The sequence below is a fragment of the Microbacterium sp. NPDC056569 genome (assembly GCF_042793475.1).
In the GTDB taxonomy this organism is placed as follows: Bacteria; Actinomycetota; Actinomycetes; order Actinomycetales; family Microbacteriaceae; genus Microbacterium.
The window spans coordinates 423124-536500 of record NZ_JBHTUV010000001.1 but is presented as its reverse complement, the minus strand read 5'-3'; the positions used below and the strand labels follow the sequence as shown (position 1 = coordinate 536500).

Here is a 113377-nt window from a genome sequence, read left to right as displayed (position 1 = left end):
AAGGCGACGAACATCGCCCGCAAGATGGTCACCGAGTACGGCATGACCGGCGACATCGGCCCGGTCAAGCTCGGCCAGTCGTCCGGCGAGGTCTTCATGGGCCGCGACATGGGCCACGGCCGCGAGTTCTCGGAGCGCGTCGCCGAGCGCGTCGACGTCCAGGTGCGCGATCTCATCGAGCAGGCGCACAACGAGGCGTACCTGGTGATCAACGACAACCGCGACGTGCTCGACAAGCTCGCGCTGGCACTCCTCGAGAAGGAGACGCTCGACCACCTGGAGCTCGCCGAGATCTTCAAGGACGTCAAGCGCCTGCCCCCGCGCCCGCAGTGGCTGTCGAGCGAGCAGCGTCCCCCGTCGACCGTGCCTCCGATCGACGTGCCGCAGCGCCGCGACGAGGCCGGTCTCGCCGCGAGCGTCGAGGCCGACGAGCAGCCGGCTGCCGAGAAGGCGACCAAGCGCCGCCCCACCGGACAGGCTCGCCCGGCGACCGCGTAGGCTCGGCCTATGGCCGTCGATCGTGAGCGCGTCGCCGCGCTCGTGCGCGAACTGCTCGAGGCGATCGGCGAAGACCCCGAGCGTCCCGGGCTGAGGCAGACGCCCGAACGCGTGGCCGACGCGTACTCGGAGTTCTTCGCGGGAGTGGGGACGGATGCTGCAGGCCCCCTCGCGCACACCATCTCGGTGTCGCGCGGGCCGGCGCCCGACACGCTGCCGTCGGGCGCGGTGATCCTGCGCGACATCATCTTCCGCTCGGTGTGCGAGCACCACCTGCTGCCGTTCCGCGGGCACGCGCACCTCGCGTACCTCCCCGGCGAGCAGGTCGTCGGCCTCGGGGCACTGCCGAAGGTCGTCGAGATCCTGTCGTCGCGGCCCCAGGTGCAGGAGCGGCTGGGGGAGCAGATCGCCGACGTGATCGCCGGGTCGCTCGATGCCCGCGGCGTGCTGGTCGTGCTCGACGCATCGCACGAATGCGTGACGATGCGCGGCGGCCGGCAGCCGGACGCCTCGACGGTGACGATCGCCGCACGCGGCGACCTCGCCGAACCCGGGGCACGCGCCGAGCTGATCGCGCTGATCGGAGCAGGACGCGGATGACCCTGATCATGGGCATCGTCAACGTGACGCCCGACTCGTTCAGCGACGGCGGACGATACGCGGATGCCGACACCGCCGTCGCCCACGGACTGCGGCTGCACGCGCAGGGTGCCGACATCCTCGACGTCGGCGGCGAGTCGACGCGGCCCGGCGCGGAGCGCGTCGCGCCGCAGGTCGAGCAGGAGCGGGTTCTTCCCGTCGTGCGCGCCCTCTCGCAGGCGGGCATCGTGGTCAGCATCGACACCATGAACGCGTCGACCGCGGTCGCCGCCGTCGACGCGGGCGCGCGGATCGTGAACGATGTCTCGGGTGGGATGGCCGATCCGGAGATGCTCGCGGCGGTGGCCTCGACGGACGCGGACGTGGTGCTCCAGCATTGGCGCGGTCACTCCGCCGACATGTACGCACGCGCTGTCTACGACGACGTCGTCGCCGAGGTGAGCCGAGAGCTCACCGCGCGGATCGAGGCGGCCGCGGCCGCGGGCATCGGTCCCGCCCGGGTCATCATCGACCCCGGCATCGGCTTCGGAAAGCAGGGCGACCAGAACTGGGAGACGCTGAGCGGGCTCGACCGCTTCGTCGAGATGGGGCAGCGGGTGCTGATCGGGACCAGCCGCAAGCGATTCCTCTCCGACGCGCTCGCGGCGGAGGCGTCCGACGTCCATGAGGCTCGGCGCGACCTGGCGACCGCGGTGACGAGCGCCCTTGCGGCGCAGAGCGGGGTGTGGGCGGTGCGGGTGCACGATGTCGCCGCCACGCGGGATGCTCTGATGGTCGCCGAGCGTTGGGCAGGGCAGCGCCAGGGCGACCGAACCGGCAGCCAGGAGGGCTGATGCACCCCATCGACGAGATCACGCTGACCGGCGTGCGCGCCTTCGGGTACCACGGCGTATTCGAGGACGAGCGGCGCGAAGGTCAGGAGTTCGTCGTCGACGTGACGCTGTACGTCGACACCACCGAGGCGGCCGAGACCGACGACGTCGCCGACACGGTCCACTACGGGGAGGTTGCCGAGCGCATCGTGGAGCTCGTCGGCGGCGAGCCCCTCAACCTCATCGAGGGTGTGGCGGCGCGCATCGCCGACGACCTCCTGTCGTACGACCTCGTCCAGGTGGTCGCTGTCACCGTCCACAAGCCGCAGGCCCCGATCACCGTTCCGTTCTCGGACGTGTCGGTGACCATCCGTCGCGGCCGCCCGGCGGAAGCGGTGGAATCGTGAACCGTCGTCTGGCACAGGGCTTCGACGGCGACGCCGAGCGTCATCCGCGCGAAGCAGTGGAAGCCGTCGTCGCGCTCGGTGCCAACCTCGGCGATCGCGCCGAGACGATGTCGGGGGCGATCAAAGACCTCGCGCGCATTCCGCTCGTCGATGCGGTGCGCGTGTCGGAGCCGGTCGAGTCGGTCGCGCTGAAGCCGGAAGGACCGGATGCCTCGGCCCCGGCCTATCTCAACGCGGTGGCGATCCTCACCACGCGCCTGGCGCCGTCGGTGCTGCTCGGCTACCTCCACGCGATCGAGCAGCGGCACGGCCGGGTGCGGTCCGCGGCGCGTTCGGCACGGGAACCCGGATGGGAGGATCGCACGCTCGATCTCGACCTGATCGTCTACGGCGACGTCGTCAGCGACGATCCGCGGATGCTGCTGCCGCACCCGCGCGCGGCCCAGCGCGACTTCGTGCTCGGGCCGTGGCTGGCCGTCGACCCCGACGCGGTGCTGCCCGGCGTCGGCCGCGTCGACGAGGCGCTGCGCCGGCTGCGGGCGGAGGACCGATGAAGCGCACGGGTGCGGGCGTCCTGATCCTCGCCGCGATCCTCGGGGTCGCGGCGGGGTTCCTCGTCGATCAGGTGCTGACCTCGGCAGGAAGGCCCACGTTCACCCCGGCGGTGACCCTGCCGATCCTCCTCGTGCTGCTCGGCGCCGTCGTGGTCGGGCTCGCGATCCCGATCCGGCGCGCGACGCACGGCACGTCGAAGGCGAAGATCGACCCCTTCCGCGCGGTGCGCGTCGCGATGCTCGCGAAGGCGTCGAGCATCGTGGGCGCCGCGATCGGCGGGCTCGGCGCGGGGCTCTGGATCTTCCTCGCGACCCGGCCGGTCCCGCCCTCGCTAGGCTCGTTGGGAACGGTCATCGCGACGACCGTGTGCGGCGCCCTGCTGGTCGCCGCGGGTCTGGTCGCGGAGCACCTGTGCACCATCCGGAAGGACGACGATGACGAACAGCCCGGAGGCGACGACCCCGGACTCGAACCGAGAATCCACAACCACTGAGGCGGGGGCGGCCGGCCCGGTGTCGGCGCCGGACGCGGCGCCGGAGTTCTCGCGGCTCGTCGAGCCCCGGTCGGAGAATCGGCTCGCCCTCGAAGGCGGGGTATGGCATCAGATCTCGCCGAAGTACGTGACGGTGCAGCTGATCTCGACCGGATCGTTCCTGGTGGTCGTGATCGCGGCGACGCTCGTGCTCACGCTGCTGATGCACCAGCTCTGGGCCTGGATCCCCGGCGGGATCATGACGGTGATCCTCGCGTGGACGCTCATCATCCTGCCGCGGCAGGCCCGGGCCATCGGCTACCAGCTGCGCGACGACGACCTGGTCTTCCGTCGCGGCATCCTCTGGCAGCGATTCGTCGCCGTGCCGTACGGCCGCATGCAGCTCATCGACATCACCCACGGCCCGCTCGACCGAGGCTTCGGCATCGCGCAGCTGAAGTTCGTCACGGCGGCGGCCGCGACCGGTGTCGTGATCCCGGGCCTCGCGCAGTCCACCGCCGAGACCCTTCGCGACCACCTCGTCGAGGTCGCCGAGAGCCGGCGCACGGGTCTATGACCGATCCGCTTCTCCCTCGCGAGCCCGCGACACCCGCAGGGCCGGGCGCGCCGCCGCCGCAGCTCGTGCGGTCGCCGCTGAGCGACGGCGAGTGGCATCGTCTGCACCCGCTCACCCCGCTGCTGCGCGGCGGGCTGTTCCTCATCGTCATCATCGGCATCGTCCTGACGAACCTGCGCGACCGGCTGCTGTACATCTTCCTGCCGTGGCTGGCCCCCGGCGTGGGCGACGAGGTCGTGGAGTGGGAGCAGGTCGGCCGCGACCCGATCGACTTCATCATCGCGAACAACCTCTACGTGCTCGCCGGTGTCGCCGTCCTCGCGGTGCTGATCGTGCTCGTCGCGGTGTTCTACACGTCGTGGCGCTTCCACACGTTCCGCATCACCGACGACGACGTCGAAGTGCGCAGCGGCATCCTGTTCCGCACGCAGCGGCGCGCACCCCTCGACCGCGTGCAGGGGGTGAACCTCACCCGCCCGATGATCGCGCGGCTGCTGGGCATGGCCAAGCTCGAGGTCGTCGGCGCCGGGACGGACGCGAACGTCAAGCTGGAGTACCTCTCGACCGCCAACGCGGAGGCGGTCCGCGCCGACATCCTGCGCCTCGCCTCCGGGCGCCGGCTCGCGATGACGGCCGGCCCGGCCGCTGCCACGGCGCCGAGGCAGGCGGGCAGGGTCGCGTCGCTGAGCCAGACCGTCGGCCGCGAGATCACCGGGCTCATCGAGGGCCCCGAGGCTCCGGTCGCCGAGCTCGAATCGGTCGTCCATATCCCGCTCGGCCGGCTCGTAGCATCCCATGTCCTCAGCACGTCGACGCTGGGACTGCTGTTCGCGATCGTCGCGATCGTGATCGGCGTGAGCCAGGGCGTGACGTGGCTGCTGTTCGGCTTCGTCCCCGCCATCATCGGTTTCGGGGCGTACTGGGTGCGCTCGATCGTCCGCTCGCTGCGCTACTCGATCGCGCCGACGCCGGACGGCGTGCGCATCACATTCGGGCTCTTCACGACCATCACCGAGATCGTCCCTCCCGGCCGCGTGCACGCCGTCGAGGTGACGCAGGGGATCTTCTGGCGCCCGGCCGGATGGTGGACGATCCGCATCAACCGTCTCACCGGTCGCAGCGCCACCGACTCGACGACCGATCAGTTCACGACGGTGCTGCCCGTCGGCACGGCGTCCGATGTCGACCGGGTGCTGCGGCTGCTGCAGCCGTCGCTGCCCGAAGACGAGCGGGCGCTCATCGTGCGGGAGGGCATGCACGGTCCGACCGAGAGCGACCCCTTCACGAACACGCCGAAGCGCGCGTGGTGGATCCGGCCCTTCTCGTTCCGGCGCAACGGCTTCCGCCTCACCGACGATGTGCTGCTGATGCGGCGCGGCGTGGTGTGGCGCAAGCTCGTGATCCTGCCGCTCGCCCGCCTGCAGAGCTTCGCGCTCCATCAGGGGCCGCTCGACCGCGCGTCGCGCGTGACCAACGTGCGCGCACACGTCGTGACCGGGCCGGTCTCACCGTTCCTCGCCGCGGTCGACCGCGACACCGCCCTCGCGCTGTTCGACGACGTCGCCCACGGCTCCGTGCGCGCTGCGCTGGCTGACCGCACGCACCGCTGGGCGGAGACGGATGCCGCCACCTCCGATTCCGCGGCGCCCGAGGCGTATGTGCCCGCTGCGGCGGCGGCGACGACACGCGCCGCAGCTGAGACGCAGACCGTCGGCTCGGTGCCCCCGCCGCCGCCCGGCTACACCGTCGTCCCCGAGCCGGGGGAGGGCCGCGGATGACCCGCGAAGGTCGCCTCGGCGTCGGCATCATCGGTGCGGGCCGGGTCGGGCCGGTGCTCGGCGCCGCGCTCGCCGGAGCCGGGCACGCGCTCGTCGGGATCACCCGGGGTTCCGACCCCGAGCGGGTCGAGGCGATCCTGCCGGGAGTTCCCGTCCTCGACGCCACCGAGGTCGCCCGCCGCAGCGAGCTGGTCATCGTCGCGGTGCCCCACGACCAGCTCGAGGGGCTGGTCACCGGGCTGGCCGAGGTCGGTGCCTGGCAGCCCGGGCAGCTCGTGCTGCACACCGATCCGGCGTGGGGCACCGGCATCCTGTCCGCCGCGGTCGCGAAGGGGGCGATCCCGCTCGCCGTGCACCCCGCGATCGAGTTCAGTGGAACGTCGATGGATCTGCGGGCACTCTCGAGCGCGTACGCCGCGGTCACCGCGCCCGGTCCGGTGCTGCCCATCGCGCAGGCTCTCGCCGTCGAGCTCGGCTGCGAGCCGGTCGTCGTCGACGAGTCCGCCCGGCCCGCGTACGCCGAGGCGATCGCGACGGCACGCGATTTCTCGCGCTCGATCGTGCGGCAGGCGGCTGCGCTGCTCGCTGAGGCGGGCGTGCCGCATCCGGGGTCGTTCCTGTCCGTGCTGGCGCACACGACGATCGACCACGCGCTGGCGGAGGCGGGCTCCGGTCCTGGAGCCGAGCCCCCCGCTACGATCCAAGGATGATCAGCACCGTCGACGAGCTGCGGGCTCGGCTCGCCGAGGTCCGCGCCTCCGCGCCGGAAGCGCGCATCGCGCTCATCTCCACGATCGGCTCGCTCCATGACGGGCACATCGATCTCGTCCACCGGGCTCGCGAGGTGGCCGACGTCGTCGTCGTGTCGGTGTTCGTCAACCCGCTGCGCTTCGCATCCCCTGCCGATTTCGCTGCGTACCCCCGAACGCCTGACGAAGACGAGCGGCTGCTCGAGTCGCTCGGCGTCGAGGTCGTGTTCGCGCCCGAAGCGGGCGAGCTGCTCCCCGACGGCTCCGCGACGACGAAGGTCACCGCCGGCGACCTCGGCCTTCGATACGAAGGGCGCGCGCGCCCGTTCTACTTCGACGGGCTCCTCACCGTCGAGGCGAAGCTGTTCCACCTCGTCCAGCCCGACGTCGCCGTCTACGGCGACCGTGATCGGCAGCGCGTGTTCCTCGTGCGCCGCATGATCCGCGATCTGTTCTTCGGCATCGAGGTCGCGACGGTCGAGACCGTGCGCGGCGACGACGGGCTGCCGGTGTCGACGCGCGTCGGAATGCTCGAGGATCGTGACCTCGCGGCTGCGGCCTTGCTCCCGGCCGCGCTCGACGCCGCCGCCGCGAACGCCGACCGCGGCGTCGACGCGTGCATCGCCGCCGCGCAGTCCGCGCTCATGGGGGAGCCGCGGATCCGGCTCGAGTACCTCAGCGTCGTCGACCCGGCGACGTTCCTGCCGGTCGACGAGGGCAGCAGCGGTCCCGCGCTCGCCCTCATCGCCGCGTCGGTGGCGGGCCACCGGTTCATCGACAACGCCGAGATCTACCTCGGCTGATCGCCCCGCGGACGGGGCCTGGGAGGCGACATGCGCGTCACGCGGATCGGCGGTCCGACCGCCCTCGTCGAGTGGGAAGGGTGGCGGATCCTCACCGACCCGACGTTCGATCCGCCGGGGCGCACGTACTCGTTCGGGTTCGGCACGTCGTCGCGCAAGACGACGGGCCCGGCGATCGGGCTCTCCGAGATCGGCGAGGTGGACCTCGTGCTGCTCAGCCACCACCACCACGCCGACAATCTCGATGACGCCGGTCGGGAGGGTCTGTCGGCGGCACGGACCGTGCTGACGACCGTCGCCGGGGCGAAGTCGCTGACGGCGAAGGGCGTGCACCCGGACGCCCGAGGACTGACCGCCGGAGACGCGGTCACCCTCACGGCCGACGGCAAGCCCGACCTTGTCATCACCGCGACACCGTGCCGGCACGGCGCACCTCTCACGCGTCCGATCGTCGGACCCGTCGTCGGGTTCGCGCTCTCGCTCCGTGACTCCGCGCGGCCGGGCCTGTGGGTCACCGGCGACACCGTGATGTACGGTGACTTGCGGCGCGCGGCGACGGGCATGCGGCCCGACGTGGCGCTCGTCCACATCGGTGCCGTGAGGTTCCCGCTCACGGGCCCGCTCGCGTACACGATGGACGCCGACGATGCGGTCGAACTGATCAGACTCGCCCAGCCGGGCGTCGCCGTACCGGTCCACGTCGAGGGCTGGAGCCATTTCTCGCAGCAGGAGGAGGCCGCAGGCAAGGTCTTCGACGCCGCTCCCGGGTCCGTGCGCGAGAAGGTGCGCTGGGCGCCGCTCGGCGTTCCGGTCGACCTGTCCTGAGGTTCACCCGCCCCGGCCCGGCCGGGCTCAGCGCGCTCGGTCGTCCGGCGTGCCGGCCGGGGAGGAGTGGCGGCGCATCGCGACTCCGGCGCCGACCGTCGCCAGGAGCACGGCGGCGGAGAACACGAGCAGCACGGTCGTCTCGCTCGCGAACGGGAGGCTGAGCCCGACGAGGAGCACGGGAGCGACGAGCCCTCCGTAGGCGATGAGGAAGAGGAGTGCGAGGGTCTCGCCTCGCCGGTCCGGCGCGGCGAGCGCCCCAGCCGCTGCGATCGCGGAGCGGAACATGATGCCGGCGCCGGAACCGGCGACGACTCCGCCCGCGATGAACAGCCCGAGGGCAGGGATCAGCGCGCCCGCGGCGATGGCCACGAGTCCGACCACGAAGCATCCGATCGCGACGAGGAGCTGCGCCCGCTGCGCGACCCGCACGAGCAGCAGCTGCGCGGTCGCCGCAGCCCCGAAGACCGCGAAGACCGTCGCGCCGTCCACCAGATGGTCGGACACGTGGAACGTGTCGTGCAGGAACGTCGGGGCGAGCGACGTGAACAGCGCGAAGAGCGCGAAGGAGGCGGCCGCGCCGGTGCTCGCTGCCGCGAAGGCCGCGCCGGATGCGGGTGGGAAGGCCAGTCTCTGCGGCCGATACGGCGGGTGCGCCGCGCCTGTGTCCACCGTCTCCGGCACGTGGCGCAGAACGAGTGCCGCGGAGACGAAGAGCACCAGGAACACGACGTGCACGAGCTCGAGAGGGTCGGGAGCGAATTCGGCGAACAGGCCGCCCACGAGCGGTCCGAGCGCCAGCCCGCCGAGATTGGCGGCCCCGGCGACCGACGCCGCGAGGACCGCCGTCTCCGCGGGTCGCGCTCTCGCACGCAGTTCGGCGAGGTGAGCAGTCGCTGCCGCGCTGAGGATGCCCACGCTGACCCCATCGACGAATCGGGCGACGATGAGGCCGGGGACCGAGTTCCACGCGATGAAGAGGGCCGCCGCGATCGCCGAGACGGCGACCGCGATCACCGACATCCGCCGCCGCCCGGCCCAGTCGCTGATATGGCCGATCAGGAACAGGCTGAACACGACGCCGACCGCGAACGCCGTGAAGATGAAGGTGACGACCGGAACGGGGAAGTCGTCGGCCGCCTGGTAGAGCGGGTACAACGGCGTCGGAACCGTGGCATAGGCGGTGACGGTGGTGAATGCCGCCGCGACGACCCAGAATCCGGCGCGATCCGACATCGTGCGACGAGCTCGCGTCATGGCGCCGTCCGATCGTGTCGAGGTGGGCGTTCGTGGAGCGTCCCCGACCTTACTCGCGCCGTCGAGCACCTCGATAGACTTGGGGGTCCGCGTTCTGCGGAGAACACCCCATCGAGGAGCGCATCCCGTGACCGACACGACCTCGCCCGCCGAGACCGCCGACCAGGCCGAAGAAGACGTCTTCGAGCAGAAGGCCGTGCGGCTGGCCAAGCGCGAGCGTCTGATCGCGGAGCGGGCGGATGCTGCGGGCGGCGCGTATCCGGTGAGCCTGCCGATCACCGACACGATCCCGGCGCTGCGAGAGCGCTTCGCCGACCTCGAGGCGGGCGCCGAGACCGGTGTCACCGCTGCGGTCGCCGGTCGTGTCGTCTTCAGCCGCAACACCGGCAAGCTCTGCTTCGCCTCGCTGCAGTCGGGCGACGGGAGCCGCATCCAGGCGATGGTGTCGCTCGCAGCCGTGGGCGACGAGTCGCTGCAGGCCTGGAAGGATCTCGTCGACCTCGGCGACCACGTCTTCGTCTCGGGTGAGGTCATCTCGAGCCGTCGCGGCGAGCTGTCGATCATGGTCTCGGACTGGCGCATCGCGTCGAAGGCGGTGCTTCCGCTGCCGAACCTGCACTCGGAGCTCAGCGAGGAGAGCCGCGTCCGCAGCCGCTTCCTCGATCTCATCGTGCGCGACCGCGCACGCGAGACGGTCCTCGCCCGCGCCAAGGTCAACGCGAGCCTGCGCGACACCTTCGCGTCCCACGACTTCGTCGAGGTCGAGACGCCGATGCTGCAGGTGCAGCACGGCGGGGCCTCCGCTCGTCCGTTCATCACGCATTCGAACGCGTTCGACACCGACCTCTACCTGCGCATCGCTCCGGAGCTGTTCCTCAAGCGCGCGGTGGTCGGCGGCATCGACCGCGTGTTCGAGATCAACCGCAACTTCCGCAACGAAGGCGCCGACTCGACGCACAGCCCCGAGTTCGCGATGCTCGAGGCCTACCAGGCGTACAGCGACTACAACGGCATCGCCGACCTCACCCAGGAGCTGATCCAGAACGCAGCGGTCGCGATCTCGGGTTCGACGACGGTCACGTGGGCCGACGGCACCGAGTACGACCTCGGCGGCCAGTGGGATCGCCTCTCGATGTACGACTCCCTGTCGAACGCGGCGGGCCGCGCGATCACGCCCGAGACGCCGTTCGAGGACCTCGTCGCGCTCGCCGAGGCGGAGGGAGTGGAGCTGCCGCCGCACGCCATCCACGGCAAGCTCGTGGAGGAGCTCTGGGAGCACTTCGTGAAGCCGGGCCTCGTGCGCCCCACCTTCGTCATGGACTTCCCCGTCGACACCAGCCCGCTCGTGCGCGAGCACCGCTCGATCGCCGGCGTCGTCGAGAAGTGGGACCTCTACGTCCGCGGCTTCGAGCTCGCGACCGGCTATTCCGAGCTCGTCGACCCGGTCATCCAGCGCGAGCGGTTCGTCGAGCAGGCGAAGCTCGCCGCCAAGGGCGACCTTGAGGCGATGCGTATCGACGAGGAGTTCCTCCGCGCGCTCGAGCACGGCATGCCGCCGACCGGCGGTATGGGCATGGGCATCGACCGTCTGCTGATGGCCGTGACCGGGCTCGGCATCCGCGAGACGATCCTCTTCCCGCTCGTCAAGTAGCCCGCCGGCGGGATCGTCCCGCACGAAGATCACCGGGCGCTCGCGCGCTGGAACGCCCAGTCGGGCAGGTGCCCGGCGTCCACGAACGAGAGCACGATCTGCGACAGCCCGTGCTCGGGTTCGATCTCGCACGCGTGCTCCGCGTAGGCGGCGGCGTGCGTCGACCGGCCGAGAGCCCACGACAGCCACGCGCACATCGCGAGCGGGCCGGGCCGCTCGTCACGCGGTGCGACGGCCGCGGCCTGGCGCGACAACCGCAGCGCGGCCTCGAGCCGGGCCGCATCCGGCCGATCGCCCTCGCCCCACATGCGCATCGCGAGATGCGCCGGATACTCCTCGCCGGACTCCCAGCGCAGCTGCGCGTCGAGCGCCTCGTCGCCCTGGGCGAGATTGCCGCTCCACTGCACGAGCGCGACATCCCGCAGCGACGGGCGCGCCAGGCACCACACCAGTGCCGCGATGTCGTAGGCGTCCGACGCGTCGAGCTGTCGCGCCAGGGCGTCTTCGAAGAACCCCGGCAGATCGTCGAATCGGCACACCGCGGCGAGTGCCCTCGGGTCGACCCGCGCAGCCTCGCCGGGAACGGATGCCGCGGCCTCCGCCACGCCCGACACAGGCGCCGGCACCGGGCCGAGGTCGCTCGAGCGATCCTGGGACCGGGGGGCGTCCTCGACTGCGCCCTGTTCGAGCCCGGGATCGGGCAGGGGTTCGTGCTGTGCTGCCGCGGTCCGCGCCGACTGCGCGGTGCGTGTGGCGGTGCCGGCGACGGCGTCGGGGCCGCAGAGCACCGCGACCGCCTGGGCGAGGGCGGCCATCGCCTCGGCCACCCGCTCGCGCTCCTCGGCCGAGCAGACGGGCAGGTTCGCCCCGGTCGCCTGATCGCCGTCGGGCTCGGGGATCTCGCCGGTGCCGCTCCACTCGAGGTCGCCGAGCGGCCGGCCCGCGGCGGGGCAGTCGGCGTCGAGCACCGAGCCCCACCCGTCGGCGGCGACGCACAACAGGTCGGTGATCCGCAGGCCGCACGCGTCGGAGCGGCGCTCGAGCGCGGCGAGGAGGTCGCGGTGCGGCATCCGTCCGCCGTCTTCGAACCGCGCGGCGGTGTACGCGATCGCGGCGACGGCATCGGCCTCGGCGAGCCGGCACACCATGCCGGTCACCGTCGCGGCGATCCGGTCGACGGCGTCGGCATCGCCGTCGGGGAGGTCGAATCGCATCGCGCCGAGGCTGCGGGCGCCGTGGAACGGGATCACGACGAGGCTCTGCGTCGGGTGATAGCCGAGCATGCGGGGGACGAAGGAGAGGAATTGCGCGGCATCCGCGGCTTTCACGACGGTAGGGGTCATGAACGTCGACTCTGCGGGGCGCGATCGCCGGGCTGGAAGAGCTGTGGATCGATAGCCCACCCAGGTCCCCGCGGTGGCCGCCTGTGGAGGAACCGCGGCGAGCGGAACGGCGGCGAAATCCAGGGAGTAAGAACCCCGTCCGCCGTCCTCCTGTGTACAACCTCCCCGTTGGACGCCCGGCACGAGGCCTGGGGAGGAGCCGATACCCGCACGGCGTATCCTTGAAGGCATGGATTACTGGGTCGCGGCGTTCTGGACGCTTCTGCCGACCGTCCTCGTGTCGCTGATCTTCTTCTTCGTGCTGCGCAGCATCGTCCGCGCGGACCGCACCGAGCGGCGCGTCTACGCCAAGATCGAGGCCGAGGAGCGCGCCAAGCGCGGGCTGCCGCCCGTGGCGTCCGGCACGGCCTCCACCGACGCCTGAACCCGGGCTCCGGCTGACCTCCGCCGGGTTGACGACGGGCGACCGCCGACATCGGCGGGATGCAGGGCCGCGTCCGTCACCCCCGATACAGTGGGCACACCGTTCGATCCGCGCGTCCGATCGGCGGCATCCGCCCGATCGGCGGGGAGAGGCCACACTCGATGATCACCATCACGTTCGATGCGACGTGGTGGGTGGTGCTCGTCTTCATCGTCGACATCGTCATCCGTGTCACGGCGATCATCGTCGTGCCGCGCAACCGCCGCCCGACCGCCGCGATGGCGTGGCTGCTGGCGATCTACTTCATCCCGATCATCGGGGTGTTCCTGTTCCTCCTGATCGGCAACCCGCGGCTGCCGCGCAAGCGCCGGCGCAAGCAGGAGCGCATCAACGACTACATCCACGACACGAGCGCCTCCCTCGACTTCGGTACGCTGCGTCCTCACGCCCCCGGCTGGTTCACGTCGCTCGTGACCCTCAACCGCAACCTGGGCGCGATGCCGCTCGCCGGCGACAACGCCGCACAACTGATCCCGGACTACCAGGAGAGCCTCGACGCGATGGCGGCCGCGATCCGCGAGGCGGAGCGGTTCGTGCACGTCGAGTTCTACATCCTCCAGGCGGATGCCGCGACCGACAACTTCTTCCGCGCGCTCGAAGAGGTGGCGGCGCGGGGCGTGACCGTGCGGGTGCTCCTCGACCACTGGGCGAACCGCGGCAAGCCGTTCTACAAGCGCACTCTCAAGCGACTGACGGCGATGGGAGCGCAATGGCACCTCATGCTCCCGGTGCAGCCGCTGCGCGGCAAGTACCAGCGCCCCGACCTGCGCAATCACCGCAAGCTCCTCGTCGTCGACGGTCGCGTCGCCTTCACCGGGTCGCAGAACGTCACCGACTCGACGTACAACCTGCGCAAGAACATCCGGCGCGGCCTGCACTGGGTCGACCTCATGGCCCGCATCGAAGGCCCGGTCGTGGCATCCGTCAATGCCGTCTTCCTGAGCGACTGGTACAGCGAGACCGACGAGGTGCTCACCGAGCAGATCGACCTCTTCGACGTGCGCAGCGGCCCGGGCGACCTCGACTGCCAGATCATCCCGTCCGGGCCCGGGTTCGAGTTCCAGAACAACCTCAAGCTCTTCGCCGGGCTGCTCTACGCCGCACAGCGCAAGATCATCGTGGTGAGCCCGTACTTCGTGCCCGACGAGGCGATGCTCCTCGCGATCACGACCGCGTGCCAGCGCGGCATCCACGTCGAGCTGTTCGTGTCGGAGGAGGGCGACCAGGCGATCGTCTACCACGCCCAGCGCAGCTACTACGAGGCGCTGCTCCGGGCGGGCGTGAGGATCTGGATGTACAAGAAGCCGTTCATCCTGCACACCAAGAGCCTCACCATCGACGACGAGGTGGCGATCGTCGGCTCGAGCAACATGGACATGCGCTCGTTCGGTCTCAACATGGAGATCTCGATGCTCGTGCGCGGCGAGGAGTTCGTGCGCCAGATGCGCGGCGTGGAAGACATGTACCGCTCGCTCAGCCGCGAGCTCACGCTGGAGGAGTGGGAGAAGCAGCCGCTGCGCTCGACCGTCCTCGACAACCTCGCGCGTCTCACTTCGGCGCTGCAGTAGGGCGTTCTCCCGGCGGATCGTGACCATCGCGTGACCGAGATGCTGAGATTCCGGGGCGTTTTGCGACACGATATGGGAGACGGATGCCGCGGGGGATGGTGTCCGCAGAACTCAGGAGGCCTCGCATGCCTGTTCGCTCCCGTTCACTCCTCGCCGGGCTGGGCCTGGCGCTGCTCGCCGCCGGTCTCCTGACCGCCTGCGCGACTCCCGCCGGCTCCGGCGGCATGAACCCGACGCCGGCGTCCAGCGGCACGGGCGACGACAGCGGCAACGAGCAGGAGGTCGGCGCGGCCTGGCTCGACGGCGGCCGCATGATCGGCATCGTCACGCAGGGCAGCTCGACGTGCATCCCGGTCGCCGAGGAGGCGACCAACGAAGGCGATGTGATCAAGGTCACGCTCGTCGACGCCGAGGGAGACACGGCCTGCACCGCTGACCTCGTTCCCCGCGTGACCCTGGTGGGCACCCCCGCGGACGTCGACCCCACGCAGGATGTCGAGATCGAGGTGACCGGCGACGGCTGGCACGGCGACACCGACCTCGAGGGCGTGGCCGGCCTCGAGACGGGCGGCGAGACGGACTACCTCCCCAGCGCCGGCTGGACCGACGTCGACGGGCAGTTCGTGATCCTGTCGTGGGGCTCCTCCTCGTGCGCCCCGCAGATCGAGAACACCGAGGCGACGAGTGCGACCGAGGTCACGGTGACCTTCGTGACACCGCCCGCGGACCAGGTCTGCACCATGGACATGGCGCCCCGCGGCGTCGTCGCGGCGGTGAACGGCCTCGAGGACGAGGACGCCGAGACCTTCGCGATCCTCACCGGCGGCGAGTTCGACAACGTCCGCATCCCGATCTACCCCAACTGACGCCTGCCGGATTCCCCCGGTGTCTTCTGCTCACCTGTCGCGACTTGCCGCCCGCATCCACGCTTCGTGACAGGTGAGGTGTTGTCGTCGGCATCGAGTGATTGCTCACCTGTCGCGAACTGTCACCTGCACCGGCACCTTGTGACAGGGGAGCGAGCACGCGCGGCCAGGCGTCGGCGCCCCTGACTCGCCGCCACGCTCACGAGCGCCGGCATCGACGTGATTGCTCACCTGCCGCGAAGTGTCACCCGCACCCGCAGATTGGGGCAGGTGAGCAGCGGGGGAGAGGAACGACGGGCGCGTGGGGTGTGTCGCTTCCTCCACAGGCCGGGTGAGCTCCGGACTTCCCACCGAGTCGATCTGAGACTGCGTGCGGCCGGCGGGGTCGGGTCACGCTCATTGTGTGATGCGACCGCTTCCGGAAGAGCTCGGACCCAGGTTCTCCGTGCGACAGGCGAAACAGGCCGGAGTGCCGACCGGGCGGCTGCGTCGGAGCGACGTCGACAGCCCCTTTCATGGGGTGCGAGTGGTGCGCGAAGCGAGCCTCCCCGAGGAGCTCGCGTTCGACCGCGGCGGCCGGGCTCTCGGCCCCGCTGAGCGAGCCCACCTCGCGCTGGCGCTCGCCTACGCGCCGCGGATGACCGAAGGCGAGTTCTTCAGCCACATCACCGCCGCCGTCATCCTCGGGATTCCTCTTCCGTACCTTCTGATCGCGCGATCGCTGCTGCATGTGTCGGTGTTCCGACCGCGACGGCTCCCTCGCAGCGTCGGCGTTCGCGGTCACGAGGCCAAGCCCTCGCTGGTGACCACCATGCGCGATGCGCGCACGGGACTGCTCATCGCGAGACCCGCAGCCGTCTGGGCGAGCCTCGGGCGACAGCTGACCGACCCCTACGACCTCGTAGCTGCCGGAGACGCGGTCGTGCGGACGTGGCGCGTCGAATCACCGCTCGCGACGCTCGCCGATCTCGAGACCGCAGTCTCGGCGGGCCGCAGAGTGGGAGTGGTGGCGGCGCGACTTGCGCTGCCACGCGTGCGGACAGATTCCGCGTCCCGCACCGAGACATGGCTGCGCCTCACACTCATCGATCACGGTCTGCCCGAGCCTGACTGCAATCACGAGGTCTATGCGGACGGCAACTACCTCGGGTGCGTGGACCTCGCTTATCCCGACCTCATGATCGCGATCGAGTACGAGGGCGAGCATCATCTCGACCCGAAGCAATGGGCGCGCGACATCGCCCGCTACGACGCACTCCGCGACGCGGGATGGACCGTCATCCAGGTCACCAAGGCTGAGTTGTTCGACCAACCCGCAGCAGCGGTGCAGCGGGTGCGCGCCGCGATCCGCCGTCGAGGCTGAGTCGGGCCACCCTCCGCGACGGTGCGGGTTTCCGCGTCGGCGCGACCGCACAAATCGAATCCCGGATGCCTCGGCCCGCGGCATCCGCAGCTCTCCTGCTCGCCTGTCGCAAACTGCCATCGTGCTCGGCACTTCGCGACAGGTGAGCGGAAGGGTGCCTGGGGTTCTGCTGCTCACCTGGCGCAATGTGTCGAGCCCCGCGACGCTTCGTGACAGGTGAGCCGGAGATGGACGGGTGCGACTACGCGTCGGCCCGCACCAGAAGGTCGCCGATCTCGCAATCCAGCGCCCGGCAGATCGCCGAGAGTGTCGAGTAGCGGATCGCCCGGGCTCGGTCGTTCTTGAGGATCGACAGGTTCACGACCGAGACCCCGACGAGCTCCGAGAGCCGCGTGAGCGTCATGTCGCGCTCCTCGAGCAGTTCGTCGAGCCGGCAGTGCACCCCGGACGGTCCGTCGTCGTCGGCGGGACTCATACGAGACCCCGCACCTCGCGCTGCAGCGCGGCCCCGTGACGGAACACCGCGCCGAGAGCCCACAGCGCGACCGCCGCGCCGATCGGCCAGAGGGGCACCGTGAGCCGGTAGATGCCCGTCGCGGTGACCGCCGCGTCACTCGTCCTCGGCGGCAGCACCTCGGCGGCGGCCATCGCGCGGCCGATGTCGCCGGCCAGTCCGGCGCCCAGTCCGGCCACCAGCACGACGACGGCGGCGATGACGAGCCAGCGGCCGGCGGTGCGGGCGAAGGGCGTGCCCCGCAGCGCCTCGCGGCACACCACGACGAGCAGCACGGCAGGCATCGCGATCACGACCAGCGTGAGCAGCTCGCCGAGGGCGAGCATCAGCTTCGCCCCCGCGCTCAGCGCCGTGATCGTGAGGTCGGCCGTCGGGGCGTGCGCGCACCACAGTGCCGTGGTCGCCGCCGGCTCAGGGGGAACGGGCTGCTCGCACGGCAGCGTCTCGGGCCACTTCAGCGCCACCGGCACGCCGGCGACCCACGTGTCGCCCGCGCTGAGCCAGCGCCAGATCGTGAGCACGGCCGCCAGTGCGGTCAGTGCGAGCCACATGCGGGCGATCGCGCCGGTCACGTCGAGGATCACGCTGGGGCTCTTGCGTCGCCGTGCGTCCCACGCGAGCAGGCTGACGACCGCCGCGAGGATCGCGAGCCCGGCGAGGATGAGAAGCAGGGCGCCACCGAGGTCGGTCCAGGAGATGTTCATCAGACCAGGGCCTCCGTGTCCTTCTGCATGCGTGTGCCGATCTGGAACGCCGCCGCGACGAGGGCGAGGCCGAGCGACCAGCCGATGGGCGCGAGGTCGAGCCAGAGAGTCCAGCCCATGAGGCCCTCGTACGGGCCGTCGCCCATGTCGCCCGCGGTGATCACGCGCTCGTCGAGGAACGAGACGACCGAGGCGCGAGCCGCGCTGGCGGCGACCTGCGATCCCATCCCTCCCACGAGCACGGCGATCGCGGCGACGCCGACGACGTTGGGAAGCGAGCGGACGAACGGGCGTCCTCGCAGCAGCGCGATCGCGAGCCACGAGACGGCCACGCCGATCGCGAGCGCCGCGACGAGCGGCAGCGCGTACTCGAGGTAGAGCAGCCAGCGGGTCCCGTCGGGGAGGCCCGCGACCTCGAGCCATGCGGACTCGTACCCGGCGTCGACGATCGCGTCGGACTTCTCGGTGAACTCGGGGACGAGCGCGTTCGCGAGCGGGAAGCCGGTGACGCGAGAGGGGTCCGCCGTGAAGACCTGCACCCCGGCCATGACCAGGAAGACCGTGCTCCCCGCCGCGACGAGCATCGCGCCCGTACCTACCGCGGCGACCACCCACTCCTCGACGCGCGACAGCACACCGGGCTCACCCGTGCGGCGGATGCGCGTCATCACGATCACCACGACGGTGCCGACGACGATCGGCAACCCCACCCACAGTGCGAGGAATCCCCATTCCATGCGCTGCCTCCATATCGATAAACGTTGTTATCGAAAAACGATAAACCCGACGGATGCTGCGACGCAAGGCATCCGTTCCGTTCCGTGCGCGCTATGCCCACGGCGAACACGGCCGTGCGCTCCCGAGGCGCTGGCTACCCTCGTTGTAAGGCGCAGTGGGTCAACCGACGCGAGGCGCCCCGGAGGAGTGAACGATGTTCGAGAGATTCACCGACCGTGCCCGTCGTGTGGTCGTCCTCGCCCAGGAAGAGGCGAAGATGCTGAACCACAACTACATCGGCACCGAGCACATCCTGCTCGGTCTCATCCACGAGGGCGAAGGCGTCGCCGCCAAGGCCCTCGAGAGCCTCGGCATCTCGCTCGACGCCGTGCGCGAGCAGGTGCAGGACATCATCGGCCAGGGCCAGCAGCAGCCGACCGGTCACATCCCCTTCACGCCGCGCGCCAAGAAGGTCCTCGAGCTCAGCCTCCGCGAGGCGCTGCAGCTCGGCCACAACTACATCGGCACCGAGCACATCCTCCTCGGCCTCATCCGCGAGGGCGAGGGCGTCGCCGCGCAGGTGCTCGTCAAGCTCGGCGCCGACCTCAACAAGGTGCGCCAGCAGGTCATCCAGCTGCTGTCGGGCTACCAGGGCAAGGAGCCCGCGGGCGTGGCCTCCGGCGCCGGCGAGCAGACCCAGGGCACCACGCAGGGCGGCTCGCAGGTGCTCGACCAGTTCGGGCGCAACCTCACGCAGGCCGCACGCGACAACAAGCTCGACCCGGTCATCGGGCGCGAGAAGGAGATCGAGCGCGTGATGCAGATCCTGTCGCGCCGCTCGAAGAACAACCCCGTCCTCATCGGCGAGCCCGGTGTCGGAAAGACGGCGGTCGTCGAGGGCCTCGCACAGGCCATCGTCAAGGGCGACGTGCCCGAGACGCTCAAGGACAAGCAGCTCTACTCGCTCGACCTCGGCTCGCTCATCGCCGGTTCCCGCTACCGCGGCGACTTCGAGGAGCGCCTGAAGAAGGTCACCAAGGAGATCCGCACGCGCGGCGACATCATCGTCTTCATCGACGAGATCCACACGCTCGTGGGTGCGGGTGCCGCCGAGGGGGCGATCGACGCGGCGTCGATCCTGAAGCCGCTCCTCGCCCGTGGCGAGCTCCAGACGATCGGTGCGACCACGCTCGACGAGTACCGCAAGCACTTCGAGAAGGATGCTGCGCTCGAGCGCCGCTTCCAGCCGATCCAGGTCGCCGAGCCGAGCCTGCCCCACGCGATCAACATCCTGAAGGGGCTGCGCGACCGCTACGAGGCGCACCACAAGGTGCAGATCACGGACGGCGCGATCGTCGCGGCGGCGAACCTCGCCGACCGCTACATCTCGGACCGCTTCCTCCCCGACAAGGCGATCGATCTGATCGACGAGGCCGGCGCCCGCCTGCGCCTGTCGATCCTGTCGAGCCCGCCGGAGCTCCGCGAGTTCGACGAGAAGATCGCGAAGGTGCGCGAAGACAAGGAGCGCGCCTCCGAGGACCAGGACTTCGAGAAGGCCGCGTCGCTGCGCGACGAGGAGAAGTCGCTCCTCGCCGAGCGCCTGCGCCTCGAGAAGCAGTGGCGCTCGGGCGACGTCGCCTCCCACGCGGTGGTCGACGAGGGCCTGATCGCGGAGGTGCTCGCCCAGGCCACGGGCATCCCGGTCTTCAAGCTCACCGAGGAGGAGTCGAGCCGTCTCGTCTTCATGGAGAAGGCGCTGCACCAGCGCGTCATCGGCCAGGAGGAGGCGATCGCCGCCCTCTCGAAGACGATCCGCCGCCAGCGCGCGGGCCTCAAGGACCCGAAGCGCCCGTCGGGCTCGTTCATCTTCGCCGGCCCCACCGGCGTCGGAAAGACCGAGCTCGCCAAGGCGCTCGCCGAGTTCCTCTTCGACGACGAGCACGCGCTCATCTCGCTCGACATGTCGGAGTTCGGCGAGAAGCACACCGTCTCGCGCCTGTTCGGCGCCCCTCCCGGGTTCGTCGGGTTCGAAGAGGGCGGCCAGCTCACCGAGAAGGTGCGCCGCAAGCCGTTCTCGGTCGTGCTGTTCGACGAGATCGAGAAGGCCCACCCCGACATCTTCAACTCGCTGCTGCAGATCCTCGAAGAGGGTCGTCTGACCGACGGTCAGGGCCGCGTCATCGACTTCAAGAACACCGTGATCATCATGACGACCAACCTCGGTTCGTCGGCGATCGCCGGTGGCCCGGTGGGCTTCCAGGTCGAGGGCAACAGCGGCACGACGTACGAGCGCATGAAGGGCAAGGTCAACGAGGAGCTGAAGCGCAACTTCAAGCCCGAGTTCCTCAACCGCGTCGACGACATCATCGTCTTCCCGCAGCTCGACAAGGACGAGCTGCGCCAGATCGTGGGCCTGTTCACGAAGCGCCTCGGCGAGCGTCTGCTCGACCGCGACATGACGATCGAGCTGACGGATGCCGCGAAGGACAAGCTGATCGACATCGGCTTCGACCCCGCACTCGGCGCCCGGCCGCTGCGTCGCGCCATGCAGCGTGAGGTCGAGGACCGTCTGTCGGAGAAGATCCTGCACGGCGAGCTCGAACCCGGCGACCACGTGAAGGTCGACGCGCAGAACGGCGAGTTCGTCTTCGAGCACGGTCCGCGCGGCGAGAAGGTCGCGGTGGGCGTCGTCCACAACGGCGAGATCACGGCCACGCCCGACCTCGCCGCCAACTCGTAACCAGTACTTCTCAGCGACAGAGCGGATGCTGCGGCCCTCGGGCTGCGGCATCCGCTCTTCGTCGTTCCAGGGGGTTGCGGGATCTACGCTGGACGGGTGGCAGAGTTCACGGTCAGGCCGGCGCGCACGAGCGACGTCCGCCGCATCCAGGCGCTCCTCGAGCCGTTCGTGCAGCGGCGGATCCTGCTCGGGAAGGATCTCGTCGTGCTCTACGAGGCGACCCAGCAGTTCCTCGTCGCCGAGGACGCGGAGGGCGAGCTCATCGGCTGCGGCGCTCTGCACGTCATGTGGGAGGACCTCGGCGAGGTGCGCACCCTCATCGTCGCAGACGGGTGGCTGCACCACGGCGTGGGCCGCGCGATCGTCGAGAGCCTGGAGGCGAACGCCCGCTCGCTCGGCATCTCACGCCTCTTCTGCCTCACGTTCGAGGTCGACTTCTTCACGCGCCGCGGGTTCGAGCAGATCGGCGAGCAGGTCGTCGACCCCGACGTGTACTCGCAGCTCATCCGCTCTCCCGACGAGGGTGTCGCGGAGTTCCTCGATCTCGCGCACGTGAAGCCGAACACGCTCGGCAACACCCGCATGCTGAAGCGCCTCTGACCCACGTCCGGGGTCGCCGCATCCGGGGCGCGCCGACAGAAGAAGCCGGCCGCCGCGGATACCCTGTTGAGCATGACCGGCACCACCCCCCGACGTCGCCCCTCGAAGGCGGTGTACCGGCGCCGGCGGCTCGTGCTGATCGTCGGACTGCTGGTGCTCGCGGGGATCGTGTGGCTGCTCATCGCTCAGCCGTGGGCGGGCGCGGCGACGACGTCGTCCGACGTCGACAAGCCGCAGACGCAGAACACGGCGGAGGCCCTGCCGGTTCCGTCGTCACAGGCGACGACCGGAGGAACCGACACCGGCGCCGTCGAGGGAGCGGTCGTCGAGGGCCAGACTCCGACGCCTGGCGCGACCCCCACCGCGCAGCCCTGCGTCGCCAGCGAGATCACGGTCGCGCCGGTCACCAGCGCCGACACGTTCGCGGGCGACCAGAATCCGCAGTTCTCGATCACGCTCACCAACAACGGTCCGGACTGCACCATGAACGTCGGCACGAGCGCACAGTCGTTCACGGTGACGAGCGGCGACGACATCTGGTGGCGGTCGACCGACTGCCAGAGCGAGCCCAGCGACATGATCGTGCTCATCTCCGCCGGCCAGACGGTGTCGAGCGCGGCCCCGCTCACGTGGGATCGCACGCGCTCCGCCGTCGGCACCTGTGCCGACGGCAACCGCCCGATGGCTCCCGGTGGAGGCGCCTCGTACCACCTGTCGGTCGAGATCGGCGGCATCGCCTCGACCGAGCCGAAGCAGTTCCTGCTCTACTGACGCACGCCGTCGACGCGCGGCGATCACCAGAGGGCGCAGCATCCGTGTGCCGCCGCGTGTGAACGCGACGGAGCGGGGCGCCCCCAGGTCGCCCCGCTCCGTCTCCCCTGCTCAGGTGTCTTGGCCGAACACCTAGGACTTGTCGTCGAACACTTCCTTCTCCATCGCGTCGTAGCCCTCCGCCTGCGGGTCGCCGTGGACGCCGCCCGAGATCGCGTACTCCTCCTCGGGCGAGAGCACGAGGCGGTGACGGAAGAACAGGCCGAAGCCGACGAGCAGCACCACGTAGACGACCGCGATGGCGATGATCGCGGGCAGGAACGTGGGGTTCAGCAGGAACCCCACGAAGATCAGGAGCGCGACAGCGGCCGCGATGACCGCGCCCGTGATGCCCCACGGGCTGCGGTACGGGCGCTCCACGTTCGGCAGCTTCTTGCGGAGGATGATGAACGACACCATCTGGAGGAAGTAGGCGAGCACCGCGCCCCACACCGCGATGTTGAGCACGATGGCGCCCGCGACGCTGCCGGATCCGCCGGCGAACTCGATGATGAGCAGCGCGATGAACCCGATGACCGCGCCGACGACCAGCGCGACCCACGGCGTCTTGCGCTTGCCGGTGAGCGACAGGAACTGCGGGTAGTAGCCCGCGCGGGAGAGCGAGTACATGTTGCGGCCGTAGGCGAACATGATGCCCTGCAGCGAGGCGAGGAGCCCGACGAGGGCGAACAGCGCGAGAAGCGCGGCGAGCTGGTCGCCGACGATGGCGCGGAAGCCGTCGAGCAGCGGTTCGGCGGCGACGCCCGTCGCCTCGGCGCCGAGGACGCCGGTGTTGAGGAACAGCACCAGCAGGCCGGTCACGATGAGCGTGCCGCGCGCCCAGAAGCCCGCACGCGGGATGTCGCGCACGGGGTTGTGCGACTCCTCGGCCGCCAGTGGCAGCTCTTCGATGCCGAGGAAGAACCACATGGCGAAGGGGAGAGCGAACAGGATCGGCAGCACGCCGTGCGGCAGGAACTCGGTCTGGCCGGGGTCGGGCGCGATGTCCCACAGGTTCGCCCACTGGAACGCGCCGGAGAACAGAGCCATCGCCGAGAACACGAGGATGATGCCGATCGAGATCACCGACACGACGATCGCGAACTTGAAGGAGATGCTGGCGCCGGCCGCGTTCAGCGCGATGAAGACCAGGTAGAGGATGATCCACCACACCCATCCGGGCAGCGACAGTCCGAGGAGCTCGGAGGTGATGGCGTCGGCGTACGAGGCCGAGAAGAAGACGATGACGGCGGTCGTCGCGACATACTCGATCGTCTCGGCGGCACCGGTGATGAGGCCGCCCCACGGACCCATCGCCGATCGGGCGAACGAGTAGGCGCCGCCGGTGTGGGGCATGGCCGCGGCCATCTCGCCGATCGAGAAGATCATGCCGTAGTACATCGCCACGAGGATGACGAAGGCGATGAGCATGCCGCCGAAGCCTGCGAAGTCGATGCCGAAGTTCCAGCCCGAGAAGTCGCCAGAGATGACGGCGGCGACCGCGAGGCCCCACAGGCCCCAGACGCCGGCGGCGCGCTTGAGCCCGCGCTTCTCGAAGTATTCCTGACCGGCTCGCGTATAGGTCGCTCCCGCGACCTTCGCCGAACCAGCGGAGGACGGTGCCGTGGATTCCGGCTGTGGTGCACTGCTCGCTTGGGACATCGGTTCTCCAAGGATCGGGCGAAGGGGTGCGTTCGGGTCACGCTCACGCGCTTTTCGCCGATTGTGGCGCCTATTGGTCGGCTGTGTCTACCTTTGAAACGGAATTTGGTTAGAGTGAGCGGGTGAGCGCGGTTCGGGAGGACCGCGCTCACGAGTCTCGTCGCACGTCGACACAGGAGGAGGAGCGGATGCCGGGCAACCTCACCGTCGAGCAGCTGAACGCCGGTATCGCCGCGGGTGACTTCGACACCGTGGTCGTCGCGTTCGCCGATGCGCAGGGGCGCCTCGTCGGCAAGCGGGTCTCGGCGCGGCTCTTCCAGGAGGAGGTCCTGCCCCACGGGGCGGAGGCCTGCAACTACCTCCTCTCGGTCGACGTCGACATGAACACCGTCGACGGCTACGCCATGTCGAGCTGGGAGACCGGCTACGGCGACATGATGCTGCGGCCCGACGTCTCGACGCTCCGCCGCATCCCGTGGCTCCCTGGATCGGCGCTCGTCATGGCCGATCTCACATGGGAGAAGGGCGACCCGGTGGTGCAATCGCCGCGCGCCATCCTGGACCGCCAGCGGCAGCGCCTCGCCGACCGGGGACTCGCCGCGTTCTCGGGCACCGAGCTCGAGTTCATCGTCTTCGACGACTCCTATCGGGATGCCTGGGCGAAGGGCTACCGCGATCTCACCCCCTCGACCGACTACAACGTCGACTACGACCTCCTCGCCTCGGGTCGTCTCGAGCCGCTGCTGCGCGACATCCGGCTGTCGATGGACAGGGCCGGCCTGTACACCGAGGGCGTCAAGGGCGAGTGCAACCTCGGCCAGCAGGAGATCGCGTTCCGCTACGCCGAGGTGCAGGAGACCGCCGACCAGCACGCGATCTACAAGAACGGCGCGAAGGCCATCGCGGGACACCACGGCAAGGCGCTGACGTTCATGGCGAAGTTCAATGAGCGGGAGGGCAACAGCTGCCACATCCACCTGTCGGTGCGCTCGGCGGCCGGCGATCCGGTGATGGCGGGCGAGGGCGAGCACGGCTTCAGCCCGCTCATGGAGCACTGGATCGCGGGCATCCTCGCGACGCTCCGCGAGTTCACGCTGCTGTACGCCCCCAACATCAACTCGTACAAGCGGTTCGCGAAGGGCTCGTTCGCGCCGACCGGCATCGCCTGGGGAATCGACAACCGCACGTGCGCGCTGCGCGTCGTCGGCCACGGACCGTCGCTGCGCGTCGAGAACCGCGTGCCGGGTGGCGACGTCAACCCGTACCTCGGGATCGCCGCGATCATCGCCGGCGGCTTGCACGGCATCGAGCACGAGCTGCCGCTGCCCGAGCGTCTGGAGGGCAATGCGTACACCGCCGGCGTCGATCACCTTCCGACGACGCTGCGCGAGGCTGCCCAGCTGTTCGACCACTCGGCCATCGCGCGTTCCGCCTTCGGCGACGAGATGGTGGACCACTACCTGAATCAGGCGCGCATCGAGGTCGAGGCCTACGACGCGGCCGTGACCGACTGGGAGAGGGTCCGTGGCTTCGAGCGCCTCTAGGAAGCCGGTGATCGGCCTGACGACCTACCTCGAGCAGGCGAAGCAGGGGGTGTGGGACGTCCGGGCCGCCTTCCTCCCGCAGGTCTACTTCGACTCGGTCACCGCGTCGGGCGGGATCGCCGTGCTGCTTCCGCCGCAGCCGGACCCGGCGGTCGCCGCGGATGCCGTGCTCGAGGGGCTCGACGGCCTCATCCTCACCGGCGGGCTCGACGTGCAGCCCGAGCTCTATGGAGCCGAGCGGCATCCGCTCACCGACGAGGCGCGCCCCGATCGCGATGCGTGGGAGCTCGCGCTGTTCCGCGGTGCGGAGGAGCGACGCATACCGGTGCTCGCGATCTGCCGTGGGCTTCAGCTCGTGAACGTCGCGCGCGGCGGCACGCTGCACCAGCACCTGCCCGAGACGCTCGGCACCGAGCGGTTCCGCATCGGCGGGGGCGTGTTCGCCACCAACGACGTCGTCGTCGACGAAGGATCGCGTCTGGCCGACCTCGTCGGCCCGGGCGAGCTCGAGGTGCACAGCTACCACCACCAGGGCGTCGACCGGCTCGGCGAGGGGCTCGTCGCGACCGCGCGCACCGACGACGGCCTGGTGCAGGCGTTCGAGTCCGACGGTGAGGGATACGTCCTCGGCGTGCAGTGGCACCCCGAAGAGAACCGGGAGGACCGCCGGCTGTTCGCGGGACTCGTGGCCGAGGCATCCGTCTATGCAGCGCGAGGAGTGGCTTCCGCATGAGCGCAACGTTCACCGTCATCAACCCGGCGACCGCGCTGCCGATCCGCGAGATCGCGCGGGCGAGCGTGGAAGAGACGGATGCTGCGATCTCGCGCGCCGTGCGGGCGCAGCGTTCGTGGGCGTCGCTGCCGCCGGTCGCGCGTGCCGACGCGCTGCGGTCGTTCGCGCGCGTCGTCGAGGCGCACGTCGAGGAGCTCGCGCAGCTGGAGGTGCGGAACTCGGGCCACCCGATCGGCTCCGCCCGATGGGAGGCGTCGCACGTCGCGCAGGTGCTGAACTTCTACGCCGGTGCGCCCGAACGGCTCTCGGGGCAGCAGATCCCGGTCGCGGGCGGGCTCGACGTGACGTTCCACGAGCCGTACGGGGTCGTGGGGATCATCGTGCCCTGGAACTTCCCGATGACGATCGCGTCGTGGGGCTTCGCGCCGGCGCTCGCCGCGGGTAACGCCGTCGTGCTGAAGCCCGCCGAGCTGACGCCCCTGACGGCCCTGCGCCTGGGCGAGCTCGCGCTTGCCGCCGGGCTCCCGGAGGGGCTGTTCGAAGTCGTGACGGGATCGGGCTCGGTGGTCGGGCAGCGGTTCGTCTCGCACCCCGACGTGCGCAAGGTCGTGTTCACCGGGTCGACCTCGGTGGGCACGGAGGTAGCCGCCGGCTGCGCCCGCGAGCTCAAGCCGGTGACCCTCGAGCTGGGCGGCAAGAGCGCCAACATCGTGTTCGCCGACGCCGACCTCGAGAAGGCCGCGGCCTCCGCGCCCGGTGCCGTGTTCGACAACGCCGGACAGGACTGCTGCGCGCGCAGCCGCATCCTGGTCGAGCGGTCGGTGTACGACCGGTTCCTCGAACTGCTCGAGCCCGCGGTGCGGGGATGGCGCGTCGGCGACCCCGCAGACGAGCAGACCGAGATGGGACCCCTGATCTCGGCATCCCATCGCTCCACCGTCGAGGGCTTCCTCGACGGTGCGAACGTCGCCTTCCAGGGCTCGGCGCCGTCCGGCGACGGGTTCTGGTTCGCGCCGACCGTCGTGCTCGCCGAGCGCGCCGACCGCATCGCGCGGGAAGAGGTGTTCGGACCCGTCGTGGCGGTGCTGCCGTTCGACGACGAGGCCGACGCGATCCGGCTGGCGAACGACACGATCTACGGGCTCGCGGGCTCGATCTGGACCGAGAACCTCGGCCGTGCCGTGCGCGTCGCTCGCGGTGTCAAGAGCGGCGTCCTCTCGGTCAACTCGCACTCCTCGGTGCGGTACTGGACACCCTTCGGCGGAATGAAGGCCTCGGGCCTCGGGCGCGAGCTCGGCCCCGACGCCGCCGAGCACTTCACCGAGACCAAGAACGTCTTCTTCGCGACGGACACGGCCCCCGGTCGTTGAGCGAGCGAAGCGAGACGAAACACCCTGGACGAACGGAGAACACATGGTCATCGATCTGACCCAGCGACTCAAGGACCGGGTGGCCGTCATCACGGGCGGGGCATCCGGCATCGGCCTCGCGACCGCACGGCGGTTCGCCGCCGAGGGCGCGCGCGTCGTGATCGCCGACCTCGACCCGGCTGCCGGAGAGCGGGCGGCAGCGGAGGTCGACGGGCTGTTCCGTCCCGTGGACGTCGCGGACGAGGCATCCGTCAACATGCTCTTCGACTCGGTCGCGGGGGATCTGGGGCGCCTCGACATCGCGTTCAACAACGCCGGCATCTCGCCCGCCGACGACGACTCGATCGAGACGACCGAGCTGCCGGCGTGGGATCGCGTGCAGGACGTCAACCTCAAGAGCGTGTACCTGTGCTCGCGCGCGGCGCTGCGGCACATGGTGCCGGCGGGCAGGGGCTCGATCATCAACACCGCGTCGTTCGTCGCGCTGCTCGGGTCGGCGACCTCGCAGATCTCGTACACGGCGTCGAAGGGCGGCGTGCTCGCCATGACCCGCGAGCTCGGCGTGCAGTTCGCGCGCCAGGGCGTGCGCGTGAACGCGCTGTGCCCGGGACCGGTCAACACGCCGCTGCTGCAGGAGCTGTTCGCCAAGGACCCCGAGCGTGCGCAGCGCCGGCTGGTGCACGTGCCGATGGGCCGCTTCGCCGAACCCGAGGAGCTCGCCGCCGCGGTCGCCTTCCTCGCCTCGGACGACGCGTCGTTCATCACCGCGAGCACGTTCGTCGTCGACGGAGGCATCACGAACGCCTACGTCACGCCGCTGTAGGGTCTCGCCATGACCGACGCCCCGCTGCAGGAGGTGCGCAAGGCCGTCTACCGGCCGGTGCGGGAGGGCAACGCGCTCGAAGACACCGTTGCGCGCCTCGTGCAGACCATCCGGCTCGGCGTGGTCGCGCCGGGGGAGTCGCTGCCGTCGGAGCGCGAGCTCGCCGTGCTCTACGCGGTGAGCCGCGACACGGTGCGCGAGGCGATCCGCGAGCTCGCCGACACCGGCTACCTCGTGCGCCGCCGCGGCCGGTACGGCGGCACGTTCGTCGCCGATCCGCTGCCGCAGCCGCCGCATCCCCGTGACGTCACGGCCGCCGAGCTCGAGGACGTCCTGGGCCTGCGCCGCGTCCTCGAGGCCGGCGCGGCGCGTGCCGCGGCCGGGCGGACCCTCGACGCCGCCGCCCGCGACGAGCTGTGGGCGCGGTACGAGGTCGTGGCCGAGGCATCCGAATCCGACTATCGCCGCCTCGACACCCTGTTGCACCTGACGATCGCCGAGCTGGCCGGCATCCCGTCGCTCGTCGCGCTCGCCGCCGAGAACCGCGCCCGCGTCAACGAATGGCTCGACACGTTCCCGCTGCTGCCGCGCAACATCGAGCACTCCAATGTGCAGCACGAGCGCATCGTGACCGCGATCCTCGCGGGGCGACCGGATGCCGCGGAAGCCGCGATCCTCGAACACCTCGCCGGTTCGGAGGCCCTGCTGCGCGGCTTCCTCGCCTGACGCGGCGCCGCTTCCCGGGTTCTGCGGGCGATTCATTCCTGCTCACCCGTCACGAAATGCCGGACGGAGCGGCACATCATGACAGGTGAGCAGAAAGGATCGGGGAAGGGCCGGGGCTCTGCGGGCGATTACGCTGGACGGGTGGCAGGCAAGAAGCGCGTGAAGAAGGCCGGAGCTGCGGACTTCCGCAACACGCAGCTCGGCGACGCACTCCAGACGCAGGACATGGCGGCGGTCGCCTTCGCGCTGCGCCACGGACCGACCGTCGTACCGCTCATGCGCCCCGGCCAGCGCGACAACCCGCTCGACGTCGGCGAGGTGTGGACCTACCGCGACCCGAACTCCGGCGATGTCGCGCTGCTGCTCTTCAGCGACGCCGCGCACAAGCCCGCCTCGCTGCCGCCGGGCGTCGCGCTCCAGTCGCCGGGCTGGCTGCGCGCCTTCCTGGGCACGCACGAGGCTGAGATCACCACCGTCTTCTTCGACATCGCGGGGCCCCACCCGCTGCAGGCGTCGCCCGCCGACCTCATCGCCGCGCTCGACGCCTGACGGCGAAGTCCGACACTCCGGGGGAAGGGTTTGCGTCTCCGGGGACGACGGGGCAGACTCGCCGGGTGGAATTCCTGCTCGTCGGAATCGTGTGCGCGGCCGGACTGGTGATCCCCATCGTGCTCGGATTCGTCGACCCTGGGCGTCGCCGGCGGCCTCGCGGGCGCTGAGCGGACCGGTCGAGTCTCAGAACTCGGGGATGTCCTCCCCGGGTCTGCCCTTGGACCGCGCTCGCACGTCGCTCACAGCGCCGCCCAGCGATCCCGACCGGTGGTCGATGACGTCGCGATAGCCGAGGCGCGCTCCTTCGCTGCGTCGCTGCGTCGCCTGGGTGACGGGCCGGACCTCACCGGCGAGGCTCAGCTCGCCGACCACGGCGATGTGCCGGGGAATGGTCCAGCCTTCGACCGCGCTGGCGACGGCGAGCGCGATGGCGAGGTCGGCCGCCGGCTCGGCGTACCGCACGCCGCCGACGGTCGAGACGTAGACGTCCTGATCGGAGGTCTTGATCCTCATCCGCTTCTCGAGCACCGCCAGCACCGTCGCGACCCGCGCGGCGTCGACGCCGTTCACGATGCGCCGCGGGTTGCCCGACTTGCTCTCGATCGTGAGGGCCTGCACCTCCACCGGCAGTGCACGGCGCCCCTCGAGCGCGATGGACACGCACGTGCCGGGCTCGGTGCTGCCGTGACCGAGGAACAGCGCGCTGGGATCGGGCACCTCGGCGATGCCGGCGCCGGTCATGTCGAAGCATCCGACCTCGTCCGTCGGGCCGAAGCGGTTCTTGAGCGCGCGCACGAACCGGAGTGACGTCTGCCGGTCGCCCTCGAACTGGCACACCACGTCGACGAGGTGCTCGAGGATGCGGGGCCCGGCGATCGACCCGTCCTTCGTGACGTGGCCGACGATGATCGTGGGGAGCCCCCGCTCCTTGGCGACGCGGATCAATGTCGCCGCGACTTCGCGCACCTGCGACGGATGCCCCGCCATGCCCTCCGACAGCGCCGATGACACCGTCTGCACGGAGTCGACGATGAGCAGGTCGGGTTTCACGTCGTCGACGTGCCCCAGGATCGTCGCCAGGTCGGTCTCGCTCGCGAGGTAGAGCTCGTCGTGGAGGGCGCCGGTGCGCTCGGCGCGCAGCCGCACCTGTGCCGTCGACTCCTCGGCGCTCGCGTACAGCACGCGTCGCCCGGCGTGGGCGGATTGCGCGGCGACCTCGAGCAGCAGGGTGGACTTGCCGACGCCGGGCTCGCCGGACAGCAGGATCGCGGCGCCGGGGACGAGCCCGCCGCCGAGGACGCGGTCGAACTCGCCGACGCCCGTGGTGCGCCGAGGGGCGTCGGACGTGTCGATGCGCGTGATCGGCTGAGCCGCGCGACCCGCGCCGGGGGCGACGGCCGTGATCGACCGGAGGATGCCGGTCTGCTCGGCCGCCTCGACCACCGTGCCCCACTGCTGGCACTCGCCGCAGCGCCCGACCCACTTGAGCGTGGTCCAGCCGCACTCGGTGCACCGGTACGGGGCGGTCTGCGTCGGGCGTCGGGCAGCGGGCATGCGATGAGCCTATGTCCGGCCCGCGACATCGCCCGCGAGCCCCGCTGAGCACGTGGGGGACGGATGCTGCGGCCGCAGCATCCGTGTTCCGTCGGCGTCAGCGGAGCGCGGCCGCGCACCCCCGGCCGGTCAGGCGCGCAGGGATTCGGCCACCTGCTTCAGCGCGTCGGCGGAGGCGTGGAACAGCTCGAGCTCCTTGTCGTCGAACTGCGTCTCGCGGATCGGCACGGCGCCGGCCGCGCTCACGACCGACGGCACCGAGAGCGCCACGCCGTCCACGCCGTGGAAGTCGCGCAGCACGGGCGAGACGGGCATGACCGCGCGCTCGTCGTTCAGGATCGCCTCGATGATGCGGGCGCTCGACAGGCCGATCGCGTAGTTGGTCGCACCCTTGCCCTGGATCACCTTGTAGGCGGCGTCGCGCACGTCGATGGCGATCTGGTCGAGCTCGTCGACGCTCATGCGGTCTCCGCGCGGTGTCACCCACTCCAGGATCGGGACGGTGCCGATGGTCGCCTTCGACCACAGCGGGAACTCGGTGTCGCCGTGCTCGCCGACGATGTACGCGTGCACGCTGGACGTCGAGACGCCGGCGCGCTCGGCGAGCTTCCAGCGCAGGCGCGACGTGTCGAGCACGGTCCCCGACGCGAAGATGCGCTCGGACGGCAGGCCGGTCTCCTCCTGCGCGAGCACCGTGAGCACGTCGCAGGGGTTCGTGACGATGACGTAGACGGCGTCGGGGGCGACGCTCAGCAGCTGCGGCATCATCTTCTTCATGATCCCGGCGTTCACGCCGGCGAGTTCGATGCGGGTCTGCCCCGGGTTCTGCTTCGCACCCGCTGTGATCACGACGACGTGCGAGCCCTCGACCACCGACAGGTCGCTGCCGCCGATGATGTCGCTCGTGCCGGTGAACTGCGTGCCGTGCGCGAGGTCGAGCACCTCCGCCTCGACCTTCTGCGTGGCGATGTCGTACAGCGCGACGTGGCGGGCGGAGCCGCGGATGAGCGCGGCGTACGCGGCGCTCGAGCCGACGCTGCCGGCTCCGACGATGGTGACTTTCGAATTCTCGATGACGGCCATGCCGCCAGTCTTGCAGTGCACGGATGCTGCAAGCCAGCGTGGATCGCCGGGTCTATGCCGCGTCGGGGCTCGGGTCGCGGGCGGGGTCCGGATTGCGGATGCCGAGGACCGAGGTGATGCCGCCCGCGATCATGAGCGCGGCCGTGACGATGGCCGCGCGATGGAAGCCGTCGAGATCGAGAGCGCCGCCGACGATCGTGGCGAGGAGGGCGATCGCGACGAGTCCGGCCACGCGTGCGACCGCGTTGTTCACCGCCGATGCGATGCCCGAGCGTTCGGGACCGATCGCGCCGAGGATCGCCGAGGTGAGCGGCGCGACGGTGAGTGCGAGGCCGGCGCCCATCACGACCATGCTGGGGAACACCTGCCACCAGTACGAGAAATCGGTGCCGACCGTCAGCAGGAGGAGCGCGCCGATACCCATGGTGATCGGGCCGACCGTCATGAAGAAGCGCGGGCCCCATCGACCGCTCAGCGCCCCGACGCGGGAGCTGAAGAGGATCATGAGGATCGTCATGGGCAGGCTGGCGAGCCCGGCGAGGGCGGCGGGCAGGCCCGCGCCCTCTTGCAGATAGACGACCACGACGAGTCCGTTGAGGGCCAGCGCACCGTAGACGAACGTGGTCGCGACGTTGCCGGTCCAGAAGTTGCGCACCCGGAAGAGGTCGAGCGGCAGGATCGGGTGCCGCACCGTGCGCTGACGCAGCACGAAGGCGACGAAGAGGGCGGCGCCCACGACGAGCGGCAGCCAGATCGAGGGTGACGTCCACCCCTGGTTCGGCTGCTCGATGAGGGCGTAGACCATGCCGCCGAGACCGAGGGTGCAGAGGGCCGCGCCGAGCCAGTCAATCGAGGCGTCGGGGCGCCGGGCGTCGTGGAAGCCACCTCGCGCGAGCATGGCGAGCGTGACGCCGATCGGCACGACGTTGATGAGGAACGCCCACCGCCATGACGCGAAGTCGACGAGCACGCCGCCGATGAGCGGGCCGACGATCATGGCGGACGTGGTCATCGCCGTCCAGATGCCGATGGCGCGGCTCTGCGCCGCGCCGCTGAAGTTCGACGTGATGAGAGCCAGCGAGCTGGGGACGAGGAACGCGCCCGCCGCGCCCTGCACCCCGCGCGCGACGATGAGGAACTCCGCCGTCGGCGCGGCCGCGATGGCGATCGACGCGATGCCGAAGCCGATGAGCCCGATACGCAGCACCAGCACCCGCCCGTAGGCATCGCTCACGGATCCGGCGACGAGGATGAGCGCGCCGAGCGTGATGAGGTAGGCGTCGACCACCCACTGCTGGGTGGTGATGCCGCCGCCGAGCTCGTCGCTGATCGCCGGCAGGGCGACGTTGACGATTGTGCCGTCGAGGAAAGCCACGAACGAGGCGAGCACCGCGATCCACAGCACGTACCGCTGCGTCGAGCCCATGCGCCCCGCGACGTATGCCGGGGCTTCGGCCGGGTGCTCGTCGGTCACGCTCCCCACGCTAGCCCCGCCCGGCGACACCGGGGCCGGGGCGGCGAACTCGGGGGCTCACGCGCCGGGGCCGGGGCGTGACGCGCCGATTCGCGGCATCCGTTTTCGTGTCGTAAGCTTGTCGGCGGTGACGTGTCCGAGCGGCCGAAGGTGCAACTCTCGAAAAGTTGTGTAGGGTAACCCCCTACCGTGGGTTCAAATCCCACCGTCACCGCCATGAAAACCCCTGTTCAGCAGGGGTTTTCTTTTTTTCTGACCACGGTTTGCCCACATCGGTCCACTCCGATGAGCGGTTCACGTCCAACTGAGACGCACATGTGGCGGGAAGTGGCCGAGCGAATTGCCTGCAGAACTCGCGGGATTCCGCGGTACTCGGCGGAACTGTCGGTGTCGAGGATGCCCACCTCCACGTCGGCGATCCTCCCTGCGGTGGGAATTCCGCCCAACCGCAGATGGAGCTTTGCCGGGTCCTAACCGGGCTCACGACCGAGCACACGACCCTTCGGTCTGCAGGTGAACGGTCGCCCTCATCACGATCTTGAACGAGCCCGAACGGGGCCAGCGTTGTCGGCCGAGCGACGCATCGTCGCCGCCCACATCTAGGCGGTCGTCGGAAGAGGGTCACGGCCGAAGGCGTGCCCCGGCGTATTCACGGCGTTCCCGCATCCGGTCTTTCTCGACATGAGGCGGCAGAAGCCGAATCTCTCCGACCGTGCGGCTGGCTCGTGGGCGGTGGTGCATGTCTTCGCGGTCGCAGATCGTCATCAACGTGGAGATGCTCGCAGCGCATAGACCGTCATGCTTCGCAGTCGGCGTGCGTCATCTCCCTGATCGCCCAGGAGTGGGTCAGCAGCTTCTTCAGCAGAGTGCGAAGTTGGTCCCGCTCAGCCTCGGTGAGTCCCCCCGCCAACGCGTTCTCCTCCGCGATCACCAGCGGCGTGAGCTGAGTGAGCACTTCCTGACCAAGATCGGTCAGCATCAGCCGATTGCGTCGACGATCGTGCGGGTCCCGCTCTCGCTGGATGTGACGCTGACGCTCGAGGCGCACGACGATGTCCGCGACAGTCGAACGGTCGAGGTCCATCGCCTCGCTGAGGTCTTGCTGGCTCGCACCGGGATGGCGGGCGAGGAAGGAGAGCGCGCCGAACTGAACTGTCGTCGTGCTGCTCGACACGAGACGCTCCCATACTGCCGCATGCGCTTGATGCGCAAGCCGAACGAGCAAGCCTATGTGGGCGGGCACGGGGCCTTCTGAACGGCGGGTGGTAGCGCTGGCCATTGCACCATTGTGGGGCCCGGATGCCGGGATCGCGCCTCAGGAGGCGGCCTTCTGAGTGTCAACGCTCCAGGTGGGACGGGAGCGGGGTGGGAGTCCACGCGCGGAGGGTCGCTTGGCTGACTCCGGTCGGCTGGTAGAGGATGAAGCCGTCGCCGGGGCGACGCAACCGTAGCCAATTCGCCATGATCGGCATGCCCGTCGCGATGAACATGAGCCCGCCGCCGAACGCGACGCTCGCCACGTGGGCATCCGGGACCACGATCGACTCGGCGGGGAGCAATCCGCCGTCCGGGCTATAGCAATCCACGCGACCCTGATCGAACACCGTGACCCAGATGCGCCCGGACGAGTCGACCGCGATTCCATCTGGCATTCCCCCGACCTCGATCAGCGTCGTCGGACGTCCCACCCGATCGCCGTAACATCGCGTGGTGATCGTACGCGCGGCCGTGTCCGCGTTGTACATCACAGCGCCATCGGGCGACCAGCCGATGCCGTTTGAGATGCCGAGGGCATCGTCGAGGAGCGTGAGCGCGCCGTCCGATTCGAGTCGCACGATGACCTGACGGCCGTCCGGACCGGCGGTTCGCAGCGATCCGATGACCAGTCGCCCCTTGGGATCGATGTGTCCGTCGTTAAACCGCTCGCCGTCACGAAGGATCGGAGCGCTTCGCTCGATGACGCCCATCGGCGACACTCGTGCGAGTGAGCGGCCGAGCCCGCAGATCCAGCCGCCGTCTTCCGAGGGCAACGCGCACCCGAGTTGGTCACCGAGATCGAGCACGGTGAGTGGACGCACATGATCATCGGTCACGTCGGCGACGTGGAGCGTGCCGAGTTCGATGTCGACCCATGACAGCCTGCCGCGTTGCGAGTCCCACACGAGTCCTTCGGGCAGGATTCCGCGGTGCGCGGCCAGGCGTGCGAAGGGCGCGTCGAGTCGAGGCATGAGATCGAGCTCCAATGAATCAGGGTGCGAGTCCGGGAAGGCTAGCGCCGGCGCGAGGAGCGGTCGCCCAAACGGTAGGCCGCGCCATTCGACGCGAAACGGGCGGGCCGGTCGTCTGACCGGACCGCCCGCTCCTAGCGCTAGCTTGCCTCCGCGAGCGCCGAGATCGCCTTCACGACATTCGAGTCCGCGGACAGGCCCGACTTGCGCGCAGCATTGTCGAGCTGAGCGATGACCGCGTTGCTCGCGGCCGACCCCGAGGCGAGCTTCTCAGCCTGATCGATGTGCTTGACCACAGCGCTCAGGGCGTTGCCTGTGAGCACGCCATCGCGCTCCGCCTGATCCAGGTAGGCACGCACGAGCTCGAAGCTCGGCTCGATGGAGATCGACCCATCTTCGTTCCGACTGAACTGCTTGAAGAACTCCCAGGCCAGCGGGGCTTCATCCTTCCAGACGAAGTGGCCCGTCTTGCTGACGTTGACCAGCTTCGTGTAGACGACGCCATCCGCGCTCTCGACCGAGTTCACGGTGAAGATCGCGTCCCCGTTCTCGGCGTCTACCGTCTCGACAGCATCGGGGGTGAGACCCCATCGCGCGCTGCTCCCGTTCGTGTCGTACGCGTAGCTGCCGCCGCGCACCTCGTTCATTCGGAAGTACTGGTCGATGATCCTGTCCGCGCTATTGAGCGCTCCGTTGTAGGTGGGACCTGCGTGCCTCGGGAAGTTGGTCGTCAGCGTGTCGGCCTCGCCGCCGAACACCATGACGGGCATCATCAGGTCGTCGTTCGCCCCGGTGGGGTTGGTGGCGCCGTTGAGCGGCGCGATGGCGGCGAACAGATCGGGACGCTGCGTGCCGAGGGTGTTCGTGCGGAATGAACCCGCCGAGAACCCGGTGGCGTACACACGGGACTGATCGATCTGCGGGTACCGCGCGAAAACATCGTCCATGACCTCGACGACCTGCGCGGTCGAGAGGTTGCCCGGGGTGCGCTGACCGATGTGATCGTCCAGCGCGACCACGATGAACCCCTCCTTCGCAGCGAGCGCGGGCCAGTCGGTGTGCATGGCGAACCACTCCGAGCGTTCACCAGAGCCGTGGAAGATCATGACGAGCGGGACGGTCCCGTCCGCGGTCTGCTTCACCTCCTCCGGAACGTACGAGAGGTACATCGCGGGGCGGTTCTGCGAGAGCGTGATATCGACCTGCTCGGGTGCGACCCCGAGAGCGTCGAAGTCGCTGATGTCGACGACGAAGCGGTTGCTGGGATTCTCCTGCGGGGGCAACGCGGGGTTGTCCCGCATCATCTGAGCCCTCATGACGCTCGTGAGCTGGCCGTACTGCTCGCCGATCACCGAGAGGTCGAAGCCTTCGGTCGTCACGCTTGAGCCAATGAAAGCCCGGTGGCTCTGCGTCAGCGACGTGTACTTCGCATTCACATCATGCGAGCCGTTGATCACGATCGCGGGGTACTCGTAGTACTGCCCCGCGGGCACTGCCGTGGTGTTGAACAGCATCACGCTGGCCGGTCCGTTCGTGAACGGGAAGCCGAGGGGCGTCCTGAGCCCGTCGTTGGTGAGGTGCGTGCTCACGAAGTCGGCTCCGTCGCCCGTGGCGATCACGTGCGTGCGGCGGGCATACCCCTGATAGACCACCGGGTAGGCGGCATCCCGACCGTTCGCAGCGCCGTTCGCTCGTCCGTTCGACCACGTCGAAGGAGTCGGGCGTTCGATGTAGAGCCGGTTGACAATCTGATCGTAGGAAGCGAGGTCTGCGGCCGCCCAATCCTCGCCGATCGGGTTGACGAACGTGACGACCGCATTGTCGGCCCGCGCCTCGGCGGCGAGGCCGCTGTCCTCGGCCATCTCCTTGGCGCTTTCGGCCGTGAACGGCTCGTCCGCGAGCACGAGAACGACTGGCGCAGTCCAGGAGACGAGCTCGATGTCGTCCGGCACATAGACGTACGCGTCGGCGCCAGAAGGCAAGGTCACGGAGTCCACTGAGCCGGTCGGGGCCTCTGCTGCGTGAGCGGATACTGCCGGGCCGAGCCCAAGCAGGAGCGATGCGGCGCACAGGGCACCTATCGTCTTGCGGCGAGTTCTCATTTGATGGTGCTCCTCATCTTCGAGTGGTCAGTCCCAATTGTGGGTACCCCAACGAACGGTAGCGACTGCCGGCCGATTGGACAACCGGTTGATAACAATCCGATAAACCGTGTGCGTGCTCGGGTTAAGGCGTTAGGCTGACCACACGCTCGGTTTAAGGCCGGCGAAGCAACCCACATGGATGCGTGCACACCGCAGCGCACGCGCCCGCCCACAACGACGTAAGGACGGAACCTTGAACAAGTTCTCCAGGCTGGCTCTGGTAGCCGCGGCCGGGACCATGGCGATCACCCTCGCTGCGTGCAGCGCAGGAGGGTCCGCCGCGGAGCCCAGCGATGAGGGGTCGGCGACTGCGCCCCTTCTCACGCTCGGACAGTTCGTCGAGCCCACCTCGTTCGACCCTGCCGCTGCACAGGAGGGCAATTACCTCCCGTACTACCAAGCGGTGTACGACACGCTCATCCTTCGTGAGGCCGATGGCTCACTCGCACCCATGCTCGCCACCGAGTGGAGCTGGAACGAGGATCTGACGATCCTGACGCTGACGCTCCGAGACGACGTCACCTTCTCCGACGGTGCCGTCTTCGATGCCGAAGCGGCGAAAGCCAACATCGAGCACTTCATCGCGACCCCTGGCCCCTCGGCCAACCAGGCCTCGAGCATCGCGTCGGTCGAGGCGGTCGACGCCACAACGCTCGAGATCAGCCTCGACGCGCCCGACCCGGCACTCGAGTTCTCGCTGGCGAACGCGCTCGGCCTGATGGGAAGCCCCGATGCGCTGGGCACCGACACGATCGCCGCAGAGCCGGTCGGTTCCGGGCCCTACACTCTCGACACCGCAGAGACCCTGGTCGGCTCCGAGTACACCTACGTGCGCAACGAGGACTACTGGGGCGAGGCACTGCCCTTCGACGAGATCAAGTTCATGGTCCTGACAGACGAGACCGCGCGTGTCAACGCGCTGCGCTCGGGTCAGATCGACGCGGGCGTGTTCACCGCGCCCGCCACGTTCCAGGAGCTCGAAGCTGCCGGCCTCACCGTTCAGTCGCAGACGGTCGACTGGTCTGGCTTCGTCTACTTCGACCGCACTGGGGCACTGAACCCGGCCTTCGAGGACGAGCGCGTCCGCGAGGCGATCACGCTGTCGATCGACAAGGAGGCGCTGGTCGAGCAGGTCGCGCTGGGTCGCGGCGAGCTCACCAGCCAGATCTTCCCGACTTCATCGCTCTCGTACAACGAGGCCTTCGACGACGACGCGAACTTCGCGTACGACCCCGAGAAGGCGAAGGAGCTGCTCGCCGAGGCCGGTTATGAGGATGGGCTCACCATCGACATGCCGATCAGCCCCGTCTTCGACCCGGCGATCTACACCGCGATCGAGCAGAACCTCTCCGACGTGGGCATCACGATGGAACGCGTCGAGTACGGACCCGGTCAGACGCTCCCCGCAGTGTTCAGCGGAAAGCACGCGATCATGTACATGACCCTCGCGATGTTCAATGACTGGACCACGATCCGACAGTACGTGGCAGCAGATGCCCCCTGGAACCCGCTGCACACCGAGGACCCCGAGCTGACCGCTCTCATCGAGGAGTTCCAGAACGCCGCCAGCGACGAAGACCGCACGGCCGCCGGTCAGGAGATCAACCAGTGGCTCGTCGACAGCAACTGGTACGGCGTCTTCTCCAGGGCGTTCGCGACGTACGCGAACGACGCCGACGTCGAGGTGGAGCTGCAGGTTCAGCAGGCGGTTCCGTCGATCTACAACTACTCGCCCGCCAACTGATATGAGGCAGGTTCCCCGCTCGCAGCGCGAGCGGGGGACCTCCCAGGGGGTACCTCCGTGCTTCTCTTCATCACCAAGCGAACACTCTTCGCCATCTCGCAAATGTTCGCCATCACGGCGATCGCATTCGCGCTCCTCTACCTCTCCTCCGACGGCATCGCCCGCTCGATCCTCGGCGACCAGGCCACCGAAGAGGCTGTCGCAGCGAAGTCCGCCGAACTCGGCCTCGACCGACCCTTGCTCGTCCGATACTTCGAATGGCTTGGCAGCACCCTTCAGGGCGACCTGGGCTCGTCCTGGTTCACGCCGCAGTCCGTCTCAGATGCGCTGCTGAGCCGCCTGCCCGTCACGCTCTCGCTGCTTATCGCGACGACGATCGTCGCCGGCGTCCTCGCTTTCGGCCTCGGTGTCGCCGCCGCTGTCTATCGCGGGTGGCTCGACCGCTTCGTCCAGGTCCTCTCGGTCGTCGGCTACGCGATCCCCGGATTCCTCGTGGCACTCTTCCTGGTCCTGCTGTTCTCGATCACGCTGGGCTGGCTTCCCGCAACCGGCTACGTCCCGATCTCCGAGGATCCATTGGGGTGGCTGAGGACGATGATCATGCCGATCATCGCCCTCTCGATCAGCATGATCGCTGCGACTGCCCAGCAAGTGCGCGGTGCGATGATCGACGTGCTCCGTCAGGACTACATCCGCACTCTCCGCAGCCGCGGCACGAGCGAGAGCGAGATCGTGCTCAAGCACGCGCTCCGCAACGCATCGGGAACCGGTCTCACCGTGCTCGGCCTGCAGTTCGTCGGCCTCCTCGGCGGCGCCATCATCGTGGAGCAGATCTTCGCGCTCCCCGGCCTCGGCACGGTCGCCATCCAGTACACGACTCGCGGCGACATTCCTGTCGTCATGGGTCTGCTCCTTGTCACCTCGCTCATCGTCGCCGTCGCCAACCTGCTGGTCGACCTCGTCGTGGGCGTCCTCAACCCGAAGGCGCGAGTCGCATGAACGCCGACACCGTGACCATCGCGATGGAGCGTCGTCGCACGAAGAGCTCAGCGCTCACGCGATTCGTTTCGAACCCCCTCGCTCTCGGGGCCGCGATCGTCCTGCTTCTGATCGTCCTGGCGGTACTGCTCGCTCCGCTGCTCACCGCAGCCGGCCCGAACCAGGCCGCCCTCCGCGACGCGATGCTTCCCCCGGGTACGCCCGGTCACCCGCTCGGCACCGACGCCGCCGGGCGCGACATCTGGGCGCGGCTCCTCTACGGCGGCCGGGTCAGCCTCCTCGGTGCGCTGCTGGCCGTCGTCGTCGCCGCGTTGATCGGCATCGCGTCCGGACTTCTCGCCGGATACTACGGCGGCTGGTTCGACTCGACGGCCGTGTGGACGACGAACCTCGTCCAGTCCATGCCGGGCATCGTCGTCCTGCTCGCGGCGCGCGCCGTCCTCGGACCGTCGATCTGGATCGCGATGCTGATCTTCGGCGTCATCCTCGCGCCCGGGTTCTTCCGAGTCGTGCGCACGGCGGTCATCAACGTGCGCAACGAACTCTACGTGGATGCCGCACGCGTGGCCGGCCTGCGGGATACGTCGATCATCGGACGCCACGTGCTCACGGTCGTGCGAGCTCCGATCATCCTGCAGGTTTCTCTGCTGCTGGGTATCGCCCTCGCCATCCAGTCCGGTCTCGAGTTCCTCGGCGTCGGAGACAACACGATCCCGTCGTGGGGCAACATGCTCAACGAGGGCTTCCGCAACATCTATCGCGCTCCGATCACGATTCTGTGGCCCGCGCTCGCCATCGGCCTGACCTGCGCGACCCTGGTCATCGTCGGCAACGGCCTGCGAGACGCCCTCGAGGAACGCGAAATCCGGAGCGCTTCCAAGCGCCGCCGCCTACGTGCCATCGCCGAAGCAGAGCCGGTGATCGACACAGCCCCCGATGCGGGTGAGCGGCTGGTCGTCCTTGCGAGCGATGAGGCCGAGACGCCTGAGGCGCCCGATATCGAGACGGCACCTGCCTCTGACGCGCTCCTTCAGGTGCGAGACATCCATGTTGGCTATGGGCACGGCCCGGGTGCGATCGAGGTCGTCCACGGCGTCACCCTTGAGGTTCGCGCCGGCGAGGTGCTGGGGCTGGTCGGCGAGTCCGGGTCAGGAAAGAGCCAGACGGCGTTCGCCCTGCTCGGGCTGCTGCCGACCGGCGGGCACGTCACCAAAGGCAGCATCCTCTTCGACGGCGAGGAGCTCACGTCGAAGAAGCCGAGTGCGATCCGGTCGCTACGCGGAACCGGGATGGCCTACATCCCGCAGGAGCCGATGAGCAATCTCGATCCCTCGTTCAGGATCGGCACGCAGCTGATCGGGCCGATGGTGCGCAATCTCGGCATCGACCGTAAGAGAGCCCACACGCGGGCTATCGAGCTGCTCGACCGGGTCGGCATCCGCGATCCCAAGCGAACGATGGGTTCGTACCCGCACGAGATCTCGGGCGGCATGGCTCAGCGCGTGCTCATCGCCGGGGCGGTCTCGTGCAACCCGCGCCTGCTGATCGCCGACGAGCCCACGACGGCTCTCGACGTCACGGTGCAAGCCGAAGTGCTGCGCCTGCTGCGCGAGCTGCAGTCAGAGTCGAACATGGCGCTGATCATGGTCACGCACAACTTCGGCGTCGTCGCCGACATCTGCGACCGCGTGGCCGTCATGAGTAACGGCAACATCGTGGAGACCAACCGGATCGAGCCGCTGTTCGCGAGCCCGCAGCATCCCTACACGCAGATGCTGCTCGGATCGACCCTCGAGGGTGGCCCGTCGCGCATCGAGCTCGACGCGCAGGAAGGACTCGTGCGATGAGTGGTCAGATTCTGGATGTCGCCGACCTGGGTGTCGAGTTCGGCCACGGTCGCTCGAAGTTCCGGGCGCTCCACGATGTGACGTTCGACGTCGCGCCGGGGGAGACCGTTGGGCTGGTCGGCGAGTCGGGCTCAGGAAAGACGACGATCGGACGCACGATCCTCGGTCTCGTCAAGCCGTCTGACGGCAAGATCACCTTCAAGGGTGCGGACATCACCCACGCCGGACGATCGGAGCGTCGGGCGCTGAGTCGCGACATCCAGGTCGTCTTCCAGGACCCCTACACCTCGCTCAACCCGTCGCTGACGATCGAGGCGATCCTCGCCGAGCCGCTGCGGGCGCAAGGAGTGGACCGGAAGGAGGCATCGCGACGGGTCAGAGAACTCCTCGATCGCGTCCAGCTTCCTTCCGACGCCGCCAATCGCCTTCCGCGGGAGTTCTCCGGCGGTCAGCGTCAGCGCGTCGCCATCGCGCGGGCGCTGGCTCTTCGTCCGAGTCTCATCGTGTGCGACGAGCCGGTGTCGGCGCTCGACCTGTCGACGCAGCAGCGCGTCCTCGACCTGTTCATCGAAATCCAGCGAGAGACCGGATGCGCCTACCTGTTCGTATCGCATGACCTGTCCGTCATACGCCACATCAGTCACCGCGTGATCGTCCTCAACAAGGGAAGCATCGTCGAGTCGGGTGATGTCGAGAAGGTCACGAGCGATCCGGACGACGCCTACACCCGCCGGCTCATGATGTCCGCCCCGATCCCCGATCCGTCGGCTCAGCGTGAACGGCGTGCCGTGCTGGAGCAGATGAAGGTCACCGAGCATGCGGCAAAGTGAGCCCGTGACTGCACGCACAACCAGAAGGAGTCCCCGCGGAGAGACGCGGCGGGCCGAGATCATCGACGCCGCGATGGAAGAGATCGCTGCGCACGGTTACCACGGGATGTCGCTCGCCGCGGTCGCCGATCGCGTGGGCATCTCTCAGTCAGGGCTGCTTCACCACTTCGCCTCGAAGGAGATCCTCCTCGATGCGGTCGTGCAGAAGCGGTTCGCCGAGGATTCCGAACTCGTCGACCGACTCGGGCTGGGAACGGCCTCGCCACTGGCGGGCTACGACTCCCTGATCCACAGGAACATCGACCACCAGGTGTGGATGCAGTTCCTGATGGTCATCCAGGCCGAGGGGCTGACCGATGAGAACCCGGCGTTCGACCTCATCCGCAATCGATATCAGGCAGTGCGCGAGCGCATCGTGACCCGAATCGACTCCCACGTGGGCGACGAGTTCGATCTGCCTTCGCACCTCGACAGGCGCGACATCGCCACACTTCTGCTCGCCGCGATGGACGGTCTCCAGCTGCAGTGGCTTTACGACCCGACGATCGACATGCGCCGCACGTTCCGCATGCTTATCTCACTCATCGAGTCGAGTCCCGATCCCGACTCGTACCCCGCCTGAGCAACGAATCCACGCACCCCGGTAGCACGATCTCACTGCGTGCTGATCATCAGAAAGCCCCACGCATGAAGCCCACCTACTCCACACACACCGACGGCACGCAGTACCGCGATCTCAACGGCAACGGGCGGCTCGACCCATACGAAGACCCTCGCCTTCCCGTGGCCGCGCGTGTCGCCGACCTGATCGCTCGACTCTCGCTCGAGGAGAAGGCCGGACTCATGGTGCACAGCATCGTGAGCGTCACCGTCGATGGAGATCTCGATGGCGAGCCGATGATGCCCGGCCGCCCTGGGACCCCGCAGGAGTACGTGACCGAGCGACACATCACCCACCTGAACGTCCACCGCATCCCCGACCCGCGCGCGATGGCGCGGTGGTCGAACAACGTGCAAGCGGTTGCCGAGAGCACTCCCCACGGCATCCCGGTCACGATCTCGACCGACCCCCGCCACTCCTTTCACGAGAATTGGGGGGCGTCGTTCAGCGCGGAGCACCTCTCGGCGTGGCCCGAGCCGATCGGCCTAGGCGCGCTCGCGGACGAGAAAATCGTGCGGGAGTTCGCGGACATCGCCCGTCAGGAGTATGTCGCGCTCGGCATCCGTTCGGCGCTGCACCCGACCCTCGACGTGGCGACGGAGCCGCGCTGGCCTCGCCAGTACAGCACCTTCGGCCAGAGTGCGCAGAGAGTGTCGCGGCTGGGCGTCGCGTACGTGGAGGGGTTCCAGGGGCCCGATGGCGTCGGCGCGACGAGCGTCGCATGCATGGGGAAACACTTCCCTGGTGGCGGCCCGCAGCGGGACGGCGAAGACCCGCACTTCCCGTACGGCAAGGAGCAGGTCTATCCGGGTGGGCAATTCGAGTACCACCTCGAGCCTTTCCGCGACGCGGTCGCGAAGGGTGTCTCGGCGATCATGCCCTCGTACGGCGTGCCAATCGGACTCGAGCGGAACGGCGAGGCTATCGAGGAGGTCGGATTCGGCTTCAACCGACAGATGCTCACCGCGCTGCTGCGCGAAGAGCTCGGCTACGACGGAGTGATCTGCGCGGACTGGGGACTCATCACCGAGTCGCGCATCGGCGACATGCAGCTCCCAGCGCGCGCGTGGGGAGCGGAGCACCTTGATGAGCTCAGCCGGGTCGAGAAAGCGCTGCGTGCCGGCTGCGACCAGCTCGGCGGCGAGGAACGGCCCGACTGGATCGTCGACCTGGTGCGCGCGGGGCGGATCTCGGAGGAGCTCGTCGACGCCTCGGTGCGGCGCCTGCTCACCGTGAAATTCCAACTCGGCATCTTCGACAATCCGTACGTTGACGAGGCAGCCGCGGCCGCGCTCGTGGGGAACAGCGAGTTCCGCGCCGCCGGCTTCCGCGCACAGGTCGCCTCGATCACCCCCATCACCGACCGCGCCAACACTCCGCTCATCCCCATCCCGAATGGTGCGAAGGTGTACTCCCCGACGATCTCCGCCGACCAGCTCGCCGCGGCAGGCCTTGCCCCGGTGGCCGGGCCCGAGGAAGCCGACGTGGTTGTCGTGCGGCTCAACGCGCCGTTCGATCCTCGCGACCGATACCTGCTCGAGTCGGCGTTCCACGCAGGTTCGCTCGAGTTCGCCCCCGAGACGATCGATGACGTACGCGCCCTCGCATCCCACGCCGCGGTGGTTGCGGTGGTCCACCTCGAGCGGCCCGCGATCCTCGCACCGCTCGTCGACGCCGCCGATGCCGTCCTCGCCGCGTACGGCTCGTCGGACGCTGCTGTTCTCGAAGCTCTGACCCGCACCGACGCCGCCCAGGGCCGACTTCCCTTCGACATCCCCCGCTCGACCGATGCGGTGATTTCAGGCCGCTCGGACGTGGCAGGCAGCACCGACGATCCGCTGTTCCACGCGGGCGTGGGACGTCCCGCGCGTGCGATGAAGATCCGTTGAAAGGAACCCCGATGGAGCAGATGCCGGTGGATGCCGACACTCCCGAGCTGGCCCAGCTGTACCGCGACTTCGACGCGAACAGCATGGCTCCGCTGTGGACTCAGCGCGACGACCTCATGCCGATGACGCCTTCGCCTCGCGCCGTCCCGCACGTCTGGCGCTGGAAGACTCTTTTTGACATCGCGGAGCGCTCGGGCGAACTCGTACCGGTCGGTCGCGGCGGAGAGCGTCGGGCTATCGGTCTCATGAACCCGGGGCTTCCCGGCACCGCGTACGCCACCCCCACGCTCTGGTGCGCCATCCAGTACCTCGGCGGCTACGAGACCGCCCCCGAGCACCGCCACAGCCAGAACGCCTTCCGCTTCGTCGTCGAGGGGGAGGGGGTGTGGACGGTCGTCAATGGCGACCCCGTTCGGATGAGCCGAGGTGACCTGCTCCTTACACCGGGATGGAACTTCCACGGCCACCACAACGACACCCCCAACCCGATGGCGTGGATCGATGGCCTCGACATCCCGTTCTCGCAGTACACAGACGTCGGGTTCTTCGAGTTCGGCTCGGAGCGCGTGACGGATGAGGCCTCCCCCGAGTTCTCGCGCGCGGAGCGGCTCTGGGCTCATCCGGGGCTGCGTCCGCTGTCCTCCCTGGAGAACCGCGTGAGCTCGCCGCTGTCGGCGTACCGGTGGGAGTACACCGACCGGGCCGTGGCGGAGCAGCTCGCGCTCGAGGACGAGGGCTACCCGGCGACCGTTGAGCAGGGTCACGCCGCGATCCGCTACACGAACCCGACCACGGGCGGCGATGTGATGCCGACCATCCGGTGCGAGTTCCACCGGCTGCGCGCAGGCGCCGAGACCCCCGCGCGCCACGAGGTGGGCTCGTCGGTCTGGCAGGTCTTCGAAGGCCGTGGCTCCGTGGTGCTCGGCGACGTCGAGCACCGTCTCGAGAAGGGCGATCTCTTCGTCGTCCCCAGCTGGGTGTCGTGGTCGCTGCGCGCCGAGACCGAGTTCGACCTCTTCCGATTCAACGACGGCCCGGTCATCGACCGGCTGGGCTTCACCCGCACCTACGTACCGAGCAGAGACGACCGCTGATGAGACTCGCAACCCTCCGACACCAGGACGGCACCCGCGCCGTCCGCATCGACGGCGCCGCGGCGGTGGAGATCGCCGGTTTCGCCGATGTCGGACAGCTGCTGCGTCACCCGTCGTGGGCGGCTCTCGCGACCGCGGCGGATGGTGCGCGATTCGACACCCCCGCCGCCGACTCGACGGACTGGGCGCCTGTCGTCCCTTCGCCCAGCAAGATCGTCTGCGTCGGATTGAACTACCGCACCCACATCCTCGAGATGGGTCGGGAGCTGCCCGAACATCCGACCCTGTTCGCGAAGTACCCCGAAGCGCTGATCGGCGCCAACGACCCGATCGTGCTGCCGCCCCATGCGGCTGACATGGTTGATTGGGAGGCCGAGCTGGCCGTCGTGATCGGGTCGACCGCCCGCAACGTCGACGAGCAGGCGGCCGAAGAGGCGATCGCAGGCTTCTCGGTGCTCAACGACGTGACGATGCGCGACTACCAGTACCGCACCTTGCAGTGGCTCCAGGGGAAGACATTCGAGGGCACGTCGCCGTTCGGGCCCGTGCTCGTGACACCGGACGAGTTCGAGCTCGGTGCGGCCATCCGCTGCGTCGTGGACGACGAGACCGTGCAGGATGCTTCCACCGACGACCTCGTCTTCTCTCCGGCAGCGCTCATCTCATACGTTTCCCACATCGTGACGCTGAACCCCGGTGACGTCATCGCGACCGGCACGCCCGGTGGGGTGGGCCACGCGCGCAAGCCGGCGAGGTATCTCGTGCCCGGGGCGACGCTCGCCACCGCGGTCGAGGGCATCGGCGAGCTGCGGAACCCCGTCACGTCTGCGCACTGACATGCCCGCCCGCACCGACAACGTCCGAGACCCGGCACGGGCCGAGGAGCTGCTCCTGGCTCGCCGGGGCCAGGCGTTCTGGGCACGCGCCCTGAACGACCTGCGCGACGCGGAGATCGACGCCCCGTCGCGGCTCCCGGGCTGGACCCGGCGTCACCTCATCGCGCACGTCGGCTTGAACGCCCGAGGCCTCGCCCGACTCGTCGAGTCGGCCCGCACCGGCGAGAAGCTGCCGATGTACGCCTCGCCGGCGCAGCGTGACGACGAGATCGCCTTCGCAGCGACTCTTCCCGTGGAGGCGCTGCGCAATCTCGCAGCTCACGCGGCCGTGCACCTGAACGTAGAATGGCGCGACCTGCCGGCGGCTCGATGGAGCGCGCCGGTACTCCTTCTCGACGGCACGCAGGTGCCGGTCTCCCACACGGTGCGAATGCGCGCCCGAGAGGTCTGGCATCACGCCATCGACCTCGACTCGGGCGCCTCACCCGCCGACATGCCCGAGGCGCTCGCCTCACTCATCGGGACCGATCACGGCCGCGCGTCCGCGAACCCGTGGTGCCCCGACCTGACCGATGGATTCACGGAGAGCACACCATGAGCCTCAGCGCAGGCACGACTGCACTCGGCGGAAGTGTGGCCGCTGGCTACCAGTCCGTCCGGGATCTGCTCGAGCGTGAGAGCCACGCAGACCCCGAATATTCCTTCCAGCTGGCGGTCTACCGAGGTGGCGAACTCGTCGTCGATCTCCACGGGGGCGAGGGCATCGCCGCCGACTCGCTCATGGTGCCCTTCTCGGTGTCGAAGAACGCCATCGGCTTCAGCATTGCCGTCCTGGTCGACCGGGGTCTGCTCGACCTCGATGCGCGGGTCGCGGACTACTGGCCAGAGTTCGGCTCGCACGGCAAGCAGGACGTGCGGGTCAGTGAGCTGCTCTCACACCAGGTGGGGCTGCCCGAGGCGATCCCGACGCTGTCGGATGAGGAAGTCGCCGTGGCGGCCGTGGGCGCGGCGCGGTTGGTCGATCAGTTGCCCTGGTGGCGTCCCGGAGCGGCGTTCGGATATCACGGCGTCACCATTGGGGTCTTGGCCTCCGAGCTCGTGCGACGCATCACGGGGCGCACCCTCCAGGAGTTCTTCGACGCTGAGATCCGCGCCCCTCGATCGCTCGACTTCTACCTCGGGATCGGCCCGGAGCTCGAGAGCAGGGTCGTCGAGCTGCAGCCTGTGCTTCCGCAGGCCGGCGCAGCCGAGCCGATCCCCTTCTCTCGCACGCCTGGACAGATCGGTCGCGCGGTCTTCGCCAACGTGACCATCCCGCGCCCGCCGGACGAGCAGGCCGCGCATCTGAAGTGGCAGAGGTCGGTGGGCGCACCGGCCGTGTATGCCACCGTCTCCGCCCTGGGTATCGCAGGGCTGTTCGCCGAGGCGGTCGCCGGCGTCACCGGCGAGCCGTTTGTCAGCCCCCAGACCATCGCCCGGATGGCGCAGACCCAGGTCGTCGGCATCGATCAGGTGATCGGCATCGGCCGGTCGTACGGGATCGTGTTCCAAAAGCCCACGCCCAACCTGGCGTTCGGAGGATTCCGCGCGTTCGGTCACGACGGTGCCGGTGGAGCACTGGGATTCCATGATCCGGCCACCGGGATCAGTCTCGGCTACACCGTGCGCCGCACCCCACCGCCCGGTGGAGCGGACGCGCGCGCTCTCGCGGTCGCCGCGCTCGTCCAGCGGATCGAGCTGAGCCGGGCATGACGGCCGACGCCCCGACCCCGCGACCTCGGACCATCGTCACCGCCGACCCCGAGCTCGACGACCTCAACTCGATGATCCGCCTGCTGCTCTACAGCAACGAGATCGAGATCGCAGGACTTGTGTACGCCAGCAGCAGATACCACTGGCGCGGGGATGGCCGCGGAACGACCTTCTTCCTGCCGGATCGCGAGTACAGCACTCCGCAGACATCGTGGCGCTGGGTCGAGGGCGAGCGCTTCATCGACGATGTCATCGACGCATACGCCGTCGACTACCGCAACCTCGTCGTCCACGACCCGCGTTACCCGAAACCGACAGCGCTTCGGGAGCTGGTTCGCGAAGGGAATGTCGAGTTCGAGGGCGACGCGTCGGCCGAAACGCCCGGCTCCAATCTGATCGCAGAGACCCTACTCGACGAGCGTGACGACCCGCTTCACATCCAGCTGTGGGCGGGACCGAGCACGCTCGCACGCGCCCTCATGTCGATCGAGGAGTGCTTCGCCTCCGGTCCGTCGTGGGACGAGATCCACCGACGAGTGTCGGAGAAGGCGATCGTCACCAAGTTCGCGTCACAGGACGCAACCTACGACGACTACATCCGCATGAGGTGGCCCGACATCCGCGTGACCGACGTGGCATCGTTCGCCTGGGGGTACGGTGCCAGACGGGTTGTCCGCGACATCGACGCGCACCTCCTGAGTGCCGACTGGATCGCTCGCAACGTCCTCGAAACGGGGGCTCTCGGCGCGCTGTACCGCGTGTGGGGCGACGGCAGGCAGATGGTGCCGGGAGACACCACCGACTTCTTCCATCTCAGCGGGATGACGCGCGAGCAGCTCGTCTCACTCGGGTACAACGTGTGGATGGACCCGCGCCCGGCCGGCGAGTGGATCTCGGAGGGCGACACCACCAACACGCTCAACCTCGTGGTTCCGGCACTCCGCGGGCACGAGCATCCATCCTTCGGCGGCTGGGGCGGCCGTGCAGTTCTCGCCGACGACGGCGCCTCGTGGAGAGTGCGCGATGTCGACGACGATGTGGCGGGTTCTCGAGGCGAAGGATCCGTCACCCGATGGTTCGCCGATGCCCAAGCCGACTTCGCGGCACGCCTCCAGTGGACCGTGCATCCTGAATGGGGAGGGGCGAACCATCACCCGATCCTGCGGATCGTCGAAGGGGTGACCCTGTCGGCGGCTGCCGGCGAGCGGCTCGTGCTCCACGCCGACGCCACCGATCCCGACGGCGACAAGGTGGAGCTTCGATGGTGGGAGTATCGCGAAGCCGGAACCATTGCGGCCGCGGCCCTCGACGTCGACGGCGACTCGACCGCGGTCGTCGTTCCCCTCGAGGCCCAGCCGGGAGACACCATCCACATCGTCGTCGAAGCCCGCGACGACGCGCGCTTCCCGCTGGTCGCGTACCAGCGCGTCATCATCACCGTCACAGACCCGAACTGAGGAGACCGACATGTACGTCGACGCATCCACACTCAACCCCGCCGAGACCTACCGCCTGCTCGTGGGATCCGTCGTTCCCCGTCCGATCGCGTGGGTGACCAGCGGCATATCGCCCAAGCCGACGAATCTCGCACCCTTCAGCTCGTTCGCCTGGGTCAGCCAGCACCCGGCGATGCTCGGATTCACCGTGAACCTTCGAGCGACAGGTCTCAAAGACACCGCGCGCAACATCCAGGAGGACGGCGAATACGTCGTCAACATCGCGAACGAGCCGATGCTCACGTCGCTTCACGCGAGCTCGGAATGGGTGGCGGCCGATCAGTCCGAGGTCGAGATGCTGGGAATGGATGTCGAGCCCTCGACGATCGTCCGCGTGCCGCGGCTGAAGGCCGCACCGATCAGTATGGAATGCGTCTACGACCGCACCATCCGCTTCAGCGAGACCGGCGGCGAGTTCATCGTCGGTCGTGTCGCCGCGTGGCACATCGACGACGCTGTGATGTCGGATGGCCGGATCGACACGGAGTTGCTTCGGCCGCTCGGCCGACTGGCCGGACCGCGGTACACCACCCTGGGACGTGTCACGGAGCTTCCGCCGGTTCCTGGCGGCTGAGATGGACGGAGGGCCCGTTTCCGAGGGCAGAGTCGCGGACAGTGTCTCGCTTATGCCATGCCTTCCATTGGGCATCACACGGACGGCTGCGGTCTCGCGACATCGGCGGTGCCCACGGCGTGCCCACAGTCGAACAGGATCGAGCGCGAATCGGCACGAGCAGTGGACGAGTCGGGTAGGTCTGGAACCGCGGAATTCCGCACGTTTCGACTGAGACGGGGCGAGAGGGATCGAACCTCATCGGGTTCAAATCCCACCGTCACTGCCATGAAAATCCCTGGTGAACATGGGTTTTCTGACCACGGTTTGCCCACACGTGACGGACGTTTCAGGCGTTGACGGGGCCGCCCGCCAGCACCGCGGCCTGTCGCGCTCGAGCGGAGGTCCGCCCTTCGGCGCGAAGCGATCGATCCCGCTGGTCGCACCGAGCGTCGCCATGTCGATTTCGTGGGCGTCCAGAAGGTGCGCGACGAGCCTGTCAGCGCGCGAGCGCGCGGGATGCAGACGACACTTCCCCTGCCGAACTCGGGTTGACCAGAGTTTGCGATGCGGTCATCGGGATCGCCGGCACCCCATCGATCTCGTCGTGGCGGTGAGATATAGTTCGATTGGACTATACGAAGTGGAGTCATCACGATGGACCATATGGCGCGGATGACTCCGCTTTCAATCGTCGTGCTCGCACTGCTGAGCGAGGGCGACATGCACCCGTACGAGATGATCCGGCTGATGCGCTTCCGGCGGGACGATCGCCTCGTCGCGATCACGAACGGCACGGTCTACCACACGGTCGGCCGGCTCGAACGGGCGGGCCTGATCGCCGAGGTCGGCGTTGACCGCGACGGCAATCGTCCCGAGCGCACGACCTACACGCAGACGGATGCCGGGGCTACCGCGGTGCTCGAATGGGTGCGGCGCGAGCTGCCGCGCGTGGACCGGCCGGCCGAGTTCCGGGTCGCGCTCGCCGAAATGCACGGGCTGGATCGTGACGAGGCGATCGAGCTGCTCCGCACCCGTCGGGCCGCTCTCGCCGCGGCGCTCGGGTCGCTCGAGGACGGCCACCGCCACGCCCTGGAGAAGGGGGTGCCGGAGCAGTACCTCATAGAGATCGACCGCGAGCTCGCTCTCCTGCATGCGGAGCTCACGTGGATGGACACGATGCTCCCGCGCATCGAGGATCCCGACTTCGCCTGGGGTCCCGCCCCGACGCCCTCGGAACGCTATCTCGCCCAGAGGAAGGCGGCACGACAGTGACCACCCCCGAAACGCCGGAGTCCCGCCAGACGGCGGGTGCGGCATCCGCCACCGCCCGGGTCGCCGGCCCGATCACCGGTGCCTACGCCGTCGGGCACAAGCCCCGCAGCCCCTGGCCCGCCCTCTGGGCGCTGGTCATCGGCTTCTTCATGATCCTCGTCGACACGACGATCGTCTCGGTGGCGAACCCCGCCATCAAGGCCGCGCTCGACCCCGACACCAACAACCTCGACAACGTCGTGTGGGTCACCTCGGCCTACCTGCTCGCGTACGCCGTGCCGCTGCTGATCACCGGGCGACTCGGCGACCGCTTCGGGCCGAAGTACATGTACCTCGGCGGTCTCGCGATCTTCACGCTCGCGTCGCTCGGCTGCGGCCTGTCGCCGACGCTCGGCGCGCTGATCGCGTTCCGCGCGGTGCAGGGCCTGGGCGCCGCGCTCATGACGCCGCAGACCATGGCGATCATCACGCGCACCTTCCCGCCGAACCAGCGCGGTGCCGCGATGGGACTGTGGGGCGCGACCTCGGGCGTCGCGATGCTCGTCGGCCCGCTCGCGGGCGGCCTGCTCGTCGACGGCCTGGGCTGGGAGTGGATCTTCTTCGTCAACATCCCGGTCGGCATCGTGGGCTTCGTGCTCGCGTGGATCCTGGTGCCCAAGCTCGAGACGCACCCCCACAAGTTCGATCTCGTCGGCGTGTTCCTGAGCGCTGTCGGGCTGTTCCTCATCGTCTTCGGGCTGCAGGAGGGCGAGACGTACGACTGGGGGGTCATCTGGGGGCCGATCACGGTGTGGGGCCTGATCATCGCCGGTGTCATCGTCATGGGGCTCTTCATCTGGCAGCAGGCGAAGACCCGGAGCGAGCCGCTCGTGCCGCTCGAGCTGTTCCGCGACCGCAACTTCTCGGTGGCGAACATCGGCATCGCGACGGTCGGCTTCACCGTCACGAGCATGTCGCTGCCGCTGATGTTCTTCCTGCAGCTCGCTCGCGGACTGACGCCGACCGAGTCGGCGCTGCTGCTCATCCCGATGGCGGTCGCAGCCGGCGTGCTGTCGCCGCTGGCGGGCCGGTGGCTCGACCGCACCGACCCGCGCGTGCTGCTCGTGCCGGGGCTGCTCCTGGTCGCCGGCTCGCTGGTGCTCTACGCGGTGCTGATGAACCTCGACACCCCGATCTGGGTGTTCCTCATCCCGTCGTTCATCATGGGTGTCGGCAACGCCGGCATGTGGGGCCCGCTCGCGACCACCGCGACCCGCAACCTCGCCCCGCGACAGGCCGGAGCAGGCGCGGGCATCTACAACACGACGCGCACGATCGGCTCGGTGCTGGGCTCGGCCGCGATCGCCGTGTTCATGCAGAGCCGCATCGAGGCGAACATCCCCGGTGCCGCCGAAGGCGCGGGCGGCAGCTTCGGCTCGGGCGCACTGCCCGACGTCGTCGCCGAGCCCTTCGCGACGGCCATGGCGCAGTCGGTGCTGCTGTCAGCTGCGGTCATGCTGATCGGCGTCGTCGCGGTGCTGTTCCTGCGCCGCCCCAAGGCGAACGCCACGGCCGAGTGGCAGGCGGCCCACGCCACCGACGTCGTCGACTGACCGCGCGACCCGCGTTCGCGCCGTGCGGAAATCCACACCTTTCGCGATTCCTGTGGCCGGGGAGCGCGAAAGGGCGGATTTCCGCACACCGTCAGTCCGGGTCTGACGGGTCGATCGGGGCGTGGTGGTCGAAGGCGGCCGTACCGCGCTTCCAGTAGCCCGAGAGGGCTACCTGCTCGGGCGCCAGCGCGAGCGTGCGGCGCAGGTGGCGGCGGAGGGGGATGAGGACGGATGCCTCGCCCGCGGCGAAGACGAAGGTCGCGGCATCCACTCCCGCGGCGTCGAGCGCCGCCACGACGGTGTCGGGGTCGCCCGCGCTGTCGAGGTGGTGCACCGTGACGTCGGTGCGGCCGGAGGTCTGCGTCACGTAGTCCGCGACCCATGCGCCGTCGTCGGCACTGAGGGCGATGAGCTCGATGGCCGTGCTCGCGGGGACCTCGGCCGCCCAGCGGGTGGCGGAGGGGAGCGCTGTCTCGTCCGCGACGAGCACGAGTCGTGCGGCGCCCTGCGGGGCCGCCTTCGAGCCGCGCGGACCGACGATCACGAGCTCGTCGCCGATGCGCGCTTCGCTCGCCCAGCGGGAAGCAGGACCGGGGGACGGGTGGAGGTAGAAGTCCAGGTCGAGGGCGACCTCGCCTCCCACCGTCGTCACGCGGAGCGGCGTGAAGTCGCGGGCGTGGGTGGGTGCATCCGGTCGTACGATCCCGTCTTCGCCTGGCCCGACGGCGGTCGGTGCGACCAGCTCGCCGGTCTCAGGATCGGGAAAGAACACCCGCACGTGGTCGGCCGGGCCGCCGCTGGAGAAGTCGGCGAAGTCGGGGCCGGTGACGCGGACGCGCAGCAGCACCGGTGCGACCTGCTCGACCGAGACGACCCGCGCCCGGCGGGCTGTGAAACGGTTGCGGCCGCCCGCGCGGTAGAAGGGCGAGCCGGGGTCGGCGCCGGGTCGCACGGCCCGTGAGCCCCGCCCGGGCGCCGTGGTTGCAGCATCCGTCATGTCTGTACTCCTCACGTGAACGAGCACGAGCCCGCCCATTCCACCCAACCACGCCGCGTCTTGGCAGGCCCTGGAAAGCGTGCACGATCCGGCAACCTAAACGTGCGTCCCCGACCCTGGCTACGCCTCAGCGCCCGGGATACGTTCGCTTGCACTGGAGCCGAGTGGCCCAGCCGGTGACCGCGTCATCGCCGACACGGCAGACCGGCACGCAGCACACGAACGTGAGGAAGACCGTTGTTCATCGTCGATTCGCAGATCCACCTCTGGAAGGAAGAGACGCCGGACCGTCCCTGGGTCCCGGGCGCTCGCGAGCGCATCCGTCTCAACGGCCACCGCGAGGAGGCATTCCTCGCCGAGGAGGCCGTCTCGCTCATGGATGAGGCCGGCGTCAACCGCGCCCTCATCCTGCCGCCGTCATGGGAGGGCGATCGCATCGACTACGCCCTCGAGGCCGCCGAGCAGTACGACGGCCGCTTCGGCATCATGGCCCGCATCCCGCAGAACGACCCCGAAGAGGGGGAGCGGCTGCTGCACGAGTTCAAGGACAACCCCTACATCCTCGGCACGCGCCTGACCTTCCACCGCCCGCAGGACCGCAACTGGATGATCGACGGCACCAACGACTGGTACTGGCCGATCGCCGAGAAGCTCGGCATCCCGACCATGGTCCACGCGCCGATCTGGAAGCGCGAGCTGGGCCAGATCGCGGAGAAGCACCCCAACCTGAAGATCATCATCGACCACATGGGCATCATGGCCCGCTGCGTCGACGACGCCATCGGCTACTGGGTGCAGGAGACCGCCGACCTGCACGTCTACCCGAACATCTCGGTCAAGGTGTCGGCCCTTCCCGGCTACTCGACGCAGCCCTTCCCGAACTACAACATCGAGAAGTACGTGCGCGAGGTCGTCGACAAGATGGGCCCGGAGCGCGCCCACTTCGGCACCGACATCACCCGCCTGCTCGGCCACGGCCTCACCTGGACCGACACGATCGAGCAGTTCACGAAGTACTACACGTTCTCGCCCGAGGAGCTCGACTGGATCATGGGCAAGGGCATCTGCACAGTGCTCGATTGGGACATCCCCGAGACGGCGGGCGTCGGATCCGGCGCGAAGGCGGAGACTGTCTGACGTGACTGCGAAGAAGTATGACGGCGGCGAGCTGCTCATCGAGGCTTTCGACGATCTGGGCGTCGATGTCATCTTCTCCTCGCCGGGCTCGGAATGGGCCCCCGCCTGGGAGGCGCTCGCCCGCCGCCAGGCGGAGGGCGTTCCGACCCCCAGGTACCTCGACCTGATGCACGAGACCGTGGCCGTGGGCATGGCCACCGGCTACGGTCTCGTCACCCGGCGCGTCCAGGCGGTGCTGCTGCACGCGACCCCGGGACTGCTGCAGGGGTCCATGGCCGTGCACGGCGCACTGCTCGCCGGCGTCGGGATGGTGGTCACCTCTTCGGAGTCCACCACCTATGGCGACGGGCCGGGGCAGGACCCGGGCGGCCAGTGGTACCGCAACCTCTCGATCGTCGGCGGTACTCACCCCGTCGCCGAACCCTGGACCAAGTGGTCGCAGCAAGCGCCATCCGTGTCGACCCTGTACGAACTGGTCAAGCGCTCCGGCGAGCTCGCCGGGCGTCAGCCGACCGGCCCGGTGTACCTGAACCTCCCGCTGGAGGTCCTTCTCGAGCCGGCCGAGGAGCCGGTGCGCAAGAAGGTCGTCGAACGCGGGCGTCGCATCTCGGCGCCGGAAGACGTCGACGCCGTCGCCGACCTCCTGGCGTCGGCGAAGCGGCCCGTCATCATCACCGAGACGGCGGGGCGCGAGCCCGGAGGCTTCGAGGCGCTGAAGGCGCTCGCCGAGGATCTCGGGATCGGTGTCATCGAGCCGACCTCGGCGGTGTGCGCCAACCTGCCGAAGTCGTCGCCGGTGCACCTGGGCGGCGAGCTCGAGCCGCACATCGACGAGGCCGACCTGATCCTCCTCGTCAATTGCCGGGCGCCCTACTACCCGCCGAGCCGCAAGCCGCTGAAGGCCACCACCGTCGTCATCGACGAGGTGCCGCAGCGCCCGCACATCGTGTACCAGGTGCTCAACGCAGACCACTACCTCGAGGGCGCGCTTCCCGAGACGCTGGGTCAGCTGCGTGAGGCGACGCTCGCGCGGGGCGGCGACTTCGCAGCGCGAGCCGCGTCGTTCCGCGAGGCTCACGATGCCTGGGCGGCACAGACCGCGGCCACTGAGGCGAAGGCGCTCACCGCGGAGGGGATCGACCCGGTCGCGCTCGCCGTGAAGCTGCGTGAGGTCGTCGCCGCCGAGCAGGCCACGGTGGTCGACGAGACCATCACCCACGGCCGCGTCGTGCAGCGCCACATCGGCTGGGAACGCCCCGACTCGTTCTTCTACGTCCAGGGCGGGCTCGGCCAGGGGATCGCGGTCGCGCTCGGTGTGAAGCTCGCCGTCGAGGACGGCTTCGTGCTCTTCACCGTCGGTGACGGAGCGTACCTGTACAACCCCATCGTGCAGTCGCTCCTCGCCTCCAAGGACTTCGGCCTGCCGGTGCTGATCGTGATCTTCAACAACAAGAAGTACCTGTCGATGAAGATGAACCACCTGCGGTTCTACCCGCAGGGCGCCGCTGTGCAGACGAACAACCACCTGGGTGTGGACCTGTCCAGCCAGCCCGAACTGAGCGCGTTCGCCGCCCCGTTCGACATGTTCGCCGCCGAGGTCGACGACCCCGCCGGACTGAACCGCATCCTCGCCGAGGCAGTCGCCGCGGTGAAGAGCGGAACGACCGCCGTCCTCAACGTCGCGGTCACCCGATGAGCCCGGAGCGGGTCGGCAGTCAGCGGCCGGCCCGCTGCGCACCACCCACCTGAAAGGCAGCACCATGCCCGTCACCGTTCCCGCGGACGCCCTCGAGGGATTCATCCGCGACATCTTCGAGGCCGCCGGCGTGAGCGCCGAGGACGCCGCCGCGGCCGCACCGTCGTTCGTGTGGGCGAGCCTGCGCGGCGTCGACTCCCACGGCATCTCGCGCGTTCCCCGCTACGTCGAGATGTTCGGCTCGGGCGTCGCGAACCCGCGACCTGCCATCGTCATCGACGACTCCGCTCCCGGCGTCGCCGTGGTCGACGCCGACTTCGCACCCGGCCCGGTGGCCCTCACGCAGGCCGCCGACCTCGCGATCGAGAAGGCGCGCACCCAGGGGGTCGCCATCGTCTCGGTGCGCAACACCGTGCACACCGGCGCGATCGGCTACTACGTCAGCCGGATCGCCGACGCGGGCCTCGTCGGCATCGGCATCGCGGCCGGCTCGCCGATGATGTCGTACGAGGGCGCCGTCGGCGCCTCGGTGGCGACCAGTCCGCTGGCGATCGCGGTGCCCGGCACCGGCGACAAGCCCACCGTGCTCCTCGACATGGCGAGCTCGCTCATCGCGCTCGGCAAGATCGCGCAGTACAAGCGCGAGGGCAGGGCGCTCCCCGAGGGGTCGGCGACGACCGCCGACGGCACACCGACGACCGACCCGGAGCTCGCGAAGATCCCGACGCCGCTCGGCGGCCCGAAGGGCTCTGGACTCTCGCTCATGTTCGAGCTGCTCACCTCGGTGCTGGTCACGGCGCCGATCCTGACGAAGTACCACGCCGGCGAGAAGAAGCACCGTCAGAACGCGACGCTCATCGTGCTCGACCCGGCCGCGTTCGGCTCCGCCGAGGACTTCGCCGCGAACGTCGACGCCACCATCGACACCATCCACGACCTGCCGAAGGCCGAGGGTGTCGAGCAGATCCTCGTGCCCGGGGAGCGCAGCGCCGGAACCCTCCAGAAGCGGTCGGCAGCCGGCATCCCGGTCGGCGACAAGCTGTGGGCAGAGCTCGTCGAGACGGCGGCCGGCCTCGGCGTCGCTGTTCCCGAGGCGGCCTGAGCCATGGCGCGCCGGTGGGTGCTGCCGGAGTACGGCGGGATCGACGCCCTCGAGCTCGAGGAGTTCGCGCCGCGCACGCCCGAGGCCGGTGAGGTCGCCATCCGCGTGACGGCCGCCGGACTCAACCCCTCAGATCACAAGGGCCTGTCGGGTGGCTGGAACGCCGACCCGTCGCTGCTGCCGCTGGGCGTCGGGCAGGAAGCCGCCGGCGTCGTCACCGCGGTCGCGCCCCGTACCGAGATCGCGACCGGACCGGTGGCCGTGGGCGACCGGGTCGTCGCGTTCAAGATCGCCGGGGCCCTCGCGAGCGAGGTGGTGGTCGCAGCATCCGAGGTGTTCGCCCTGCCCGACGAGGTCGACGACGTGACCGCCGCCGGCCTCCTCCACGTCGGCGTGGTCGCGGCCGAGCTGCTGGCCCTCTCGGGTGCGGAGCGCGGCGAGACGCTCGTCGTGCACGGGGCATCCGGGTCTGTCGGGGTGCTGGTGACGCAGCTCGCGCTGCGGGACGGCATCCGGGTCGTCGGCACGGGCTCCGAGGCGAGCCTGGCGAAGATCACGTCGTTCGGGGCGCAGGCGACGACCTACGGCGAGGGACTCGCCGACCGCGTGCGCGCACTCGCTCCGAGCGGGATCGACGCGGCGATCGATGCCGCCGGCACCGACGAGGCGCTCACCGTCTCGCTCGAGCTCGTCGCCGACCCCTCCCGCATCGCGACGCTCGCCCCCGGGCCGAAGGCGCGCGAGACCGGCGTCGGGATCTGCGCGGGCGCAGCGCCGGCGAGCATCGCGTTCCGCATGCCCGCGCGACGTCGCATCCTCGATCTCGCAGCGTCCGGCGAACTCGTCCTGCCCATCGCGCGGACGTTCCCGCTCGACGAGGCGCCCGACGCGCTGCGGCTCGTCGCGACGGGCCACCCCGGCGGCAAGGTCGTGCTGACGACGTAGGCGCCGCCTACGTTCCGGGTGCGTTGTCAAGAGGTTGGCCTGCGGGGCGGCATCCGCCCACCGTGGTTTCCATGACTGGACTCGCAGTCATCCTGCTCATCGTCGGAATCGTCCTGCTGCTGCTCGGCGTTTCATCGAGGCAGCGAAGTTCCTGCTGTGGATCGGCCTCATCATCATCGTCATCGCGGTGATCGCCTGGCTGATGCGCTTCATCCGTCGTCAGACCTGAGTCCCCCAGCTCGGGCCTTCGGACGCCTCCGCGGGTCGTGGCGATCCCGGGCGTCGCCCCGGACGCCGGCGCCGTCGTCTCCCCAGCAGACGGCGCCGGCGTCATCGCGTCGTGCGACAGGTGGGAAAGGAAGGTCAGCGCCCGCCCATCGCGTCTTCTGGCGTGAGGTGCTCGACCGTCTTGCCGGTGTCGGCGAACGTGCGCGTCACATACGCGCCCGGATAGATCCAGAGGATGCGCATCGGCACGTCCCCGGTGTTCTGATAGCGGTGGAACGTGTCGGCGGGCACGTAGGCGGTGTCGTCCTTGACGAGATCGCGATGGATCAGCCCCTCTTCGTGGTCGTGCACCTCGACGAAGCCCTCACCCTCGAGGATCAGCACCTGCTCACCGCAGTTGTGGGAGTGCAGGGGTGCGCCCGCACCGACCGGATACACGCTGATGCCCGTGGTCACCTCGTTCGTGCCGCCGGCGGTGTCCTTCGTGATGAGGGGCCACGTCCTCACGGCGCCGCCGCGGTCGAGCACCTCGATCTCGTCGAAGATCCGGATCGTCGTCATGGTGTGCCTTTCACGTCGTGGGCGGTGGCGAGGGCATCGGCGGCGGCCGCGAGGGTCGCGTCGTCGGCGAAGACGAGGGCGTCACGGATGCTGCGCCCCGGCGTGTACAGCGCGTTCGAGCTCACCGCACCGGCCAGAAAGCGGTTCGGCCGCGCTGTCAGGGCGCCGAAGAATGCGCGGTGTGCGGCGGGGTCGTCGGCGAGCTCGGCCATCGAGGACTCGAGAGTCACGGGCGGGCGCGGGGGCGCAGCATCCGTCTCGGTCACCGCCCATTCGTGGAGACCCGCGTCGACCTCGAAGCGGCGGCCGTCAGGCAGCTCGACGACCCCTGTCGCGTTGGCGGGGACTTCGGCGCGCACCCGGAGGCCGCCGTCGACGCGCTCCCACCCCGACTCGGCGGGACCGTACGGGGTGTCGTGCCGTGCCCGGGCGTGGCTCAGGCGCGCGAGGGGCTTCGGCGCGATGCGGACGACGCGATAGCCCGGCTCGGCGGCCGAGAGTCCGGCGATCTCGGCGTGCAGCCACGCCGCGACCGAGCCGAGCGCGACGTGGTTGAACGAGATCATGGCGCCGGGGTTGAGCGAGCCGTCCGGGCGCAGGCCGTCCCAGCGCTCCCACACCGTCGTCGCGCCCACGGTCACCGGGTACAGCCACGAGGGCGACTCGGTCTGGAAGAGCAGTCGCTCGGCCGCATCGAGGTGGCCCGTCGCGGTGAGGGCTTGCGCGATGATCGCCGTACCCACGAGGCCTGTCGCGATGCGGTAGCCGTCGCGGCGGACGACGAACGCGAGACGATCGCCCACGCGCTGCCGCAGCCGCGGATCGTCGACCAGGTCGAATGCGATCGTCAGCGCGTAGGCGGTCTGGGTGTCGCACATCATGCGCCCGGTCGGGGTCACGAACGCGTCGAGGTAGGCGCGGCGCGACGTCTCGGCCTCCGCCTCGAGGCGGTCAGCCTCGACGTGGTGGCCCAGTCGCCGTGCGATGCCCGCGGTGAGCCGCGCGGTGCGCACGAGGTACGCGGTCGCGACGATGTCGGTGTCGGTGCGCCCGCGCGCGGGGGCGTTGGGCGGCGCGTTCGGGTCGAGCCAGTCCGCGAGCTGACGGCCGCTGGTCCAGAGCGCTTCGGCGTCGCGCTGCGCGAGCACGAGGTCGATCCAGTCGCGCATGCCCGGGTAGAACTCTGCGAGCAGCGAGGCGTCGCCCGAGCTCTCGGCGAGCACTTGCGGCACGATCGCGATCGCGTCGCCCCACGCCGCGACGGGCCCACGGTCGCTGAACCCGGGCAGCACGTCGGGGGCGAACAACGGCACGAGGCCGCCCAGCCTGCGCTGCTCGAGCGCGAGGTCGCGCAGCCAGGAGCGCAGGAAGGCGTGGCAGTCGAAGAGGAACTCCGCGGTCGGCACGAAGAGCTGCGTGTCGCCGGTCCAGCCGAGGCGCTCGTCGCGCTGCGGGCAATCCTGCGGCACCGCGAGATAGTTGCCGCGCAGCGTCCACACGACGTTCTCGTGGAACCGATTCAGCAGCGGATCGGATGCCTCGAACCAGCCGGTGCGTCGCAGGTCGCTGCCGAGTACCACGGCCTCGACGTCGGCCGCGTCGAACTCGCCGGGCCACCCGTCGATGTCGACGTACCGGAACCCGTGGAACGTGAACCGCGGCTCGAACACCTCGGGTTCGTCGTTGGTCCGGGGCGTTTCGCCTGCATCGTTCCTCGCTCGCTCAACGAACGGGTGGGGAGGTTCGGCTCGGGCGGTACCGGCGAGGGTGAAGGCGTCCGTCGCGGAGGCCCGGCGGAGGGGACGGAGGGCGAGCTCCGCCCCCTCGTCGAACGCGCCCTCGAGCACCTCGGCGTGACGCACGGTGACGACGGTGCCGCGGGGGCCGCGCACGCGCAGCCGCAGGCGTCCGACGACGTTCTGCCCGAAGTCGAGCAGGACGCGCCCCGATCCGGTGCGCGAGACCGCGACCGGCAGCATCCGTTCGATCTCGCGCACGGGCGGCGCCATGCGCGGCTCGAGGGCGGGCAGCGGTTCATCTATGACGGATGCTGCGACCCATGCCGCGTCGTCGAAGCCGGGGGCGTTCCACCCGGGGACGCCGTGACGTGCGTCGACCTGCTCGCCGGCGTAGATGCCGCTCGCCACGATCGGGCCGTCGCCGGACGCCCGCCAGCCGTCGCCCGTCGCGACCGTGCGGACCGAGCCGTCTTCGAACTCGATGCGCAGCTGGGCGAGGGCGCGGGGCTGGTCGCCGTAGAACCGCTTCGGAGCCGTGAGCACGTGGTACTCCTCGGTGTACCAGCCGCCGGCGAGCGAGAGGCCGAGCGCGTTCTCGCCCGCGCGAAGCAGCGCCGTCACGTGGGCGGTCTCGTAGACGAGGCGCTCGTGGTAGCTCGTCCAGCCCGGCGTCAGAACGAGGTCGTCGACGAGCGAGCCGTTGAGGGAAGCGTCGACCACGCCGAGCGCCGTCCAGTGCAGCGTGGCTGTGCGCACCGGCCGATCGACGACGAACGACGTGCGAAGCAGCGCCGGCTGCGCTGCCGCCTCGGGGTCGGGGAGGGCGATCGGCTTCGCGACCCACTCGTGGGCGAACGCCGCCCAGAGCGACAGCGGGGCGCTCCACGGGGTCTCGCCTCCGTCAGTGGATCCGGCGCGCACCTGCACCTCGGCGCGCTCGCCGGCCACGAGCGGAGCGAACGGCCAGTCCACGAGCACGCTGTCGCGCCCCTCGCGTCGCACCACCTCGGTGCCTCGGCGCAGTTCTGCCCACTCCTGGCGCCAGCCGGGTTCGTCGGACGAGACCGTCCATGTCAGGCGCGGCGTCGACGAGGCGACCGCCGCGGAATCGACGCGCAGTTCGGCGGTGAGGGTGGCGACACGGGAGGGCACGATCTCACGCTAGGTCGGGCCTCGCTTCGCGGGGTGCACGCTTACGTTGCCCAGGGCGCCCTCCCCGCAGCATCCGTCCCCGCTTAGTGTCGCCCGGAGAACACAGACATTGCCGAGCCCCGGAGGACGACATGCGACTCGACGTGACACCCATCGACGAGATGACACCGCGCCAGCGGGAGCTCGCCGACCGCATCATCGCGAAGCGCGGCAAGATCGGCGGCCCCTTCAAGGTGTGGCTGCACAGCCCCGAGCTGTGCGACCGCGTCGAGGCCCTCGGCGCGTTCGTGCGCTTCGATTGCAGCATGCCCGAGCGCATCCGCGAGTACGCGCTGCTCGTCGCGGCGCGGTACTTCGACGCGCAGTTCTCGTGGAACGCGCACGTCGACAAGGCGATCGCGACAGGCGTTCCGGCCGAGGCGATCGAGGCGCTCGCGACCTGGGGTGAACCCGACTTCGGCGACGACGTCGAGCTGCAGACGTTCCACGATTTCGCGGTCGAGCTGCTCACGACGCACTTCGTCTCGGACGAGACGTACACGCGGCTGACCGCGGTCTTCACCGACCAGCAGCTGGTCGACGCCATCGGGCTGCTCGGCAACTTCACGCTGCTGTCGATGTGCCTCAACACCTTCCAGGTCGACCTGCAGAAGGACCGCGTGCCCCCGTTCCCCGACGTGCGCGGCTACGCGAAGGTCGCCCCCGCAGGCGTCTGACACGCTGGATCGAGGTCCTGTCCCGATCGAACAAGGAGAACCATGGCCCAGCCCCAGGGCGCCCATCTGGTCGGCAGCGTCAACTACGACGATGCCGAGACGACGATCCGCACCGCCGCCGAGGTGCTCGGCGGGCACCTCAAGCGCATTCCGGACGGCGAGGTGGGGCCGCGGTTCCACTGGATCCTCTTCCAGCCCGACGTGCTCGCACAGGCCGACGGCATCGAGCGGGTCGGCGACCAGCCGATCCCGGTGAAGATGCTCGACGCGCGGCCGGTGCGAGTTTCCGACGGCGTCGACCCCGCGACGATCGAGTTCCCACCGCTTGGCTACGCAGCCGCGGCGATCGAGTCGTATGCGCTGTTCCGGCGCCTGCGGGACGAGGGCGCCGTGCCCGCGGGTGTGCGGTTCCAGGTGTCGCTGCCGACCCCGCTGGCGGTCGTCGGCGCGTTCTTCCCCGCCCACCAGCGGGCCGCGATCGAGCCGGTGTACCGCGCCGCCATGTACCGCGAGCTCGACGAGATCCTCGCCGCGATCGCGCACGACGACCTCGCGATCCAGTGGGACAACGCCGTCGAGTTCCAGCTGATCGAGCACGTCGAGTACCGCGGCAAGGCCGCGGTCGAGCCGTGGTGGGGCGACGATCTGTGGGGCGGCCTGGTCGCCCGGTCCGTGGAGCAGGCGGATCTGGTGCCCGACGACGTCGAGGTGGGTTTCCACCTCTGCTACGGCGACGTCGCCGAGAAGCACTTCGTGGAGCCGGCGGACGCCGCCAACCTCGTGCGCTTCGCGAACGGGCTGTTCGCGGCATCCGGTCGCCCGATCACGTGGCTGCACCTGCCGGTGCCCATCGAGCGCGACGACGAGGCGTACTACGCGCCGCTCGCCGACCTCGCCCTGCCGGAGGGCACCGAGCTGTACCTCGGGCTGATCCACCGCGAAGACGGCGCCGCGGGCGCGGCCGGCCGCATCGAGACGGCGCTGCGCTACGCACCGGTGTTCGGCGTCGCGACCGAGTGCGGCATCGGCCGCGCTCCGGCCGGAACGACCGAGGGGATCCTCACGACCCACGCCGAGGTCGCCACCGCCTGGTGACATCCGCACACGACGAAGCCGGCGCCCCTCGCGGGGCGCCGGCTTCTCGTTCGTGCGGGCGCCGTCAGTCCGTCTCGGGTGCGCCGCAGTAGTCGCAGTCGCTGTCGTCGCAGTACCAGTCGGCCGTGCGGTTCATGGCGAGCTCCCTTCAGCTGGTCGCGTGTCGCCGGGCATCCGGGCGGGGTCGCCTCTCGAGTGCTCGACGTCCGGCGATCGGGTGGTCACCTTCGTCGTGGGTGCGCCCGCGAGTGGCGGGTGCTTGCACCATCGTCCCACCGGCGACCGCGCACGGTCTGCACGCGAATGATGCACGAGAGGACACCCTGTCGGGACTCCCGGCGGTTACAGACGACTGTTAGAGTTTCAGTCATCTGTAACAAGGGAGTACGGACGATGACGATCGTGGCACCGAAGACGCCGAACCTGGGCCTGAGACTGCCGACCGACGAGGGGATCCTGCTCGTCGAGGGCGGGGACCGCCCGGGTCTCGTGCGCGCCATCTCGTCGGCGCTGTCCGAGAACGGCGCCAACATCGTCGCGCTCGACCAGTACACCGACGACCCCGAGGGTGGGCACTTCTTCCAGCGCACCGTCTTCCACGTCGACGACTTCGCCGCGGTGCGGCCTGCGATCGAGGCATCCCTCGACGCGGCACTCGGAAACGGTCTCGACCTCACGTGGACGCTCGCGGATCGCTCGGCCCCCAAGCGCGTCGCGATCCTGGCGTCGACGAGCGACCACTGCCTGCTCGACCTCTTGTGGCGCCAGCGGCGCGGCGAGATCCCGATGACGGTGCCGATGGTGATCTCGAACCACACCGTCGTGGCCGATGACGTGCGGTCGTTCGGCATCCCGTTCGTCCACGTGCCGTCGCAGGGGCCCGACAAGTCGGCGGCCGAGGAGCGGATCCTCGAGCTGCTCGTCGGCAACGTCGACGTGGTGGTGCTCGCGCGCTACATGCAGATCCTCTCCGAGGACTTCCTCGAGCGGATCGGCGTGCCCGTCATCAACATCCACCACTCGTTCCTGCCGGCCTTCATCGGGGCCGCGCCGTACCGCAAGGCGAAGGAGCGCGGCGTCAAGCTCATCGGCGCGACCGCCCACTACGTCACCGGGGACCTCGACGAGGGCCCGATCATCGAGCAGGACGTCGTGCGCGTCACGCACGCCGACACGGCCGTCGACCTGCAGCGCCGGGGCGCCGACGTCGAGCGCGCCGTGCTCGCCCGCGCCGTCGCGTGGCACTGCCAGGACCGCGTCATCCGCAACGGCCGCGAGACCGTCGTCTTCCAGCCCTGACCACTTCACCCCCGAAAGGCGATTCGAAGATGAAGACAGCCATGAGCACCACGCTCCTCACCGACTTCTCGCTCGAGATGACCGGGAAGGATGTCGACGACCTGCGGGCCGCGGCATCCGTGATCCCTGCCGGTACGCGCATCAACGTGACATTCCTCGGCAACGAGGACCTGCCGATGCGGCTCGCCGCGGCGAAGGCCGTGCTCGAGGGCGGATTCACGCCGGTGCCGCACATCTCCGCCCGGCGGCTGCACGACCAGGCCGAGCTCGAGGCGTACCTCGGTGCGCTCCGCGACGCGGGAGCCAGCGGGAGCGTCTTCGCCGTCGGCGGCGACCCCGCGACGCCGGAGGGACCGTACGCCGACTCGGAGTCGGTGATCCGCACGGGCCTGCTGTCTCGGTACGGCGTGCGGCACGTGAGCATCGCCGGGTACCCCGAGGGACACCCCGACATCCCCGACGACGTGCTGTGGGCGGCGCTGCGCGGCAAGGCCGCGGCCCTCAAGGAGCAGGGCCTCGAGGGCACGATCATCACGCAGTTCTCGTTCGACGAGGAGCCGGTGCTCGCCTGGATCGAGCGCGTGCGTGCCGAGGGCATCGATCTGCCGATCCGCATCGGCGTGCCCGGTCCCGCGGGGGTCAAGCGCCTCATCGGCTTCGCGCGCCGGTTCGGCATCGGGGCGAACGCGATGATCGTCAAGAAGTACGGGTTCTCGCTCACCAACCTCATCGGCACGGCCGGACCCGACAAGCTCATCGGCGCGCTCGCCGCCGGCTACGACCCCGCACGCCACGGCCGCGTGCACCTGCACTTCTACACGTTCGGCGGCCTCACGGCCACGAGCGAGTGGATCCGCGACTTCCGCGCGCAGTGACGCGCCGACCCCAGGAGAAAGCCATGAACGCACCCGCCACCACCCCCACCCTTCAGGACGCGATCGACGACGCCGGATCCCCGATCCAGCTGCTCTGGAAGCCGGGCGCTCCTGCGTGGACCGTCCCCGTCGTCGAGCCGGAGTTCTCGGGCTGGGGTGCCGAGCAGGCGGCGTGGCGCCAGAACGTCGCGCTGTTCGACCTGTCGTTCCACATGTTCGACACGTTCCTCGAGGGCCCCGACACCCTGCGCCTCCTCAGCGACGTCAGCGCCAACAACTACGCGAGCTTCGCGGTCGGCCAGGCCAAGCAGTTCGTCCCCGTCTCCTACGACGGCAACATCGTCGTCGACGGCATCCTGCTGCGCACCGGCGAAGAGGCGTTCACGCTCACCGGCGTGCCCGCCGCGCAGAACTGGGTCAAGTACCACGCCGACCAGGGTGGCTACGACGTCGCGTACTCGACCGACCCCGACTCCTCGGTACGCAAGGACCGCGACCCGAAGCTGTTCCGCTTCCAGGTTCAGGGTCCGCTCGCGGCGTACGCCGTCGAGCGCGCATTCGGCGGGCCGCTGCCCGAGGTGAAGTTCTTCCACTCCGTCGAGGTGTCGCTCGGCGGCATCCCCGTGCGTGCGCTGCGCCACGGCATGGCGGGGCAGGCCGGCTACGAGTTCATCGGCGACTTCGCCCACTACGGCGCCGTGCGCGAGGCGCTGCTCGCGGGCGGGGAGCCCTTCGGCATCCAGCCCGTGGGTGGCAAGGCGTACTTCACGAACGGCGTCGAGAGTGGCTGGATCCCCACGCCGACCCCGGCGATCTACACCGACCCGCGCCTCGAGGACTACCGTCGATGGCTGCCGAAGTTCTCGTACGAGGGGATGAAGCCGCTCGGTGGCAGCTTCTACTCCGACCGCATCGAGGACTACTACATCTCGCCGTGGGAGCTCGGATACGGCCGCTCGATCTCGTTCAACCACGACTTCATCGGCCGGGACGCGCTGCTCGCCGCCAAGGATGACGTGCAGCGCAGCAAGGTCACGCTCGAGTTCGATCGCAGCGACGTGGGCCGCGTGCTCGGCGCCGCCGGCTCGAAGTACCTCAACTCGTACGGACGCTTCCGCATCGAACAGGGCGGGCAGCTCCAGGGCATAACGTTCTGGACCTCGAACATCGCCCCCGTCGGCACCGTCCTGTCGCTCGCCCTCGTCGACCACGCGGTCGCGGAGCCCGGTACCGAGGTCGAGGTCGTCTGGGGCCAGCACCCCGGCCACGGTGTGGCGAGCGACGCCGACCTCGGGCTGACCCGCATCCGCGCCACGGTGCAGAGCTCGCCGTACAACGAGTTCGCCCGCACGACCTACCGCGCGAACGTCGCGGTCTGACACTCCGGATGAGACGGATGCCGCGGCCCGCGGCATCCGTCCACAACACGAGGGTGGGGCGATGAGCCAGCGAAGTCACGCGCACATCCGCGATTTCCACGACGACGACCTCGAGGGGATCGTGCGGCTGTGGGAGCTGTCGCACGAGGGCGGCGAGACGCCGGTGTACTCGCTGGCCGAGGTCATCGCGTCGTGCCAAGCAGACCATGCCGTCGTCGCGGTCTCGGGGGAGCGGATCCTCGGGGCCGCGGTCGGCCGCGCCGCGCACGCGCAGGGCTGGATCGTCTTCTTCCGCATCGACGACGACCGCACACCCGCGCTCGACGCGGAGCGGCTCGGCGCCGCCCTCCTCGACCGCCTCGAGCGACGCATGGCGCCCCTCGGTCTCGGGAAGCTGTCGGTCATCGTGTCCGACGAAGCGCAGGGCGTGCCGCACCTCACCGGCAACGGCTTCGAGGTGCGCCATCACCTCCGCTACTTCGAGCGCCCGCTGCCGGTGCAGCGGCGCGAGCTCGATCTGCTCAAGGAGGTCGGCGGCCGCATCCTGCCGCGCCGGCTCTGGCACAACGTCGCGGGGATGGCACGCGAGAAGCTGCTGCTCGAGGAACGCCTCGTCACACCGCTCGCGCACCCCGAGCTCGCGGCCCGGTACGGCGTGCTCCCCCCGCGCGCCGTCATGCTCTTCGGGCCGCCGGGCACCGGCAAGACGACGTTCGCGAAGGCCGTCGCCTCGCGCCTGGGCTGGCCCTTCGTCGAGGTGTTCCCCTCGCGGCTCGCGGACTCGCCCGCGGGACTGCCGGCGGCGCTGCGCCAGACGTTCGAGGTGATCGCCGAGCTCGAGCACGCTGTCGTGTTCATCGACGAGGTGGAGGAGATCGCCTCGCGGCGGCGCGGCGACCCGCCCTCTCCCACGCAGGGCGTGACGAACGAGCTCCTGAAGCTGCTGTCGGAGTTCCGTGAGCTCGAAGGGCGCCTCCTGATCTGCGCCACGAACTTCGTTCGTGCGCTCGACGCGGCGTTCCTGCGCCACGGCCGGTTCGACTACGTGCTGCCGATCGGATTGCCGGATGCCGACGCCCGGCGCGCGATCTGGATCCGCTACGTGCCCGCGGGCGTGGTGGACGGGATCGACCTCGACGCCCTCGTGGACGCGAGCGAGGGACTCACGCCCGCCGACATCGAGTACGCGGTGCGTCGGGCCGCGCAGGACGCGCTCGCCGGCGCGCTGCAGGGCGCTCCGGTCGCGACGACGACGGGAGCGATCGTGCTTCCTGACGTCGACGAGTCGCCGGTTCTGCTCGAGACCCGCCACTACCAGCGCGCGTTGCGCTCGACCCGCGCGACGGTGTCGAAGAGCGCCGTGCGCGACTTCCTCGAAGACATCGACGCGCTTGCGCGTCTCTGACAGCCCTTACCCCACCGATCGGAGAGACATGACCGCCATCGTGCTGGACGGAGTCGCCACCGCCGCCGCCGTCAAGGAAGAGCTCACGGAACGCGTGCGCGCCCTCCGCGAGCGAGGCGTCGTGCCCGGCCTCGGGACGCTGCTCGTCGGCGACGACCCCGGATCGCGCTCGTACGTCACCGGCAAGCACCGCGACTGCGCCGAAGTCGGTGTCGAGTCCATCGCCGTCGACCTGCCCGCGACCGCCACGCAGGCCGAGATCGCGCAGGCAGTGCGCGCGCTGAACGCGGACCCGGCCGTCACCGGGTTCATCGTGCAGCTGCCGCTCCCCGCAGGCATCGACGAGAACGCCATCATCGCCCTCATCGATCCCGCCAAGGACGCCGACGGCCTCCACCCCGCCAACCTCGGACGTCTCGTGCTCGACGTCGACGCATCGGACGACACCGTGCCGCTGCCGTGCACGCCCGTCGGGATCGTCGAGCTGCTCACACGCAACGGCGTCGCGACCGCAGGCAAGCATGTCACCGTGATCGGCCGCGGCATCACCGTCGGGCGGCCGCTCGGGCTGCTGCTGTCGCGCCGCGGGATCGACGCGACCGTGACGCTGACGCACTCGCGCACGCCCGACATCGCCGACCAGGTGCGTCGCGCCGACATCGTCGTCGCGGCCCTCGGGGTGCCGCACTTCGTGCGGCCGGAGTGGGTCCGCCCCGGCGCCGCGGTGCTCGACGTGGGAGTCACGCGAGTGGGCACGACAGCGTCGGGCAAGGCGAAGCTCGCCGGCGACATCGACCCGGACGTGGCGGCCGTCGCGGGGTGGATCTCGCCCAATCCGGGCGGCGTCGGCCCGATGACGCGGGCCATGCTCGTCGCGAACGTCGTCGCTGCCGCCGAACGGAGCGTGGCGCCCGAGTCGCGCGAGCTGGTCGACGCCGGCTGGAGTGCCGGGCACGCCTGACTCGTGTTGCCGGGGGAAGCGGGATGCTGCGGGCCGCGGCATCCGTCTCCCCATCCGTCGTCGAGGGTCAGCGCACCGGCCACATGGTGCCGGTGGGCACCTCCTCGTCGAAGGTCGACGTGATGAGGTGCAGTGCGGCCGACAGCGCCGCCTGGTCGACGTCGCCCAGGGCGGCCTCGACCTCGCGGTTCACCGCGGCGACGCGCTGGCGGCCCTCGTCGGCGACCTTGAGGCCCTCGGGCGTGACCTCGTACCAGATGACGCGGCGGTGGATCGGGTGCGGGACGCGCCGCACCCATTCCTCGGCCTCGAGGCGGTTGAGCGCTGTCGTCGTGCTCTGCGGAGTGAGGCGGAACAGGCGGGCGAGGTCGGACGCCGACATGTGACCGAGCTCGTCGAGGTGCACCATGATGCCGAGCTGGGTGACGGTGAGACCGAGGTCGTCGATCGCCTCGACCACCCGGCGATGCAGGGCCTGATTCGCCCGCCACAGACGGTAGGGGATGCCGCCCAGCCACTCCGATGGCCGCTCCGGCTCGTTCAGCACCATGTCGCCTCCTTGCGCTACCGGTTCACATTATCAGGAATTCCAATCATTGAAGGGGAATGACATGTTTACAGATGACTGATACTGTCGGATCAGACCCGCATCGAGGCGGGTCGTGGAAGAAAGCGAATAAGCATGCCCAGTCTCGAAGACGAGATCCAGAAGGCCGGCGGGCCGCTCCAGCTCCTGCGCAGCGGACGCTCCGGTGCGTACGCCTTTCCGGTGAAGCCGGAGTTCACCAATTGGCGTGACGAGCAGGAATCGTGGCGCTCGACGGCCGCACTCATGGACCTGTCGCTGCACATGCCCGACCTCATCGTCCAAGGACCGGACGTGTTCCGGCTGCTTGAGCACATCGGTGCGAACAGCTTCCGCAACTTCGGCCCGATGAAGGCGAAGCAGCTCATCGCGGTCGGCCACGACGGCAACATGGTCGGGGATGCGATCCTGTTCTGCCTCGGCGAGCAGCTGGTCCGCATCGTCGGGCGGCCGCCGGCGCTCAACTGGGTGCAGTTCCACGCCGAGACCGGCGACTGGAACGTCACCGTCCGCAAGGACGAGCGCTTCGTGCTCAACCCCAACCGCGAGTACTACCGCCTGCAGCTGCAGGGACCGACTGCCGGCGAGATCTTCGAGAAGGTCAACGGCGGACCCATGCCCGAGATCAAGTTCTTCCACATGGGCAAGTTCAGGATCGGGAAGTACGAGACCACCGCGCTGAACCACCGGATGTCGGGGTTCCCCGGGCTCGAGTTCTTCGGGCCGTACGAAGAGCTCCAGGGCGTCCGTGAGACGCTCCTCGAGGCCGGCGCCGAGTTCGGCATCACCCAGATCGGCGGCCGGGCCTACGCGTCGGTCGCCACCGAGTCCGGCTGGATCGCCAACACGCTGCCCGCCGTGTACTCGCAGCCCGAGATGAAGCCGTTCCGCGAGTGGCAGAACGCGCGCTCGTTCGAGGGCACGCTCGCCATCGCCGGCAGCTTCGTGTCGGAGCGCATCGAGGACTACTACGTGACGCCGTGGGACCTCGGCTACACCCACATCGCGAAGTTCGACCACGATTTCATCGGCCGCGAGGCGCTCGAGGCCCGCATCGACGAGCCGCACCGCCGCAAGGCGTGGGTCGAGTGGAACAGGGACGACGTCGCACGCATCTTCGCGAGCATGTACAACGAAGGCGCGGACCGCTTCAAGCACCTCGAGATGCCGTTCGCGACGTACACCGCGACGCAGTTCGATCGGGTCGAAAAGGCCGGCGCCCACGTCGGCAACATGAACCTGACGACCTACTCGTCGAACACCCGGAGTTGGATCTCGCTCGGCTCGCTCGACGAGGAGGCGCAGGTCGGCGACGAGGTCGAGCTCACGTGGGGCGAGCCCGCCGGCAGCGTCGACAGCCCGTTCTACGAGCGCCACACGCAGACCACGGTGCGCGCCACCGTGATCGCGCGGCCGTTCTCCGAGACCACCGAAGGCTCGGGCAACCGGCAGGTGGCGGCCGTCGGCGTTGCCTGACGCTCAGGCGATAAGGGCCGGGAACCACGGTTCCCGGCCCTTCTCGCGTTCCCCGCCGGCTACAGCTAGAGCTGCGACACGTCGACGCGGCGATTGTCGGGTTTGAACGGCAGTGAGGCGACCGTCGCGCGGATCTCGCGCTGTGGCGTGCCCGGGCGACCCCACACCACGACCACCTCGGTGCCGGGCGCGCTGTGCTCCCGTGCGATCGTCACGAGCGAGATCATCTGCCGGAGTGTCGGACTCACGGTGCGGCCCGTTGCGACGCCCACGACCGCGCCGTCCTTCCGCACCGTGTCGAACGCAGGCCCCGCGACGCGCGGCAGCTCCATCGGCTCGGGCAGCGGCCCGTCATCCAGGAAGGCGGTGAGGACGGATGCCACGTCCTCGGCGTTCCAGACGAGCCCGGCGAGCACCCGCGTGGGCTCGCCTGCCGCCAGATCGGCCAGGAGCGCGTCCTTGCCGAGGAAGTCGTGCGTGAACTCGCCGCGCACCTGCCAACCCAGCTCGACCGGCTTGCGGAAGTAGTCCGTGAACCCTCCGGTGGGCACGAAGCTTCCCTCGATCCCGCCTTGCGTGAACTGCCATGCTGCGCCGGGAGTGATGGCCGCGGCAGGGAAGTAGTCCAGGCCGTTCGTCGCGATGCCGGCCTCGATGTGCTGCACCGGCTGCGCGCGGAGGCCCAGCTGCCTGAGGTCCGCGTCGGCGCCGGCGTCGCGGATCGCCCGCCACACGTCGTCGGCAGCATCCGCCGGACCGTGCACCTCGTAGCCGAGCTCGCCCGAGATGCCCGTCCGCAGCACCCGCACCTCCGTCCCGCCGAGGCGGGCAGGACGGCTCCGGTTGAAGCGCAGGTCACGCAGCGACTCGTCCAGCACACGCTCCAGCACGTGGATCGAGCGCGGACCCTGCACGCCGAAGATGAAGAGGTCCGGGCTGATGTCGTCGGCGGCGGCCTTCCATTCCCCTTGGCTAAGCCGCCAGAGGAGCCAGTCGCCCGACCCCGCCGTGTACAGGAACTCGTCGTCGGCGAGCCGCAGCAGGATGCCCTCGGAGGCGACCCACCCGTGCTCGTCGAGCTGCACGTGGTGCTTGACCTGCCCGAGCTCGAACCGCGACAGGTCGTTCATGCCGAGCCAGCCGAGGAACGACAGCGCCTCAGGCCCTGCCACGCGCACTTTGGCGAGCGAAGACCAGTCGCCGAGATACGCCGACTCCACGTGGGCGGCCGCCTCCTCCGCCCAGTGGGTGTACTCGCTGGGAAGGTACAACGGCCCGAAGCGCTTGACCGTGCTGCGGCCGTTGCCCTCGTCCTGCGCCGCAGCGGCCGGGCTGAAGATCGCCGGCCGCTCACGGTCGAAGGCACCTTGCGGATCGGCCTTGAGGCGGTCGTACCTCTCGCGTTGGTCGGCGGGGGACTGCGGCATCCGTCAGTCCTTCCGGTAGGTGGTGCGGGCGTACTCGTTGTACGGCGCGGGCTGCACGGTAGCGCGGATGCGCGGGAACCCGAGGTCGGCGTCGGGATCGGTGCCGTGGCCGGGGTGGTCGCCCCACACCACCTCGACCCGCGTGCCGGGCGCGGCGTGCGCCGTGTCGATGAGGGACAGCGCAAGCACCTTGCCGAGCGGCGCGATGCGGGCTGCCTGGAAGGTCGTGCCCACCAGGTCGTCGCCGGTCTCGATGCGCTGGCGGCCGTAGTTGTTGAGGTACGCGTCGTCGGCGCCGAGCGCGCGGACGTCATCGGCGTCGAGCTCGAGGGTCACCTTGGTGCGGTGCACCTGATCCTTTGCCGCCATCAAGGCGTCGCGGCCGATGAAGTCGTGGTTGAACGAGATCGAGCGGCCGTAGCCCAGCTCCCACGGCGACGTGTAGTAGTCCTCGATGCGGTCGGAGTAGAACGAGCCGTACAGCGGGTTCTGTCCCTCGTAGGTGAACAGGCCGAGGCGCTGACGGTAGTCGGCGAGGGTCGGATCCGTATAGATCGCCGGCGTCGGCGTGGGGATCCAGCCGCTCTCGATGCCGTTCGTCGCGTACGACAGCGCGCCCACGAGCGAGATGCCGAACTCCTCACCGGCGGCGGTGAGGGCCTCCTTCACGGCGTCGTGGTCGGCGTAGTCGCCGATGAACTCGTAGCCCGCCTGGCCCGCCATGCCGTGCCGCAGCGCCCGGAACGAGCGACCGGCGAGCGTGACGGGTGTCGAGTGGAAGAACTTCGTCTCGGGCAGGGGCCCGCCGAACGCCTTGTGGACGACATCCAGCGCGCGGGGTCCCTGCACCTGCAGGCGGAAGAGCCGCGGCTGCTCGCCGAAGCGGAACTCCATCGAGCCGTCGGTCTCGAACTCGACGTCGTAGCCGCCGGCCGCCGCGTGCGCCGTGACCCAGTTCTGCGCCGCAGGGACGCCGCTGAGCACGAACGACTCCTCGCCGTCGCGCAGCAGGATGCCGTCGGTGATGATGTTGCCGTCCGCGGCCACGGGCACGAACTGCTTCGCCTGCCCGATCTCGAAGTTCTCGACGTTGTTGGCGCTGACCTCGCCGAGCAGGCGCCGCGCGTCGGGGCCGCGCAGGAACGTGTCGGACATGTGGAACGAAAGGTCGGACAGCGTGACCTGAGTGCGCCAGGCGGTCTGCTCCACACCCCAGCCGGCGTACTCGTCCTCGACGACCGGCGGCTTCCACGGATCCGAACCCGGCTTCCAGAGCAGGCGGATCGGCGATCCGGCCTCGTCGATGCCCTGCTGCAGGCTCACGAACTCCCATGCCATGTGCGGCTCCTTTGCCTCGGGTTGCGAATCGGATGTCGCAGAGTCCCAGATGTATGGAGAAGTGTAAGTCAGCTGAAACCACCTGCCAAGAGACCGAACGGATGCTGCGGCGAGATGTTCGCCGCATGCTTCGGGCGGGTGCGCGGTGGCCTGTTAGCGTCGAGGCTCGCGCTCGTTCCCGATGGGCGCGAGGGGCAGGGTGAGGACCCCGCAGATCATGCACGGTTAGCTTGCCTGTTGGGGTCTGGGTCCATTCGCGGACCCGTATGTACCGTGGCAGGACCCGAGCACCAAGGCGGGTGTTCTAGCCCAGATCCGAGCGTGCAGAAGCGCTCGACAGTGACGCGAGGAGGCGTCCCACATGGCACTTGAGAAGCGATGGATGAAGGTGGTGGTCCCGCTGGTGGTCGTCGGCGCGATGCTCGCCGGCTGCTCCGGCGGAGGTGGCGAAGCCGCCCCGACCAGCACCGCGACGTCCGGCCCGCCGAGCGAGCCGACCGGCACGCTGCGCATCAACTGGGGCTCCGCGCCCAGCAGCTGGGCGCCCGGCGCTCGCATCGAGCCCGGCTACTACTACGTGCCGTACGAGTCGCTCGTGCTGCTCGGCGACAACAACGAGATCCTGCCGAACCTCGCCACCGAGTGGGTCGAAGAGCCGATGGCCCTCACCCTCACGCTGCGCGACGACGTGACGTTCCACGACGGCACGCCGTTCAACGCCGAGGCCGTCAAGGCCAACCTCGAGTACGTCCGCGACAACCCCGGCGCCTATTCCGGCCCGCTGCAGGCGGTCGCATCGATCGACATCGTCGATGAGTACACCGCCAAGATCAACTTCAAGTTCCCGGCGCCGACGTTCCTCACGATGCTGACGCGGAACAACGTGCTGATCGCCAGCCCGACGGCGATCGCGGACGGCACCGTGCTCACCGAGCCCGTCGGCACCGGCCCCTGGAAGTACGACGCCGCGAACTCGGTCGACGGCACGAAGTGGGCGTTCACCCTCAACGAGGACTACTGGGGCGACCCGGTGTACTTCGAGAACGTCGAGCTGTACGCGATCGCCGACGACACGTCGGCCGTCGCGGGTCTGCTCGGTGACGAGCTCGACGTCACCGACGTCGAGAACGACCAGTTCTCGCGCATCGAGGGCGTCGAGAACATCGACTGGTACGACTACAACGCCGTCCGCAACAACGTCGTCTTCTTCGACCGTGCTCCCGGCGGGGTCTTCGGCGACGTCGACGTGCGCAAGGCCGTCTGCTCGACGCTCGATATGGAGGCGTACCAGCAGTACGACCCCATGACGCTCGAGGTGCCGAACCAGCACTTCCTCGAGGGCGAGGTCGGCTACAACCCCGACATCGTCGGCTACCCCGCCGATCTCGACGAGGCGGCCGACCTGCTGGGCGACGCGACCGTCGAGGCGACCTTCCCGGCCGCTCCGTTCCTCAAGGGGCAGATCGAGTTCTTCGCCGACCAGATGAACCAGCTCGACGGCGTGAACATCACGGTGCAGGATCTCGCGGTCCCCGACTTCCAGTCGACCTGGAACACCGGAAAGTACGCGCTCGGCATCGGCCAGAACCCCGAGATCACGCCGTTCGACTGGTACTCCAGCTGGTTCGCGTCGACCGCGCGTCAGAACCCGTCGAAGTACGAGAGCCCGGAGCTCAAGGCGGCCGCGGATGCCGCGAAGGCGGCCGGCAGCTCGGAGGAGGCCGACGCCCTCTGGCAGGAGGTCATGAAGATCATCATCGACGACGAGGCGCTCGCGTGCGGGTTCGCCGTCGGTGGTCAGCGCATCGGCTGGAACACCGACACCGTCGCCGGTGTGCAGGAGTCCACCCAGCCGTACATGATCAATCTGATCGACTACCGCACCGTGTACCCGGTGGTCTCCGAGTAAGCCCACCCGCGCCGCCGAGGCGGCGCACCGACGAGACAGACCCGCAAGAGTAAGGAAGCAGCACCATGGGACGGCGAACGACAGGTCGGAGCACGCCGACATGCTGAAGCTCATCGGCTACCGGCTCGTCCTCGCCGTCCCGCAGCTGCTCATCGTCTCGCTGCTGGTCTTCTCCCTCACGTATCTCGTGCCCGGCAGTGTCGCGGCGGCCATCCTCGGTGATGCCGCCGCGACACCGGAGGCCATCGCCGAGGTGGAGGCGCATCTCGGCCTCGACCAGCCGTTCCTCGTCCGGCTCTTCGACTGGTACGCCGCGGCGGTCCAGGGCGACCTGGGCACGTCCCTGCTCTCCGGTCAGCCGGTGACCGACATGATCACCCAGCGCCTGCCCGCGACGCTCTCACTGGTGGTGGGCGGACTCGTCGTGGCGGTGATCGTCGGCATGGGCCTCGGAATCTTCGCGGGCATCAGGGCAGGCCAGCCCCGCGACCGGGCCGTGACCGGCCTGACCGCGTTCATGCAGTCCGTCCCCGAGTTCTGGCTCGGCCAGATCCTCGTGGTCGTGTTCGTCATCCAGCTGCACGTGGCTCCCGTCCTCGCCTGGACGCCGCCGTCTCAGGACGTCAGCAAATGGCTCGCGGGTCTGGTCCTCCCGGCGATCGCCCTCGGCATCGGCACGTCGGCCCTCATCGCGCGCCAGACGCGCACCGCGGTCGCCGAGGCGCTGAGCTCCCGCTACATCGACACGATGGTGGCGGCGGGTGTCTCCCGGAGACGGATCCTGTGGACGTACGCGTTCAAGAACTCGCTCGTGCCGGCGCTCGCCGCGATCGGCCTCGCGGTCGGCGTGCTCTTCGGCGTCAGCCTGGTCATGGAGAAGGTCTTCAGCTTCCCCGGGCTCGGCACGCTCATGCTGCAGAGCGTCCTGGCGAAGGACTTCCCGGTGGTCCAGGGCGTGGCGCTCATCATCGGCGTCATCGTCATCCTCGTCAACATGGTCCTCGACATCTCGTACGGACTCATCAACCCGAAGGCCCGACCCGCATGACCGACACGCAGTACGGCAAGACCGTCGCGATCAAGACGACGGCCCGGGACCAGAAGCAGGGCGCCAAGGTGGTGCGCCGGCTGCTGCGGCAGCCGCTCACGCTCATCGCGCTCGCCTGGCTCCTCGTCGTGGTCGTGTGGGCGGTGTTCGCCCCCTGGCTCGCGCCCTACGACCCGCTCGAGAACGACTTCATGAACGTGCTCCAGGGTCCGTCGCCCGAGCACTGGCTGGGCACCGACGAGAACGGCCGTGACACACTCAGCCGCATCATCTACGGCGCACGCGTCGCACTCGCCGTCGGCTTCGGGGCCGTCATCGTCGCCATGCTCATCGGCGTGCCGATCGGCCTGCTCCTCGGATTCCGGGGCGGCTGGACCGACCGCGTCGGCACCCGGTTCGTCGACGTCTTCGACGCCATGCCGGGCATCCTCGTCGCCTTCGCGGTCATCTCGATCCTCGGGCGAGGGCTCGCGCCGTTGCTGCTGGCTATCGGTCTCATGTTCTGCATGAACTTCGCCCGCATGGCGCGCGCGATCACGATGGCGGAGCGCAGCAAGCTCTACGTCGATGCCGCACGCGTCAGCGGTCTGCGAGAGAGCTCGATCGTCTTCAAGCAGGTGCTGCCGAACCTCGCCTCGCCCCTCATCGTGCAGGCGGCGATCATGACGGGCACGGCGATCATCATCGAGTCGGCCCTGAGCTTCCTCGGGATCGGGCTGGAGTCCGCCGTGCCTTCGTGGGGCGGCCTGCTCGGCGTCGCCGCGGCGAAGCTCGCGGTGCAGCCGTTCATGGCGATCCCGCCGGGCGTCGTGATCGTCCTCACCGTGCTCGCCTTCAACGTCATCGGCGACGGACTCAACGAGGCGCTCGGCGTCGGCCGCCGCAAGCCGTTCCGCCGCCCGAAGAAGATCGCCGACAACGTCGCGCAGGCGGCGCTCGTCGAGGGGCCCGCCGCCGGGGCGGTCGCGGCCGCCGACGCCGGCGGATTCCTCACACCGACCGGACCGGCCGGCGTGCCGGAGGGCGTCGTCGTCGCGCCGATCGTGCGCGACGACGAGGATGCCGCGCTCGCGCCGGCCGATGCCGGCAACGTGCTGGAGGTGCGCGACCTGCACATCGAGTTCCAGAGCGTCGAGAAGGGCGCCGTCGAACTCGTCAAGGGCGCGTCGCTCAGCATCGGCCGCGGTGAGATCGTCGGACTCATCGGCGAGTCCGGATCGGGCAAGTCGACGTTCGCCCGTGCGGTGCTGGGTCTGCTCGCACCCGGCATCGGCGTCTCGCACGGCTCGATCCTGCTCGACGGCGTCGACCTCGTCGGAAAGTCCGAGAAGCAGCTGCGCGGCGTGCGAGGAAGCAAGATCGCGGCCGTGTTCCAGGACCCGATGGCCGCACTCTCGCCGGTGCACACGATCGGCAAGCAGCTGGCAGAACCCCTCCGAGCGCATTTCCACCTCTCGAAGTCGGAGGTCCGCGCGCGATCGATCGAACTTCTCGATCGCGTCGGGGTGAAAGACCCCGAGACCCGGCTCCACCACTACCCCCACCAGTTCTCGGGCGGCATGGCCCAGCGCGTCGCCATCGCCATCGCCCTCGCGTCGCGCCCGGAGCTGATGGTGGCCGACGAGGCCACCAGTGCGCTGGACGTCACGACTCAGGCGCAGGTCCTCGACCTGCTGCTCGACCTCCGCGATGAGTACGGCATGGCGATCCTGCTGATCACCCACGATATGGGTGTCGTGGCGGAGGCGTGCGACCGTGCTGCCGTCATGTACCAGGGCGAACTGGTCGAGGTCACCGATTCTGCGGCGGCGCTGTTCGATGAGCCGCAGCATCCATATACGAAGTCGCTTCTCGCCGCACGCGAACGACGGCCGCGTCCCACCAAGGAGGTGGCACGGTGAAGACCGAGCTGAGCACCCCCGTCGCCGACGCCCGGCCCGAAGCGGGGCGGACGCCGCTGCTCGAGGTCACGGATCTGTCGATCAGCTACGAGGCCCGCAGCATCTTCCGCAAGGAGCGGAAGAACGTCGTCGAGGACGTGACGTTCGACATCCTGCCCGGGGAGACGGTGGGCCTCGTCGGCGAGTCCGGTTCGGGGAAATCGACCGTCGGGCGCGCGATCCTCCGCCTGCTGAAGCCGTCGGCGGGCGCGATCAGCTTCGACGGAACCGACGTCCTCGGTCTCGGCCGCCGGACGCCCCTGTCGTACCGACGCGACGTGCAGGCGGTCTTCCAAGACCCGTCGATGTCGCTGAACCCGAGGCAGCCGGCGTCGATGGCCGTCACCTCCGCCCTCAAGCGGCACGGCATGGGCAACCCGGCGGAACGCGAGCGCATCGCCGCCGAGACGTTCGACCACGTCGGCCTGACCCGCGCGCATCTCGAGCGCTACCCCAGCGAGTTGTCGGGCGGCCAGCAGCAGCGCGTCGCCATCGCTCGCGCGCTCGTGCTCAAACCGCGCCTGGTCGTCTGCGACGAGGCGCTGAGCGCGCTCGACCTGTCGACGCAGAACCAGATCATCAACCTGCTCGTCGATCTGCAGGCGGAGACGGGCATGAGTTACCTGTTCATCGGGCACAACCTCGAGATCGTGCGGCATATCTCCGACCGGATCGCGGTCATGCGCCTCGGCCGGCTGGTCGAGTTCGCCGAGGCGGCTCGGGTGTTCGACGATCCGCAGCATCCGTACACGCGCAAGCTGCTCGGCGCGACGCCCGCGCAGCACCCCGCAGGACGAGACGAGCGGCGCGCCGTACGCGCGGCGTTCGCCAAGGCTCATGCGGAAGGACTCGTGCCGGTCGTCTGACGGCAGGCGGCAGAATCCGTTCTGCGGTGTCTTCAGACTGAGGTTGCGATCCTTGCAACCTCGGAATAGAGCTGTGCAGATCGTGCATAGGTAGGCTCCATTCAGTTCACGACGACGGTCGTCGGGAACGGGGAGGTCGCCGTGGATCGTCTGGTCGTCATGAAGACGTTCGTCACCGTCGCGAAGTCGTCGAGCTTCAGCGCTGCGGCGCGGGAGCTCGCGATCTCGGGCTCGCTGGTCTCGCGCCACGTCGCCGATCTCGAGCGGCAGGTCGGCGTGCGACTGGTGAACCGCACGGCGCGCTCGGTGAGTCTCACCGAGGCGGGGAAGCGCTACGCCGAGTTCGCCGAGCGCATCCTCGACGAGATCGACGACGAGGATGCCTCGCTCTCGGGTTCGCGCGACGCGCCGGAGGGGACGCTGTCGATCATCTGCCCGAAGTGGATCGGCACCCTCGAGGTCGGTGACGCGATCGCCGCGTTCGTGCGCGAGCACCCGAAGATCCAGGTGCGCTTCGAGCTCGGCGGCATGTCGGACCGGAACTACGACTTCCTCGACCGCGGGTACGACGTCGCCTTCCACACCCGCGACCTGCGCGACTCGAACGTGCTGGTGCGCCGCGTCTCCGAGCTGCCGTTCGTGCTCGCAGCCTCGTCCGACTACCTGCGGCGCAAGGGCACGCCCGAGACGGTCGCCGAGCTGAACGACCACCTCTGCCTGCTGCATCCGAACGACCCGGTCTGGCGGCTCGGCTCCGGCGCCGACACGATCCACTTCAAGGTGCAGGATGCTGCGGTCATCGCCAACTCGTACCTGGTGATCGAGAAGCTCCTGGAGGAGGGATGCGGCATCGCCCTCATCCCGCGCCGCCCCGCCGAGGCCCGGCTGGCGACGGGGGATCTCGTCGAACTGCTTCCCCAGCACCAGCCGCCGGCGCGTGCTCTCTACGCCGTGCACGGGCCGGGTGGACGCACGCCCGAGCGGGTGCGCATCTTCCTCGACTTCATGACGGCCTGGTTCCGCACGCGCGCCGCCGCGACGGCGTGAAAGAGCCGGGATGCTCCGCGGCATCCGACTCCGCGGGGTTCGGGGCGTGAATTCTCCATTGGGGCGCACAATTCCCGCCCCGACGGACGAATCGCGCCCCAAGACGCGGTGTGGACCTTCTTGCGCCTCGAAAGTGATTATGTTTTGATAATCAAATCGGGCGAGGAGGCTTGATGAGCGAAGACGCACGCCACACGGATCCGACGTTCCGGCTGCTGGCCGAGCTGGTGATCGACATCGCGCGGGAGATCCAGCTCCGGGCGGTGCAGACGACGCCTGTCGTACCACTGACCCAGACCCAGGGGCAGGTGATGCGCTACGTGCACAACCACCCCGGGTGCTCGGCCTCCGACATCGCTGACGGCAGCGGCCTGCAGCGCGCCAACGTGAGCGTGGCGCTGCGTGACCTGCGCGGCCGCGGCTACATCACGTCACAGCGCGACGAGGCCGACGGCCGTGCGATCCGCATCGACGCGACGCCGCTCGCCGACGAGACCATCGGCAAGCTCCGCACCTCGTGGGCGGGGCTCGTCGAGGGCGCGTGGCACGCCGGCGCCGACGGCGCGCCCGTGCCCGAGTCGGCCGTCGATGCCCTCGCCCGCATCCGCGCGGGCCTGCATGCAGACCGCGCAACGAAAGGGTTCGCGTCGGAGGCTCCCGCCCTCTCGGCACAAGGCGCAGACTCGACCGCGACCCCACACGGAGAGGCCTGAGCGCATGTCGATCGAACGCATCGAATCCGTCGTGTACGGCGTCGACGACCTCGAGGAGTGCGCGCGGTTCTTCGTCGATTTCGGCCTCGAGCTCGTCGAGAAGACCGACGCCGAGGTCGTGCTCACCACGCAGGTCGACCAGCGTCTCGTGCTCAAGCGCATCGACGACCCGAGCCTTCCGGCATCCGTCGAATCGACGTCCGGCATCCGCGAGGTGGTGTGGGGCGTCGACACGCAGGAGGCGCTCGACGCGCTCGTGGCCGATCTCCGCACCGACCGCGAGGTCACGGTCGACGAGAACGGCGTCGCCCACACGCACGACGAGACGGGGTTCGGGCTCGCGCTCGCCGTCACCGCGCCGGAGCACGTCGACTACGACCCGCGCCGCTACAACAGCCGCGGCCACATCGAGCGCTGGAACCAGCCGCACACGCCGATCGCCGACATCCGTCCGATCCGCATGTGCCACGTCGCGCTCAACATCCCGAAGGCCGGAAGGGACGAGGCGATCGACTTCTACCTCGACCGCCTGAACTTCCGCGCCGTCGACATCGTCAAGCCGATGGGCGTGTTCATGCAGATCGAGGGCGACGACGACCAGCACAACTTCCTGCTGTGCCACCGTCCCGACCGCGCCGGCACGAACCACGTCTCGTTCGAGGTCTCGGGCTTCGACGATGTGATCGAGGGCGGCAACCACATGATCCAGAAGGGGTGGCGAGAAGCGCGCCGCCTCGGGCGGCACACGGTCGGCTCGAACGTCTTCCGCTTCGTGCACTGCCCCGCCGGCGGCCGCGTCGAGTACGCCGCCGACATGGACCGCGTCGACGACTCGTACCCCACGCGCGTCCACGAAGAGACCCCGCCGCACCACATCTGGGTGCTCGAGACCAACCGCGAGTCCGCGGTGCCCAACACGTCGGAAGGAACGGCCCTGCCATGACCATCGCAGCCGACACGCGAACGGATGCCACGACCCGCGCCGCCGAGATCTACTCGACCGCCCGGCTCGGCCTCTACATCGACGGCGAGTGGCGCGAGGGCGCCCAGGGCCGCACGTTCGAGGTGCTCAACCCTGTCGACGACTCGGTGATCGGGCGCGTCGCCCGGGCCGAGGCATCCGATCTCGACGACGCCCTCGCCGCCGCCGACCGGGCGTTCCCCGCTTGGCGCGACACGTCGGCGTTCGAGAAGGCGCGCATCCTCATGAAGACCGTCGCGCTGCTGCGCGAGCGGGCGCCCGAGATCGGCCGGCTCATGGCCGTCGAGCAGGGCAAGCCGGTGAAGGATGCCACGACCGAGGTGCTGCGCGTGTCGGGCACGCTCGAGTGGTGCGCGCAGGAGACCCGGCGCCTCTACGGCCGCATCATCCCGACCGACGTCGACACGTCGCTCACGGTGCGGTACGAGCCCGTCGGCGTCGTCGGCGCGATCGTGCCGTGGAACTTCCCCGCCGGCTCGCCGATGCGCAAGATGTCCGCGGCCATCGCCGCCGGCTGCACCCTCGTGATCAAGGCCTCGCAGGAGGTGCCCGCCACGGTGTGCGCGCTGGTGCAGGCGTTCCACGACGCAGGCCTCCCGGCCGGCGTGCTGAACCTCGTCTTCGGCCGCGGCGCCGAGACCGCCGAGCACCTCATCGACTCGCCGACCACGCGCCTCATCGCGTTCACCGGCTCCGTGCCGGTCGGCAAGGAGCTCAACGCCCGCGCCGGCGGACTCATGAAGCCGACGATCATGGAGCTCGGCGGCCACGCTCCCGTCATCGTCGCGGCCGACGCCGACCCGATCCAGGCCGCGCGCCGCGCGTCTGCGGCCAAATGGGCGAACGCCGGACAGGTGTGCACGTCACCCAGCCGCTTCCTCGTCCACGAATCCATCGCCGAAGCCTTCACCGCCGAGATGGTGCGGCTGGCCGAGGCGCTCGTCGTGGGCGATCCCCTCGACGACGACGTCACGATGGGCCCGCTCATCAACGCCAGGCGCGTCGAATCCACCGACGCACTGGTGACGGATGCTGTGGCCCACGGTGCGATCGTCGCCACCGGCGGGCACCGCATCGGCGAGAAGGGCTGCTTCTACGCGCCGACGATTCTCACGAACGTGCCGCTGGACGCCGAGGTGATGAGCGAGGAGCCGTTCGGCCCCATCGCCCCGATCACGACCTTCACCGATCTCGACGAGGCGATCCGCATCGCGAACTCGCTGCCCTTCGGCCTCGCGGCGTACGGCTTCACCGAGTCGGCGTCGACGGCCGACGTGCTCGCGCGCGGGTTCGAGGCCGGCATCCTCTCGATCAACCACTGCGGCGGCTCGGTCACCGAGGCGCCGTCCGGCGGAGTGAAGGAGAGCGGCCTCGGCCGGGAGTCCGGTCCCGAGGGCGTGCAGGCGTACCTCATCACCAAGCGCGTCTCGCACAAGCTGCGCTGAGGATCGTCGAGATGCGATACGTACGAGCCGCCCCCCGCTCGTTGAGCGAGCGAAGCGAGTCGAAACGCGCTGAGCCTGCGGACGGCCATGAGTTCTGGGGCATCGTTGATGGCGACGTCGTCATCGCGATCTCGAGTGCCCCGTGGCTGGCGTATGAGCGGGGGGCGCAGCATCCGCTCTCCTCCGTCGTGCTGCTGCCGCCGGCCGTGCCGGGCACGTTCTACGCCGCCGGGTTCAACTACAAGGCGCACAACCGTCACCACGAAGAGCTGGGGTACGACCCCGTGAAGGTCGGACCGCACCCAGAGGTGGGGTATCGCGCGCAGAGCGCGCTGGTGGGCCACGGCGCGGCGATCGTGAAGCCGGCCGACGTCGAGGGGCGCTTCGAGACCGAAGCCGAGGTGGTCGCGGTGATCGGTCGCACCCTGCGCCACGCGACCCGCGACGAGGCGAAGGCGGCCGTCTTCGGCTGGACGATCGGCAACGACGTGAGCGCCCGCGAGTGGCAGCACGCCGACCGCACGTTCTGGCGCGCCAAGAACGCCGACACGTTCAAGCCGATGGGCCCATGGATCGAGACCGACGTCGATCCGCTGCAGTCGATCACGACCGTGCGGCGCAACGGCGTCGTCGATGCATCGTTCGAGACCGGCGACATGATCTTCGACCCGTACGACTTCCTCGTCGAGATGACGAAGTACATCACCGTCCACCCCGGCGACGTGCTGTGGATGGGAGCCGACGGCAACACTCCGATGGATGTCGGCGACGTCATCGACATCGAGATCTCGGGGATCGGAACGCTCACCAACACCGTGGTCGCCGAGGGCGTCCGCATCGACACCAGCGTCGGCGAGGCCGCCGGCACCGACAGAGAGGGAGTGCCCGCATGAGCACCACCGACACCACCCAGGCGACCCCCGAGCCCGCCGCCGGTCCGAGCCACGTCGAGAAGGGCTTCAGCCTGCCCGAGCCGAAGTTCGACGACCAGGGCCGCAGCATCGAGCCGAAGTACATCCACCACGTCAACTTCCCGACGACCAACGTCGACCGGACGGTCGAGTGGTACACGAAGGTCTTCGGCCTCAAGCGCGTCATGCCCAAGAGCAACACCCGCGTGGTGCTCATGACCAAGGGGCGCTTCGACCTGCACTTCACGCCGGTCGAGGAGATGGACCGCATGGCGCCGTACCACTTCGCCATGGAGGTGGAGGACTGGGACGGCTTCCTCGGGCACCTCGACAGCCTCGGCATCCGCCACACGCGTCCGGTCGAGCGCCCCGAGAACCAGTCGAAGTTCTGCTACATCCACGACCCCGATCACACGATGATCGAGCTCGTCTACCACGGCAAGCGCCCCGCCTGACCTGACCTTTCTTCACCGGCTCGCCGTCCGCGGCGGGCCGGTCGAACCACCCTGCCCCGAGGAGGGACGCATGCCTACGGTCGACAACAACGGCACGACCATCTACTACGAGGTGCACGGCGAAGGATCGCCGATCGTCTTCGTGCACGGCTCCGGCGGCCACCACGCCGCATGGTGGCAGCAGGTCGCGGCGCTGCGCGACCGCCACACCATCGTGACGCTCGACCTCCGAGGCTTCGGCAATTCCGACGCCGACGCGACATATGACAGCCTCAACTTCCCCGGCGACATCGTCGCGGTGATCGAGGATGCGGATCTGACGGATGCTGTGCTCCTCGGCCAGTCCATCGGCGCGGCCGCCGCGCTCAAGGCAGCACTGCGCGTGCCCGAGCGCGTGCGCGGCGTGATCCTCGCGCACTCGCTCGGGGGGATCGACGCCCCCGAGGTCACGCCGCTCGTGAAGGCGGACCGCGCCGAGGCGGAGAAGCTCCCGGTGATCGACCGGCTCCTCACGAAGCGGTTCCGTGAGGAGGAGGCCGCGAAGACCTTCCTGTTCACGCAGATGGGCACGTTCAACAAGGCCCGCATGCAGGACCTCCGCAACCTCTCCAGCGACGGCCCGACGCCCGCCGATGTGGCCGGGTCCGGCATCCGCGTCGCGTTCCTCGCGGGGGAGAAGGACGCGGTGCTGAGCCCCGCGACGGTGACGAAGGCGCACGAGCTGATCGACGGGTCGCTCCTCGAGATCGTGCCGGATGCCCCGCACTCCATGTACTGGGAACGGCCCCAGCAGTTCAACGCAGCCGTGAAGAAGCTCGTCGACGCCCTGGCGCCCGTCGCCGTGGGCGCCGCCGCACAGAAGGAGGCCTGAAATGCCCAAGAACGTGATGCAGGACGACGCCGAGAAGATCATGGTGGTCGCCGAGCGGGAGGCGCTGCGGCTCGGCAAGGGGCTGTCGATCGCCGTCGTCGACTCGGGCGGCTTCATCGTGAGCATCCGCCGGTTCGACGGCGCCCGCCCGATGACCCCGCTCATCGCGCTGTCGAAGGCGTACACGTCGGCCGTCATGCAGCGCCCGAGCGGCATGCTCAAAGGCTGGTCGACGTCCGACCCGGTCTTTTTCAGCAAGGTCGGCGATCTCGGGCAGTTCCCCATCGTCGCGACCGGCGGAGGCGTGACCCTCAAGCGCGAGGGCGAGTTCGTCGGCGGCGTCGGCGTCTCGGGCGGCACGCCGCAGGAGGACGAGGCCCTCGCGCAGTCGATCCTCACCGAGCTCGGCTACGAGACCGACTTCGACGAATGGGCCGGGGCCAAGGGCGCCGGCGACCCCAAGCACTAGGAAGGCGCCGACGATGGCCAATCTCTTCTCGTACCGCATCGACAACCACGGCGACAACGTCCGACCCGACTCGATCCAGCAGGCGCGCAAGAAGTTCCGCGCCGGCGAGATCACCGCCGAGGAGCGCCAGCAGGTCGAGGACGACGCGATCCTTGAGTTCATCTCCTTCCAGCGTCACCTGACGCTCTCGTGCCTGTCGGACGGCAACTTCCGCGACGGCGACTACCGCAGCGCGGTGCTGCAATCGGTCGCGGGATTCAGCCGCGTGCCCGACGCGATGGAGCCCTCGGGCCTCGGCACCTGGACTGTCGACGGCCCGCTGAAGCAGCGCAAGCCGATCGCCACGGACGCGGCACGGTTCCTGCTCGACCACACGGGGTTCCCCGTCAAGGTGAAGCTGCCTTCGGCGGCCCACATCGCGGCGCACACCTATACCCCCGACGCACGGCGCGCGTACCCGGGCGCCGCCGCGGTGGGTGACGTGGTCGCCGAGATGCTGCGCGACGAGCTCGAGCTGCTGTTCGAGATCGGCGTGAAGTTCGTGCAGTTCGACAACCCGGACTACTTCACCTACCTCGCCGGCGGCGAGGTGGGCGAGATGTCGTTCGACGAAGCCCTCTCGATCGACGCCGCGGTGGTCGCCGGACTCGAGAAGGACGAGGACCAGAAGGTCGCCCTCACGATCGGCTGGGAGGACGACCTTGCGGGAGACCTCGACGTCGCGCGGGCCGAGCGGCTGTTCGCGTCGGACTACGACAAGTTCACGTTCCCGTTCCATACCGACGCGGTCGTGGCGCGCAACCTCCCGACCCTCGTGCCCGACGACAAGCAGATCGGCATCGGCATCGTCGACGCGTTCGCCCCCGAGCTCGAGGACGTCGACACGGTGATGGCGCGCCTCGACGTCGCGCTCGACCAGCACGACTACGACCGCATCGGACTGCTGCCCAACCGCGGTTTCCAGCCGATCCACTACCGCGACGCTCCGCTCAGCATCGAGCAGCAGCGCAAGAAGCTCGAGCACGTCGAGACCTTCGCGACGATGGTGTGGGGGAACGAGGCGTGAGCGAAGCGGTGACGGTGGTGGCCCGCATCCATCCCGATCCGGAAAGGATCACGGATGCTGCCGCCGCCGTTCGCGCGGCAGTCGAGGGCATCCGAGCCGAGGACGGCTGCGTGCAGTACGACCCGCACCTCGCCGACGACGGCACGATCGTGATCGTCGAGCGCTGGGCATCGCGCGAGGCGCTCGCCGCCCACAACATCGGGGCGCCGGTGCAGGTGCTGCGCGACGGACTGAACGGCCTGACCGCCGCCCCGACCGAGGTCGCGGTCGCCGTCGCCCTCTGACCAGCCACCAGTCGGCGAGCGCGCCGACTCCCCCCCGCGGCGCGCTCGACGACCGGTCACTCTGCCGCGCCCGGATTCAGCTGACGCGATCCGTCGTGCGCGGTGACGCACGCGACGCTTCGAGCCGTGCGAACCGGTTGGGCCGGCAGTCAGCGGTCGTGAGCGACGTGCGGCACGTAGCGCGGCACCGACACCGCGAACCCGATTGCGCCCAGGAGCCCGACCCCGCCGACGACCGCGGTCGCCGCCGGCAACGAGGTGGCGGCGGTGATGAGGGCGATGAGGAGAGGGGTGGCGGCGGCTCCAGCATCCGTCAGCGTCCGCCATGATCCGAGGAACGGCGCCGGATCCGCGGGCGGAGCGACGTCGGCGCCGAGGGTCATCAGGATGCCGCTTGACAGCCCGTTGCCGACGCCCACGACGACCGCCCCGGCGACGAACCACGCGGTCGCCGCGTCGAGGTCGTGTGTGAAGGCGAGGCCGGCGAACGCGCCGCCCATCATCAGCATCGCCGGCACGCATGCCCACACCCGCCCCCAGCGGTCCATGATCTGGCCGCTCGAGTAGAACAGCGCGAACTCGAGGGCGCCGGTCAGGCCGACGATGAGAGCGATCGCTTCGGCATCGAGCCCCAGCGAGACGCCCCACAGCGGCAGCAGGTAGACGCGGGCCTGGCGGAGTCCGGACAGGGATGCTGCGGGCAGGCCCACACGCGCGAGCACGCCGCGATGGCGCCACATCGTGGGGAAGACCCCGTCCGATGCGGCTGCTGGCGTGCGAGTCGGCCGTGGAGGGTGCGCGGCATGCGGGTGGGAGGGCAGCAGCCCTTCGGTCGCGAGCTGCTCCTCGGGGTCGCTGCCGACGAGGACGAGCGCCACGAGGGCCACGAGCATCGCGAGGAAGAACCACACTGCGGCGTCCGTCGAGCCCGACCATGCGAGCAGCCCCGCCGCGATGAACGGCCCCGTGAACATGCCGAGGCGGAACGAGCCGCCCAGTACCGACAGCGCCCGGGCGCGGTAGCGCAGGGGCACACGCGTCGTCATGAACGCGTGCCGTGCGAGCCCGAATGCCGACGCGCACAGGCCGATGAGGAACGACGCGGCCGCGAGTACCGCGACGCCCGGCGCGACCAGCACGCCCACGCCGCCGGTCAGGGCGAGGCATCCGGCGATCGCCATCGTGCGCCGTTCGCCGATCCGCGCGACCAGCCACCCCGCGGGCAGGTTGCCGATCAGCCTGGCAACGACGATCACCGAGACGATGAGCGCCGCTTGGGCGAGGTCGGCGCCGAGGGATGCGGCGATCACCGGCAGCAGCGGCAGCAGTGCGCCCTCGGCGAGTCCGAACAGCAACGTGGGGCCGTAGATCATCGGCGCGAATCGCCACAGCATCCGCCGCGTGCCCGGGTCGAGATCGGGTGTTCGTCCTGCACCCGACATCGGTTCGTTCGCCGTTTCGCCGGGAGCGTGCTCGGTCATAGCCGGATCTCGGCGAGGACCTCCTGCGCCCACGCCACGCCGAGCTCGGCAGGGTCGGCGCGCGTCATGACGTCGTGCTCGCCGAAGGGTCCGACCCGCGTCGCGCCGAGCGAGTTCAGCAGCTCGTCGAACTCGTGCGCCCCGCGGTTGTAGCGCTCGTCGTACGAGGTGTCGCCGAGGCCGAACATCGCGTACGACACGCCGCCGAGGTCGGGGGCGAGGTCGAGCAGGTCGTCGTGCAGGAACTGCGCGAACCCGGGCAGCTCGCCGCCGCCGTGCGTCGCGCACGAGATCAGGTACAGCGCTCCCGGCTCGAAGACGTCGACGCCGGCGTCGGCCATGTTCACCACCTCGACGCCGGGCACGGCCTTCGCGATGCCGACCGCGACGGCTTCGGCATTGCCCGATTCGGTGCCGTAGAGGGCGACGATGCGCATGACGGATGCCTCAGCCCGCAGCCCTCGCCGCGGCCGACGTCTGCGCGACGGGCGCGGCCGGGGGCGCAGCATCCGTCGCCGCCGTCGTCGCCCCCGGCGAACCGGTGCGCGGCGCATCGAGGTAGTGGTCGATGACGTACTCGGCGATCGCGATCGAGCTCGTCGCGGCGGGAGACGGAGCGTTGCGCAGCAGCGTGACGGGCCCGACCTGGTCGACGGCGAAGTCGTCGAGGAGCTCGCCGGCGCGGCCCCAGGCCTGCGCGCGGACGCCGGCGCCGTGCTTGTGGGTGAGATCGGACGAACGCAGCTCGGGGATGAACCGGCGCGCCTTCTGGAAGTACAGCGGCTTGATCAGCGACCCGGAGATCTCGTCGACGCCCATCCGCCAGTGCTGCTTCGCGAGCGGCCACGCGCCCGGCCAGCGGAGGGACTCGAACGTGTCCTTCACCGACCACTGCAGCCAGTTGTACCCCTCGCGCGCGAGCGCCGGCACCGCGTTCGGGCCGACGTGCACGTTGTCGTAGACGCCGCGCGTGAAGTGCACGCCCAGGAACGGGAACCGGGGGTCGGGCACCGGGTAGATCATGCCCTTCACCAGGTCGGTCCGCGACGGTGCGAGCTCCCAGTACTCGCCGCGGAACGGCAGGATCTTCGGCGACGGATCGGCGCCGACGAATCGCGCGACCACGTCGGACTGCAGCCCCGCGCACACGATGACCCGGTCGAACACGTCCTCCGACACCGGCGTGACGACTCGCACCCGGCCGTTCTCGAGCGTCATCGCGGTGACCTCGTGGCCGAGGCGCACCTCGCCGCCCGCGGCGCGGACGTCCTGCGCCATCGCCTCGGTGATGCTGGCGTAGTCCACCACCGCGGTGCGCGGCGAGTGCACCGCCGCGACACCCGCGACGTGCGGCTCGATCTCGCGCAGCCGCTCGACGTCGTCGATGCGGGTCAGATCCGGCACGCCGTTCTGGAGCGAGCGCCGCTCGATCTCGGCCAGCGCGTCGAGTTCGGACTCGTCCACCGCGACCACGAGCTTGCCGACCTCCCGGTACGGCAGCCCCTTCTCTTCGCAGAACTCCCGGATCGACACCCGCCCGGCCGCGCACAGCGTCGCCTTCAGCGACCCCGGCTTGTAGTACAGGCCCGCGTGCACGACGCCGGAGTTGTGCCCGGTCTGGTGCTGCGACAGCCGGCTCTCCTTCTCGAGCACCGTGACCTCATCGCCCCGCGCGCTCAGGGCACGGGCCAGGGCAACGCCCACGATGCCGCCGCCGATGATCCCGGTCCGCCGGGTCGCCGGTCCCCGAGCCTGTCGAAGGGCCATCAGTGGGTCCTCACGGCCGCGGTCTTCACCCGCGTGTAGAAGCGCAGCGCCTCGAGGCCCTGCTCCTTGAAGGGCGAGCCCGACTCCTTGAACCCGCCGAACGCCTGGTGGATGTCCCACCCGCTCGTCGGCTGATTGACCGAGACCTGCCCGGTGTCGACCTCGTCCACGAAGCGGAACGCGGCGTCGAGACTCCGCGTGTAGACGGCGCTCGAGAGGCCGTACGGCGAGTCGTTGACCGCTTCGATCGCCTCGTCGAGTGTGTCGACCTCGATCATGCCGAGCACCGGACCGAAGACCTCGTCCCGCCACAGGCTGTTGTCGCGGTCGAACGCCACGAACACCGGCTCGACGAACGCGCCGCGCTCGGCGAGCCCGTCGGCCAGCGCCGCGCGGGCGATGACGGTGGCGCCTTCGCCGAGCGCGGCATCCACCCGGTCCGCGATGTCGCGCTGCGCGGCGCGGCTGACCACCGGTCCGACGTCGATGCCATCGGCGCCACCCGCTCCGACGCGGAGGGCTTCGACGGATGCCGCGACCCGAGCCCGCAGCTCGGCCGCGACGCCCCGCTGCACGATGAGGCGGCTGGTCGCCGTGCAGCGCTGGCCGGCCTGCCCGAACGCGCCGGCCATCAGCACCGGAACGACGAGATCGAGGTCGGCGTCGTCGAGCACGACAGCCGCGTTCTTGCCGCCCATCTCGGTCTGGACACGGATGCTGCTTCCCGCGAGCTTGCGCTGCAGGTCCAGGCCGACGACGGTCGAGCCGGTGAACGACACCGCTGCGAGCCGCCGGTCGGTCGCGAGCGCATCGCCGATGACGAAGCCCCGTCCGGTCACGGTGCCCAGCACGCCGTCGGGCACACCCGCGCGGTGCAGGATCTCGGCGAGCCGCAGCGTGATGAGCGGCGTCTCGGTCGCGGGCTTGATCACGACGGCGTTGCCCGAGATGAGTGCGGGCGCCATCTTGCGGGCGGGGGTGAGGAGCGGGTCGTTCCACGGCGTGATGAGCAGCACGACGCCGATCGGCTCGCGCTTCTGCAGCGCGAAGGTGCCGGGGCGGGAGTCGGGGATGAGCTCGCCGAAGGGCGCGCGTCCGAGTCCGCCGTAGTACTCGAAGAACTCGGCCGCCTTGCCCACCTCGCCCCGCGCCTCGGCGGTGGTCTTGCCCATCTCGGTGACGATGAGCGCAGTCAGGTCCGCAGCATCCTTCCGAATGAGAGCCGCCGCGTCGAGCAGCACCCGACCGCGCTCGATCGGCCCGGTCGCGCGCCACGTCCTCGCGCCGCGCACGGCGGCGTCGAGCACCGCATCGACGTCGACCGGCCCCATCCCCGGGACCAGCCCGACGAGGTCGCCGGTCGCGGGGTCGCGCACCTCGATCGGGTCACCTGACGCATCGGTCGAGAAGCGACCCTCCACGAGGTTGGGACTGACGGTGTTGCTCACAGGATCCTCCAGACGCCTCTGCGGTGTGTCCTGTTGCGGAGGCTCTTCCCAGCATCGTCCAGCGTCGTCGGGGGCGGCAACGCAGCGACTGCGCGCGATTCGCAACCCTTGATTGTCGTCCGCTCAGGGTCGGGTCCGGTGTCGGGCCCGTTCGCGTGCGGAACGCGGGTCGAGTCAGCGAACACCCTTGAGGCGGATGAACGAAAGGGCGAGAGCCGCAGAAGATCAACGGTGACATGGTCGTAGACATCCACGAAATGTCACCCAGGATGGGCTCAACTCCTACCGCCACCGCCATGAAAATCCCTGTTCAGAATGAGTTTTCGTCTTTCAATGGCAGCGGTTCGAAGATGCGGGAGCGGACCGGGCATGGCAGGATCCGATCATGCGTCGATCCACGTCCGCCCGCATGGCCGCGAGCACGGTGATCGCTGCCGCCATCGCGGTCACGGCCACCGCGTGTGCGACGGGTGCCGACGGGGAGCCGGCTTCCGCCGATCCGGCCCGCATCGCCGAGAGTGCGAGCAGCCTCGGCATCGCGCCCGAACTCGTCTTCACGACCGCGGTCGACGGATACGACCTGGCGCCGCAGTCGGTCGGGCCGAGCAACTCCGACGGGATGTCGGCGACGTGGTTCAACTCGAGCACGGCCGGGATGCTGACGATCCGCACCGATCGAGGGGAGTTCACACCCCAGACGTGTGCGGCGACCCCGCTCGAGGAGGCGGCCGATGCGGCGGTGACGTGCACGGAGAAGAACGGCGTGTGGCATCGGTCGGCGGGGGACGCCCATGAGTACGTCGCGGTGCAGGACGGCTCGTTCGTCCGCGTGAGCGGGGTGGATGCGCCCCGCGCCGATCTGCTGGCCGCAGCGCAGGCCGTCCATGTGCCGTCGGCAGCCGAACTCGAGCTGCTCTTCTCCGACGCGCCCATGCGTCCCACAGCGCCCGTCGAGCGCGGCGATCTGCCCGAGAACGGCGACGGCGCGCCGATCGACCCGACCGGTCCGGGCGGCTGAAGCCGTCAGAGGGCCCGCGATCTCGCTTGTCACCGATCAGAGGAGAAGGATGCGTCGTGGCCTGATCGGCGGCGCCGTGCTCGCCGTCTTGTGGTTCGTGTTCGGCTGGACGCCGCTGGTGCTGCAGGGTGCGGGTGGGAGCCTGGCGACCCTGAGCCAGCTCATACCCTCGCCGATGCGCTATGGCGTGTTCGGCCCGCCCGCTCTTTGGGCGGTGATCGTGCAGGTGCTGACCGCGGCCGCGCTCATCGCCGGGTATGCCGTGCTCGCCACATGGCTCACTCCCGGCGGGCGATTCACGTTCGCCGCAGGCTGGCTGGCCGCGATCCTCAGCGCGTTCCTGATCGGCGCGAGCCTGGACCTCGGGAACTTCTTCGTCTGGATCGGTCGGTTCGGAGTCCGGGGCGCGCTCGGAACCATGGGTGCCGCACCCCTCACCGTATGGTGGGCGGTCCTCGTGGGATGGATCCCGGCTCTGGTGACGATGCGACTGCGGAGCGGACAGCGCTTCGAGACGGAACAGGGCGCGGGGACGGATGCTGCGCCCCCGCGCCGCTCGCGAGTCTCGACGTCCACCATTGCAGTGGTCATCGTCGCCGTCGTCGCGGCGATCGCTCTTCCCTTCGCCGCGCAGGCCGGCCACGCCGCCGCGCAGGAACAGCTGCGCCAGGAGCAGGCTGACGCGCAGGCCGCCGCCGATCCGGACGGCGCCGCACCCCCCGATCCGGCCGCGGCCGGCGACCCGGTCCCGGCCGTCGCACCTGCCGGCGCCCCGCCCGCCGACGGGGCCTGCACGGCGGAGAACACGACGATCCTGGCCCCGGCCGCCGACGCCGCAACGGGGCACCGCGGACAGACGCTGCAACTGGTGAACACCTCGGACGCGCCGTGCACCGTCAACGGGTATCCGGATGTCGCCTACGGCGACCAGAACGGGCACCTGCTGGAGGTGACAGTCGACCACGGTTCTTCGTTCATGGCGCAAGACCCCGGCCCGGCGCCGATCACCCTCGAGCCGGGCGACGCCGTGTCCGCCGTCATCGGGTGGGATGCCAATTCGGTGCACGGACAGCTCGCCGCCCGCAGTCTCTGGGCCGCGGCATATCCCGGCGCGACCCGCCTCACCTGGGATGTCTCGCTGGACATCATCCCCGGCACGACCGTCCACGTCACCGCCTGGCACCCTCGCGACCCCATCGGAGGCTGACGCCTCGGCTTACTGGGTGGGACGCGCGTTGCCGCGCCGAATCCGCTGCGCCTAGATTCGCTGCCGACCCGGGCGATCGTGCACGACGCACCCGAGGTCCCAGCACGAACGGATCAAAGGAGATCACATGAAATCGCTCATACGCTCCGGAGTCGCACTCGTCGCCGCGGCGGCGCTCGGCGCGGGCTTGGTGGTCGGGGGAGCGGCCATGAATCCCGGCAAGGGGAACGGGAACGGCCTCGGTGGCCAGCCCGCCACCGCGAGTCAGATCTACCTCGACGAGATCAAGGACTACGGCGTCTGCCGCGGCACGGATCCCACCTGCTACAACGAGTGGGGCAACGGCTGGACGGAGGGCGAGCAGAAGCGCATCCTCATCTGGAGCCGCACGGCGGGTCCCCGGCACGCACACCTGGGCACCGCGCTCGGACCCGGCCTGAACCCGCCGCTGAACGCCAACAACGTCGCGCAGGCCGCGCTCAAGGCATGGGCAGAGGAGCGGGGGATCGCGGTGGACTACACCGAGGATCTGGCGCAGTTCCGCCTGAACAACTACCAGGCCGTGGTGTTCCTCAGCTCCAACCGTGACACGCTCGACGACTCGGCCCAGACGACGCTGATGCAGTACATCCGCGGCGGTGGCGGCTTCGTCGGCATCCACAACGCCTTCGGTGCCGAGTACCACTGGCCCTACTACGAGGGTCTGCTGGGCGGCGCGAACTTCTACAACCACGGGCCGAACCGCGACGGCACGGTCGAGACGATCAACAACAAGGACGTGTCGACGTCCTTCATGCCGTCGACCTGGGCGTTCAAGGACGAGTGGTACAACCTGGTGCCGTACCCCAGCTTCGTGAACGTCCTGCTCGAGGTCGACAAGGCGACGAGCGAGGCCACCCCGGCCGGCCACGGAGAGTCCCACCCGGTCAGCTGGTGCCAGTACTACGACGGCGGACGCGCGTGGCTCACCACGCTCGGCCACGACGCCGCGGCATGGACGTCGGCACCGCTCGCCGGTGACGAGTTCTTCAAGCAGCACGTGATGGAGGGTCTCGAGAGCGCGATGGGCATCAAGCCCTTCTGCGCGGCCTGACCCGCAGCATCCGTCTGAGACAGCTCGAAATGAGGGCCCGGACACGTCGAATCGACGAGTCCGGGCCCTCACCCGTCCCCGCCGGAGTCACTTCCTCCCGTGCGGCTCGCGGTCGAAGGCGGACGTCTGTCCCACTGAGCGGAACCGAAGGCCCGGTCATTCGGTCAACGCTTGCCGGGCATCCCGGGGCGACGGATACTGCACTCATGCGATCCGCTCTCAGAGACGAGCCGGTGTCCGTGCTCGACCGGATCCTCGCCATCCTCGACACGGTCCGCGAGTCGCACGGCTCCACGACCATCACCCAGCTCGCGCTGGCCACGGGCATACCGAAGTCCACCGTGTCGCGTCTCGTCGGCGACCTCGTCCGGCAGCGATATCTCACACGCTCCGAAGAGGGCGTCGTCATCGGGCTGCGGCTGTTCGAGCTGGGCGCGCGCGCCAGCACCCCCCGTCGTCTCACCGTGGCCGCGCTGCCGGTGCTGGCGGAGCTCTTCAACGCCACCGGGGAGCATCTCAACGTCGCGGTGCACGAGGGGCGCGACATGCTGTCGGTGGTCTCCGTGAGAGGCCGGCTGCGGCCGGTGCCGTCGCGCGCGGGAGTCCGGGTTCCCTCCGCGACGACAGCGCTCGGAAAGGCCGTGCTGGCTTTCACTCAGGACGACATCGTCCTCGGGAAGGTGATCGGCGGACTCGAGCCGCACCGGCGCCACGCGTTCGAGAAGGAACTCACCTCGGTGCGGACGGACTTCGTCGCGATCGACCTCTGCGAGACGTTCGCCGGGGTCGTCGGCGTCGCCAGCCCCGTGCTGTCGCCGGACCGCCTGCCGGTGGCGGCGATCTCGGTGGCCGGCCCCGTGACGGACATGGATCCGAAGCGGATGGCGCCGCTCGTCCGCCACGCCGCCCTCGCGCTGACGCACCGCCTGGCGCTCCAGGTCGCCTGATCCATGCGGGCCTCCGCCGCCGACGACGGGCTGGGCGTCCTCGACCGCATGACCCGCATCCTCGAGGCGTTCGACCAGGAGGACAGCGGGCTGAGGATCTCGGAGCTCGCGACCCGCGCCGGCCTTCCGAAGTCGACCGTGTCGCGACTCGTGAGCACCCTGGTCCGGCAGCGGTACCTCGAACGCGACGGCAGGCTCATCCATCTGGGGCTGCGCCTTTTCGAACTCGGGCAGCTCGCGGAGCAGCCGCGCGAACTCCGGATGGCCGCGCTGCCGGTGATGGCGGACCTCAGGAATCGAACGGGCGAGAACGTCCACCTGGCCATCCGGGACGGCGGCGAGATGGTCTGCATCGCGGTCATGCGCAGCCCCTCCGCCGCGGCCCCGATCGTCCGCACCGGAGCGCGGCTGCCGGTCCACGCGACGGCGCTCGGGAAGGCGGCGCTGGCACACGCGGTGCCCGCGGAGGTGACCGACGTCCTCGGCTCGGGTCTCGAGGCATGCACGCCGCAGACGATCACGGATCCCGCCGAACTGCAGCGTCAGCTCGCCGAGATCCGCCGGGGTTCGCTCGCCGCCGAGGTGCGCGAGTTCGCCGCGAGTCTGTCGTGCACGGCGATCGCGGTGTTCGCGCCCGGCGGCGGGCTGGCGGGCGCCCTGTCGGTGTCGGGATGTGCGGACCGCTTCGACCCGGACAGGGTCGCTCCCGCCGTCCGCGCGGCCGCCACTGCCCTGGCGCGCCGGCTGGCGTCAGCCGGAGCGGCGTCCGCCTGACGCCTCTCGCGAGCCGGCGTCCGCGGCGGCGCGATCGGTCATCGTGGCCACGATCATGTCGCCGATCAGCCGGCGGTGCGAATCCTGGAGTGCCGGATCGAGCATGTCGCGGTCGAAGATGGCCGCGAACGTGTGCCGGTTGGCGACGTGGAAGCACGCGTAGGCGCTGATGACCATGTGGACGTCGACGGCGTCGATGTCGTCGCGGAAGATGCCGGCTGCGACGCCCCTCTCGATGACGTCTTCGAGCAGCGTGATCGCCGTCGCGTTCTCTCGGAGGATGGTCTCGGACTGACGCAGATGCTCGGCGCGATGGATGTTCTCGATGCTGACCAGCTGGATGAAAGCCGGATGGGTCGTGTGGTGGTCGTACGTGGCTTCCGCAATGGTGCGCAGGGCCTCATCCGGCGACAGCTCGTCGATCTGAATGCCTCGTTCGACGCGGCGGATCTGCGCGTACACCTGCTCCAGCACCGCGAGGTACAAGCCCCCCTTCGACCCGAAGTAGTAGTAGATCATCCGCTTGGTCGTGCGCGTGCGCGCCGCGATCTCGTCCACGCGCGCCCCGGCGTAGCCGTTCGCGGCGAACTCCTCGGTCGCGACACGCAGGATGTCTCCGCGGGTGCGCACCGCCCTGTCCGTGCCCGCACCCTCTCGCACGTCGCTCAGCTGACCGCTCATAGCCCGCCCTTTCCCGCGCCTGCCTGCTCCTCGGCACTGATGAGCAGACGGAAGTGCCGCTGCATTCTTTCACGATCCGGAGCCAGACCCGTGATGATGCGGAGGCTGGCGCAGGCCTGGCCCACGGCCATCGGTCCGCCGTGGAGGACGGGGTGCCCGCGCCGGCCCGCCTGCCGGATGAGCTCGGTCTCGAGTGGCCGGTACACCACGTCGGACACCCAGGTGCCCGGACGCAGGAGGTCGATGTCGAAGGCGACGCCGGGGTGGTGGAGCATCCCCAGCGGGGTCGCGTGGACGACTCCCGTCGCGGCGGCGATGCCCTGCGGGAGCGCGCCGGACGTGAGGGTGGACACGTCCTGCTCCGGGAACAGCGCTCCCATGCGCGTGGCGAGGTCCCGCGCCCGCGCCGGGTCGACGTCCGACAGCTGGAGCATTTTGGCGCCCAGGGACAGCAGGGCGTACGCGGTCGCCGCGCCCGCTCCGCCGCAGCCCAGCTGCACGACCCTGTCGAGGGAGGCGCCGGGCAGACCCACGACGAGACCGTCGCGATAGCCCATCCAGTCGGTGTTGTAGCCCACGAGGCGATCCCCGTCGAACACCACGAGGTTCACGGCGCGCAGGTTCGCAGCATCCGTATCGAGTTCGTCGACGAGATCGAGGACGAGCTGCTTGCACGGATGGGTGATGTTCATGGCGGCGAACCCCGCCTCCCTCGCCTCGGCGAGGAGCGCCCCCACGTCGGTGGCGGGCCGGCCGAGCTCGATGAGGTCGAAGATGCGGTACTCGTATTCGAGCCCCATCGCGCGCGCCTCCGCCTCGTGCATCGGGGGAGTCAACGACTCTTGGATGCCTTCGCCGATGAGGCCGACGAGGTAGTGCCGGTCCTGCCGGGCGCCGTCCCGGTCGCGCACGTCGGTCCCGTCGTTCATGACGGGTCCGCGATCTCGAAGTCGACGGTCGCGAGCGACGCCTTCACCGGAGCCGACACCCGCAGCACCTCGACGTGCGCCGGATGCCGGGTGTAGGCCTCGAGTCCGTCGAGATCGTCGAAGTCGGCGACGATTGCGAGCTCGTGCGAGGCTGGTCCGCCCAGCACGTCGGTGCCGACGCTCATGCTCCGCAGCTGCGGGATCTGCTCGGGCAGCCGTCGCAGCATCGCCATCCAGCTCTCACGCTGCGCGACGGTGAACTCCGGCACGAACCGGAACACCGCGACGTGTCGGATCACGCGTCGACTCCCCGGCTCGTGTTGCGGCGATGCTGGTACTGGGCGGCGAGCCGGATCGGTGCGTTGAGGGCGCCGTACCCGGCGTAGCCCTCCCGGCGCTCCACGATCTCGAGGAACACCGTGCCGACGGGGTGGGTGTAGAAGTGCAAGAACTCTCCGGATTCGTCTCTGTCGTACATGACGTTCAGCTCGCGGAGCTCGGCCAGCAGGTCGGGGTCGATCTGATAGCGCGCCTCGAGGTCGTCGTAATAGTTGGCGGGGATGTCGAGCGGCTGGAACCCGCGTTCGCGTGCCGTCCTCGCGAGGGCGAGGGCGTCTCGCGTCGCGAACGCGATGTGCTGCGGCAGGATCGCGTCCTCCGCGGCGCCGGACGGCACCAGATTCAGCGCGATGCGCAGGACGCCGTTGGAGCTGTGGAGGACCTGGCTGCGCACGAGGCCGACCGGTGCGGCCACCTCGATCGTCGCTTCGGCGGACAGGTCCAGCACTGAGCGGAAGAACAGCACGGCGGCATCGAAGTGCTGCCACGGCTGGGCGAGGTTGACGTGGTCCACGCGATCGATCAGCGCGGCGTCCGCGGCATCCGGTGGGCGGAACTCGCCCACCCACTTCGGCTCTGCGCCGCCCGCCACGCCGAAGAACACCTCCGACCCGTCGGGCGCCCGGACGCCGACGAGGGTCTCCTCGCCCGCAGCCTCCTCGCGGGGGACCTCGGGAGAGAAGAGCTCCCGCGCCCGTCGCGCCGCGAGCGCGGGGTCCGCTACCGAGAGGCCGACTCCCGCCACCGTCGGCTGTGCGTGCGCCGAATCCGGTGCGCCGAGCACCACGCGGGCAGCGCCCTGGGTCCAGAGCTCGACGTCCTTCGTGCGGTGCTCCCCGTGGGAGCGGAAGCCGAGCTGCGCCAGCAGCCGGCGCAGCTCGGCGAGCTCGCCGGTGCGGAGCTCCACGTAGTTGATGTCGGCGGGGGGATCCACCTCGGGGAGCGCCTCCGTCGACATCCGCGCGGCGCGGCCGCCGGCGCGGGTTCCGAGTGCTGCGGCGGTCTCGTGCTCCAGCCATCGGAGCGACCGCCGCGCATCGACGGCCGTGGCGATGGGGTCGGACTGCCGGAAGGTGTCGTTGAAGACCTCCAGCGAGACCGGGCCGTCGTAGCCCGTGCGAACGAGGTGTCCCATGAAGGTGGCCAGGTCGAAGGCGCCCTCGCCGGGGAAGAGGCGGTGGTGCCGGCTCCAGGAGAGCACGTCGAGGGAGAGCAGAGGGGCGTCGGCCATCTGCACGAAGAAGATCCGGTCGGCGGCGATGGTCTCGATGGCCTCGGGGTTGTGCCCCTTGGAGAGGATGTGGAAGCTGTCGAGGCACAGGCCGATGCGTGGATGGTCCGCGAGGCGGACGATGCGCGCCGCGGCCTCGTAGCTGTCGACGAAGCGGCCCCAGGCGAGAGCCTCGTAGGCGACGCGCACCCCGAACTGCTCCGCGACCCCGCCCAGCAGCCTCAGCTGGGCAGCGGCGAGCTGCTCGTCACCGCTGCGCGCCGTCGCGACGTTGCTGCACAGCAGCATCGTCTCGATGCCGAGCCGGTTCATCAGCGCGAACTTCGCCGCGGCGCGGTGGAGGTTCTGCTCGAGCAGTTCGGGTCCCACGCCCTCGAAATCGCGGAACGGCTGGTACAGGTCGAGCGACAGCCCGAGTTCGGCGGCACGACCGCGGATCGCCTCAGGGGAGTCCGGTGACGCGACGAGATCGGGCTCGAAGATCTCGACCCCGTCGAAGCCCGCTGCGTGCGCCGCGAGGAGCTTCTCGTCGAGCGTGCCGCTCAGGCAGACCGTCGCGATCGACGTGCGCATGACACCTCCTTCGGTGACCGACATCCTGCTCCGCCCGGTGTGCTGTAGAGCATTGCACCGTTCTGTACTAACTAGTACGTTCGAAGCACGAAGGGCGATCGACGACGATTCAACCTGTTGGGAGGGGATGCTCGATGACGAGTCTCGCCGAATGGAACACGGCTCCCGCTTCGGCGGGACGACCGGTCTCGGTGCTCGACCGCATCATCGCGATTCTCGACGCGGTGAAGGAGTGCGACGGATCGATCACGATCACCGACATCGCGGCGCGGACCGCCATGCCGAAGTCCACCGTGTCCCGCCTCGTCGCAGAGCTCGCCGCGCAGCGGTACCTGTCGCGGACCGAGGAGGGGGTCGCACTCGGACTGCGGCTCTTCGAGCTGGGTGCGCGGGCGAGCCTGCCCCGCCGACTCGTCGCCGCCGCGGCCCCCGTCATCCGCAATCTGCGCGACGTCACGGGCGAACGCGTGGGGCTCTGGGTGCAGCAGGGCACGGACATGGTGTCCATCGCGGCCGTCGCCGGGCGCCTGCCCATGCTTCCCACCCGTGCCGGCATGCGCTCGCCGGCTCTCACGACGGCCAGCGGCAAGGCGTACCTCGCGTTCTGCGCGGACCCCGCGGTGCTGAGCCGCGTGAGCGCGCCGCTGCTCCACGACGACGCCGACAGCTTCCGACGGGAACTCGCGCACGTGCGCGCCACGGTCACGGCGATGGATCTGGAAGCCTCGTACCCCGGCATCCTGGCCGTCGCGAGCCCCGTGCTCGCGAGCGACCGGGTGGTGCTCGGCGCGATCTCGATCGCGGGTCCGAGCGGCGCGATGGACCCGGACCGTGTCGCACCCCTCGTGCGGCAGGCGGGGAACACCGTGACCCGTCGCCTGGCGGCGGCCTGACACGATGCGCACCGCGACCTGGAGCGAGTCCGTCAGCGTCCTCGACCGCGTGACGGCGGTGTTCGACGCGTTCGGCGAGCACGATGAAGGACTCGGCGTCTCCGAGCTCGCACGGCGGGCGAACCTGCCGAAGTCCACCGTGTCGAGGATCGCGGCCGATCTCGTGGCGCAGCGATTCCTCGACCGCGACGGCGACCTGCTCTACCTGGGCATCCGCCTCTTCGAGCTGGGCCAGACCGTGGAGCAGCCGCGCATGCTGCGCCGGCTCGCGCTGCCCGTGATGGCCGAGCTGCGCGATGTGACGGGGCAGACCGTGCACCTCGCCGTCCTCGACGGAACGGACGTCGTCTTCGTCGCGATCGTCCGCGGTCAGCCGACCTCGAAGCCCCTCGCGCGCATCGGCAGCCGGCTGCCCGCGCACTCGACGGCGCTCGGGAAGGCGATCCTGGCGTTCTCGACCCCGGCGGAGGTCAACGTGGTCGCCTCGAGCGAGCTCGAGGAGCGCACACCGCACACCATCTCGGATCCCGCCGTGCTGCTGCGGGAGCTCGTCGGCATCCGGCGGGTCGGAGCCGCCACCGAGAAGGAGGAGTGCGCACTCGGCCGCACCTGCACCGCGAGCCCCATCCTCGGCCCCGGCGGCGTGCCCGTGGCGGCGATCTCGGTCGCCGGCGCGGTCGCCGACTTCGACCCGGACCGCATCGCGCCGGCCGTCCGCGCCGCCGCGATGACGCTGAGCCGCCGGCTCACCGCCGACCGCGTCGCCTGAACACCGACCGCGCTGCGCGCCGCCGACCGATCGCACCTTGGCCCCGTGCGTCCGGAGTCCCGAACGCACGAGTGAGGGGTGGGTGCATGCGCACCCACCCCTCACTCGCTGCGGTATGCCGGTCAGCCCGCCATCTCGCGGATGGCCTCGTACGCCTCGAGGTTCTCACCCGTGTAGTGGTCCTTGAAGTAGTCCTCGGCCTGTCCGATGAACGCGTCCATATCGATGTCCTCGGTCTCGACGACCGTGAACGCGTCGTTGGCGCGGTACTCGTCGAGGATCTCCTCGGTCGCCTCCTCGACGCACTCGGCGTTCTCGGGACGGATCTCGTGGATGGTCTCCTCGAGCAGCGCGGTCTGCTCCTCGCTCATCTTCTCGTACGTCTTGTCGCTGACGAGGATCCAGTGGATGCCGACGTTGTGGTTGTTGAGGATCGCGGTGTTGAGCACCTCGTCGTAGCTGGAGGAGTGCGTCGCCACGATCGGGTTCTCCTGGCCGACGGCGATGCCCTGCTGGAGCGCGGAGTAGACCTCCTCGACCGCGACCGAGACCGGGTTCGTGACGCCGAGCGCGGCGGCGTTGGCCAGGAACTGCGGCGAGTTCGGGAACCGGATCGGAACGCCCTCGAGGTCGTCGGGGCTGGTGACCTCGATGTCCTTGGTCGTGAAGGTGCGGTTGCCGAAGAACCAGCCGTCGACGATGTTGACGCCGGTCGCCTCGTGGAACGACGTGAACAGGTCCTCCGAGCCTTCGTCGATCCACTTGAACGCGTGCTCGACGTCGTCGAACGCGTAGGCGGCGTCGACCACGCCGATGGGCTCGAACGTCGAGCTCAGCGCCGATGCGCCCTGCAGGTCGATGTCGATGTCGCCCGCCTGGACGAGCGGGAACCGGTCGGCGTCCGGGCCGAGCTGGCTCGCGGGGTAGAGCTCGACGGTGAAGCCGACATCGGCGCCCTCGAGCCGGTCCTTGAGCAGCTCCACGCCGCAGTAGTAGTTCGGCGTCTGCTCGTTCTGGCTGGTCGCGACCGTGAGCGTGACGGGCTCGTTCGCGGCTGCGGTCTCCGTGTTCGAACCCTCGGGCGTGCCGCCGCCGGCGCAGCCGGCGGCGACCAGAGCGGTTGCTGCGAGCGCCGAGGCGGCCAGAAGGCCGCGGCGCGTCGAGCGGGCTGTGCTCATGGGACTCTCCTCTGTTGTGTGCACGTCTTCGTGCAGGTGGTGACGTGACATTCGGTGGCTGGGGCGCGACCTCGGATCGGGGCCACTCGCCGGGGACGAGATGGCCGTCGAACACGCTGTCGCGGCCGGTGGCAGTGCCGACTCTGACCGACTTCGAACGGGCGGCAAAGCGGTGTCCCGGCGAGTGGAACATCAGGTCATCGCGGTGCGCGAGAGGTGCGGCGCCGCTGAATGGAACGACCCGCGTGCGTCGATCCATCGTGGCATACGCTCGGGTCCCACCCGCGCGCGAGCATGATGCAGGAGGCCCGATGAGCGCAGTCGAAGCCCCGCCGGTCCGCATCGGCGTGGTCGGTGCCGGGTTCATGGGGCGCCAGCACATCGGCTTCATCCATGACGCCCCGGGCGCCGCGCTGGCGGCCGTCGCGGACCCCGTTCCCACCCGCGACGCGTTCGGGTGTGCGGCCTTCGCGACCGCTTCCGACATGATCGACGGGGGCGGGCTGGACGCGGTCCTCATCGCGAATCCGAACGTGCTGCACGTCGACACCGCGATCGAGTGCCTGGAGGCCGGCCTCGCGGTCCTGCTGGAGAAGCCGGTCGCCGTCGACTACGCCCAGTCGCTCCGGCTGGTCGACGCGGTCGCCCGCCTGAACGGCCGGCTGCTGGTGGGTCACCACCGCCGTCACCACCCCGCGATCGCGCGGGCGCGCGCCGCGGTCCGCGACGGCGAGCTCGGCCGGCTCGTCGCCGTCAGCGGGCTGTGGTCGGCGCGCAAGGAGGACGAGTACTTCACCGGCACACCGTGGCACCGCAGCAGCGGCGGCGGGGTGATGCTCATCAACGTCGTGCACGATCTCGATCTGCTGCGCCACCTGTGCGGCGAGGTCGCCGAGATCCAGGCCCTGCAGAGCTCTCATGCCCGAGGACTCGAGGTCGAGGACACGGTGTCGCTGAGCCTGAGGTTCGACGGCGGCGCCGTCGGGAGCTTCCTCGCCTCCGACGCCGGGGTCTCTCCGTGGGGCTGGGACCAGGCGACGGAGGAGACGCCGGCGTTCCCTTTCCTCCCCGATGGGGTGGCCTACCGCCTCGTCGGCACGAGCGCGGCGCTGTCGGTCCCCAACCTCGCGCGCTACTCGTACGATCCGTCGGTGGCGGCGGACTGGCACTCGCCGCTGTCGCGCACATACCTCCCCGTCCGGCCCCGGGGGTCGTTCCAGGCGCAGCTCGACCACTTCGTCGATGTCGCGCGTGGCGACGTCGAGCCGCTCGTCACCGCCGAGGACGCCGCGCACACGCTCGCGCTCGTCGAAGCGGCCGCCCTCGCCGCACGCACCGGCCGCGCGGTCGACGTGCCGCAGTTCCGCGCCGCGATCGAAGCGGCGGAGCGACGATGACCGCGGCCGACGACCCCGGAGACCAGCGATGATGCGGCCCAGGACGCACCCCTTCGACGCGATCGTCGTCGGCGGAGGTCTGGCCGGTCTGGCGGCCACGCATCGTCTCGCCGGGCACGGACTGCGCGTCGCCCTGCTCGAGAAGCGCGAGCGCCTCGGCGGCAGCTCCGCGATGAGCGGTGGGTGGTTCGCGCTCTCCGGCACGGCGCTCCAGCGCCGCGCGGGCATCGAGGACTCCGGCGACCTCTTCCTCGCCGACATGATCGGCACCGGCGGCGGGTTCGCCGACCCGGCGCTGCTGACGGCGCTCGTCGACCGTCAGGCGCAGGCGATCGCGGCGATCGAACGCGCGGACGCGTGGACGGACGAGCTCAAGGTGAGCGCCGGGATGACGATCGCGCGCGCCCACCTGGTGCGCATCCTCGACGTGCTCGCGCACCTCGAGCGCGAGGCTCTCGCCGCGGGCGCCGTGATCCTCACCGGCCGGCCGGCCGACGCGCTGGTCGTCGAGCACGCGCGGGTGCGCAGCATCCGTTCCGCCGGCGATGTCTTCACCGCGGAAGCCGGCGTCGTCCTCGCCACCGGAGGGTTCTCGCGCTCCCGCGAGCTGCTCGATCTCTTCGTGCCCGATCAGGCCGCGGCGATGCCGTACGGCGGCGTCGGCAACACGGGGGACGGGCTGCGGATGGCGTGGATGCTGGGTGCCGGCCTCGCCGACATCGGCCATGTCGCGGGCACCTACGGCCAGCACCCCGACGCGACCGACGACGAGCACGAGCTCCTGACCGCGAACTACCTCGGCGCCATCCTCGTGAACGCGGGAGGGGAGCGGTTCACCGACGAGTCGCAGTCGTACAAGGTGCTCGGCACGGCGGTGCTGAATCAGCCGGGCGGCGTGGCGTTCCAGATCTTCGACGCCCGGGTGCGCGCGCTCTCCAGACCCGGCGTGCCGCTGTCGGACATGGAGCGCATCGAGGAGCTCGGACACCTGCCGAGCGCGCCGACCGTGGCCGAGCTCGGACGGCGGCTCGGGATGCCCGCCGGGGCGCTCGAGCGCACCGTCGGGCTCTACAACGACGGCGTGGCGGGGCGGCGGGAGGACGCGTTCGGCCGCACCGGTCTCGTGAACGGCGTCGGTGCGCCGGCGCCGCTGGAGACCGGCCCCTTCTACGCGTACCCCGCGGTGACGGCGATGACCTCGACGTTCGGCGGACTCCGGGTCGCGCCCGACGCGTCCGTGCGACGCATCGACGGCACCCGCATCGAGGGCCTCTACGCCGCGGGCGAGGTCGCCGGCGGCTTCCACGGCGCGTCGTACATGACGGGGACGGCGCTCACGAAGGCCCTCGTCTTCGGCAGCGAGGCCGCCGACACCGTCGCGCGCGGCTGACGCGCCGGGGCGCAGCATCCGTTCGGCTCATCACGGATGCTGCGCTCCTGCGCTCGCTCGCGCGCCCGCCGTCACTCCCCGCCGCCGGCGAGCCGGCCGGCGACCTGGATCGCGAGCTCGTAGCCGTACACGCCCGCACCGGCGATGACCACCCGGGCGACCTTCGAGATGATCGAGTGCTGATGGTCGGCGTCACGGGCGTGGATGTTCGTGATGTGCACCTCGATGACCGGGGTCGTGAGCATGTGGAGCGCATCGAGCAGCGGCACCGAGCCGAAGCTGAAGCCGGCCGGATTGATCACGACGATCGCCTTCTGGCGGAAGGCCTCGTGCACCCACTCGACGAGCTCGTGCTCCGCGTTGGACTGCGCGAAGAAGAGCTCGAAGCCGAGTTCGGCGGCCGCCCGCTCGCAATCGGCGTGCACGTCGTCGAGCGTCGCGCTGCCGTACAGCTCGGGTTCGCGCAGGCCCAGCATGTTGAGATTCGAGCCGTTGAGCACGAAGAGCTTCTTCGTCACGGATGACTCCTTCCGGGGATCGCCCCTTCTCCGGCGTCCCCGCGGGTCGTCGCGGGGACACCGGAGCCGGGGGGCGTGTGTCGCTACATCAGTCCGAGCAGCGTCGGCAGGAACGTGACGATGACTGGGAACACCGTCAGCAGCAGCAGGACCGCGCCGAGCGGTATCAGGAACGGGAGGATGCCGCGGAACAGCTCGCCCATCGGTCTGCGCGTGATCGATCCGACCACGAACAGCACGGCACCCACAGGTGGTGTCAGCGATCCGATCATGAGGTTGAGGATCATGATGACGCCGAGCTGGACCGGGTCGATCCCGAACTGGGCGACGATCGGCATCAGGATCGGCACGAGCACGAGGATCACCGGCGGCGCCTCGAGGGGGATGCCGAGCAGGATCAGCAGCACGTTGAGCATCAGGAGGAACACGAGCGGGTTGTCCGTGATGCCCGTCAGCCACTCGCCGAGCGATCGCGAGACCTGCTCGCGGGCGAGCACCTGGCCCATGAGGTTCGACGCACCGAGGATCAGCAGGATGCCGCCCGAGATGACGACGGTCTCCTTGGCCGACTTCCAGAACACCTTCCACGTCAGCGTGCGGTAGATGACGCCCAGGAGGAGCATGTACACGGCGGCGATGCCCGCGCTCTCGGTCGCGGTGAACAGGCCGCTGAAGATGCCGCCGAGGATGATCACGGGGAGCAGGGCGGGGCCGATGACACGCACCGCGGCCTTGCCGAGCATGCCGCCGTTGAACGGCTTGCTGATCGCGACATCGGGGTGGCGCCGCACCCAGAAGAAGATGTACGCGGCGAGGCCGAGCGCCATCAGCATGGCCGGGATGATGGACCCGGCGAAGAGGGCGCCGGTCGAGATCGAGGCGGTCGCGGCGAAGAGGACCGCCGGGATGCTCGGCGGCATCACGGTGCTCATCAGCGAGCCCGACGCCGTCAGGCCCGCGGAGAACCCGTACGGGTAGCCGGCCTTGAGCATCTGCGGGATCTGCACCTTGCTGGTCGACGCGGCGTCCGCGAGCGCGGACCCGCTGATCCAGGAGAAGCCGATCGCCGTGCCGAGGTTCACGTAGGCGAGGTTGCCGGGGAGCCGGGGCAGGAGCGCGCGCGCCAGGTCGTAGAGGCGGGTGGCGATGCCGAGGTTGTTGGCGATGGTGCCGACGAAGATGAACAGCGGCACGGCGAGCAGCGGGAAGCTGTTGATGCCGTTGACGATCGAGGAGATCGCGTACCCCGCCGACAGGCCGTGGCTGTAGAAGTAGAGCATGCTCGACGCGATCATCGCGAAGGCGACGGGCACGCGCAGCAGGAGGAAGACGACGAAGAGCAGGATGTAGAGCCAGAGATCCACGGTCAGCCCTCCATCTCGCCGATGTCGAGCTTGCGCTCGGGGCGGTTGGCGTAGGGGATCTTCATCGAGGAGTGGATCGCTGCCGACACGAAGCCGATGAGCGCGAAGACGTAAAGCACGCCGAGCGGCATGTGCATCGCGGCGCTCAGCCGGCCCCACTCGGTCGCGATCTTCACCCAGGCCTCGTAGGCGAGGGCGAGGCTGGTGACGACCATGATCACGGCGGAGATGACGCGCAGGGCGACGAACAGGCGCGTGCCGGCGAGCATCTCGTCGAAGATCTCCAGCACGATGTGCCCGTTGCGCCCCACGAGGTAGCCCGTGGTGATGAAGGTCAGCGCGATCATCGACAGCAGGGCCAGCTCGCCCGCTCCCACCCAGGCGACGGAGGGGAAGTACCGGCCGAGCACCTGGTACATGACGCCGAAGACGATGCACGCGAACAGCGCGACGCCGATCGTGATCTCGATGCCGGACAGAACCCGGATGAACACCGGGTCGGCGGGCACGCCCTGGTTGAGCTTGGGCGTGGTGTAGAAGGTGTTGGTGTGCGGGTAGATCGACTCGCCGACGCCTTCCTCGTGCGCTGCTGCGGCAGCCGCTTCGGGTTCGGTGTCGCGGCCCTCGTCCGGCCTCTCCTCGGGCTCCTGCCCGGGTTCCTTGTCGGTCATGGCACGACCGCCATGGTGTCAGGGTGCATTGCCAACCTCTCTGTCGATGCGGGCCGAGCGTGCGCACGCGCATCGCTGCCTCTGCGACTCTGGACTGCCAGCGGGTGCGTGCAAAGACGAGTTTCGCCGAATGGGACACCGGCCGCACAGACCGATCCGCCCCCGTCGCGAGGACGGAGGCGGATCGTTGTCGAGCGGCTGACGACTACTTCACGACGGTCACCGTGGCGGTGGAGGAGAGCTGCTCCTGAACCCCCGCCGCGTTGAGGACGTTCGTCCTCACCGTCAGCTCGACCTCCCCTGTCGGCACGTTGTTGTCGACCGCGGTGGCGTCGAACTGGAGGATGATCCGGTTCTTGTTCGCGGTGACCTTCGACGCCTCGACCGGGGTCGACGAGAGCGGCGTGACCAGCACGGCGCCGCTGTCGTACGTGT

General features: G+C 69.6%; 105 protein-coding genes and 1 tRNA gene (2 of these 106 running past the window's edge). 75 read left to right on the top strand and 31 right to left on the bottom strand.

The features are described from left to right. The 11 genes in view from ftsH to ACFQ7C_RS02160 are tightly spaced (at most 30 nt apart) and all read left to right on the top strand, a layout consistent with a single transcriptional unit that may run on beyond the window. On the top strand, positions 1 to 498 hold the 3' portion of the coding sequence (ftsH, locus tag ACFQ7C_RS02210; protein ID WP_378897316.1) for an ATP-dependent zinc metalloprotease FtsH. The gene continues 1512 nt to the left of window position 1, outside the view; 498 of the gene's 2010 nt are visible here — the last part of the coding sequence; its start codon lies beyond the left edge, outside the window; it ends in the stop codon at positions 496 to 498. Between the two features lie 9 nt (positions 499 to 507). Beyond that, on the top strand, positions 508 to 1098 hold the full coding sequence (folE, locus tag ACFQ7C_RS02205; RefSeq protein ID WP_378897314.1) for a GTP cyclohydrolase I: 591 nt from the start codon (positions 508 to 510) through the stop codon (positions 1096 to 1098). Next, positions 1095 to 1931: a dihydropteroate synthase gene (gene folP / locus ACFQ7C_RS02200; RefSeq protein ID WP_378897311.1), complete on the top strand. Its 837-nt coding sequence runs from the start codon at positions 1095 to 1097 to the stop codon at positions 1929 to 1931. The genes folE and folP overlap by 4 nt, the downstream gene beginning before the upstream one ends. Then, on the top strand, positions 1931 to 2317 hold the full coding sequence (gene folB, locus ACFQ7C_RS02195; RefSeq protein ID WP_378897309.1) for a dihydroneopterin aldolase: 387 nt from the start codon (positions 1931 to 1933) through the stop codon (positions 2315 to 2317). Before folP ends, folB begins: the two co-directional genes overlap by 1 nt. Then, positions 2314 to 2871 (top strand): 2-amino-4-hydroxy-6-hydroxymethyldihydropteridine diphosphokinase, encoded by a 558-nt coding sequence (folK, locus tag ACFQ7C_RS02190; protein ID WP_378897307.1) that lies wholly within the window; start codon positions 2314 to 2316, stop codon positions 2869 to 2871. The genes folB and folK overlap by 4 nt, the downstream gene beginning before the upstream one ends. After that, complete coding sequence (locus ACFQ7C_RS02185; RefSeq protein ID WP_378897304.1) at positions 2868 to 3365, top strand: DUF3180 domain-containing protein; 498 nt, start codon at positions 2868 to 2870, stop codon at positions 3363 to 3365. Before folK ends, ACFQ7C_RS02185 begins: the two co-directional genes overlap by 4 nt. Then, positions 3307 to 3921 carry a PH domain-containing protein gene (locus tag ACFQ7C_RS02180; RefSeq protein WP_378897301.1) on the top strand — a complete coding sequence of 205 codons (615 nt, stop codon included), beginning with the start codon at positions 3307 to 3309 and terminating at the stop codon, positions 3919 to 3921. The genes ACFQ7C_RS02185 and ACFQ7C_RS02180 overlap by 59 nt, the downstream gene beginning before the upstream one ends. After that, a complete protein-coding gene (locus ACFQ7C_RS02175) occupies positions 3918 to 5699 on the top strand; it encodes a PH domain-containing protein (protein ID WP_378897298.1) in 1782 nt (593 codons plus the stop codon). Before ACFQ7C_RS02180 ends, ACFQ7C_RS02175 begins: the two co-directional genes overlap by 4 nt. Beyond that, positions 5696 to 6409, top strand: a complete 714-nt coding sequence (locus ACFQ7C_RS02170) for a DUF2520 domain-containing protein (RefSeq protein WP_378897296.1) — start codon at positions 5696 to 5698, stop codon at positions 6407 to 6409. The genes ACFQ7C_RS02175 and ACFQ7C_RS02170 overlap by 4 nt, the downstream gene beginning before the upstream one ends. Then, positions 6406 to 7251, top strand: a complete 846-nt coding sequence (panC, locus tag ACFQ7C_RS02165; RefSeq protein ID WP_378897293.1) for a pantoate--beta-alanine ligase — start codon at positions 6406 to 6408, stop codon at positions 7249 to 7251. Before ACFQ7C_RS02170 ends, panC begins: the two co-directional genes overlap by 4 nt. 30 nt (positions 7252 to 7281) lie before the next feature. Next, positions 7282 to 8076, top strand: a complete 795-nt coding sequence (locus ACFQ7C_RS02160) for an MBL fold metallo-hydrolase (RefSeq protein WP_378897291.1) — start codon at positions 7282 to 7284, stop codon at positions 8074 to 8076. A 27-nt stretch (positions 8077 to 8103) separates the two neighbouring features. Here the strand turns inward: ACFQ7C_RS02160 and ACFQ7C_RS02155 are convergent, their stop codons facing one another. Further along, a complete protein-coding gene (locus ACFQ7C_RS02155) occupies positions 8104 to 9333 on the bottom strand; it encodes an MFS transporter (protein ID WP_378897288.1) in 1230 nt (409 codons plus the stop codon). A gap of 127 nt (positions 9334 to 9460) precedes the next feature. Here ACFQ7C_RS02155 and lysS point away from each other — a divergent pair, with 127 nt between their 5' ends. Further along, positions 9461 to 10984 (top strand): lysine--tRNA ligase, encoded by a 1524-nt coding sequence (gene lysS / locus ACFQ7C_RS02150; protein ID WP_378897286.1) that lies wholly within the window; start codon positions 9461 to 9463, stop codon positions 10982 to 10984. Between the two features lie 29 nt (positions 10985 to 11013). On the opposite strand, the gene ACFQ7C_RS02145 is transcribed toward lysS, so the two are convergent. After that, positions 11014 to 12327: a DUF4192 family protein gene (locus ACFQ7C_RS02145; protein ID WP_378897283.1), complete on the bottom strand. Its 1314-nt coding sequence runs from the start codon at positions 12325 to 12327 to the stop codon at positions 11014 to 11016. Positions 12328 to 12556: 229 nt separating this feature from the next. Here ACFQ7C_RS02145 and ACFQ7C_RS02140 point away from each other — a divergent pair, with 229 nt between their 5' ends. From ACFQ7C_RS02140 to ACFQ7C_RS02125, 4 genes are all read left to right on the top strand, one after another. After that, positions 12557 to 12751: a hypothetical protein gene (locus tag ACFQ7C_RS02140; protein WP_378897281.1), complete on the top strand. Its 195-nt coding sequence runs from the start codon at positions 12557 to 12559 to the stop codon at positions 12749 to 12751. Between the two features lie 161 nt (positions 12752 to 12912). Beyond that, positions 12913 to 14379, top strand: coding sequence for a cardiolipin synthase (cls, locus tag ACFQ7C_RS02135; protein ID WP_378897278.1), 1467 nt, complete (start codon positions 12913 to 12915; stop codon positions 14377 to 14379). Positions 14380 to 14504: 125 nt separating this feature from the next. Then, positions 14505 to 15245 (top strand): hypothetical protein, encoded by a 741-nt coding sequence (locus tag ACFQ7C_RS02130; RefSeq protein WP_378897275.1) that lies wholly within the window; start codon positions 14505 to 14507, stop codon positions 15243 to 15245. A gap of 529 nt (positions 15246 to 15774) precedes the next feature. Next, positions 15775 to 16608, top strand: a complete 834-nt coding sequence (locus tag ACFQ7C_RS02125) for an endonuclease domain-containing protein (protein ID WP_378897272.1) — start codon at positions 15775 to 15777, stop codon at positions 16606 to 16608. A 241-nt stretch (positions 16609 to 16849) separates the two neighbouring features. Here ACFQ7C_RS02125 and ACFQ7C_RS02120 read toward each other — a convergent pair whose 3' ends face one another. The 3 genes from ACFQ7C_RS02120 to ACFQ7C_RS02110 are packed head-to-tail and all read right to left on the bottom strand — an operon-like array spanning position 16850 to position 18563. Then, a complete protein-coding gene (locus ACFQ7C_RS02120; RefSeq protein WP_378897270.1) occupies positions 16850 to 17083 on the bottom strand; it encodes a helix-turn-helix domain-containing protein in 234 nt (77 codons plus the stop codon). Next, positions 17080 to 17826, bottom strand: a complete 747-nt coding sequence (locus ACFQ7C_RS02115; RefSeq protein WP_378897267.1) for a hypothetical protein — start codon at positions 17824 to 17826, stop codon at positions 17080 to 17082. Before ACFQ7C_RS02115 ends, ACFQ7C_RS02120 begins: the two co-directional genes overlap by 4 nt. Continuing rightward, positions 17826 to 18563 carry a hypothetical protein gene (locus ACFQ7C_RS02110; RefSeq protein WP_378897265.1) on the bottom strand — a complete coding sequence of 246 codons (738 nt, stop codon included), beginning with the start codon at positions 18561 to 18563 and terminating at the stop codon, positions 17826 to 17828. The genes ACFQ7C_RS02115 and ACFQ7C_RS02110 overlap by 1 nt, the downstream gene beginning before the upstream one ends. A gap of 194 nt (positions 18564 to 18757) precedes the next feature. Between ACFQ7C_RS02110 and ACFQ7C_RS02105 the strand changes: the two genes are divergently transcribed. The 3 genes from ACFQ7C_RS02105 (at position 18758) to ACFQ7C_RS02095 (ending at position 22654) form a co-directional block, all read left to right on the top strand. After that, entirely contained in the window at positions 18758 to 21283 is a 2526-nt protein-coding gene (locus ACFQ7C_RS02105; protein ID WP_378897262.1) for an ATP-dependent Clp protease ATP-binding subunit, read from the top strand. Positions 21284 to 21379: 96 nt separating this feature from the next. After that, positions 21380 to 21883, top strand: coding sequence for an amino-acid N-acetyltransferase (locus ACFQ7C_RS02100; RefSeq protein WP_378897260.1), 504 nt, complete (start codon positions 21380 to 21382; stop codon positions 21881 to 21883). A gap of 72 nt (positions 21884 to 21955) precedes the next feature. Then, positions 21956 to 22654 (top strand): hypothetical protein, encoded by a 699-nt coding sequence (locus ACFQ7C_RS02095; protein WP_378897259.1) that lies wholly within the window; start codon positions 21956 to 21958, stop codon positions 22652 to 22654. A gap of 132 nt (positions 22655 to 22786) precedes the next feature. On the opposite strand, the gene ACFQ7C_RS02090 is transcribed toward ACFQ7C_RS02095, so the two are convergent. Then, a complete protein-coding gene (locus ACFQ7C_RS02090; protein WP_378897256.1) occupies positions 22787 to 24355 on the bottom strand; it encodes an amino acid permease in 1569 nt (522 codons plus the stop codon). Between the two features lie 188 nt (positions 24356 to 24543). On the opposite strand from ACFQ7C_RS02090, the gene ACFQ7C_RS02085 reads away from it, so the two are divergent. The 6 genes from ACFQ7C_RS02085 to ACFQ7C_RS02060 all read left to right on the top strand — a co-directional run bounded on the left by ACFQ7C_RS02085 (position 24544) and on the right by ACFQ7C_RS02060 (position 30100). Then, positions 24544 to 25899, top strand: a complete 1356-nt coding sequence (locus ACFQ7C_RS02085) for a glutamine synthetase family protein (RefSeq protein ID WP_378897398.1) — start codon at positions 24544 to 24546, stop codon at positions 25897 to 25899. A gap of 7 nt (positions 25900 to 25906) precedes the next feature. Next, positions 25907 to 26632, top strand: coding sequence for a gamma-glutamyl-gamma-aminobutyrate hydrolase family protein (locus ACFQ7C_RS02080; protein WP_378897253.1), 726 nt, complete (start codon positions 25907 to 25909; stop codon positions 26630 to 26632). Next, the gene (locus ACFQ7C_RS02075) at positions 26629 to 28002 is read left to right on the top strand and encodes an aldehyde dehydrogenase family protein (RefSeq protein WP_378897250.1); all 1374 of its coding nucleotides are present in this window, start codon (positions 26629 to 26631) and stop codon (positions 28000 to 28002) included. The genes ACFQ7C_RS02080 and ACFQ7C_RS02075 overlap by 4 nt, the downstream gene beginning before the upstream one ends. Before the next feature lie 43 nt (positions 28003 to 28045). After that, positions 28046 to 28825 carry a 3-oxoacyl-ACP reductase gene (locus ACFQ7C_RS02070; RefSeq protein ID WP_378897247.1) on the top strand — a complete coding sequence of 260 codons (780 nt, stop codon included), beginning with the start codon at positions 28046 to 28048 and terminating at the stop codon, positions 28823 to 28825. Positions 28826 to 28834: 9 nt separating this feature from the next. After that, positions 28835 to 29551 carry a FadR/GntR family transcriptional regulator gene (locus ACFQ7C_RS02065; RefSeq protein ID WP_378897245.1) on the top strand — a complete coding sequence of 239 codons (717 nt, stop codon included), beginning with the start codon at positions 28835 to 28837 and terminating at the stop codon, positions 29549 to 29551. A 141-nt stretch (positions 29552 to 29692) separates the two neighbouring features. Then, positions 29693 to 30100, top strand: coding sequence for a dehydrogenase (locus tag ACFQ7C_RS02060; protein WP_378897242.1), 408 nt, complete (start codon positions 29693 to 29695; stop codon positions 30098 to 30100). 186 nt (positions 30101 to 30286) lie between these two features. Here the strand turns inward: ACFQ7C_RS02060 and radA are convergent, their stop codons facing one another. The 3 genes from radA to ACFQ7C_RS02045 all read right to left on the bottom strand — a co-directional run bounded on the left by radA (position 30287) and on the right by ACFQ7C_RS02045 (position 34166). Then, positions 30287 to 31657, bottom strand: a complete 1371-nt coding sequence (gene radA / locus ACFQ7C_RS02055; RefSeq protein ID WP_378897239.1) for a DNA repair protein RadA — start codon at positions 31655 to 31657, stop codon at positions 30287 to 30289. A gap of 129 nt (positions 31658 to 31786) precedes the next feature. After that, positions 31787 to 32740 carry an L-lactate dehydrogenase gene (locus ACFQ7C_RS02050; RefSeq protein ID WP_378897236.1) on the bottom strand — a complete coding sequence of 318 codons (954 nt, stop codon included), beginning with the start codon at positions 32738 to 32740 and terminating at the stop codon, positions 31787 to 31789. 52 nt (positions 32741 to 32792) lie between these two features. Then, positions 32793 to 34166 (bottom strand): MFS transporter, encoded by a 1374-nt coding sequence (locus tag ACFQ7C_RS02045; RefSeq protein WP_378897395.1) that lies wholly within the window; start codon positions 34164 to 34166, stop codon positions 32793 to 32795. Positions 34167 to 34340: 174 nt separating this feature from the next. Here ACFQ7C_RS02045 and ACFQ7C_RS02040 point away from each other — a divergent pair. Beyond that, positions 34341 to 34431 (top strand) — tRNA-Ser (locus ACFQ7C_RS02040). Positions 34432 to 35010: 579 nt separating this feature from the next. On the opposite strand, the gene ACFQ7C_RS02035 is transcribed toward ACFQ7C_RS02040, so the two are convergent. From ACFQ7C_RS02035 to ACFQ7C_RS02025, 3 genes are all read right to left on the bottom strand, one after another. Further along, positions 35011 to 35388: a MarR family winged helix-turn-helix transcriptional regulator gene (locus ACFQ7C_RS02035; protein WP_378897234.1), complete on the bottom strand. Its 378-nt coding sequence runs from the start codon at positions 35386 to 35388 to the stop codon at positions 35011 to 35013. A 163-nt stretch (positions 35389 to 35551) separates the two neighbouring features. Further along, positions 35552 to 36442: an SMP-30/gluconolactonase/LRE family protein gene (locus ACFQ7C_RS02030; RefSeq protein WP_378897231.1), complete on the bottom strand. Its 891-nt coding sequence runs from the start codon at positions 36440 to 36442 to the stop codon at positions 35552 to 35554. 140 nt (positions 36443 to 36582) lie between these two features. Beyond that, the gene (locus ACFQ7C_RS02025; protein WP_378897229.1) at positions 36583 to 38430 is read right to left on the bottom strand and encodes an alpha/beta hydrolase family esterase; all 1848 of its coding nucleotides are present in this window, start codon (positions 38428 to 38430) and stop codon (positions 36583 to 36585) included. A gap of 349 nt (positions 38431 to 38779) precedes the next feature. Here ACFQ7C_RS02025 and ACFQ7C_RS02020 point away from each other — a divergent pair, with 349 nt between their 5' ends. The 14 genes from ACFQ7C_RS02020 to ACFQ7C_RS01955 all read left to right on the top strand — a co-directional run bounded on the left by ACFQ7C_RS02020 (position 38780) and on the right by ACFQ7C_RS01955 (position 55154). Continuing rightward, positions 38780 to 40330: an ABC transporter substrate-binding protein gene (locus ACFQ7C_RS02020; RefSeq protein WP_378897226.1), complete on the top strand. Its 1551-nt coding sequence runs from the start codon at positions 38780 to 38782 to the stop codon at positions 40328 to 40330. A 57-nt stretch (positions 40331 to 40387) separates the two neighbouring features. Then, positions 40388 to 41329: an ABC transporter permease gene (locus ACFQ7C_RS02015; protein WP_378897225.1), complete on the top strand. Its 942-nt coding sequence runs from the start codon at positions 40388 to 40390 to the stop codon at positions 41327 to 41329. After that, positions 41326 to 43176, top strand: coding sequence for a dipeptide/oligopeptide/nickel ABC transporter permease/ATP-binding protein (locus ACFQ7C_RS02010; RefSeq protein WP_378897223.1), 1851 nt, complete (start codon positions 41326 to 41328; stop codon positions 43174 to 43176). Before ACFQ7C_RS02015 ends, ACFQ7C_RS02010 begins: the two co-directional genes overlap by 4 nt. Beyond that, complete coding sequence (locus ACFQ7C_RS02005) at positions 43173 to 44006, top strand: ATP-binding cassette domain-containing protein (RefSeq protein ID WP_378897220.1); 834 nt, start codon at positions 43173 to 43175, stop codon at positions 44004 to 44006. The genes ACFQ7C_RS02010 and ACFQ7C_RS02005 overlap by 4 nt, the downstream gene beginning before the upstream one ends. Before the next feature lie 4 nt (positions 44007 to 44010). After that, the gene (locus tag ACFQ7C_RS02000) at positions 44011 to 44628 is read left to right on the top strand and encodes a TetR/AcrR family transcriptional regulator (protein WP_378897218.1); all 618 of its coding nucleotides are present in this window, start codon (positions 44011 to 44013) and stop codon (positions 44626 to 44628) included. A 65-nt stretch (positions 44629 to 44693) separates the two neighbouring features. Then, on the top strand, positions 44694 to 46556 hold the full coding sequence (locus tag ACFQ7C_RS01995; protein WP_378897216.1) for a glycoside hydrolase family 3 protein: 1863 nt from the start codon (positions 44694 to 44696) through the stop codon (positions 46554 to 46556). A gap of 11 nt (positions 46557 to 46567) precedes the next feature. Next, positions 46568 to 47650 (top strand): cupin domain-containing protein, encoded by a 1083-nt coding sequence (locus tag ACFQ7C_RS01990; RefSeq protein ID WP_378897213.1) that lies wholly within the window; start codon positions 46568 to 46570, stop codon positions 47648 to 47650. Continuing rightward, positions 47650 to 48486, top strand: a complete 837-nt coding sequence (locus tag ACFQ7C_RS01985) for a fumarylacetoacetate hydrolase family protein (protein WP_378897210.1) — start codon at positions 47650 to 47652, stop codon at positions 48484 to 48486. The genes ACFQ7C_RS01990 and ACFQ7C_RS01985 overlap by 1 nt, the downstream gene beginning before the upstream one ends. A gap of 1 nt (position 48487) precedes the next feature. After that, positions 48488 to 49084 carry a maleylpyruvate isomerase N-terminal domain-containing protein gene (locus ACFQ7C_RS01980; protein ID WP_378897207.1) on the top strand — a complete coding sequence of 199 codons (597 nt, stop codon included), beginning with the start codon at positions 48488 to 48490 and terminating at the stop codon, positions 49082 to 49084. Next, positions 49081 to 50238: a serine hydrolase domain-containing protein gene (locus ACFQ7C_RS01975; protein WP_378897204.1), complete on the top strand. Its 1158-nt coding sequence runs from the start codon at positions 49081 to 49083 to the stop codon at positions 50236 to 50238. The genes ACFQ7C_RS01980 and ACFQ7C_RS01975 overlap by 4 nt, the downstream gene beginning before the upstream one ends. Then, positions 50235 to 51695 (top strand): nucleoside hydrolase-like domain-containing protein, encoded by a 1461-nt coding sequence (locus tag ACFQ7C_RS01970; RefSeq protein ID WP_378897202.1) that lies wholly within the window; start codon positions 50235 to 50237, stop codon positions 51693 to 51695. The genes ACFQ7C_RS01975 and ACFQ7C_RS01970 overlap by 4 nt, the downstream gene beginning before the upstream one ends. 10 nt (positions 51696 to 51705) lie before the next feature. Then, positions 51706 to 52308, top strand: a complete 603-nt coding sequence (locus ACFQ7C_RS01965) for a flavin reductase family protein (protein WP_378897201.1) — start codon at positions 51706 to 51708, stop codon at positions 52306 to 52308. 654 nt (positions 52309 to 52962) lie between these two features. Further along, entirely contained in the window at positions 52963 to 53562 is a 600-nt protein-coding gene (locus tag ACFQ7C_RS01960) for a PadR family transcriptional regulator (protein ID WP_378897196.1), read from the top strand. A gap of 71 nt (positions 53563 to 53633) precedes the next feature. Then, complete coding sequence (locus ACFQ7C_RS01955; protein WP_378897393.1) at positions 53634 to 55154, top strand: DHA2 family efflux MFS transporter permease subunit; 1521 nt, start codon at positions 53634 to 53636, stop codon at positions 55152 to 55154. A 91-nt stretch (positions 55155 to 55245) separates the two neighbouring features. Here the strand turns inward: ACFQ7C_RS01955 and ACFQ7C_RS01950 are convergent, their stop codons facing one another. Further along, positions 55246 to 56151 carry a siderophore-interacting protein gene (locus tag ACFQ7C_RS01950; protein ID WP_378897194.1) on the bottom strand — a complete coding sequence of 302 codons (906 nt, stop codon included), beginning with the start codon at positions 56149 to 56151 and terminating at the stop codon, positions 55246 to 55248. 237 nt (positions 56152 to 56388) lie between these two features. On the opposite strand from ACFQ7C_RS01950, the gene ACFQ7C_RS01945 reads away from it, so the two are divergent. From ACFQ7C_RS01945 to ACFQ7C_RS01930, 4 genes are all read left to right on the top strand, one after another. After that, positions 56389 to 57288, top strand: coding sequence for an amidohydrolase family protein (locus ACFQ7C_RS01945; RefSeq protein ID WP_378897192.1), 900 nt, complete (start codon positions 56389 to 56391; stop codon positions 57286 to 57288). Position 57289: 1 nt separating this feature from the next. Next, positions 57290 to 58984, top strand: coding sequence for a thiamine pyrophosphate-binding protein (locus tag ACFQ7C_RS01940; protein WP_378897189.1), 1695 nt, complete (start codon positions 57290 to 57292; stop codon positions 58982 to 58984). A gap of 64 nt (positions 58985 to 59048) precedes the next feature. Next, positions 59049 to 60086, top strand: a complete 1038-nt coding sequence (locus tag ACFQ7C_RS01935; RefSeq protein WP_378897187.1) for an Ldh family oxidoreductase — start codon at positions 59049 to 59051, stop codon at positions 60084 to 60086. 3 nt (positions 60087 to 60089) lie between these two features. Then, complete coding sequence (locus tag ACFQ7C_RS01930) at positions 60090 to 61031, top strand: NADP-dependent oxidoreductase (RefSeq protein WP_378897184.1); 942 nt, start codon at positions 60090 to 60092, stop codon at positions 61029 to 61031. 363 nt (positions 61032 to 61394) lie between these two features. On the opposite strand, the gene ACFQ7C_RS01925 is transcribed toward ACFQ7C_RS01930, so the two are convergent. Together ACFQ7C_RS01925 and ACFQ7C_RS01920 are read right to left on the bottom strand one after the other, a co-directional pair. Next, the gene (locus ACFQ7C_RS01925) at positions 61395 to 61820 is read right to left on the bottom strand and encodes a cupin domain-containing protein (RefSeq protein ID WP_378897182.1); all 426 of its coding nucleotides are present in this window, start codon (positions 61818 to 61820) and stop codon (positions 61395 to 61397) included. Beyond that, entirely contained in the window at positions 61817 to 64711 is a 2895-nt protein-coding gene (locus ACFQ7C_RS01920; RefSeq protein WP_378897180.1) for a family 78 glycoside hydrolase catalytic domain, read from the bottom strand. The genes ACFQ7C_RS01925 and ACFQ7C_RS01920 overlap by 4 nt, the downstream gene beginning before the upstream one ends. Before the next feature lie 131 nt (positions 64712 to 64842). Between ACFQ7C_RS01920 and ACFQ7C_RS01915 the strand changes: the two genes are divergently transcribed. The 7 genes from ACFQ7C_RS01915 (at position 64843) to ACFQ7C_RS01885 (ending at position 72441) form a co-directional block, all read left to right on the top strand. Further along, positions 64843 to 65427, top strand: coding sequence for a carboxymuconolactone decarboxylase family protein (locus ACFQ7C_RS01915; RefSeq protein WP_378897177.1), 585 nt, complete (start codon positions 64843 to 64845; stop codon positions 65425 to 65427). A gap of 42 nt (positions 65428 to 65469) precedes the next feature. Continuing rightward, positions 65470 to 66522, top strand: coding sequence for a hypothetical protein (locus tag ACFQ7C_RS01910; RefSeq protein WP_378897174.1), 1053 nt, complete (start codon positions 65470 to 65472; stop codon positions 66520 to 66522). A gap of 393 nt (positions 66523 to 66915) precedes the next feature. After that, positions 66916 to 67821, top strand: a complete 906-nt coding sequence (gene purU, locus ACFQ7C_RS01905; RefSeq protein WP_378897171.1) for a formyltetrahydrofolate deformylase — start codon at positions 66916 to 66918, stop codon at positions 67819 to 67821. Between the two features lie 41 nt (positions 67822 to 67862). Further along, positions 67863 to 68696 carry a methylenetetrahydrofolate reductase gene (locus tag ACFQ7C_RS01900; RefSeq protein WP_378897169.1) on the top strand — a complete coding sequence of 278 codons (834 nt, stop codon included), beginning with the start codon at positions 67863 to 67865 and terminating at the stop codon, positions 68694 to 68696. Positions 68697 to 68719: 23 nt separating this feature from the next. After that, positions 68720 to 70075 (top strand): aminomethyl transferase family protein, encoded by a 1356-nt coding sequence (locus ACFQ7C_RS01895; RefSeq protein ID WP_378897166.1) that lies wholly within the window; start codon positions 68720 to 68722, stop codon positions 70073 to 70075. Between the two features lie 61 nt (positions 70076 to 70136). Further along, positions 70137 to 71480 carry an ATP-binding protein gene (locus ACFQ7C_RS01890; protein WP_378897164.1) on the top strand — a complete coding sequence of 448 codons (1344 nt, stop codon included), beginning with the start codon at positions 70137 to 70139 and terminating at the stop codon, positions 71478 to 71480. A gap of 28 nt (positions 71481 to 71508) precedes the next feature. Beyond that, a complete protein-coding gene (locus ACFQ7C_RS01885) occupies positions 71509 to 72441 on the top strand; it encodes a bifunctional methylenetetrahydrofolate dehydrogenase/methenyltetrahydrofolate cyclohydrolase (RefSeq protein WP_378897162.1) in 933 nt (310 codons plus the stop codon). 67 nt (positions 72442 to 72508) lie between these two features. Here the strand turns inward: ACFQ7C_RS01885 and ACFQ7C_RS01880 are convergent, their stop codons facing one another. Next, entirely contained in the window at positions 72509 to 72991 is a 483-nt protein-coding gene (locus tag ACFQ7C_RS01880; protein WP_310287154.1) for a MarR family transcriptional regulator, read from the bottom strand. A gap of 132 nt (positions 72992 to 73123) precedes the next feature. Between ACFQ7C_RS01880 and ACFQ7C_RS01875 the strand changes: the two genes are divergently transcribed. Continuing rightward, positions 73124 to 74503 carry an aminomethyl transferase family protein gene (locus ACFQ7C_RS01875; RefSeq protein ID WP_378897159.1) on the top strand — a complete coding sequence of 460 codons (1380 nt, stop codon included), beginning with the start codon at positions 73124 to 73126 and terminating at the stop codon, positions 74501 to 74503. A gap of 65 nt (positions 74504 to 74568) precedes the next feature. On the opposite strand, the gene ACFQ7C_RS01870 is transcribed toward ACFQ7C_RS01875, so the two are convergent. After that, positions 74569 to 75930 (bottom strand): hypothetical protein, encoded by a 1362-nt coding sequence (locus tag ACFQ7C_RS01870; RefSeq protein ID WP_378897156.1) that lies wholly within the window; start codon positions 75928 to 75930, stop codon positions 74569 to 74571. A gap of 3 nt (positions 75931 to 75933) precedes the next feature. Further along, entirely contained in the window at positions 75934 to 77268 is a 1335-nt protein-coding gene (locus ACFQ7C_RS01865; protein ID WP_378897154.1) for an aminomethyl transferase family protein, read from the bottom strand. Positions 77269 to 77629: 361 nt separating this feature from the next. Here ACFQ7C_RS01865 and ACFQ7C_RS01860 point away from each other — a divergent pair, with 361 nt between their 5' ends. The 14 genes from ACFQ7C_RS01860 (at position 77630) to ACFQ7C_RS01795 (ending at position 91274) form a co-directional block, all read left to right on the top strand. Then, positions 77630 to 79177, top strand: a complete 1548-nt coding sequence (locus tag ACFQ7C_RS01860) for an ABC transporter substrate-binding protein (protein ID WP_378897151.1) — start codon at positions 77630 to 77632, stop codon at positions 79175 to 79177. 100 nt (positions 79178 to 79277) lie between these two features. Then, positions 79278 to 80225, top strand: a complete 948-nt coding sequence (locus tag ACFQ7C_RS01855; protein WP_378897149.1) for an ABC transporter permease — start codon at positions 79278 to 79280, stop codon at positions 80223 to 80225. After that, positions 80222 to 82126: a dipeptide/oligopeptide/nickel ABC transporter permease/ATP-binding protein gene (locus ACFQ7C_RS01850; RefSeq protein ID WP_378897147.1), complete on the top strand. Its 1905-nt coding sequence runs from the start codon at positions 80222 to 80224 to the stop codon at positions 82124 to 82126. The genes ACFQ7C_RS01855 and ACFQ7C_RS01850 overlap by 4 nt, the downstream gene beginning before the upstream one ends. Next, the gene (locus ACFQ7C_RS01845; RefSeq protein WP_378897144.1) at positions 82123 to 83031 is read left to right on the top strand and encodes an ATP-binding cassette domain-containing protein; all 909 of its coding nucleotides are present in this window, start codon (positions 82123 to 82125) and stop codon (positions 83029 to 83031) included. Before ACFQ7C_RS01850 ends, ACFQ7C_RS01845 begins: the two co-directional genes overlap by 4 nt. A 141-nt stretch (positions 83032 to 83172) precedes the next feature. Beyond that, positions 83173 to 84078 carry a LysR substrate-binding domain-containing protein gene (locus ACFQ7C_RS01840; RefSeq protein ID WP_378897141.1) on the top strand — a complete coding sequence of 302 codons (906 nt, stop codon included), beginning with the start codon at positions 83173 to 83175 and terminating at the stop codon, positions 84076 to 84078. A gap of 173 nt (positions 84079 to 84251) precedes the next feature. Next, positions 84252 to 84791 carry a MarR family winged helix-turn-helix transcriptional regulator gene (locus ACFQ7C_RS01835; RefSeq protein ID WP_378897138.1) on the top strand — a complete coding sequence of 180 codons (540 nt, stop codon included), beginning with the start codon at positions 84252 to 84254 and terminating at the stop codon, positions 84789 to 84791. Between the two features lie 4 nt (positions 84792 to 84795). Further along, positions 84796 to 85734, top strand: coding sequence for a VOC family protein (locus ACFQ7C_RS01830; protein WP_378897136.1), 939 nt, complete (start codon positions 84796 to 84798; stop codon positions 85732 to 85734). Further along, positions 85731 to 87218, top strand: a complete 1488-nt coding sequence (locus ACFQ7C_RS01825; protein WP_378897134.1) for an NAD-dependent succinate-semialdehyde dehydrogenase — start codon at positions 85731 to 85733, stop codon at positions 87216 to 87218. The genes ACFQ7C_RS01830 and ACFQ7C_RS01825 overlap by 4 nt, the downstream gene beginning before the upstream one ends. 11 nt (positions 87219 to 87229) lie before the next feature. Then, positions 87230 to 88111, top strand: coding sequence for a fumarylacetoacetate hydrolase family protein (locus tag ACFQ7C_RS01820; RefSeq protein WP_378897131.1), 882 nt, complete (start codon positions 87230 to 87232; stop codon positions 88109 to 88111). Further along, positions 88108 to 88584: a VOC family protein gene (locus tag ACFQ7C_RS01815; protein WP_378897129.1), complete on the top strand. Its 477-nt coding sequence runs from the start codon at positions 88108 to 88110 to the stop codon at positions 88582 to 88584. The genes ACFQ7C_RS01820 and ACFQ7C_RS01815 overlap by 4 nt, the downstream gene beginning before the upstream one ends. 70 nt (positions 88585 to 88654) lie before the next feature. Next, on the top strand, positions 88655 to 89455 hold the full coding sequence (locus ACFQ7C_RS01810; RefSeq protein ID WP_378897127.1) for an alpha/beta fold hydrolase: 801 nt from the start codon (positions 88655 to 88657) through the stop codon (positions 89453 to 89455). A gap of 1 nt (position 89456) precedes the next feature. Then, positions 89457 to 89924 (top strand): heme-binding protein, encoded by a 468-nt coding sequence (locus ACFQ7C_RS01805; protein ID WP_378897124.1) that lies wholly within the window; start codon positions 89457 to 89459, stop codon positions 89922 to 89924. A 13-nt stretch (positions 89925 to 89937) separates the two neighbouring features. Beyond that, positions 89938 to 90990: a hypothetical protein gene (locus ACFQ7C_RS01800; protein ID WP_378897121.1), complete on the top strand. Its 1053-nt coding sequence runs from the start codon at positions 89938 to 89940 to the stop codon at positions 90988 to 90990. Then, on the top strand, positions 90987 to 91274 hold the full coding sequence (locus tag ACFQ7C_RS01795) for a putative quinol monooxygenase (protein WP_378897119.1): 288 nt from the start codon (positions 90987 to 90989) through the stop codon (positions 91272 to 91274). Before ACFQ7C_RS01800 ends, ACFQ7C_RS01795 begins: the two co-directional genes overlap by 4 nt. 149 nt (positions 91275 to 91423) lie before the next feature. Here the strand turns inward: ACFQ7C_RS01795 and ACFQ7C_RS01790 are convergent, their stop codons facing one another. From ACFQ7C_RS01790 to ACFQ7C_RS01775, 4 genes are all read right to left on the bottom strand, one after another. Continuing rightward, complete coding sequence (locus ACFQ7C_RS01790; protein ID WP_378897391.1) at positions 91424 to 92668, bottom strand: MFS transporter; 1245 nt, start codon at positions 92666 to 92668, stop codon at positions 91424 to 91426. Positions 92669 to 92751: 83 nt separating this feature from the next. Further along, on the bottom strand, positions 92752 to 93192 hold the full coding sequence (locus ACFQ7C_RS01785) for a flavodoxin domain-containing protein (protein ID WP_378897118.1): 441 nt from the start codon (positions 93190 to 93192) through the stop codon (positions 92752 to 92754). 10 nt (positions 93193 to 93202) lie between these two features. Next, positions 93203 to 94522, bottom strand: coding sequence for an L-2-hydroxyglutarate oxidase (gene lhgO / locus ACFQ7C_RS01780; protein WP_378897115.1), 1320 nt, complete (start codon positions 94520 to 94522; stop codon positions 93203 to 93205). Next, on the bottom strand, positions 94522 to 95970 hold the full coding sequence (locus ACFQ7C_RS01775; RefSeq protein ID WP_378897113.1) for an aldehyde dehydrogenase family protein: 1449 nt from the start codon (positions 95968 to 95970) through the stop codon (positions 94522 to 94524). Before ACFQ7C_RS01775 ends, lhgO begins: the two co-directional genes overlap by 1 nt. A 385-nt stretch (positions 95971 to 96355) precedes the next feature. On the opposite strand from ACFQ7C_RS01775, the gene ACFQ7C_RS01770 reads away from it, so the two are divergent. The 5 genes from ACFQ7C_RS01770 to ACFQ7C_RS01750 all read left to right on the top strand — a co-directional run bounded on the left by ACFQ7C_RS01770 (position 96356) and on the right by ACFQ7C_RS01750 (position 101009). Next, the gene (locus ACFQ7C_RS01770) at positions 96356 to 96988 is read left to right on the top strand and encodes a hypothetical protein (RefSeq protein WP_378897111.1); all 633 of its coding nucleotides are present in this window, start codon (positions 96356 to 96358) and stop codon (positions 96986 to 96988) included. 49 nt (positions 96989 to 97037) lie between these two features. Continuing rightward, entirely contained in the window at positions 97038 to 98195 is a 1158-nt protein-coding gene (locus ACFQ7C_RS01765) for a DUF4232 domain-containing protein (RefSeq protein WP_378897108.1), read from the top strand. 127 nt (positions 98196 to 98322) lie between these two features. Beyond that, positions 98323 to 99288, top strand: coding sequence for a ThuA domain-containing protein (locus tag ACFQ7C_RS01760; protein WP_378897106.1), 966 nt, complete (start codon positions 98323 to 98325; stop codon positions 99286 to 99288). A 206-nt stretch (positions 99289 to 99494) separates the two neighbouring features. Beyond that, entirely contained in the window at positions 99495 to 100235 is a 741-nt protein-coding gene (locus ACFQ7C_RS01755; RefSeq protein ID WP_378897103.1) for an IclR family transcriptional regulator, read from the top strand. A gap of 3 nt (positions 100236 to 100238) precedes the next feature. Further along, entirely contained in the window at positions 100239 to 101009 is a 771-nt protein-coding gene (locus ACFQ7C_RS01750) for an IclR family transcriptional regulator (RefSeq protein ID WP_378897101.1), read from the top strand. Here the strand turns inward: ACFQ7C_RS01750 and ACFQ7C_RS01745 are convergent. Genes ACFQ7C_RS01745 through ACFQ7C_RS01730 form a run of 4 tightly spaced genes read right to left on the bottom strand, consistent with a single transcriptional unit; the run spans position 100986 to position 104762 of the window. Continuing rightward, a complete protein-coding gene (locus ACFQ7C_RS01745) occupies positions 100986 to 101690 on the bottom strand; it encodes a TetR family transcriptional regulator (protein WP_378897098.1) in 705 nt (234 codons plus the stop codon). The two genes, ACFQ7C_RS01750 and ACFQ7C_RS01745, sit on opposite strands and share 24 nt — an antisense overlap. Further along, positions 101687 to 102619: a shikimate dehydrogenase gene (locus tag ACFQ7C_RS01740; RefSeq protein WP_378897095.1), complete on the bottom strand. Its 933-nt coding sequence runs from the start codon at positions 102617 to 102619 to the stop codon at positions 101687 to 101689. Before ACFQ7C_RS01740 ends, ACFQ7C_RS01745 begins: the two co-directional genes overlap by 4 nt. Next, on the bottom strand, positions 102616 to 102918 hold the full coding sequence (locus tag ACFQ7C_RS01735; protein WP_378897092.1) for a Dabb family protein: 303 nt from the start codon (positions 102916 to 102918) through the stop codon (positions 102616 to 102618). Before ACFQ7C_RS01735 ends, ACFQ7C_RS01740 begins: the two co-directional genes overlap by 4 nt. Further along, complete coding sequence (locus tag ACFQ7C_RS01730) at positions 102915 to 104762, bottom strand: bifunctional sugar phosphate isomerase/epimerase/4-hydroxyphenylpyruvate dioxygenase family protein (protein WP_378897090.1); 1848 nt, start codon at positions 104760 to 104762, stop codon at positions 102915 to 102917. The genes ACFQ7C_RS01735 and ACFQ7C_RS01730 overlap by 4 nt, the downstream gene beginning before the upstream one ends. Positions 104763 to 104896: 134 nt before the next feature. Between ACFQ7C_RS01730 and ACFQ7C_RS01725 the strand changes: the two genes are divergently transcribed. Both ACFQ7C_RS01725 and ACFQ7C_RS01720 read left to right on the top strand, forming a co-directional pair. Then, positions 104897 to 105655 (top strand): IclR family transcriptional regulator, encoded by a 759-nt coding sequence (locus tag ACFQ7C_RS01725; protein WP_378897088.1) that lies wholly within the window; start codon positions 104897 to 104899, stop codon positions 105653 to 105655. Positions 105656 to 105659: 4 nt separating this feature from the next. After that, positions 105660 to 106424 carry an IclR family transcriptional regulator gene (locus tag ACFQ7C_RS01720; RefSeq protein ID WP_378897086.1) on the top strand — a complete coding sequence of 255 codons (765 nt, stop codon included), beginning with the start codon at positions 105660 to 105662 and terminating at the stop codon, positions 106422 to 106424. A gap of 122 nt (positions 106425 to 106546) precedes the next feature. Here the strand turns inward: ACFQ7C_RS01720 and dctP are convergent, their stop codons facing one another. Next, the gene (gene dctP / locus ACFQ7C_RS01715; RefSeq protein ID WP_378897084.1) at positions 106547 to 107602 is read right to left on the bottom strand and encodes a TRAP transporter substrate-binding protein DctP; all 1056 of its coding nucleotides are present in this window, start codon (positions 107600 to 107602) and stop codon (positions 106547 to 106549) included. 311 nt (positions 107603 to 107913) lie between these two features. Here dctP and ACFQ7C_RS01710 point away from each other — a divergent pair, with 311 nt between their 5' ends. Both ACFQ7C_RS01710 and ACFQ7C_RS01705 read left to right on the top strand, forming a co-directional pair. Next, positions 107914 to 108999 (top strand): Gfo/Idh/MocA family protein, encoded by a 1086-nt coding sequence (locus ACFQ7C_RS01710; protein WP_378897082.1) that lies wholly within the window; start codon positions 107914 to 107916, stop codon positions 108997 to 108999. 28 nt (positions 109000 to 109027) lie between these two features. Then, positions 109028 to 110389 (top strand): FAD-dependent oxidoreductase, encoded by a 1362-nt coding sequence (locus ACFQ7C_RS01705; protein WP_378897079.1) that lies wholly within the window; start codon positions 109028 to 109030, stop codon positions 110387 to 110389. A 71-nt stretch (positions 110390 to 110460) separates the two neighbouring features. On the opposite strand, the gene ACFQ7C_RS01700 is transcribed toward ACFQ7C_RS01705, so the two are convergent. The 4 genes from ACFQ7C_RS01700 to ACFQ7C_RS01685 form a co-directional block, all read right to left on the bottom strand. Then, entirely contained in the window at positions 110461 to 110907 is a 447-nt protein-coding gene (locus ACFQ7C_RS01700) for a type II 3-dehydroquinate dehydratase (RefSeq protein ID WP_378897076.1), read from the bottom strand. Positions 110908 to 110990: 83 nt separating this feature from the next. Next, positions 110991 to 112271 (bottom strand): TRAP transporter large permease, encoded by a 1281-nt coding sequence (locus tag ACFQ7C_RS01695; RefSeq protein WP_378897073.1) that lies wholly within the window; start codon positions 112269 to 112271, stop codon positions 110991 to 110993. A 2-nt stretch (positions 112272 to 112273) separates the two neighbouring features. Beyond that, complete coding sequence (locus ACFQ7C_RS01690) at positions 112274 to 112942, bottom strand: TRAP transporter small permease (protein ID WP_378897070.1); 669 nt, start codon at positions 112940 to 112942, stop codon at positions 112274 to 112276. A 205-nt stretch (positions 112943 to 113147) separates the two neighbouring features. After that, a protein-coding gene (locus tag ACFQ7C_RS01685; protein ID WP_378897067.1) for a PQQ-binding-like beta-propeller repeat protein crosses the window boundary here: on the bottom strand, positions 113148 to 113377 show its final stretch. It continues 2464 nt past the right edge of the window; the window shows 230 of its 2694 coding nt (coding positions 2465-2694); its start codon lies beyond the right edge, outside the window — the gene reads right to left on this strand; it ends in the stop codon at positions 113148 to 113150.

Coding starts and splice junctions, on each gene's coding strand:
- folE (WP_378897314.1), top strand. CDS start 508: ATGGCCGTCGATCGTGAGCGCGTCGCCGCGCTCGTGCGCGAACTGCTC.
- folP (WP_378897311.1), top strand. CDS start 1,095: ATGACCCTGATCATGGGCATCGTCAACGTGACGCCCGACTCGTTCAGC.
- folB (WP_378897309.1), top strand. CDS start 1,931: ATGCACCCCATCGACGAGATCACGCTGACCGGCGTGCGCGCCTTCGGG.
- ACFQ7C_RS02185 (WP_378897304.1), top strand. CDS start 2,868: ATGAAGCGCACGGGTGCGGGCGTCCTGATCCTCGCCGCGATCCTCGGG.
- ACFQ7C_RS02180 (WP_378897301.1), top strand. CDS start 3,307: ATGACGAACAGCCCGGAGGCGACGACCCCGGACTCGAACCGAGAATCC.
- ACFQ7C_RS02175 (WP_378897298.1), top strand. CDS start 3,918: ATGACCGATCCGCTTCTCCCTCGCGAGCCCGCGACACCCGCAGGGCCG.
- ACFQ7C_RS02170 (WP_378897296.1), top strand. CDS start 5,696: ATGACCCGCGAAGGTCGCCTCGGCGTCGGCATCATCGGTGCGGGCCGG.
- panC (WP_378897293.1), top strand. CDS start 6,406: ATGATCAGCACCGTCGACGAGCTGCGGGCTCGGCTCGCCGAGGTCCGC.
- ACFQ7C_RS02160 (WP_378897291.1), top strand. CDS start 7,282: ATGCGCGTCACGCGGATCGGCGGTCCGACCGCCCTCGTCGAGTGGGAA.
- ACFQ7C_RS02155 (WP_378897288.1), bottom strand. CDS start 9,333: ATGACGCGAGCTCGTCGCACGATGTCGGATCGCGCCGGATTCTGGGTC.
- ACFQ7C_RS02145 (WP_378897283.1), bottom strand. CDS start 12,327: ATGACCCCTACCGTCGTGAAAGCCGCGGATGCCGCGCAATTCCTCTCC.
- ACFQ7C_RS02140 (WP_378897281.1), top strand. CDS start 12,557: ATGGATTACTGGGTCGCGGCGTTCTGGACGCTTCTGCCGACCGTCCTC.
- cls (WP_378897278.1), top strand. CDS start 12,913: ATGATCACCATCACGTTCGATGCGACGTGGTGGGTGGTGCTCGTCTTC.
- ACFQ7C_RS02130 (WP_378897275.1), top strand. CDS start 14,505: ATGCCTGTTCGCTCCCGTTCACTCCTCGCCGGGCTGGGCCTGGCGCTG.
- ACFQ7C_RS02120 (WP_378897270.1), bottom strand. CDS start 17,083: ATGAGTCCCGCCGACGACGACGGACCGTCCGGGGTGCACTGCCGGCTC.
- ACFQ7C_RS02115 (WP_378897267.1), bottom strand. CDS start 17,826: ATGAACATCTCCTGGACCGACCTCGGTGGCGCCCTGCTTCTCATCCTC.
- ACFQ7C_RS02110 (WP_378897265.1), bottom strand. CDS start 18,563: ATGGAATGGGGATTCCTCGCACTGTGGGTGGGGTTGCCGATCGTCGTC.
- ACFQ7C_RS02105 (WP_378897262.1), top strand. CDS start 18,758: ATGTTCGAGAGATTCACCGACCGTGCCCGTCGTGTGGTCGTCCTCGCC.
- ACFQ7C_RS02095 (WP_378897259.1), top strand. CDS start 21,956: ATGACCGGCACCACCCCCCGACGTCGCCCCTCGAAGGCGGTGTACCGG.
- ACFQ7C_RS02090 (WP_378897256.1), bottom strand. CDS start 24,355: ATGTCCCAAGCGAGCAGTGCACCACAGCCGGAATCCACGGCACCGTCC.
- ACFQ7C_RS02085 (WP_378897398.1), top strand. CDS start 24,544: ATGCCGGGCAACCTCACCGTCGAGCAGCTGAACGCCGGTATCGCCGCG.
- ACFQ7C_RS02075 (WP_378897250.1), top strand. CDS start 26,629: ATGAGCGCAACGTTCACCGTCATCAACCCGGCGACCGCGCTGCCGATC.
- ACFQ7C_RS02070 (WP_378897247.1), top strand. CDS start 28,046: ATGGTCATCGATCTGACCCAGCGACTCAAGGACCGGGTGGCCGTCATC.
- ACFQ7C_RS02065 (WP_378897245.1), top strand. CDS start 28,835: ATGACCGACGCCCCGCTGCAGGAGGTGCGCAAGGCCGTCTACCGGCCG.
- radA (WP_378897239.1), bottom strand. CDS start 31,657: ATGCCCGCTGCCCGACGCCCGACGCAGACCGCCCCGTACCGGTGCACC.
- ACFQ7C_RS02050 (WP_378897236.1), bottom strand. CDS start 32,740: ATGGCCGTCATCGAGAATTCGAAAGTCACCATCGTCGGAGCCGGCAGC.
- ACFQ7C_RS02045 (WP_378897395.1), bottom strand. CDS start 34,166: ATGGGCTCGACGCAGCGGTACGTGCTGTGGATCGCGGTGCTCGCCTCG.
- ACFQ7C_RS02030 (WP_378897231.1), bottom strand. CDS start 36,442: ATGCCTCGACTCGACGCGCCCTTCGCACGCCTGGCCGCGCACCGCGGA.
- ACFQ7C_RS02010 (WP_378897223.1), top strand. CDS start 41,326: ATGAACGCCGACACCGTGACCATCGCGATGGAGCGTCGTCGCACGAAG.
- ACFQ7C_RS02005 (WP_378897220.1), top strand. CDS start 43,173: ATGAGTGGTCAGATTCTGGATGTCGCCGACCTGGGTGTCGAGTTCGGC.
- ACFQ7C_RS01995 (WP_378897216.1), top strand. CDS start 44,694: ATGAAGCCCACCTACTCCACACACACCGACGGCACGCAGTACCGCGAT.
- ACFQ7C_RS01990 (WP_378897213.1), top strand. CDS start 46,568: ATGGAGCAGATGCCGGTGGATGCCGACACTCCCGAGCTGGCCCAGCTG.
- ACFQ7C_RS01985 (WP_378897210.1), top strand. CDS start 47,650: ATGAGACTCGCAACCCTCCGACACCAGGACGGCACCCGCGCCGTCCGC.
- ACFQ7C_RS01980 (WP_378897207.1), top strand. CDS start 48,488: ATGCCCGCCCGCACCGACAACGTCCGAGACCCGGCACGGGCCGAGGAG.
- ACFQ7C_RS01975 (WP_378897204.1), top strand. CDS start 49,081: ATGAGCCTCAGCGCAGGCACGACTGCACTCGGCGGAAGTGTGGCCGCT.
- ACFQ7C_RS01970 (WP_378897202.1), top strand. CDS start 50,235: ATGACGGCCGACGCCCCGACCCCGCGACCTCGGACCATCGTCACCGCC.
- ACFQ7C_RS01965 (WP_378897201.1), top strand. CDS start 51,706: ATGTACGTCGACGCATCCACACTCAACCCCGCCGAGACCTACCGCCTG.
- ACFQ7C_RS01960 (WP_378897196.1), top strand. CDS start 52,963: ATGACTCCGCTTTCAATCGTCGTGCTCGCACTGCTGAGCGAGGGCGAC.
- ACFQ7C_RS01950 (WP_378897194.1), bottom strand. CDS start 56,151: ATGACGGATGCTGCAACCACGGCGCCCGGGCGGGGCTCACGGGCCGTG.
- ACFQ7C_RS01935 (WP_378897187.1), top strand. CDS start 59,049: ATGCCCGTCACCGTTCCCGCGGACGCCCTCGAGGGATTCATCCGCGAC.
- ACFQ7C_RS01930 (WP_378897184.1), top strand. CDS start 60,090: ATGGCGCGCCGGTGGGTGCTGCCGGAGTACGGCGGGATCGACGCCCTC.
- ACFQ7C_RS01925 (WP_378897182.1), bottom strand. CDS start 61,820: ATGACGACGATCCGGATCTTCGACGAGATCGAGGTGCTCGACCGCGGC.
- ACFQ7C_RS01915 (WP_378897177.1), top strand. CDS start 64,843: ATGCGACTCGACGTGACACCCATCGACGAGATGACACCGCGCCAGCGG.
- ACFQ7C_RS01910 (WP_378897174.1), top strand. CDS start 65,470: ATGGCCCAGCCCCAGGGCGCCCATCTGGTCGGCAGCGTCAACTACGAC.
- purU (WP_378897171.1), top strand. CDS start 66,916: ATGACGATCGTGGCACCGAAGACGCCGAACCTGGGCCTGAGACTGCCG.
- ACFQ7C_RS01900 (WP_378897169.1), top strand. CDS start 67,863: ATGAGCACCACGCTCCTCACCGACTTCTCGCTCGAGATGACCGGGAAG.
- ACFQ7C_RS01895 (WP_378897166.1), top strand. CDS start 68,720: ATGAACGCACCCGCCACCACCCCCACCCTTCAGGACGCGATCGACGAC.
- ACFQ7C_RS01890 (WP_378897164.1), top strand. CDS start 70,137: ATGAGCCAGCGAAGTCACGCGCACATCCGCGATTTCCACGACGACGAC.
- ACFQ7C_RS01885 (WP_378897162.1), top strand. CDS start 71,509: ATGACCGCCATCGTGCTGGACGGAGTCGCCACCGCCGCCGCCGTCAAG.
- ACFQ7C_RS01880 (WP_310287154.1), bottom strand. CDS start 72,991: ATGGTGCTGAACGAGCCGGAGCGGCCATCGGAGTGGCTGGGCGGCATC.
- ACFQ7C_RS01875 (WP_378897159.1), top strand. CDS start 73,124: ATGCCCAGTCTCGAAGACGAGATCCAGAAGGCCGGCGGGCCGCTCCAG.
- ACFQ7C_RS01870 (WP_378897156.1), bottom strand. CDS start 75,930: ATGCCGCAGTCCCCCGCCGACCAACGCGAGAGGTACGACCGCCTCAAG.
- ACFQ7C_RS01865 (WP_378897154.1), bottom strand. CDS start 77,268: ATGGCATGGGAGTTCGTGAGCCTGCAGCAGGGCATCGACGAGGCCGGA.
- ACFQ7C_RS01860 (WP_378897151.1), top strand. CDS start 77,630: ATGGCACTTGAGAAGCGATGGATGAAGGTGGTGGTCCCGCTGGTGGTC.
- ACFQ7C_RS01855 (WP_378897149.1), top strand. CDS start 79,278: ATGCTGAAGCTCATCGGCTACCGGCTCGTCCTCGCCGTCCCGCAGCTG.
- ACFQ7C_RS01850 (WP_378897147.1), top strand. CDS start 80,222: ATGACCGACACGCAGTACGGCAAGACCGTCGCGATCAAGACGACGGCC.
- ACFQ7C_RS01835 (WP_378897138.1), top strand. CDS start 84,252: ATGAGCGAAGACGCACGCCACACGGATCCGACGTTCCGGCTGCTGGCC.
- ACFQ7C_RS01830 (WP_378897136.1), top strand. CDS start 84,796: ATGTCGATCGAACGCATCGAATCCGTCGTGTACGGCGTCGACGACCTC.
- ACFQ7C_RS01825 (WP_378897134.1), top strand. CDS start 85,731: ATGACCATCGCAGCCGACACGCGAACGGATGCCACGACCCGCGCCGCC.
- ACFQ7C_RS01820 (WP_378897131.1), top strand. CDS start 87,230: ATGCGATACGTACGAGCCGCCCCCCGCTCGTTGAGCGAGCGAAGCGAG.
- ACFQ7C_RS01815 (WP_378897129.1), top strand. CDS start 88,108: ATGAGCACCACCGACACCACCCAGGCGACCCCCGAGCCCGCCGCCGGT.
- ACFQ7C_RS01810 (WP_378897127.1), top strand. CDS start 88,655: ATGCCTACGGTCGACAACAACGGCACGACCATCTACTACGAGGTGCAC.
- ACFQ7C_RS01805 (WP_378897124.1), top strand. CDS start 89,457: ATGCCCAAGAACGTGATGCAGGACGACGCCGAGAAGATCATGGTGGTC.
- ACFQ7C_RS01800 (WP_378897121.1), top strand. CDS start 89,938: ATGGCCAATCTCTTCTCGTACCGCATCGACAACCACGGCGACAACGTC.
- ACFQ7C_RS01790 (WP_378897391.1), bottom strand. CDS start 92,668: ATGCTGTGGCGATTCGCGCCGATGATCTACGGCCCCACGTTGCTGTTC.
- ACFQ7C_RS01785 (WP_378897118.1), bottom strand. CDS start 93,192: ATGCGCATCGTCGCCCTCTACGGCACCGAATCGGGCAATGCCGAAGCC.
- lhgO (WP_378897115.1), bottom strand. CDS start 94,522: ATGGCCCTTCGACAGGCTCGGGGACCGGCGACCCGGCGGACCGGGATC.
- ACFQ7C_RS01770 (WP_378897111.1), top strand. CDS start 96,356: ATGCGTCGATCCACGTCCGCCCGCATGGCCGCGAGCACGGTGATCGCT.
- ACFQ7C_RS01765 (WP_378897108.1), top strand. CDS start 97,038: ATGCGTCGTGGCCTGATCGGCGGCGCCGTGCTCGCCGTCTTGTGGTTC.
- ACFQ7C_RS01760 (WP_378897106.1), top strand. CDS start 98,323: ATGAAATCGCTCATACGCTCCGGAGTCGCACTCGTCGCCGCGGCGGCG.
- ACFQ7C_RS01755 (WP_378897103.1), top strand. CDS start 99,495: ATGCGATCCGCTCTCAGAGACGAGCCGGTGTCCGTGCTCGACCGGATC.
- ACFQ7C_RS01750 (WP_378897101.1), top strand. CDS start 100,239: ATGCGGGCCTCCGCCGCCGACGACGGGCTGGGCGTCCTCGACCGCATG.
- ACFQ7C_RS01745 (WP_378897098.1), bottom strand. CDS start 101,690: ATGAGCGGTCAGCTGAGCGACGTGCGAGAGGGTGCGGGCACGGACAGG.
- ACFQ7C_RS01740 (WP_378897095.1), bottom strand. CDS start 102,619: ATGAACGACGGGACCGACGTGCGCGACCGGGACGGCGCCCGGCAGGAC.
- ACFQ7C_RS01730 (WP_378897090.1), bottom strand. CDS start 104,762: ATGCGCACGTCGATCGCGACGGTCTGCCTGAGCGGCACGCTCGACGAG.
- ACFQ7C_RS01725 (WP_378897088.1), top strand. CDS start 104,897: ATGACGAGTCTCGCCGAATGGAACACGGCTCCCGCTTCGGCGGGACGA.
- ACFQ7C_RS01720 (WP_378897086.1), top strand. CDS start 105,660: ATGCGCACCGCGACCTGGAGCGAGTCCGTCAGCGTCCTCGACCGCGTG.
- dctP (WP_378897084.1), bottom strand. CDS start 107,602: ATGAGCACAGCCCGCTCGACGCGCCGCGGCCTTCTGGCCGCCTCGGCG.
- ACFQ7C_RS01710 (WP_378897082.1), top strand. CDS start 107,914: ATGAGCGCAGTCGAAGCCCCGCCGGTCCGCATCGGCGTGGTCGGTGCC.
- ACFQ7C_RS01705 (WP_378897079.1), top strand. CDS start 109,028: ATGATGCGGCCCAGGACGCACCCCTTCGACGCGATCGTCGTCGGCGGA.
- ACFQ7C_RS01690 (WP_378897070.1), bottom strand. CDS start 112,942: ATGACCGACAAGGAACCCGGGCAGGAGCCCGAGGAGAGGCCGGACGAG.